Genomic DNA, 114234 nt, shown 5'->3' with positions numbered 1-114234 from the left:
AGTCGGCGAGGCCGTTATGGTGCGCCCAATCCAGATGGTCGTTGATGTCGGCGAGCGCTTCGCGGTCGCCGGCGATCACTTGACGCAGCGCGCACAGGTAGCCGAACCGTTGGGCCAGGAGCGGCATCGGCACGGTGCGCGCAGCCTGCTGTGCCCGTTGAGCGGCGCTGTGCGGATCGCCTTGATTGAGCGAACGCTCCTCGAGCGCCGGCGTCTTCCAATAGACATGGTCGTCGAGCCGAGCGTTCGTGCGCAACTCGTGCTGAACGGCGAAGTCGAAGCGCAATAGCGTAGCGATTTCGCGCCAGGCAGCGTGATCGGTCACGCCATGTTCCGACTCGAGAATTTCGTCGAGTTCGTCGAGCACGGCGAGCGCTTGAGTCGCATCGCCGAGCGCCAGCAGTGCCAAACCGAGCCCGCAATGCCCTTCGAGCCGCCACGCCGCCGTCACCTCCGCTTCATCGACAAGGCGCATGAAGCACAGCAGCGCGACGCCGGGGCGGAAGCGCAGTAGAGCCTGCCAGCCTGCATTGCGGCACGACAGTGCGCGCATCTCCAGCTTCGATCCCGCGAACTTCTTTTGCGCGCTCCGGTACAGTGCTTCGGCTTCGGCCGCGTCGCCGCATGCCGCTTCCAGATCGGCCAGCGATTGCAGCAGCGCGGGCAGCGAGGCCGCCTCGGTCGGCGCCGCCCCCGTTTTCTCGATCAGCCAATGCGCGTGCTGCATCGCAAGCGCGAGATCCGCTTCGTTCACGTAAGTGGCGATTCTGCTGTCGGCCTTGCTGCCGCCCGGGAGATTCGACGCGCCGAGCGACGACAACAACGGAAGGTACAAGGTTGGAAACATCGATGGGTCAGGCGTGCCGTCAGGTCGGATCGACTCTAGCGGCTGCCGTGCGAGCGATGAAAACGTCGCTTCGTTTCGGCACTCGCGACTTCGGATCGGGGGGGCGATGCCTCGTTCGGCGGCTTCGCACGGCATCGCGGCAGCCGACGTTGCGGGTTCGCGAACACAAGTTCGCATTGGGTGAGACGAGGGCGCGCAAGAGGGGGAGGATCGAACGACCACCGCACGCGAAACACCCATGAAGATCGGAACCGAATCCGGCATCGGCAACGATGGCCCGGACCTAGACAATCGCCCTTCGTCGTTGCCGCCTCGACCCGGCACGGGGGCGCTCGAGCGCACGCCTTCCGAACGGAGGATGGACTCGGAGGCGTCTCGCGCTAGGCGCCGGCTGAGTGAGGATTCGACGCTGAGTGGACTGACTTCGTTGCATTCGGGCAGCGGAGCGCATTTCGATGCGCGTGCGCGAGCGGCTGTCAAAGTCGCGGCCGGTACGGGAGGCGCGGCGCGCACCGAGTCGACCGAGGGGATACGCCATGCGCTCTTGGACGCGGCTGAGTCTAAGGACGGGCGCGTGCTGGTGGTGACGCATTCGCCGGTCGAGCCACGCTCGGTGCGGCCCACCGAGCGAAGTGCACGCGACAAGGCCGCATCGGATGGCCTGCCTGATTTGCTCACGGTGGTCGATCAGGCCGCGCGCGAGGGCGCGCTCAAAGCCGGCAGCGTCGTTCTGCTGCACTTGCCGGCGTCGTGGTTTCGCGAACCGCAGCGCGCGCGCCTCGGTCACTTGCTCGATTCGCTGCGACAGCGTCAAGTGAAGGCGGTGGTCGCGCAAGTGGACGAATCGATCTATGGAGACCTCGGAGGTCGACCGCAGGCGCATGTGCTGAAGTCATATCGTCTCGGGGATGCGGTGCCTACACGCGCAGCGAACTCCGACGCACAGGCCGCACTTCCGAATGCCCCCAGCGTGCCGCGCCCGGATCCAAAGCGGGCGACGCCCTTGGGGCGCAACCGCGTCCACGACGTCACGCATTGCGCGATGCCGACGACGGCCGATTCGCTCGCCGACATTCCGGTGTTGTCGACCGGTGTCCTCATGGGTTCCCTGCGGAAACTGATCGGTCCCGAGGCGATGCGCGGCCGAGTCGGCTTCTTGTCGGACGACGAAGCCTACATGCGCGGCAGCGCCCGGCAATACGAGGTCACGCATCGTCTCTACTTCGACCGTGCTCGCCGCAAACTGGTCAGCGACACCGCCACCTCAAAAGAAGAGGCTTCCGCCGAGGTGGAGCTTGCGCCGTGGTTGTCCGGAATGCGAGGTTGAGGATCTCCGGCGTGGCGGTTCAAGCAGCTTCCAAGCTTGGCGGCGAGCGAGTGCGTGCCGCAAGAGCGGAAGTCGCAGGCGGGTCTTTCGCTGCTGACAGTACGATGGCAGTAGGCCTTCCATACCATTCGTGGGCGATCGCGTTCTGATCCGCGTAGTTGCCTTGCCGTTGCAGGCAAGGCCGCACACCGGAATGCGATGGCGATGTCCGATCGACGCCCGACTGACGGTGTCAGTTCGGCCAACGACAACTCCCTACGGACAAAAAATGGACTTCGTTTCCACCCGAATCATCACCGACGACGTTAAACGGCTCGTGCAGTTCTATGAGCAGATTGGGCTGACGGCCATCTGGTACACCGAAGAGTACGCGGAACTCTCGACGCGCAGCGCGACGTTGGCGGTCGGCAGCACGCGCACGATGGTGCTGTTCGGTGCGGGAGCCGCCACCGGGGGAGAGAACCGCTCGGCCATCTTCGAGTTCCGCGTGCCCGACGTCGACGAGGCCTACGAGAAGCTGAGCGGGGTCGTGACGGACTTCGTGCAGCATCCGACGACGCAGCCCTGGGGCAATCGCTCCGTGTTGTTTCGAGACCCTGACGGGAACCTCGTCAATTTGTTTACGCCGGTGACGGCCGAGGCGATCAAGAAGCACGGCGCAGGCGTGGCCGCATAAGCGGTCGGGCGGTTGGCGTTAAGCGCGCTTGTCTCCTAGCGCGCGCATCAGCAGCGTGACTTGGCGGTTGGCCTCGGTCTGGTCGGGAATGTTGGTGAACCCGAGCAGTAGCGCGCGCTGACCGCGCCGCCCCGAGCGCCATGCCGTCAGGGAGTGAACCCCGAAGCCCGCCTCACGGGCGCGGCGAGCCATGGCGAGGTCGTCGCTACCGGCCGGGACGTCGAGCATGAGATGCATGCCTCCATCCTGAAGGCGCACCACGTATCCGTCGTCTTCGTATGGTTGCAGCGCGGTTGCCAACATCGCACGGCGCTGCGCGTAGAGTGTCCGCATCCGTTTGATGTGGCGCGCGAAGTGGCCGTCCGCGATGAATTCGGCTACGGCGGCTTGCATCAACTCCGGACAGCCGCCGTGCGCGGCTCTTGTGCCGGCGGCTTCAAATGCCTCGATTTGGCTTTGCGGGGCGACCACATAGGCCAGCCGCAACCCGGGGAACATGACTTTGCTGAGCGTGCCGGAGTAGATCACGCGGTCGCGGGTATCGAGACTTTTCAACGCGGGGAGCGGATGGCCTCGATATCGGTATTCGCCGTCGTAATCATCCTCGACGATCCATGCACGATGCTTGGCCGCCCAGTCCAACAGCGCCACACGCCGAGGCAAAGACAACGCAACCCCAGTTGGACTCTGATGCGACGGCGTGACGACGGCCATCTTCGCCCGCGGGTAGTGCCGCAGGCCAAAATCGACATCGAGGCCTTGCTCGTCGACCGGAACGAGATGCGAATGCAGACCCACGCGCTTGAGGAGCCGCGCCGTCGGCGGAAACCCCGGGCACTCGACCCAGACGCCGTGATCCGCGCCTCGCCGCGGCCCGGCAGTCAGCCCAACAGTCAGTCCGAGCGCATCCACCGCGAGATCGAGCCCGGCCGTATAAGCCGGCACGATGAAGACTTGCGCGGGCTGGACTTCGAACCCACGCGACCGGTAAAGATACGTGGCCAGCGCTTCGCGCAGCGGCGCATATCCGGCCGGTGCGGGTTTGTTCAGTGCGTGCATCTGTCGCACGTGGCGCGCGAGCAGTCTAGTCCAAAGTTTGCGCGGGAATTCATCGAGCGCCGGGATGCCTAGCTGGAGCATCGCGGGCGTTTGTCCTGCAGATTCGAACCACGCGTCGCCGGCATGCTTCCGCACCGCGCGGCTTGGTGCGCTGCGCGGTGCCGGTTCTGCCGTGCGCGCTTGCGATAGCCGCTTCGTCGGGGCGGTATGTTCCGCGACGAACGTGCCGGCGGCTCCGCGAGCGATCAAATAGCCTTCGCCCAGCAAGCGATCGTAAGCCGCCTGCACGGTTCCGCGCGCAACGCCAAGCTCCTCGGCCAGGGCGCGCAGCGACGAGATACGCTGCCCGGGTTTGAGTTGACCCTGCTCGATCATGGCGCGAAAGCGCGCGTAAATCTGCGCGTGAATAGTCGAAGCAGCGGACGGCGGCGCGTTGACGGATTGACTCATGGCCTAGTTGGAAATGGAAAAGATGTGTCTGTCGGCTATGCCATCGATCGGCGAGACTGAAGACTACACCAACCATTCGCCAAAACCACTATGACAACGCTCTTGCCCCTCGAGCATGCGGAAACCGACGCCGACGTCGCGGCTTGTTTCGAACTCATGCAGCAGTTGCGCCCGCACTTGAGTGCGCCTGACGAGCTGGTTGCGCGCGTTGCCGTTCAGCGCGCACAGCAGTACCGACTGCTGGCTATGTGGGATGGCCGCAGGCCGGTGGCGTTAGCGGGTTATCGTCAGGTCGATAACTTGATTCACGGCCGCTTCCTCTATGTCGACGACTTGGTCACCGATGAGCGCGAACGAGGCCGAAGCCACGGCGAACGAATGATCGATGCGCTTCGCGAGATCGGGCGCAGCCATCGATGTGGGAAGCTGGTGCTCGACACCGCGCTGTCGAACGTCCTCGCCCAGCGCTTCTATTTCCGTGCAGGCATGCTGCCGCGCGCGCTTCGTTTTTCCGAGGATCTTCAGTGATGGCGCCGTGCGGCACCTGACATTCGCTTAGCCGCCAACGCGTACGATCGCCTTTCCGAAATTCTTCCCATCCAGCATTCCCATAAACGCGGCCGGCGCATTCTCGAGCCCGTCCGTAATGTCTTCGCGATAGCGAATCCGGCCGTCGGCGATGCCCTTGGAAACGGCGTCGAGGAAGGCAGGGTAATGCTCGTCCGCGAATTCGTAATTGATGAAGCCCCGCAGTGTCAGGCTTTTACTCAATATTTCGCGCATCGTTCGCGGCAAGCGGTCCTGCGCCGTGTTGCCGCTTGGGCCGTTGTATTGCGCGATCAGCCCGCAAACAGGAACGCGAGCGAACGTATTGAGCAACGGCAGCACCGCATCCCAAATAGCCCCGCCGACGTTTTCGAAGTAGACGTCGATACCGCGTGGACACGCGGCGGCCAAGGCATCGGCAAAATCGGATGAACGGTGATCGATGACGGCATCGAAGCCAAGTTCGTCCTTGACGTACTCGCACTTCTTGGCGCCGCCGGCAATCCCAACGGCGCGTGCACCGACCATTTGCGCGAGTTGGCCGACGAGCGAGCCAACGGGCCCGCTCGCCGCCGCAACGACAACGGTTTCGCCGGCCTTCGGCTTGCCGATCAGATGAAGGCCGGACCAGGCGGTGAAACCGGGCATGCCGAGCACGCCGAGTCCCGTGGTCAATGGCGCCAGCGACGGGTCGAGTTTGCGCAAGCGCGTGCCGTCGGACGGCGCATAGTCACGCCACCCTGTGTGCGCGAGCACGATGTCCCCTACCTTGTAGTCCGCGTGATTCGACTCGACGACCTCCGACACGCTTTCACCCACCATGACGTGACCCACTTCAACGGCGGCCGCATAGGACTTGGCTGCGTCCATGCGCCCGCGCATATACGGGTCGAGCGACAGATATAGAACGCGAAGCAACAGGCCCCCCGCGGGCGCCCGTGGAACGGGGACCTCTTCCAGACGGAAATTGTCCGGTACCGGACGTCCGGACGGGCGGGAGGCAAGGACGATTTGTCGTGAAGTGGAGGGCAACATGGCGTGAGGACTCCTCGAGCGTAAAAGCGAATGATGAGCGTCAAGCGGCTGGTTGACAAGGCACATCGATTTAATTAACGTTCTATAACTGAACGATCGTTCGCTATGAGGAGACGACATGCAATCGGACAATGCGCGGCCGAAGGTCGTGCTGGTGATCGGCGCGGGAGACGCAACCGGGGGCGCGATCGCGATGCGCTTTGCCCGAGAGGGATACGTCGCTTGCGTGACTCGCCGGTCGGCGGACAAACTGGAGCCGCTTGTCGGCCGGATTCGGGAGCAGGGCGGCAGCGCCTATGGCTACGGGAGCGACGCCCGCGAGGAGCAGGACGTCGTGGCGCTCGTCGAACGCGTCGAGGCCGAGCATGGGCCGATCGAAGCGATGGTGTTCAATGTCGGCGCGAACGTCCCCTGCAGCATCCTGGAAGAAACGGCGCGCAAGTATTTCAAGGTTTGGGAGATGGCATGCTTCGGCGCATTTCTCACCGGCCGAGAGGTCGCAAAGCGCATGGCCGCGCGAGGGCGCGGCACGATCCTCTTTACCGGGGCAACGGCAAGCGTGCGCGGCTCAGCGAATTTCGCGGCATTCTCCGGCGCGAAGCACGCGCTTCGCGCACTCGCGCAGAGCATGGCACGGGAACTGGGCCCTAAGAACATTCACGTCGCGCACGTGATCGTCGATGGGGCCATCGATACGGACTTCATCCGTACGACGTTCCCGGAACGCTATGCCCTGAAGGAACAGGACGGCATTCTGAATCCGGAGCATATCGCCGAGAACTACTGGTATCTGCACCAGCAGCCGCGCGACGCATGGACGTTCGAGCTGGATCTGCGTCCTTACATGGAGCGCTGGTGATTTCCCGATCTGCGCGAGCGCGCATGAAAACGCGAGACTTACTTCAGCCCGTCAAGGCCGAGCGCCTCGCCGAGAAAGCGCCGGCTCGCACGGAGTATCTCCTTGCGGGTACGTTCGCTCTCCACGGTGCGCGCGAGCAAAAGGGCGCCGACGCATTGAGCGATCGCTGCCCAAGCGGCATCGGGATCGTCGAGGTGCGCGCTCCAATTGTTGCGGATGCGTTTGAGCGAGTTTTCTATTTCGGTACGCGCGGCGGGCGTGGCGCGCGCGATTTCCGGCGCGAGCGTCGGCAGCGCGCATCCCGATTCGGGATGCATGGCGTGGTGCGTGCTCAGGTAGCTGCGCAGACGCTTGGCGAGATCGTCCGCGGGGGCATCGGCGTCTACCGCAAGAATGTGCGCGCTGTTGGACGCTTCCTCGCCCACGAGCGCATCGAACAGCGCCTGCTTGGAGGGAAAGTGATTGTAGAACGCGGCGCCGGTCAACCCGATCGATGCCATCAAAGCATCGATTCCCGTGGACGCGAAACCGTCTTTCTTCGCAATGGAGCGGCTACTTTCTATGAGTTTGCGTCGCGTTTCCTCTTTGTGCGAGTTCGAATAGCGCATGGCCTGCAAGGGTAAATAGGGTTGATCGAGGATAGCATGAGCCTCGTTCAGTTAACGATAGTTCATTAATTCATTAGTTCAATAGTGCATGACCGAACTTCGAGCCGCGCATGACGCGTGCCGGGCAGGGAGCGGGTTAACGCAGCGATAAGGGACATGGCAGATGACGAAGACCGTCGAGTTCTATTTTGACTTTGGAAGTCCTACGAGCTATCTCGCATGGACGCAACTTCCGCGCATCGCCGCGGAGCACGGTGCGCAACTCGCGTATCGCCCCGTTCTTGTAGGAGGGATACACAAGGCGACGAACAATAGTTCGCCCGCGGCCATTCCCGCGAAACGCAATTGGATGTGGACGGACGTCGCGCGCTTTGCGCGGCGTTACGGCGTGCGATACGAGAACAATCCGCATTTCCCGATCAACACCCTGATGCTCATGCGCGGGGCGGCCGGCGCGCAGATGCACGATGAGCAGCTGTTCCTGCGCTATGTCGACGCTGTATTCCGGGCGATGTGGGAGCGGCCGTGCAACCTCGGTGACGCGTCCGTCCTCCGGACGGTCCTGGAAGAGGCCGGGCTCGATTCGGCCTTTCTGTCCGAGCTTGCCGAGAATCCCGCCGTGAAGGGCAAATTGAAGGCGGATACCGAGGCCGCCGTGGCGCGAGGGCTCTTCGGTGTCCCCACCATGTTCGTGGGGGACGAAATGTTCTTTGGGCAGGATCGGCTCGACTTTATCGAGGAGGCCCTGCGCTAATGGGCAAAGTCCGGGCTGTGATCGGGGAATCTTCCCCGATCAGCCGGCCGGAATCGTCACGATCGGCGCTTTCGAACTCGTATCGGCTTCCGCGAGCGCCATCAGATCCTGCACGACGGTAAACGCATATTTCGAATCGAAGTCGTTGCTGTCGATCCAATAGACGGTCTTGTCGAACGGAATCGCAACGTAAGCGTCCGTGGGCGCGGCCGATCCGGAATGAACGACGATCGTCGATCGCGTTTCCCCGCCGATGAGGCCAACCGTCGGCTTCGTGGCACCGCTTGCCACGCTGGCGGCCGGAACGTCGATCTGTGCGCCGAGATCGGTCAAGATGCCGAGAGCCGAACGCGTCATCAGCGCAATCCGCCCAGGCGTGGCCGTCTGCCCGTAGACCACTTCGAAACTGCCCGTGTCGTGCGGCAAGTGCAGAAGCTGCTTCACCAGGCGGCGATCGGCCGCGGCACCGGGCGGCTCTTGGCTATCGCTCGGCACGGTGATGACGAGAAAGACGTGATTCGTGCCTTTCTCGTTGCGAAGCTCGACGTTCAGTTCACCGGCCAGTTGCAATCGCCGCGCCGCATGAATCAGTTGGAAGAAACCGGGCGTACCGGCACTGCGCGAGCCGCCGAGCGCCGTGCCGTTGAGCAGGCCGTCGATCGACTGCGCCGAAATGCGCAGCAGCAAGTCGATCGGTATGCCGCCTTGCGCGAGCGGCAGCACGAGCGTCGGTGCCAGCGGACGAATATAGGCCGTGGCGAAGGCATCGCCGGTCGTCGGTGTGAACGTGAACGTCGGGTGATTCGAATAGGACACCGAACCATTTGCAAGTGCATAGTTCGGTTGCGCGCCGGAGCCTTCGTTCAACGTGGTCCCGACCGTTGCATCGAATGTGTAGGCCGCGATGATCTGGCTGACGGTGAGAAACGAGGGAGCATCCGCGAAGCGCAATTGAACCATTGCATCGAGAATGGCCCGCTTCTTAGCCATGCCGAGCGCACGCGCGTAATCGACTTGATCGGCTTTGAGATGTGTCGGGCCCATGTGGGCGCACGACGTTACCAGGCAGGCCGTGCAGACGGCCAGCAGCATTCGGGCGACGAGTTTCATCGAAAATGGGCAGAGATGAATTGAACCATCGCCCGAGACAGCATGCTGCGTGCCCGGTAGTCAGCGGTTCTAAAGCGATGTAAACGAAGAAGCCGGCGATGCATCGATGTGCATCGCCGGCTTCTCGAGCGAAGACTGTGAGCGCAAAGCCCTCGAGCTTCACGCATCGGCGCCGGCCAACGCGCGAAACTCGGTGTGCGTCAGTCGACGAGACGAATCCCGAATACGGTCGCTTGCGACCGGCGCTGACGCTCGGCTTCGCGGTGGCGCGCTTCGAACGAATAGTCCGTATCGAGCGGCAGGTGGGGCGAAGCGAAGAAATCGCTGATCTTTTGAACGACGGCAAAGAAAATGAGGCTCATGGCGACTCCCGGTTGAATGCGGCTAGGTGTTATCCCTTAGTTCGTATTCTAGGGTTTTCCCTAGATTCACGCTAGTGCATCGCACAAAAAATTTCGAGAGAGTGCCGTCTAGAGCCTAAAAGAGGCCATGCCGCGTTGCACAATCGCAACAACCGGCAGAACTTACAGGTCGCGCGCCCAGATCTGCCCGACGAGATCCTTCCCGAAGCTGTGGTGCGGTTCTTCCTCGACCAGCCGGAAACCGGCTTTTTCGTAGATCCTGCGTGCGTCGACGAGCACGCTGTTCGTCCACAGCATCATCTTCTTGTAGCCCGCGAGCCGGGCGAAGCGCAGACATTCGTCGACGAGGCGATGCCCGATCCCGAGGCCCCGCGTGCCGGCATCGACATAGAGCAAGCGCAATTTGGCGGTCTCTTCGTCCTGCTTGACGACGAACACCGAACCGACCGGCTTCCCGTCTTTCTCGGCAATCCAGCATCGCTCCGCTTTCGGATCGAATTCGCGAATGAACTTGGCGACGATCTCTGCCACGAGTGCCTCGAATTCCGCGTTCCATCCGTACTCCTGCGCGTACAGCACGGCTTGGCGGCTGACGATCCAGCCCATATCGCCGGGCTGCGGGTCACGCAGGATGTAGCTGCGGTCGGTCTCGCCGAGCAAGGCCTCGATTTCGGCCATGGCGCTCACCAATTGCTGCTGGGCAGGCTCCGCGAGCCGCTCGAGCATCGCGCCAACCTCGCGCCTCGATGCGTCGTTCAAGGGTTGAAACGTCGCGCGCCCGGCGTCCGTCAATTGCAATTGCGCGACGCGCGCGTCGCCGGCCGAGCGCATCTTCACGAGCAGCCCTTTTTTCTCGAAGCCGGTCATGACGCGGCTCACGTAACCCGCGTTGAGCCCCAGTTCGCGGCACAGATCCGACGAGGTCAGACCGTCGCGGTGGGCCAATTCATAAAGGATGCGCGCCTCGGTCAACGAGAATTCGCTATCTAGCAGATGCTCGTGCAGGACGCCGATCTGCCGCGTATAGAAGCGATTGAACCGGCGGATGGTCTCTGCGCGATCTTCGAGCGGGCGGGCGGACATAGTGGGTCTCTATATGGTTGCCTTTAGCATGGTTATAGTTGCTTAAGGCAACTAAGTCAATGGAGGGGCACCCGTCGCACCCCTAGTGCCGGCCATTCGGGCGCGGACGCGTGCTCACCTTCCCGATAAATAGGAAATCTCCGGAACCTCTTGACAGCAATAAAATGATCTTCAAATAATCAGACGTCAGACCAATTTGATCGCAGCCCGGTGGGAAATTCGGCGGAAATCGGAAACGACCGCCGAGGGATGGCTGCGCGCGAAAAACATGAAGGAGACGTCTTGGAAATTCAGCCCTCGTCCATGGCGGACGACGCGGGAGACCGGTTGCGCTCGATGCGGCCTCGCCGCGTATCCGCGCGCCGGTTCCAGTTCGCGTTGGAGCCGTATTTGTACATCGCACCGTCGGTCGTCCTAATCGTCCTGATCGTGCTCATCCCGCTCGTCGTGGGGCTGTCGTACGCATTTCACGACGTATCGCTGCTCAATCCGGCAAGCGGCGAATTCGTTGGGCTCGATCAGTTCCGGCAGCTAGCGGCCGACGACAATTTCTGGAACGCGCTGCGCAATACGGTGACCTGGACAGTCATGTCGGTGTCGCTGCAATTCCTGTTCGGCCTGATCTTGGCGCTCAGGCTCAGCCGGCCTTTTCCGGGCCGGGCGCTGGTGCAGGCGCTGACGTTCCTGCCGTGGGCGATTCCCAGTTATCTGACCGGCCTCGACTGGGCGTGGCTGTTCAATCCGGTTGTCGGCCCGTTGCCTCATTGGCTCCACGCGCTCGGGCTCATGAGCACGCCGGTCAACGTATTGTCGGACCCGCAGCATGCGCTGTGGGGCCCTGTCATCGCGAACATCTGGTGGGGCATTCCGTTCTTCGCGATTACGCTGCTCGCGTCGTTGCAGTCGATTCCGCCGGAAGTGTACGAAGCCGCCGCCATCGACGGCGCTCGCGCTTGGAAGCAGTTCCGGCATATCACGTTGCCGCTGCTCGCGCCGACGATCGCGATCACCGTTCTGCTGCGCACGGTATGGGTTGCTAACTTCGCCGACCTGATCGTCGTCATGACGCACGGCGGCCCGGCCGATTCGACTCAGACGCTGTCGAGCTACATCTTCAGCCAGGCCTTCGAGCGGCTCGACTTCGGCTACGCGTCGGCCGTCGCGGCGGTATTGCTCGTGCTGTTGCTCGCCTATGCCATGGCACTCATGGCATTGCGCCGGCTCGTCAAACGGAGGGTATAACCATGCGCATTTCAATGAACCGCGTGGGCTACTGGTCCGCGCACTACCTCGTCGTCGGCGGCTTCGTCGCGTTCTCCTTGTTCCCGTTGTTTTGGATGCTCAAGGTCTCCGTCACGCCGAATCATTTGCTCTACACAGAAGGGATTCGCCTGTGGCCGTCGCATACGAGCTGGGACCATTACGTCTCCGTCATCCGTCACACGCAGTTTCCGCGCTTCTTCCTCAATAGCGCCATTGTGTCGGGCATGACCTCGCTGCTCTGCGTGCTCGCGGCCGCCGCCGCCGGCTATGGATTCTCCCGCTTCGAGTTTCGCGGCAAACAAGCGATCGTCGGTCTCATGCTCGTGACGCAGATGTTTCCGCTGTTGCTGATTCTTGCGCCCATCTTCAAGATGCTCGCGCACGTCGGGCTCACGAACAGCCTCACGGGGCTGATCGTCGTCTATACGGCATTCAACGTTCCATTCGCCGCGTTTCTGATGCAGTCGTTCTTCGACGGGATCCCGAAGGACCTGGAGGAGGCGGCGATGCTCGACGGCGCGACGCGCTTCCAAGCGCTGGTCAAAATCGTATTGCCGCTGACGCTGCCCGGCGTGGCGGCGACGATCGGCTTCGTCTTCACGGCCGCGTGGGGCGAGCTGCTGTTCGCGCTGATGCTGAACTCGTCGGCGGACAAGAGCACGTTTCCGATCGGCCTCTTGAGCTTCGTATCGAAGTTCTCCGTCGACTTCGGCCAAATGATGGCGGCGGGCACGCTTGCCCTGATTCCCGTCTGCGCGTTCTTCTTTCTGATTCAACGATATCTGGTGCAAGGCCTCACGGCCGGCGCCGTAAAGGGATGAAAGCATGACAGCGATTTCAATCGAAGGGGTGAGCAAGCACTACGGCGACGTGCCGGTCCTTCGCAACATCGACATCGAGATTCGCAGCGGCGAATTCATCGTCCTCGTGGGGCCGTCAGGCTGCGGAAAATCCACGCTGCTACGCATGATTGCCGGGTTGGAAAGCGTCGGGGAGGGGCACATCCGGATCGGCAATCGCCTCGTCAACGAGTTGCCGCCGAGAGATCGCGATCTGGCGATGGTGTTTCAGTCATACGCGCTTTATCCGCACATGAGCGTCGCGGACAACATGCGCTTCACGTTGAAGCTGCGCAAGACCGCCGAGCAGCGCATCGAGGAATCCGTCAACGCGGCGAGCGCCAAGCTGGGCCTTAACCGCTTGCTGGGACGCAAGCCGCGCGATCTGTCCGGCGGGCAAAGGCAGCGCGTCGCGATGGGGCGTGCGATCGTGCGGCAGCCGCAAGCCTTTCTGTTCGACGAACCGCTCTCGAATCTCGACGCACGCCTGCGCGAGCAGATGCGCTACGAGATCCGCAAACTGCAACGCGACCTAGGGGCGACCTCGATTTACGTCACGCACGATCAGATCGAAGCGATGACGATGGCCGATCGCATCGTTGCGCTCCATGCCGGCGATATTCAGCAGATCGGGCCGCCGCGCGAGCTTTACGACGATCCCGCCAACGTCTTCGTCGCCGGATTCATCGGCTCGCCGGCGATGAATTTTTTGAAGGGCGAGCTGACCGGGGACCGGAGCCTCGTGACGATTGCAGGGCATTTTCTGAGGTTGTCCGGGCGAGCGATGGCAGGCGCCGAAGGTCAGAGCGTGACGGTCGGTCTGAGGCCCGAACGCATCGTGCTGTCCCCGCTCTCGCCGAATCTCACGGCACGCGTAGAAAACGTCGAGACGACGGGGCTTGGCGTCATTGTTCATCTCGACTGTCACGGGCAGCCGATGACGATCTTCATGACGAACCTCGCCGCGCCGAACGCGGGCGAGATCGTGGGGTTGCGGATCGACCCGGCCGACGTGCTGTTGTTCGATCCCGACAGCGGGCAGCGAATACGCGTGGCATGACGCAGCGATGAGGTGGTGAGGTGCTGAGGTAACGGAGTACAGGGGTATAGGGGTACAGGGGAAATGAGCGAGCAGGACTTGCAAAGGAGCGTAGCGATGACCGAACCCGACCCGTAACGGCGCCAAGCCAGCAGTGGGGGCAAGTGCTCGTTATAAAATGGTCTGATATCTGCTCAATGGCCGTTCAGCCGTCGAGCACGGGGAATATCAACAGGAGCCCATGCCATGTCCCAATCTTCGCAAAGCCGTGCGCCAGGCAAGCCTTCGCTTGCGCGCATCACCGTGACGGATCGAACGAGCGCTGTCGCCGAATCGCTGGCGGAGTGGATCGGCCGATCCGGTCTCCAACCCGGCGATCGTCTGCCGACGGAGCGTGAATTGATGGAAACGTTAGGGGTGGGCCGATCGACTGTCCGTGAGGTGATTCGGCAATTCCAGGCGCGCGGCATCGTCGAATCGCGGCAAGGCAGCGGCACGTATCTGTTGCGCGCGATTTCGAGCGAGACGATCCACGTTCCGCTGACGATCGATCCTGGCACGGCCGTGGTGCGGGACAAGCTGATGCTGACGCTCGAAGTGCGCCGGGGGCTCGAAGGCGAAGCCAGCGCGGTGGCCGCGGTGCGGGCGACGCGCAAGGACATCGCGAAGATCGAGCAGGCGCTCGACATCATGGAGCGGCGCCATCGGGCAGAGGGCGGGGCGGGCGACGAGGATCGGCGCTTTCACCTCGCGATCTACGACGCGACGCACAACCCGCTGTTTCGCCAACTGCTGGAACAGATGCAAGACGCTTTCGACAGCTTCTTCAAAGAACCATTCGACCGGCCGGATTTCGCGCACCGCTCATTCCGATTCCATCGAGAGCTATTCGATGCGATCCGCGATGGCGACGCGGCGCTTGCGCGCCAAAAGACGCTCGACATCCTCGCCGTGGTCGAAGACGACATCAAGGAAATGTCCAAATGATCGACAACCTGTCGCCGCACTCGGGCGACGCTTTGGCGTACGCACAGCTCGTGCTCGCCCACGACGATGCGCAGCCTTACGACGCCGTCGTGCCGCCGATCGTGCAGACCTCGCTCTTCACGTTCGGCACCGTTGATGAAATGTCCCGCATGTACGCGGGCGAATTGAGCCGCAATGTCTACTCGCGCACGACCAATCCGACGGTCACGCTGTTCGAGCGCAAGATCGCGATGCTCGAATTGGCCGATGACGCGATCGGGTTCGCTTCGGGCATGGCGGCGATTTCGGGCACCGTCCTGGCGTTCGTCTCGCCCGGCGACCGCATCGTCTGCGTGCGCTGCGTCTACCCGGACGCATACCGTTTCTTCGAGACGTTTCTGAAGGCATGGGGTGTGTCGGTCACGTACGTCGACGGCGCGGACCATGCGGCCGTGGAAGCGGCGCTGCCGGGCGCGAGGCTGCTCTATCTCGAGAGCCCGACGAGCTGGCTCATGCAGGCGCACGATGTCGGCGCGCTGGCGTCGATGGCGCATCGGCACGGCGCGCTTTCCATGATCGACAACTCGTGCGCCACGCCGATTTTCCAGCAGCCTTTGAAGCTCGGCGTGGACCTCGTGCTGCATTCCGCGACGAAATACATCAGCGGCCATAGCGATACGGTTGCCGGCGTGGTGGCCGGCCGGCGAGAACTCATCGACTGGATTCGCCGCACCGTTTGTCCTTATATCGGCGCGAAGCTCGCCCCGTTCGATGCCTGGCTCCTGCTGCGCGGGCTGCGCACGCTGCCGTTGCGGTTGAAGGCGCACGAAGCGGCGGCGCTGACGATCGCGCGGCGCCTTTCCGAAGAGCCGGGCGTGACGCAGGTTCATCATCCGCGGCTCGAGTCGGACTTGCCCGCTGGCCTGACCGGAACGTCGGGGCTGTTTTCGTTTTCGGTCGACGAGACGATCGACGTCGCCGTGTTCTGCGACGCGCTGCGCCTCATCAAGCTCGGTGTCAGCTGGGGCGGCCATGAGAGCCTCGTGGTGCCCGCGCTCGTAGCCAGGCGTCAGGCTGCCGGGCCGAACTCGGTGATCGATTTCAATGTGACTTCGAGCGTGATCCGCCTTCATATCGGGCTCGAGGGGACCGAGGCGCTTTGGGCCGACATCGCTCAAGCCCTTGCATTGGCACGCGTTGCTCAACCGCGGTAAATCGAAGAGGAGACTGACTGAAATGCCGAAGAAACTGCTGATCGCCGGTGCTGTCTGCGCGCTTGCCGGCGCGTATGCCCACGCGGATACCACGATCAAGCTCGTGGAAGTGCTGACGAGTCCCGAGCGAACCGAGACGCTGCAAGGGCTCGTCGCTTCGTTCGAAAAGAACAATCCCGGCACGCATGTGGAAATCACGTCGCTGCCGTGGGGGCAAGCGTTCGAGAAATTCGCGACGATGGTATCGGCCGGCGATTCGCCCGACGTGGTGGAGATGCCCGACCGGTGGCTGTCGCTCTACGCCGGCAACCATGAGCTCGAGAGCCTCGAGCCGTATCTGGCCAAATGGAATGCCACCGCCGACCTCAACGCGCGTGCGCTGGAGAGCGCGCGCAACGTGAACAAGACGGCCTATGTGCTGCCCTATGGCTTTTACCTGAGAGCGCTGTTCTACAACAAGGTGTTGTTCAAGCAAGCCGGCATTGCCGAGCCGCCGCGCACGACCGACGAGTTCGTCGCGGACGCGAAACGGATCTCGGCGCTGCCGGGCAAATACGGCTACTGCCTGCGCGGCGGCACCGGCGCCACGACCAGCTGGATGATGTTCGGCGCGACTGCAGGCGGCAGCAACACGTTCTTCACCGCGGACGGCAAGTCCACGCTGGCCGATCCGGCCTGGGTCAAGGGAACGACCTGGTTCGCGAATCTCTACAAACAGGGGCTCGCGCCGAAAGACAGCGTCAACTGGGGCTTCAACGAAGTGGTCGCCGGATTCTACTCGGGCACTTGCGCGATGCTCGATCAAGATCCCGATTCGCTGATCGCGATCGCGCAGCGGATGAGCCCGGACCAATACGGCGTCGCCCCGATGCCGACTGGGCCCTCGGGCAAGTCGTTCCCGATCATGGGCTTCGCGGGGTGGTCGATCATGGCGGCGAGCACGCACAAGCCGCTGGCCTGGAAGCTGATTCAGACGCTCGACGATCCGGCCGGCAATCTGGTTTGGAACAAGCGTACGGGCGCTTTGCCGATCTACAAGAGCGCGGCCAAAGATCCGTTTTACGCGAAGGAGCAGTACAAGGCGTGGTTCGACGAACTGGACGACAAGAACCAGGTGCCCACCATGTTGCCCGAGGACGTGCCCGGCTACGCCTATTTCGATTCGATGCTCGTCACGAAGTACGGACAGCAGACGCTGCTCGGCCAGATTTCGCCGGCCGAAATGAATACGCAGTGGGCCAACTATTTGACGAAGGCAAGACAGAAGCAGCTGGCGGGTCGGTGATCGACGGGCTGAAAGGCCCGATTCCGCTCTTCCACGATTCCGCTATTCGATAGAACAGTCCAATTTGGAGACGATGCAATGCTCAAGAGGTCGGTTTTTTCGCGTTTAGTTTGTTTAGGATTCCTAATTAATATCGGATCGGCTCACGCACAAAGTTCCATGACGCTCTACGGCATCATGGACTACACGTTCCTCGGCTACATCAAGACGGATCAGGGCGGCGTCTGGGGCAACCTGGCAGGAAGCCGTTGGGGCTTGAAGGGGACGGAGGATCTTGGCGGCGGCTTGTCGACGGTCATGCAGTTGGAGAACGGTTTCAACGCCGCGAACGGCAAGCTCGGTTCGAATAACACGCTGTTCAACCGGCAGGCCAGGTTCGGCCTGAACAGCACGACCTGGGGCACCGTCACGTTCGGCCGCCAATACGATGCGTCGGTCGACATGGTCCAAGCGATCTCGGCCGACAACTACGGCTCGGCATTCACCACACCGGGCGACGTCGACAACAACGACAACTCGCTGCGCCAGTCGAACTCGGTCAAGTATGTGAGCCCGAGCTTTGCCGGATGGCGTGTCGAAGGCACGTATGGCTTCAGCGGGCTGGCGGGGCACATCGGGCAGGGGTATTCGTACAGCGGGGGCATCAGCTACAACCAAGGCCCGCTGGGCGTTGCCGCGAGCTATTTCCAGGCGACCAATCCCAGCACCGCAACGGGCGCGGCCCGCACGGGCTGGGTGGGATCGTCGGCCGATTCGCTGTTCGACGGCGGCTCGATCAACAATGCCTACCAGAGCGCGCATACGCTGGCCATCGCACAGATCGGCACCCAGTACGTATGGCAGAAGCTGACCGTCGGCGGCTCCTACAGCCACTCGGCCTTCCGGCCCGACGGCGAATCGACGTATGCGACGACCGAGCAATTCAACAACGGCAAGGCGTTCGTCGCCTACCAGTTCGCACCGGCGTTCATGATGGTGGCCGGGTACGCCTATACCGCGGCATCGGGCGACACGTCCGCGAAGTACAACCAAGCGAGTCTCGGCGCGGACTACCTATTGTCGAAGCGTACCGATATCTATTTGCAGGCGGCCTATCAGCGTGCGAGCGGAACGCAGCGCCTCGCGAACGGCGGCACGCAGGCCGCCAAGGCGACGATCGGCTCCTATGGCACTGACGGCGCGGCCTCGCAAACGCTGCTTCAAGTGGACCTGAGACACCGGTTCTGATCGACGCCGGTCCAATGCAGGCCGCCGGCCGAGCGCCGGCGGCCCAGCACCACTAACGAAATCCTTTCATCGCGCCTAATATTTCCTTGTGGAATGCTTGTTGCGGCAACCCTCGAGGCGACGTGGCGCGACCCGTACGCGGCGCTGCACCATCGCCGCCGGGCGCATGGGTCGGGCGTGCGGCAGGCTCCAATGTGTTGCGCACAATACATCACACTGTGATATATATAGCGCCACCGGCCGGAGTTGTTCGGCCCTTCGACAAGGGATGTTCATGAGCGATGACAAGGGCGATTTCGCAACAGACGTCCGACTTTTGCGTATCAGCGCGATCGCTGCCGCCGGCGGCGCATTGAGTACGATTGCGGCGGATTTTCTTCTGCACTTGATTCGATTTTTCACGAACCTGTTCTTTTTCCAGCAGATCTCGACGGCGAACCATTCCCCGTCGGGGAATGCGCTCGGCTGGATTGTCGTCGTTGTGCCGGTGGTCGGCGGGCTGCTCGTGGGGGTGATCGCCCGTTACGGCTCGGAGCAGGTTCGCGGCCACGGCATTCCGGAAGCCATCGAAGCCATCCTGTTCGGCAAGAGCAAGATGTCGCCGAAGGTGGCCGTGCTCAAACCGCTCGCCTCGGCGATCGCGATCGGCAGCGGCGGGCCGTTCGGCGCGGAAGGCCCGATCATCATGACCGGCGGTGCGATCGGTTCGCTCATCGCCCAGTATTTCCGTCTGACGAGTGCCGAAAGAAAGGCGCTGCTGGTGGCCGGCGCCGTCGCGGGCATGACCGCGGTGTTCGGTACGCCGGTTGCATCGGTGCTGCTCGCGATCGAACTGCTGCTGTTCGAATTGCGGCCGCGCAGCCTGCTGCCGGTCGCCATCGCATGCGCGGTGGCCGGATTTACACGGCCGCTGCTGCTCGGGTCGGGGCCTTTGTTTCCGTTGCATACCGCCGTGCTCGGCCCGATCGGTCTTTTGTCGTCGGCCGTCGCGGGCGTGATCGCCGGCGCACTGTCGTGGGGCTTGTCCACGTGGCTCTACAAGGTCGAGGACACGTTCGGCAAGCTGCCGATCCATTGGATGTGGTGGCCGGCGCTGGGTGCGATCGTCGTCGGCATCGGCGGCTACTTTCAGCCGCGCACGCTCGGCGTCGGCTACGACGTCATCGGCGATCTGCTGCAAGGCCACCTCGTGATGCACGCCGTGGTGTCGATCGTCGTCATCAAGGCGATCATTTGGGTTATCGCGCTGGCGTCGGGCACGTCGGGCGGGGTGTTGGCGCCGCTGCTCATGATGGGCGCCGGCGTGGGCGCCATCGTCGGGCCCTACATGCCGGGCGGCGACCCCGCGGTGTGGCCGCTCATCTTCATGGCCGCGGCGCTCGGCGGCATGATGCGCGCGCCGATCATGGCGGCGGTCTTCGCATTCGAGCTGACCGGCGATGCGAACGCGTTGCTGCCCCTGCTGGCCGCGGCATCGGTCGCGTATGGGTTCACCGTCTTGCTCATGCGCCGCTCGATTCTCACGGAGAAGATCGCGCGGCGCGGCTATCACATCTACCGCGAGTACAGCATCGATCCGCTCGAGCGGCATTACGTCGAGGAAGTCATGTCGCGCAACGTCGCGACGATCGATGCGAAAACCATCGTGGCCGACGTGCTGAACGACCACTTCGGCGCGCACCAGAAGTTCCGCGCTTTTCCTGTCGTCGACGCCGCCGGCGCGCTCCTGGGGATCGTGGATCGGGCGCTGCTCGATCGGCTTGCCGCTCAGAACATCGAGGCGCCGGTTGGTACGTTGTTTGCTGGATCGGTACCCGAGGTCGCCCTGCCGGGCGAGACGTGCAGAAACGTGGCGGCTCGTTTCGCGGTGAAGGGACTCGATCGCGTTCCTGTGGTGGAAGAAAAGACGTTCCGTCTGCTCGGCATCGTGTCGCGGTTCGACCTGCTCAAGCCGTCGACGGCCGTTTTCTCCGAGGAGCGCGAACGCGAACAGTTCCGGCACCTTTGGACGACCACCAGCAGCGAGGCCGCTTCGCCTCACAAGGACGAAGACGCGTCGAAGGAGGCCGTCGGCGTCGTTCGGCAAAAGATCACGGCGCGAGAAGATGCACCGGGCGCGGAACGCAAGACCAAATCGACGGTCGTACGGCAGGAGTGACGATGTAGCCGATGGAGCCCATTGCCTCTTCGATTACATCGGTAACGAAAGCCACCGGCCCCGCCGGTGGCTTTCTTCATCCAATCCCGGTAGGATGAAACCGCCCGATGGCCGGCTTTGCCGGCTCGTCGGATCGAGCAGTCAAGCGCGAGTTGGAACGACATTCCCACCTTTTGCGTATTGGGGTAGCGAGGCACATGACGCTGTTGCACATCCTAGGCATACTGTTCGACACGATCGCCGTCCTTTGCGCGGCGGGTGCCATACTCGGCATCGTTTATACCCTGCTGGCGAGTGCGCTGGCCGGCCGTTTCTTCGCCCGCCCCGCGGCGGTTCCGATGCGATTCCCCGGCATCACGCTGGTCAAGCCGCTGCATGGGGACGAGTGGCAGCTGGCGGATCATCTCGCGAGCTTCTTCGAGCAGGACTATCCGGGGCCGATCCAATATCTTTTCGGTGTCCACGATCGCAAGGACGATGCGCTCAAGGCGGTCGAAGCGCTGCGCGCGCGCTATCCGCAAGCGAAGATGACCGTGGTGACGGACGCCCGGCTTTATGGGCCGAACCGGAAGATCGCGAATCTCGTCAACATGCTCGACTATGCCGAGCATGACGTTTTATGTTTTGCCGACAGCGACGTGCGTGTCGAGCAGTCATTTCTTCGTCATATGATCGGGACGCTGCAGGAGCCCGGCGTTGGTCTCGTGACCACCGTCTATCGCGGTCTGTGCGCTCCGGGCTTCTGGCCGCGTGTCGCGGCCGCGATGACCAACTACCATTTCCTCCCGGGCGTGATAACCGGGCTGGCGATCGGCCGAGCCAAGCCATGCTTCGGGCAGGCCATCTTGATGACACGCGAGACGCTGGCAGGTATCGGCGGCCTTGCCCAGTTCGCGCATCACTTGGCGGAAGACCACGCTGTCGGAGAAGCCGTGCGCCGCAGCGGCAAGACGGTCGCCATTCCGTCGCTGATCGTGCAGCACGCCTGCGTCGAAAACACGTTCGCGAAGCTCTTCAGCCACGAGTTGCGCTGGAGCCGCACGATACGCGCCGCCGATCGCTGGGGCCATCTCGGCGCGGTGCTGATGCATCCGTTCGCGCTTGCCCTATGCGCGGTCGCGTTCAGCGAAGGGGCGAGCGCGGCCTGGATGTTGGCGTGCGCCGCGCTGCTGGCGCGCGCGATACTCGTCAAGCAGGTCGATCGCGCCACGAATAACGGAACGAGAACGCAAGGGCTGCTGTGCCTGCCGGTGTGGGACATCGTACAATTTGCGATCTATGTGGCGAGTTTCTGCTCCTCGGGGGTGGTGTGGCGCGGCACGCGTTTTCGCGTGGACGACCACGGCATGCTGTCGCCCGTCTACGAGAAGTGAGCCGAAAATGAGTCGAACGCGATGCCGATGTTCGTAGCACGGCGGGGCTTGGACGCAAGAGCGTGCCGCCGATGAAGCACCTTGGCCGTATCGCTGCTCTGGTGGGGTTCGCCGTCGCCATCTGGCTCGTGTGGCGCGACCATCCGGAAACCGTGTGGCACTTGATGCGCAGCGCGGGCGTCGGTCTGGTCCTGGCGGCCTGCGTCCATATCTTTCCGATGTGCGCGAACGCGTGGGATTGGCGCATGCTCATTCGCCGAGCCGAGCGTCCGTCTTTCGTGAAGATGCTCAAGTTCGTCTGGCTCCGGGAGTCGATCAACGGCCTGCTGCCCGTCGCTCGGATCGGCGGCGAGATCGTTACGCTCCGTCTGATGGGCCGCGCCGGTGTGCGGCCGGCCACCACACTAGCCAGCCTCGTCGTCGATACGCAACTGACGTTGATCAGTCAGATCGTATTCGCGCTCGTTGCATGCGGCTACCTGCTGGGGCACTCGAGTTCAGGCGCGGCCCATTTCGCGAGAACGCTCGTCTGGAGCATCGCCGGCATCTTGCCTTTGCTCACGGTCTTCATCCTCCTTCAGCACGCTCGTCCGTTCGAACGCTTGGCGCGAACGCTGAACCGTGTCACGAGCGGGAAGATGCTCGACCTTGTCGGGAAATCGGTGCGAGTCGACCAGTCCGTCATGCTGATCTGGCGGCAGAAAGGCGTCGTGACCCGCTATCTGATCATCTGGCAGACGCTCCAGTGCGCCGGTTTTGCGCTCGAAATCTGGATCGCGCTGCGTGTGCTCGGCACGGATGCCACTTTCTTTCAGGCGTTCGTGATCGAGGCGTCGATTCAGTTCATCAGCAGCGTCGCCTTCCTCGTGCCGGGCAACCTCGGTGTGCAGGAAGGCGCCTTCGTCGTGATCGGCGGCATGCTCGGCTTCGATGCACCTACGTGCCTTGCGCTCGCCGGCGCAAGGCGCATTCGCGATTTGCTGTTCTATGTTCCCGGGCTGGTTGCCTGGCAGGTGAGCGAACATCGGTTGCCGCGCGCGCAGAGGCACGAGGTCCGGCCCGCCATCGTCGAAAAGCACTGACGCACGAACCGCGGCGCGGGCGCTTGCCGGGGTGGGGTCAATTAATAAAATTAGTAATTCGGCCTCCCTCGTTGAACGCCGTCAATCCCTCATGAGCTTCGATCGCTCCGATGCACCTTGATGCACATGGCCATAGCGGGAGAGCCATAGCAGGCATATAGGGGAATGTCCTAGGCGCTTTTCTAGTAATAATAAATAATATTATATCTGCCGACACCTGCTACGACCGGTCCTTGGTCAACAGGCGCGCCATCGGGGCGTGCGACCTGAGCTCGAGGTCGGCCTATCACAGCCTATGCCGACGCGCAGTGGCGCCGGTTATATCTAGATCGTCGTGCCGCACCGGCAACGACTTCCTGTCGATTGCTTAGTTGTCCTGAATGATTTTCATGTAATCCGATACGCGCTTATTGGAGGGGTCATGACGTTTAGAGCAGCTGGACTGGTTTGTTTGTTGTTGTCGGCCGCCGTCGGGCTGACAGCCTGTAACGGCGACTCGTCTCCAGGGTCGTCGCCGGCTAGCGTGGCGAATGCGAGTACGACGCCCTCGAGCGCGGTGCAGTCGAGTGCAAATGCGCTGGCCGAGGTAGGCGCGTCCACGCCGCTGCCATGCGATGCGGCGGGCAGTGCGGGCACGCCGTGCTCGGCGGCCCACAGCGTGACGCGTCTTCTGACGCAGCATTACACGGGGCCGTTGTTCCGGCTCGTGCGGGCATCCGACGGGGCGTCTCAGGATATCTATCCGTACACGTCGCAAACGCTGCCGCAGGGCGTGAAGCACGCGATGATCGGCACGACCAACGTGAACAGCGTCAAGACGTTCTGCAATAACACGACCTGCGCGGTGTCGTACATCTACGACCAGATCGATCTCGTTTCATCCATCAAGGGCGGGGCATTCGGCAACGTGCCGGCGACGCTCACGCTGAACTCGGACGGCACGCAATCGCTGACGCTGCCGACGAGCGGTCCCGGCTCGCAAACGCCAATGACCGTACCGGTGTTGAACGGGTTCGCGACGATCACGCTGCCTGGAACGCAAGGGCAACTGAAAGTCCAGCTCCTGCAGCCTCCGGTTGCGCTGACCGCCCAAGCGCCGTCGGAACAGCTGACGGTCGGTAACGATCTGCCCGCGGTGTCCGGCGGCTCGGCGCAGCTTTCGCTGGTCTCGGCCGACGGCAGCCAGATCCCCGCGTTGTCGACGCTGGCGGGCCAGGCGTATCGCAATCGTTTCGGCACGGTGAACCAGTCGATCGGCGACAGCGATATCGCCGAGTACATGGTGGCCGGAGCGCAATACGATCAGTCTTCGCCTTGCTGTGGCACGTACGGCAATATGGAAAGCAGTGCCAACCCGAGCACCTATGCGCACGGCGAAGTGGAAGGCGAGATGTTCGCGCTGGCGTTTTCGGATGGCGCGGCGGCCGTGTTCGGCTATTGCGACGGCGATTCGAACCAGTCCCCGACCACGAAAGATCCGGTGTGCAATGGGCTCGACGTCAACTGGCCGGGCGTGGATGCCGAAGCGGGCGTTTATCTCTACGGCCCGCAGCAGGCGTCGAACGAAAAGTTCGTCACGGTGCTTTCGAAGTACTCGCCGAACACGGCTTCGAATATTTTTGCGGTCAAAGGCGGCTCGGCGTCGCAGGGCGTGCTGACGGCGCTTTACGACGCGGCGCCGCCCCAGGCTTATATCTTCAGCAATAACGCCGGCCACGTGTTCAACGGCCAATGGCAAGGCGGTCTTTCGCTCGGCGAGGGCGGTGACGGCAGCGCGGCGCCCGTTCAGTTCTACGAAGGCGCGATCATCACGAAGGCGACGACGAGCGCGACCGACAACTCGATCCAATCGAGCATCGCGAGCTTCTACGGACCGCCCAAGGATCCGCATCTCGCTGCTTGCTATGCGGGCAATCTGGTCAATTCGCCTTTGAGCCTGATGGAGCCGGAAGCGTGGAGCCAGAGCAGCGGCGGCACGGCGCAAGCGGCCGCTGACATCTACGGAACGAGCCAGCGCGCGGCGTTGCTGACAAATACGAACGGTTCGGCGTTCGCCAACATCCACGAAGTTATTCGCGTGCAGGGAGGACAGACGTATAGCTTCAGCGACTATGTCGAGGCTACGACGAATGCGACCGCGTTCCCCGGCGGATCGATCCAAACCGACGACTCGGGCGGCACCGAGTTCGCCTGGGTGCTGAACACGAACACGGGCAGCATCGTGCGCGGCACCTGGGGCGCGGGGCAGCCGACGGCGCTGTCGGCGGTCAAGGTCGGCACCAACTGGTGGAAAGTGACGATGACGTTCACCGCGCCGGCGGGGTCGAACAATGCATCGATCTTCATCGATCCGCCCACGTCGAACGCAGCCGGTGCACGGTCGCAGCAAGCGTCCTACCTCACCGCGACGCACTACTGCCCAAGCTTGGCGATGGTGCCGGGTTCGAACATGTAGCGATGTAGGGGGCGCCGGTCGATCGACTCCGGCTGTCCGCGTGGACGATTCACAGCCGCATGTGTCCGCGCGGACGTAAGGACGTCAGACGTGGGTCACGGCGCCAGCGGCAAGCAGATATCGATCAGCAAATCGGCGGGCGCCGTGTCTTTCGGGTTGTTCAGATACTCCTCGAAAGCGGGCGCGTCCGCCGCTTCGTCATTGGAGTTGACGAGCCACTCGCCATAAAGCCACTGATACGCGGCGGCCATGTCGGCATACGGTCCCTTGTGCCGCAATACCGCGTATTTTCCACCGGCGACACGCGTGAGGTGCAAGGGGCTACCGGCGATGTCCACGGCACGCGGCAGCCAAACGCCGGCGTTCCGCTACTGCGCGGGCGGTATGCCGATGACCGCGCCGAATGTCCGCGTGAAGGATTGCAAACTGCCGTAGCCGGAGCGATTGCCGATGTCGTTCATGACGGTCGTCGGAAGAGGCGATGAAGGGCGCGATAGCATGCGCGGATTTAGCAAATCCTTCGGTTTTTGCCGAGTGCCGTTCGGCGCCCATGCCTTCGTCGGGTACCATGTACCGGTTTTTGTCGCGGTTTAGCATTTGAGAAACAGTGAACGAAGGGGTAGGCGATGGGACAAGCGAAGCAGCGCGGCACAAAAGATCAACGTGTCGCCGAGGCGAAGGCAAAGATAGACGCGTTGCGCCCGGAAAAGCTGGTGTGCGGTTCGTGCAAAACGGCGTTCACGGATTTCGACGCCATGAGCACGCGGAATATGCCCGGCATCCATGCGGCGTTCGGCGGCATCTGCCCGTCGTGCGGAGAAACGGTGCTCGCGTTCAGCGGCGAACAAGAGGCGGTGGCGAATGCCATGATCGCGTGGCAGGACGCCATGGAGGACGAAAGCAAGCTCGGCAAGCAATCGGGGAGCGGCGAGCACGTGCCGTTCGAGGAATGAGGACGTCGGCAAAGAAAGTCGGAAAACGAGCGGCAACGACCAGGAAAACAACATGACTGTCCGTTATCGGCACTACAAGGGTGGGCTCTACGAGCTCGTGTGCGAGGCGACAATGGAGGCGGACCACACGCCGATCATCGTGTATCGCGCCGCGAACGGCTCGATCTGGTGCCGGCCGAAGGCGGTCTTCTTCGAGATGGTCGAAGTGGACGGTGTGAAAGTCCAGCGCTTCCAAGAAATCGACTAATCGGCAGAGCGACATGACCCATCCGAATACGGCCGTGATCGAGCGATTTTATCAAGCGTTTCAGCGGCGCGATGCCGAGGCGATGGCGGCATGCTACGCACCGGATGTGATTTTCAGCGACCCGGTATTCGGCGAACTTCGCGGCGATGAAGCACGCGACATGTGGCGAATGCTGGTGTCGCGCGCGCAGGAGTTCACGCTGATGTTCAGTGACGTGAGCGCCGACGATCGCGGCGGCAGCGCCCGCTGGATCGCGAGCTACCTGTTCAGCCAGACGGGCAGGCGGGTCGTCAATCGGATCGAAGCGCAGTTCGTGCTGCGCGACGGGCTGATCGTCGGCCATCGGGATCGCTTCGATCTCTGGCGATGGGCAGCCCAGGCTTTGGGGGCCAAGGGAGCGTTGTTAGGGTGGGCGCCGTTCGTGCAGAACGCGATTCGTTCACAGGCTAAGCGCGGTCTCACCGCGTGGCGGGCCAAGGCGGCGAACGAGAACCGATGAGCAGGCGGCTTCTCCATCAGCGTCTCGTGATAGGCCATGAACGCTCGAAACGCGTCGGGACGGTGTGCAAGCGTCGGGAAGACCGCCTCGTCAGTCATCGCTGCCATCGAGTTTAGGGTAAACCCCTGTTCGAACATTTAGCCGCGTATTACCCGCCGTCTCGTGGGCCGCTCTACAGTTCACCGCAGCAGATTTCCCCACCACGAACTGGAACAGGAGAGCGAGACATGGCCAAGCGTATTTTGATCATCGCGGGTGACTTCGTCGAAGACTACGAACTGATGGTGCCGTTTCAGGCGCTGTCCGCCGTGGGGCATACCGTGCACGTGATCGCCCCCGACAAGCGTCCGGGCGATACGATCCGCACCGCCATTCACGATTTCGAGGGCGACCAGACCTACACGGAAAAGCGCGGGCACAATTTCACGCTGAATGCCGATTTCGCCGCCACGGATTCGTCTACCTACGATGCGCTGCTGATTCCGGGCGGGCGCGCGCCGGAGTATCTGCGTCTGAACGCAACGGTGATCGCCCATGTCCGTCATTTCGCGGAAGCGAAAAAGCCGATCGCCGCGATCTGCCATGGCGCGCAATTGCTGGCGGCGGCTCGCGTCATCGAGGGCAAGCGAATCGCAGCCTATCCCGCGTGCGCGCCGGAGGTCGAACTGGCAGGCGCGCATTATGTTCCGCTGGACTGGCCGGATGCGACGACCGACGACAATTTCGTCACCGCGCCGGCCTGGACGTCGCACGCCAATTGGCTTGCCCAGTTCCTGACGTTGCTCGGCACGCGGATCTCGCACTAAGATACGGCCGGAAGCATAAGGGGGCCATGCCATGTGCGGTATCTACATCAACGCCGATCCGATCCTTTACGAGTCGCGTACCCGTGCGATACGCGTCCATGGCGTGGTCACGACCGTGCGGCTGGAAAATCTCTTCTGGGACACGCTGCAGGAAATCGCGAGCCGCGAAGGCCTGACGACGAGCGAGTTCGTCGTGAAGTTGTACGACGAACTCTTGACGCTGCGCGGCGAAGCACCGATGAACTTCGCGTCGTTTCTTCGCGTTTGCTGCGCGCGTTATCTGTCGTTGTCGGCGGCGCGAAATGAGGCGGCCGCGGACGCGCCCCACGGCAACGCTCAGAAGTTGAAGGTCGTTCAAGCCGGTTGATTTCAGGCGGATGCGACGCAATGGCTCGTCGTCGCTTCGGCGCGCGGTATCGGCCGGCGAGACAACGACGAGCGGCGCGGCGCGCCGCTCGTCGCTCAACCCGTTACCGCGGCGGCCACGGCTTCGCCGGCTCGCCCATCACCGGCTTGCCCAACAGCGGGGTCGACAGCGCGTAGGCGCCGTTCTCCGTAAACGCCCAGATGATATTGCGGTCGTACTCGGTATAGATCGCGAACACCCCCTTCCCAAGCGTGTAGGAAGGCAGTTGCGACTCGTCCGCGAGCGCGGGCACGAAGTACCCCGCAATCTTCGGATGCGTCGGATCCTTCACGTCGAAGATCTGCACGCCCGCGTTATAGAACGAGTACGACACGATACCCTGACGCCAGCCTCCCGGTTGGCCGATCGCGTTCGCCCGCTTCGGCCCGAAGTTTCCGCCACGCTGACAGAAATCCGTGAACGGCGCGCCTTCGGGCACCTCGGGACGCGGCAGCTTCGCCGCGACCTTCAGATGCGCCGGGTCGTGCGCGTCGATCACATAGATATCCTTGTACGGCTCATAGCAGTCGCGATTCATCGGATAGCCGTTGCTCAGCACGTAGCCCGTGCGCGCGTACTGACTCACATCCGCATTGTCGAACTCGGTGCCCGCGAAGCTCGGCGGTATGTTCACGCTGCCGAGAATCTTCGGCTCCGCGGGGTTCGACAGATCGAACGAATAAAAGCCGAGCCCGCCCATCGCGCCGAAGCCGATTTTGCCGCCGTCCTCGAGCGGCTTCGGAAGAAAGATCGGATTGCGCGATCCCATCCATGACGTGCGGTTGCCCGCGCGCGGGTTCATCAGATAGGCATTCTCGTCTTCCTTGTTGCCGAGGATTTGTCCCGGCACCGAGATCTGCGAGAGGAACACGGGGTTCGCCGGATCGGACATGTCCCAGACTTGATAGCCCGGCGAATACAGATAGTTCGGATACTCGGTGAGCGCATAGCTGTCGTCCGGCGCGGACGACACGATCATGTATTTGCCGCCGTAATATTCGGGCGCGTCGAGCGAGCCCGAGCCTTGCTGCTGACCGATCGGCGCATTGGGGTGCTTGTAGTCGGTCGTGCGCGTCGCGAGCAGCTTCCACTGGTTGGGCAGGGGGCCGTCCATTTCGTACACGCGGAAGCCCTTGAGCGAGTTGTAGTGCCGCTGCGCGGCAACCTTGTCGGGCTGTTCCGTCTTCTCGGTCATCAGACCGTAGCGGCCGATCTCGAACGATGCGACGATCACCGGCTTGCCGAGCTTCTTGCTCCACGCGATGGTCGCGCCGCCGAGATAGTTGTGAACGTTGTTCGGATCGAAATGTTCACTCGATCCTTTCGGACCCCACACGCCGCCGCGCGAGTAGACGATCTTGCCGTGCGCGGGATCGGTCACGTCCATGATGCGCAGATAGTCGCGATCATGGATGTACAGATAGCGATGGCCCTTGAAATCGAGGATGTCGTTCCATGCATGAAAGGGCGAATCGACGCCGGGATAGAACGCTAGAACCTTCACGTTCTTCGTATAGCTCTTCTTGTCCCACGTCGTCATTTCGCCGGGGAAACGCTGTCCCTGGTGTACCTCGGGCGTCGCCTTCGGCCAGACGAACTTGCCCGTCGCCGGATCCATACCGTAGTCGACGCCCGCCTTGAGCGGCTTCGGGCTGCGGTCCGGCGTGAGGCGCAGCCAGCCCGCGAGGTACGGGTCCTTCACGTGCGGCTCGCCCGGCGTGACGCCGGCATCGGCAGGCGTTTCGCTTGCGGCCGCGAGCGTAGCGGCACTGGCAGCCGTATCGGCGGCCGCCGCCGTTTGCGCACTCAGTGCCAGTGCGGCAACTGCCGCGATGAGTGCCAGTGCCGGCGTTGGGGCGAGCGCGGTTTTCAGATTTCGATGGTGCTGTCGAAGCATGAGCTTCCTCCTTGTCAAATGGTCGGGCGCATGAGCGGCCCTTTGTCTCTTGGATCTATCGGATCTATCGGTTTTCTTGGTGTCGTTCGGCATCGTTCGGTGCCCCGCATCAGAACCCATGACGTATGCCGATCTGGAAGCCGGTCGGATTCTGGCCGCCGTTCGGGTACTCCTGGAACGTGACGGGGTACGGGATGGGCACGTTGTGCTGGTGCCATACGTGCGCGACGGTCGCGTACAGGTCGGTGTGCTTCGAGAGGCCGTATAGGTAGCCGATCACGCCGCCCGTCGCACTCGAAATACTGGTGTTGTTGTCGTCGTGACGATGGACGACGCTCACGTAAATGCGATTGCGCCCATCGATATTCCAGCGCGCGCCCGCCTGCACGTCCCAGCCCTGCGAGTTGAACGCGACATACGGCGGATACGCGTAGTAGCCGTTGTACGTGTGATAGATCAGCGTCGGCTCCAAGCCGCCGTAGCGGTACACGGCGGAGAAGTAGTTGTCGCGCGACGAATGGATCTGCGACGAATGGAAGATGTCGCGCGTGTACTGCAATTCGCTCACCGCACCGAGGAACACCGGCCCGTTGCGATAGTCGATGCCCGTGCTGAGGAAACGTCCCGCGCGCGTGCCGTCGCCCAGGCCCGTCGTGTACATGAAGCGGCCTGTGAAGCCGTGGAACGTCGGCGTCTTGTACTCCATGGAGTTGTCGACGCGATACGACGCGTAAAAGAACTCCATGTTGTTGACCATCGACAAATCCGCGGCCCAGCTCGGATCTGCGTAACCGGCGATCCAATACGAAGGCGTGAACTGGCGGCCGAACGACAGTTCGCCCCAGTTGCCCTTGAGTCCGACGAACGACTGGCGGAATTGCGCGGCCTGCGTGCCCGTATTCGCGGAGAAGGTCGGTTCGATCGTAAACACGGCCTTGTTGCCGGCGCCCAGATCCTCGACTCCGCTCAGGTTGAAACGCGAGTTGTTGAGTCCGCCGCTCGACATGCGCCACACATTGCCACCGGGGCCCGACGAAATCAGGTGCTCGATGTTCATGTCGACCCATCCCGACAGCCAGACCTGCGACTGGGCGTGCGCGCCGGCGCTGGCGCAAAGCACTGCGGCCGCTGCGAATACCTTCTTTTTCATGCGATCTCCATCCAGATTGATTGTCGTTCTGTGCTTGCGCGCGGTGTGTCCCGCTTGGCTATTCCTGCTCCTCCTGTTTGCGTATGTTCGTCTCTGTGTATACACAAACTGGAAAAATTATACGTGCAGAGAAAAATGAATCCGTAGCATTATTTTTTTATACAAAACAATGGTTTGGTTATAGCGGGTTCACCCGGATAGACGGTGCGCGCGACGCCTGCAGCCGCGCGGCAAGCGAATTCGAGCCGCGCGCCTTGCGGTGCGCGGCCCTTCGTCTTCGTTGGGAGGGAATAGATGCAAGCGCACATCGCGCTCATGCGCCGCGTCAGCGTGCGGATACGGCCCGTTCGACGCGAGCGCCGCCGAAGTGCTGGGCGAGCGTGGCGAGAAGTGCGCTGTGTTGAGCGTGTAACGATGCGGGTGAGCGGCCCGCGACATGCGGCGTAACGAGCACGTCGGGATGATCGAGCAGCGCGGCAGGCACGTCGGGTTCACCCTCGATGACGTCAAGACCGGCACCTGCAATGTCCTGCTCGCGCAACGCGTGGAGCAACGCCTCCGTATCGAGCACCGAGCCGCGCGCGACGTTCACGACGTAACCCCGGGGCCCGAGCGCGCGCAGTACGTTTCGGTCGATCAGATGCCGCGTCGCAGCGCCACCGTTGCACGCGGCGACGAGAAAGTCGCTGTTCTCGGCCAACTGTTCGAGCTCGCTGTAGTAGCGGCCCGGCGCATCGTCGTGAGGAGAGCGGCCGTGGTAGCCGATCGTCATCGCGAAACCTTGGGCGCGCGCAGCGATGAGCCGCCCGATGCGTCCCATGCCGACGATGCCGAGTGCCGCGCCCGTGAGTGTCGGTCTGGCACTGCGCGATGCGTGCCATTGTCCTTGCCGCACAGCCTGCGTGAGCGGCGCAAAGCCACGCGCGAGCGCGAGCATCAGTCCGATTGCATGATCGGCGACGGTTGCCGCGTTCGCACCCGGCGCATGGGTCACGACGATGCCGCGCCGGACCGCCGATTCCAGATCGATATTCTCGTAACCCGCGCCGAACGCGCAGACGATTTCGAGTGCGGGCAGTGCCGCCATGAGCGTGTCGCCGAGGCCGGTCGAGCCGTTCGTCACGACGGCGCGCACCGCCGCGGTGGGCGTGATCGGCGCTCTGCCGTCGGGCTGGTACCGGAGGACATAGTCGCGCCGCAGCGCCTCGAGCGTCTCCTCGGGCAGCGGGATCAGCACCAGCACGCCCGGCCTCCCGCCGAGAGTGCGAGGCGCGCTCATGATCGCGTGCCGTCTGCCGGCTCGAACGGCACGACGTCCTTCACCGCACCTTTCCAGCCGTTCTGCGTGATGTCGAACACGGTGCCGTCCGGCATCCGGTACTTCACTTCGTAGAAAACGTTCGGGTTTTGCTCGTGCCGTCCGGTCAGATACGTGCCGCCCGCCGCCACCACGCGCGCTGCCGTGGCATCGACATCGTCTACCCACATGCCGAAGTGAATCACGCCGCGCACGTCCTTCAAGCCCGCGTAGCCCGGCACCGTCTCGTCCTTGAAGTTGAGCAGCGCGACGTTCATCGTGCCGTCCGTCATGTAGATGCCGCGCATCGCGTTGCCCGCGCGGTGCATGCCGAAAGCCAGCTCGAAAAAGCGAGCGGCAGCCTCCGGGTCTTCGACCGAGAGCGCGATGTGACGAAGCTTGTCCATGGAAATCCTCGAATGTTGACGGCATGCGCCGAGAGAGAGCGATTGCGCGACTGTCGCTCAATTTCCGCCGGAACTTCATTGGGTATACTACGTACATGTTGTGTATACACATTAACGCATTTATATACCAGAATGAGCGGCGTGCAACGGCTGAAGTGCGGACGTCTCCGCGCTTGAGCCGCCATTGAAGGAGGCTAGGAATGGACGTCGCACAGGAGACGCTGGGAAATTTGCCCGCTGAAACGCGGGATGACTTTGCTCGCATCGGTCCGGTCTGGGGCCGCGATATCAATGCGCATCGCGACCTGGTGATCGATGCCTATTCGCCGCTGCTCGCAGCCGCCGCGCGCGACGGGGGCACGTGTGAGCTCGCTCGCGAGATCGCGTACGGGGCGCACGCACGCCAGCGTCTGGATGTCTTCGCGAGCGCCCGGACGCGCGCCGAAGGCGGCGCCGACGTGGTGTTGTTCGTTCACGGCGGTGCGTTCGTGCGCGGGCGCAAGAGCGTCAATGGGCTGATCTACGACAACGTGTCCCGCTGGTTCGCGCGCCGCGGCTGTGTGGCGATCAACATCGAATATCGGCTCGCGCCCGAAGCGCCGTATCCGGCGGGCGCGGAAGACGTTGCCGCGGCACTCGAGTGGACGCGCGCGCATGCGGCCGCATTCGGCGGCGATGCGCGGCGCGTCTTTCTAGTCGGCCATTCGGCGGGCGGTGCGCATGTGGCGACGTATCTCGGCGATCCGGTGCTGGCTGCGAAGCGGGCGTCGCAGGGCGGCGAGGTGGCGGGCGCGGTGCTCATCAGCGCGCGCCTGGTGGCCGACGTGCTGCCCGAGAATCCGAACGCGGCGTGCGTGCGTGCCTATTTCGGCGATGACGAGACGCAGCACGCACCGCGCTCGCCGCTCGCGCATGCTGAAAGGATCGGCGTGCCGCTCATGATCGTCGTAGCCGAATACGAGAACCCATTGCTCGACACGTATGGCGCGGCGTTTTTCGCTCGGGTGGCGCAGGCGCGGCAGCTGGCGGGGCCGGCCGCGCCGCCGCTCCGCTTCCTGCGGATGCCGCGTCACAACCACACGTCGATCGTCGCGCATTTCGATTCGGGCGAAACGCTGCTCGGGGACGCGATGCTCGACTTCTTCAAAGGCTGATTGCCGGTCTTCAGCGTCGGCCCGATCGGCGCGCGATCGTAGATTCGCCCGCTCGTCCATTTTGCCCATTGACCCATTTACCCCTCTGCTCGTCCCGGAGAACGCCATGTCCGCCTTTGCCGTGCCGCGCGTGTTCGCGCCAGTCGTCACGCCGTTCGATCCGGCGCTTGCCGTCGATACCCCGCGCTTCATCGGTTTTAGCCGCTGGCTCGTCGAACAGGGTGCGGGGCTCGCGCTGTTCGGCACCAACAGCGAGGCGAACTCGCTGAGCGTGGCGGAGCGGCGCACGCTGCTCGACGCCGTGATGGACGCGGACATCGACGGCTCGCATTTGTTGCCCGGTACCGGTGCCTGCGCGCTGCCCGATGCGGTCGAACTCACGCGTCACGCCGTGGCGGCCGGCTGCGCAGGCGTGCTGATGCTACCGCCGTTCTACTACAAAGGCGTGAGCGACGATGGGTTGTTCGCCTACTTCGCCGGCGTTATCCAGTCGGTGGGATCGGAGGACTTGCGCGTGCTGCTGTATCACATCCCGCAGATGACGGGCGTGCCTATTTCATACGCGCTGATCGAGCGGCTGATCGCCGCCTATCCGCGCACGGTGATCGGGATCAAGGATAGCTCCGGCGATTGGGAAAACATGGCCGGAATGCTGGAACGGTTTCCCGGCTTCAAGGTGTTTCCGGCTTCCGAGGCTTGGCTCGGCCGCGCGCTGCCGTTAGGCGCGGCAGGCTGTATTTCCGCGACCGCGAACCTTCAGCCCGGCTCGATCGCAAGCCTGCTCGCGGCGAGAACGGATGAGGCACGCGCCGGATGGGTGGACCGCGTGTCGCTGATCCGCCTGGCAATGCAAGGTCAACCGATGATTCCGGCGCTGAAAGCCGTGGTCGGACATTACGCGGAGCATGCGGGCTGGGCACGCGTGAGGGCGCCGCTCACGACTTTCGGCTCACGTGAAACCGGCGCGCTGCTGACGCAGCTGAACGCGCTCGGCTTCTCGATGCCCGCATTGGGACAGGCGTACGCATGACGTCGATGCGTACGGGAGGGGCCAGCCGGAACGGCTGGCTCTCAGGCGTTCTCTCGTTCGTCCCGCTGCCGCTTCAGCCGCCCCAGCACGACGATCGACAGCCGCGCGGTGTGCTCTCGCATGGCGTTGTATGCCCGTTCCGGATTCGATTCGCGGATCGCGGCGACGATCTCGCGGTGCTCGTCGGTGGCGGCTTCGAAACGTGTCGGCGAGGCCGGCTGCGCCGCCCGAAAACCCGCCAGCCGCTGGCGCTGCACGGCGATGATCGACGCTAGCGACTTGCTCTGCGCCCCCTTGCAGATCAGCTCGTGAAACTCGCGATTCAGAAGCAGATAGCCGGCTTCGTCGCCGCGCGCGATCGCCGCGTTCATCTCCAATTCGAGTTCCTCGAGCTGCTTCTTCTCGACCAGGCTCATGCGCTGCGCGCTCAGGCGGCAGCACAGCGCTTCGAGTTCGCACATCGCTTCGAGCATGTCGGCGAGCTCGTCGAGGCTGAACTGAGCGACCACCACGCCCTTGCGAGGCGTCAGTTCCACCATGCCGCGCGCGGCGAGTTCACGCAGCGCCTCGCGGATGGGCGTGCGCGAGGCGTTCAGGCGCTCGGCCAGCACGGCTTCCTCGAGCTTCTGGCCCGGCTGAAGGGTGCCGTCGATGATCTGGTCGAACAGCACGCGGTAGATCTTGGAGGAGAGCGTCGTCATCGTGTGGGTTCTGGTTGGGCGTCGCGGTGGGCGGCGGCACGCGCGAGCGCTGTATGCCGCCGGCACATTATGCGCCCGGTGCGGTACGCGTCTCAATGCACGCCCGCCCCGGCGTGTTTTACGTTTCGATTGGTGTATACCTGAGTGCACAAAAGAATACATTGCGTCATCATTGTATACGAAAGACGGAAAAGACAAGAGCAGCCATCCACTGGCAAAGCGAGGACTCAATTGATCTGGTTTGCGATTGCAACGTATGAACTGAACGGCCGCGTAGCAGGGGGGCTTGCCGTGAACGGCGCGCTGTACGACGCGCAGGCCGCGCTCGCGCGGACGGGCGGCCCGGACGTGCCGCTCGACGTCGATGGACTCGTGGCCGGATGGGACGCGCGGAGCGCGGCGACGCTCGCCGCGCTCGAACGGGCCGCGCATGCGATCGGGCAGGGGGCGTGCAGCGCGCCGCCGCTGGAGGGATACCGGCTGCGCGTGCCGTTCACGCCGCGCCGCATTTTTGCGGCAGCGTCGAACTACTACGAGCATGCTCGCGAAATGGGTACGGAATTGGCACCGCGCGAGGAGAGCACGCCCTATATGTTCATGAAGGCCGAAACGAGCGTGGTGCCGACGCTCGCCGATGTCGTGATGCCCGCCGGTGCCGAACGGGTGGACTGGGAGGTCGAGTTGGCCGTCGTGATGGGCCGGGGCGGCCGCCACATCGCCGTCGCCGATGCGCTCTCCCATATCGCGGGCTACACGGTGCTGAACGACGTGAGCGCGCGAGACCTGAATCGCCGCAGCGACTATCCGTTCAAACACGACTGGTTTCGCGGCAAGAGCTTCGATACCTTCGGTCCTTTCGGCCCGTGGATCGTGCCGCGCGCGTGTATCGCCGAGCCGCAGAATTTGCGCATGAGGCTTGCGGTCAATGGCGAGACGATGCAGGACGGCAGCACGTCCGAGATGATTTTCAGTATCGCCGAGCAAATTCACTATCTGTCGTCGATCCTGACGCTTCACCCCGGCGACGTGATCGCGACGGGCACGCCGACGGGCGTCGGCATGGGGCGCGGCATCTTTCTGAAGCCGGGTGACGTGATGGTGGCGTCGATCGACGGCATCGGCGCGATCGAAAACCCGCTGGTGCAGGGCTAAGCCGGCTGCCGAAGCAGCGCCGGGAAAGGAAGGAGGCAGACATGTTTGAGCGGGTGATGGCGTTGGCGCGCAAGTTCCCCTTGTTGGCGGCCGGGCTCGGTCTCGTTTGCGTACTAGCGGCGAAGGCCGCGCAAGCTGCGCCGGCTCCGGCAACCCCGCCGGCCGTGAAAGTGAGGGTGAACCTCGCTTGGCTGCCGCAGGGCAGCACGGGCGGCATCCTGCTCGCGCTGTCGAAGGGCTTTTACCGCGATGAGGGGCTCGACGTCACCGTGATGCGGGGCTATGGCGGGCAGCGCACCGTCAACGAAGTCGATCAGGGGCTGTTCGAGTTCGGCTACGGCGATCCCGTGAGCGTGGCGCTGAACCGCGCGCACGGCGGTCACACGGTGCTGGTCGGCGCGGTCAACACGCGCTGGCCCGGCGCAATGTGCTATCTGGAGCGGCCCGGCTTCAAGGTCACTTCGTTGAAGGATCTGCAAGGGCTCACGCTGGGAGGAGGCAATGCGTCCGCGGTGCAGAACATCGTGCCTGCCTGGCTCGAGCAAAACGGCATGGCGCCCGGCGCGATCAAACTCGTGCGCCTCGATCCCGCCGTCATCAATACGGCGCTGCTGCAAAAGCGCATCGACCTGTCCGAGTGCTGGGAGGGCGCGAGCCTGCCCGTGCAAGCGGCGCTCGCACAGCGCGCCGGACGGCAGCTCGGCAAGGTCTTCTATCGCGACTTCGGCCTCGACATGATGGGCAGCGGCTTGATCACGACCGATACCTACATTGCGCGGCATCCCGACGTGGTGAAGCGTTTCGTCGACGCGACCTATCGCGGCTATGCGCTGATGCGCGACCATCCGCGCGAAGCCGCCGACGCCATCGCCGTACAGTATCCGATACTCGATCGCTCGATCCTCTTGCAGCAGATCGAGCAGACCGACGCTCTGATTGCGGACGATTCCGCGCATCATCGCATGGGCTGGCTGCGTCCGGAGCGCATGGACGCGACGGCGCGCTTCGTTTCGCGCGCGTTCAATCTGGGCGGCAAGGTGCATGCGGGCGATCTCTATACCAACCGCTTCGTGCAGTGAAAGACATTGGAGTGAGACATGAACAGCTTGCGTCCCCGAAGGCTCGGACACATGGTGCTGATGGTGCGCGACATCCATCGCTCCGCCGAGTTCTACACGGAAGTGCTCGGCCTGAAGGTGTCCGACTGGATCGGCGATCAGATGGTGTTTCTACGCGCGGGCACCGATCATCACGATCTCGCGCTCTCGCAGTTGCCGAAGGATTCCGCCGACTTCGACGATCTGCCTCGCTACTCGCGTCCGGGCCTCGAGCATTTCTCGTATCTCGTCGACAGCTACGAAGAGATGGAGCGCTCGGTCAAGGTACTGCAGGAACACGGCGTGGCGATCGTGCGCGGCATCGGGCGCCATGGGCCGGGCAACAATCTGTTTCTCGTGTTCAAAGACCCCGACGGCAACAATGTCGAGATCTACTGCGAAATGACGCAGATCGGCGAACACGATCCGCATGAGCCGCAAGTGTGGGAGCGCAATATCGAATCGTTCGACCAGTACCGTTTCGAGCGCTTCGTCGTGCCGCCGCCCCCGCATCTCGTCGCGGCGAAGTCGGGAGGGGGCGCGCCTGAGGCATCTCAGGATGCCGAAGATGAAGACAACGGCAACGACAACGACTGACCACGGAGCCCCCATGAAACGACTGATCGAAACATTGGCGTTCTGGGTCGCGCTCGGACTGGTGTGGGAGTTCGGCGTGCGTTTGGGCGGTGTCCGCGATTACGTGCTGCCGCCGCTGTCGGAAGTGTTCTCCGCCGGCTGGGCGATGCGCGCGCAGTTGCTCGCCGATACGCTCACGACGGCATGGGAAGTATTCGCGGGATTCGTACTCGCTCTTGCCGGCGGCCTCGCGCTCGGGTTGCTGGCGAGCCTTTCGGGCGTCGCGCGGCGCACGCTGCTGCCATTCGTGACCGCATTGCAAAGCATGCCGAAAATCGCGCTCGCGCCACTGCTGATCGTATGGTTCGGCTATGGTTTCGCGTCGAAGCTGGCAGCCGCCGTGCTGTTCTCGTTCTTTCCCGTCGTGGTCGCGACCATCGGTGGGCTTGCGGGTGTGCCGCGCAATCTCGACGAACATTTTAGGGCGCTCGGTGCGTCGCCCGCGTACACGTTCTGGTACTTGAGGTTGCCCGCCGCGCTGCCCGCGCTGATGGATGGTCTGAAGATCGCGATGCCGCTTGCGGTGATCGGTGCGATCGTCGGCGAGTTCATTGGATCGGAGCAGGGGCTGGGGCATCTGATCGTGTTTGCGACGTCGAACGCGCAAACGGCGCTGTCGTTCGCGGCGATCATGATGGTCACGGTATTGGCCATGGTGTTTTACGGTGCGGTCGATCTCGCCTCGCGCGCGGTCTGGTGGAGAGGAGTCACGGTCTGATGGCAATCGTCGATGTGTTGCGCGCCTCGGCGCACGCGCCCATGAGCGGCTCGATCGTCACGCCCGCGCTGATCGAAGTCGAAGGCGCGGGAAAACGCTTTGCCGCCCGCGGCGACGCACAAGCATTTACCGCGCTCGACGACGTTTCGCTGCGGGTCTGTCCGCGCGAATTCGTTTCGATCCTCGGGCCCAGCGGCTGCGGCAAGAGCACGTTGCTGCGGATGATCGCGGGTCTCGTGCCGTGCGATTCGGGCGCCATTCGGGTCGGCGGGCAGACGGTCGGCAAGCCGGCCGACGATATCGGCGTCGTGTTCCAGACGAGCAACATGCTGCCGTGGCTCACGGTCGGCGCGAACATCAGGCTCGGCGCGAAGCTGCGCAAGCTGCCGCGCGAGCGTATCGAAGCGCGCTTGCCCGCGCTGCTCGACACGCTCGGGCTCACGCAGTTCGTGGATCGCTATCCCCATGAACTGTCCGGGGGCATGCGCCAGCGCGCGGCGATCGGCCAGATTCTGCTGCTCGAGCCGCGCGTGATGCTCATGGACGAACCGTTCGGTGCGCTGGACGCCCTCACGCGCGACCGGCTCAATGTGGAGATGCTGCGCATCTGGCAGCAGAGCACGCTGACGGTGCTGCTCGTGACGCACAGCATCCATGAAGCGGTATTTCTGTCGGATCGCGTGATCGTCATGTCGGAACGGCCCGGCCGTGTGCTGCACGACATGAAGATCGACCTGCCGCATCCGCGCCAGCCCGACACGACGCGCAGCGACCCGCGCTACGGGCACTACGTCGCCGAACTTTCGAAGATGATGGGCGTGTTCTAGCGCAAACGCGCGTCTATCGAACCCATCGAGAAGAAGCATAGCCATGCAAGCGAACCCCCTGAGCGAGATCTCCCTGATCCGCCGCCTGAAGCTGAGCCAGCTGATGATTTTCGAGCGCGTGCTGGAGACGCGCTCCGTCGTGCGTGCCGCGAACGAGATGCGGCTCACGCAGCCTGCCGTGACGAAGGTGATCCACGAGCTCGAATCGTGCTTCGACGGCGAGCTCTTCCAGCGCTCCAATCGCGGTGTCGTGCCGACCGAACTCGGGCTGCTGCTCGGGCAGCGCGTCAAGTCGTTGATGGCCGAGCTGCGCTACATGACGGACGAACTCAACGACTTCCGGCTCGGCACGAGCGGCCATGTGATCGTCGGCACGCTGATTTCGGCTTCGGCGCGGCTGCTGCCGCTTGCGATCGCGAAGCTCAAGGCGCGCACGCCGAACGTGCTCGTCACGGTGCGGGAGGGCACGCCCGCGCATCTGTTTCCCGCGCTCGCGACGGGCGACGTCGACATCGTCGTGGGCCGTTTGCCCGAGCGCGAGCTGCCGATCGCGAGCGCTTTTCCGTTGACGCATGAAACACTGTTCGACGAATCGCTGTGCGCCGTGGTGGGCGGCAAGGGCGGTGCGCCGGTGCCGGAAGGCGTGACGCATCTCGCCGATCTCGTCGGCATGCCCTGGATTTTGCCCACGCCCGATTCTCCGGCGCGGCTCGCCGCCGAGCAACTGTTCCGCGTGGCGGATTTGCCGTTGCCGACCGATATCGTCGAATCGCTTTCGCTGCTCACCAATATCGGCCTGCTGCTGGAGACGCCGCGGATCGCGTTGATGCCCCGCGTTGCGGCACGCCAGTTCGTCGATGCGGGCCTGCTGCGCATTCTCGATCTGCCCGAGACGGGCGCGTTCGGCACGATCGGCTTTTCGGTGCGCACGAACAAGGCGCAAAGCGCGGCATGCCGTGCGTTCGTCGAATGCCTGCGCGAAGCGGCGCAAGCGGCCGAAGACACCGGTGCGATCCAAGCCTGATTTCCAGCACGGCGCGTAAAGCCTGCGTGGGGCGCGCAGATATTCCGGTTTGGCATATCGGCGGCCGAATGTTTGATTATCGGTAATCGCGTCGCTTCCCTAGACTCGTGGGTACACATCAAACGAGCAGGAGGCGTTGTGAATCAAGAGGCGTCCGGCGCCGCGCATGCGCCGCGGCTTTTCCGGCATTACATCGATGGCGAATTCGTTGCGAGTGCGACGACGTTCGACGATTTGAACCCCGTGGACGGCACGCTGGTCGCGCGCGTTTGCGAAGCCGACGAGGCAAGCGTCGACCGCGCGGTGCGTGCGGCGCGCGCGGCGCAGCGCGCGGGCTGGGGCGAGACCACGCCCGCTCAGCGTGCCGCGTGGCTGCAGCGCATCGCCGACGGCATCGAAGCGCGCTTCGACGAGTTCGTCGCCGCCGAAGTGGCCGATACGGGCCGCCCGCTCGAGCAGGCCCGTTCGCTCGACGTGGCGCGCGGCATCGCGAACTTCCGCACGTTCGCCGACCTGATCAGGACGTCGCACAACGAATGCTTCGAGACGCACGCGGCGGACGGGGGCGAATTCATGAACTACGTGACGCGCAAGCCGCTGGGCGTGGTCGGCATCATCTCGCCGTGGAATCTCCCGCTGCTGCTGCTCTCGTGGAAGGTCGCACCCGCATTGGCAATGGGCAATTGCGTCGTTGCCAAGCCCTCCGAAGAGACACCCGGCTCGGCCACACTGCTTGCCGAAGTGATCCATGCCGCAGGGTTGCCGCGTGGCGTATTCAATCTGGTCCACGGTCACGGGCCGAATGCGGCGGGCGAATTTCTCTCGCGCCACAGCGGCATCGCGGCGGTCACCTTCACGGGGGAATCGCGCACCGGCAGCACGATCATGAAGACCGTCGCGGACGGCGTGAAGAAAATTTCGTTCGAACTCGGCGGCAAGAACGCCGCCGTCGTTTTCGCCGATGCGGACTTCGACGCGGCGGTTGAAGGCGTCGTCAAGTCCAGCTTCACGAATGCAGGCCAGGTGTGTCTGTGCAGCGAACGCGTGTACGTCGAGCGGCCGATTTTCGAGCGCTTCGTGGCGGCGTTGAAGGCTCGCACCGAAACGCTGAGCGTCGGCGCGCCCGAGGATCCGGCGACGACAATGGGGCCGCTGATCTCGCAGAGTCATCGCGAGAAGGTGCTGTCGTATTTCCGCCTCGCCGTCGAAGAAGGCGCGACCGTGGTGACGGGCGGCGGCGTGCCGACGTTCGGCGACGCACGCGATTCCGGCGCATTCGTGCAGCCGACCGTCTGGATCGGCTTGCCGGACGGTGCGCGCTGCGTGACGGAAGAAGTCTTCGGGCCGGTTTGCCATATCGCCCCGTTCGACACCGAAGCGGAGGTCATCGGCCGCGTGAACGATAGCGCGTACGGTCTGGCGGCCAGCGTTTGGACCACGCACCTCGCGCGCGGGCACCGCGTGGCGAAGCGGATCGAGACGGGCATCGTGTGGCTCAACGCCTGGTTCGTGCGCGATTTGCGCACGCCGTTCGGCGGCACGAAGCTCTCGGGGATCGGACGCGAAGGCGGCCGGCATTCGCTCGACTTTTATTCGGAACTCACCAACGTCTGCGTGAGGGTGGCATGAAGAGCGGATTCGGCGAGTTCGACTCGAATGCCGTGCGCGATATTGCGCGACGGCTGCGCGAAGCACAAACAACGGGCATGCCGTGCGCCCCCGTACGCGGCGCGATTGCGGACCTGGGCGGCGACGCGCTCGCGGCGGCGTATGCGGTGCAGCGCGTCAACACGGAGGCGCGGCTCGCGGCCGGGCGGCGTCTCGTAGGCCGCAAGATCGGATTGACATCGAAAGCGGTGCAAGCGCAACTGGGTGTCGACCAGCCGGACTTCGGCATGCTGTTCGACGATATGTCGATTGCGGACGGCGAGGAAATCGCGCTGTCGCGCACCCAGCAGCCGAAGGTCGAAGCGGAGATCGCGCTCGTGCTCGAACGCGATCTACCGCACGAACGGCACACGATCGCGGATGTGATCCGTGCAACGGCGTATGTCTTGCCCGCGATCGAAATCGTCGGCAGCCGGATCGAGAATTGGGACATCCGTCTCGTCGATACCGTGGCGGACAACGCTTCGAGCGGCCTGTTCGTGCTCGGCAACCGCCCGGTGAAGCTCGGTGCATTCGACGCGATCGCATGCGGCATGGCGATGGAGCGGCGCGGCGCACAGGTCAGCGTGGGGGCGGGCGCGGCCTGCCTCGGCAATCCCCTGTATGCGGCGCTCTGGCTTGCCGACACGATGGTGCGCGTCGGCGCGCCGCTCGCGGCGGGCGACGTCGTCCTCACGGGGGCACTCGGGCCGATGACAGCCGTCGCGCCAGGCGACGTGTTTACCGCACGCATCGAAGGCCTCGGCAGCGTGAGCGCCGCATTCTCCACTCAACCGGAATCCGCTTCATGAAAGACCACGACAAGCTGGCTGTTGCCATCATCGGCTCGGGCAATATCGGCACCGATCTGATGATCAAGGTGATGCGCGAAGGGCAGCACCTCAAGATGGGCGCGATGGTCGGCATCGACCCCGCATCGGATGGTCTCGCGCGCGCGAACCGGCTCGGCGTGCCGACCACGGCACAGGGCATCGAAGGATTGCTCGCGATGCCGAACTTCGCCGATATCGGCATTGCGTTCGACGCGACGTCGGCCGGCGCGCACGCGCACCATGCCGAAGTGCTCGCGCGCCATGGCGTGCAGACGATCGACCTGACGCCCGCCGCAATCGGCCCGTTCGTCGTGCCCGTCGTGAATCTGTTCGAGCAGCTCGACACGCCGAACATCAATATGGTCACGTGCGGCGGGCAAGCGACAATTCCAATCGTGCATGCGGTATCGCGCGTTGCACCCGTTCAATACGCCGAGATCGTTGCATCGATCGCGAGCCATTCGGCCGGCCCCGGCACGCGGGCCAACATCGACGAGTTCACGGAAACGACGGCGCGCGCGATCGAAAGCGTAGGCGGCGCGGCCCGCGGCAAGGCGATCATCGTGCTCAATCCCGCCGAGCCGCCCGTGATGATGCGCGACACCGTCTATTGCCTGACCGACGAAAACGCCGACACGCAAGCCATCGAGCGCTCGATTCAGGCGATGGCCGCGGCGGTCGCGAGCTACGTGCCCGGCTATCGGCTCAAGCAGGCGGTGCAGTTCGACCGCTACACGGCGGCGCATCCGCTCGCGCTTCACACCCATGACAAGCGCGCGGGGCTCAAGGTCAGCGTGTTCCTCGAAGTGGAAGGCGCGGCGCACTACTTGCCTGCATACGCGGGGAATCTCGACATCATGACGTCGGCGGCGCTGGCCGCCGCGGAACAGATCGCGGTCAGCCGCGTGTCGGCCTGACGGGGAAATGCCATGACGCAATTTACGAAAAAAATTCATGTCTCGGACGTCACGCTGCGCGACGGCATGCACGCGATCCGGCATCAATATTCGCTTGACCATGCGGTGGCGATCGCACGCGCGCTCGACGACGCGGGTGTCGACAGCATCGAAGTCGCGCACGGAGACGGCCTGTCGGGATCGAGCTTCAACTACGGCTTTGGCGCGCACACGGACCTCGAATGGATCGAAGCCGTGGCAGGTGCCGTCCGTCGCGCGCGTGTCGCAACGCTGCTGATACCGGGCATCGGCACCCTCCACGACTTGCGTGCCGCCTACGATGCCGGTGCGCGCACGGTTCGCATCGCGACCCATTGCACCGAAGCGGATATCGCGAAGCAGCACATCGGTTATGCACGCGAACTCGGCATGGATACCGTGGGCTTCTTGATGATGTCGCATATGACGCCGCCCGATGCGCTTGCCAAGCAGGCAAAGATGATGGAATCGTACGGGGCGCAATGCGTGTACGTGGTCGACTCGGGCGGGGCGCTGAACATGCGTGACGTCGCGGAGCGTTTCGACGCGATGAAAGCCGTGCTTCACGCCGAGACGCAAACGGGCATGCATGCGCACCACAATCTGTCGCTGGGCGTGGCCAATTCGATCGTTGCACTCGAACACGGCTGCGACCGAGTCGATGCTTCCCTGACCGGCATGGGGGCGGGCGCGGGCAACGCGCCGCTCGAGGTGTTCATCGCGGCGGTGGATCGCATGAAGCTGAATCACGGTTGCGACTTGAAACGGCTGATCGATGCGGCTGAAGACATCGTGCGGCCGCTGCAGGAGCGACCGGTGCGTGTGGACCGCGAGACGCTGGCGCTCGGCTATGCCGGCGTGTACTCGAGCTTTCTGCGCCACGCGGAAGCCGCCGCGGCGAAGTACGGCCTCGCCGCGTTCGACATCCTCGTCGAACTCGGACGGCGCCGGATGGTGGGCGGTCAGGAAGACATGATCGTCGATGTCGCGCTCGATCTCGTCAATGCGCGGGAGGCGGCGTGAAGGATCTCGATGCCATCGCGGCGCAACTGGACGATGCCGCGCGCCAGGCGACGCCCATTGCGCAGCTTGCCGAAAAGCACGCGTTCTCGCTCGACGAAGCCTATGTCGTGCAGCGCGCGTCGATCGAGCGGCGCATTCATCGCGGCGAATCCACGGTCGGCGTGAAGCTTGGCTTCACGAGCCGCGCGAAGATGATTCAGATGGGGGTCGATAGTCTGATCTGGGGCTGGCTCACCGATGCCATGCTCGAGGAGGATGGCGCGCGCGTTGCGCTCGATCGCTTCATTCATCCTCGCGTCGAACCGGAGGTGTGCTTTTTGACGAGCCGCGACATCGACCGGCCGTTGACGCTGCTCGAAAGCGCACGCTACCTGGAAGCGGTTGCGCCCGCGCTGGAAATCATCGACTCGCGTTATCGCGACTTCAGGTTCTCGCTCGAAGACGTGGTGGCCGACAACTGCTCGTCGGCCGGGCTCACCCTCGGGCCGTGGACGCGCAACTTCGACGACATCGGCAATGCGGGGGTCCTCTTGCGCATGAACGGCCGTCTCGTGCAAGCCGGCTCGACGGCCGCCATTCTCGGCGACCCGCTGCGCTCGGTCGTCCAAGCGTCGCGTCTGGTCGCGCTGAGCGGGCTGGTCCTGCCGGCGGGCTCGCTGATCATGGCGGGTGCTGCGACGGCTGCCCATCCGCTCGCTCCGGACACGCATGTGCATTGCACGATCAACGGCCTCGGCAGCACCGAATTCACGACACATCGATTCTCATGACAAACGAAACGACAAGCCAGGAAACGACACCGCGGGCCCGCTTGGTCGCCGGCAAGGCAAAGCCGCGCGGACGCTTCCCGCATATCACGCGAGCGGGCGACTTCCTATTCGTCTCCGGCACGAGTTCGCGACGCCCCGACAACACGATCGCCGGCGCCTCGGCGGACGAACTCGGCGCGGTGACGCTCGATATTCGTGAGCAAACGCGTGCGGTGATCGAGAACATCCGCGACATCTTGCGCAGTGAAGGTGCGGATCTGTCGAATCTCGTCGAAATTTCGTCGTTCCTCGTGAGCATGAACGACTTTCGCATCTACAACGAAGTGTATGGCGAGTACTTCGACGAAACGGGGCCAACGCGCACGACCGTGGCGGTGCATCAATTGCCGCATCCTCATCTGCTGATCGAGATGAAGGCGGTGGCCTACGCGCCGAAACAATGATCGAACGAGACGAGGAGGGTGTAGACATGTTGACTTACGGAAAACCGTTCAACTTCCACGGCTGGATCGACGAGCATGCGCATTTGCTGAAGCCGCCTGTCGGCAACCGGCAGATATGGCAGGACAGCGATTTCATCGTCACCGTCGTAGGCGGGCCGAACCATCGAACCGATTTCCACGACGATCCGTTCGAAGAGTTTTTTTATCAGCTGCGCGGCAATGCTTACTTGAATCTTCGGATCGATGGCCGCAAGGAACGCGTCGATCTGAAGGAAGGCGACGTGTTTCTGCTGCCGCCGCACGTTCGGCATTCGCCGCAGCGGCCCGAAGCGGGCAGCGCGTGCCTCGTGATCGAGCGGCAGCGGCCGCAAGGCGTGATTGACGGCTTCGAATGGTATTGCGATGCATGCGGACATCTCGTGCATCGCGTCGAAGTGCAACTCAAGAGCATTGTCACCGATCTGCCGCCGCTCTTCGAAGCGTTCTACGCCTCGGAGGCGCAGCGTCGCTGCCCCCAGTGCGGCCATGTTCATCCCGGCAAGGCCAACTGATCGAACTCGCGTTGCCGTTCAAACCAACACATCGACAATGACACTTCGAATCGACATGCACGCGCATTTCTTCCCGCCCGTCACGCGGGAAGAAGCGGCGGCCATCGACCCGCAGCACGCGCCGTGGCTGCGTATCGATCAAGATGGCGACCAGGGCACGATCATGGCGGGCGAGCGCGCGTTTCGCCCTGTGTATCGCGCGCTATGGGACCCGGCCGCGAGGCTCGAGGAAATGGACGCGCTCGGCATCGATATCCAATTGATGTGCGCGACGCCGGTGATGTTCGGCTATCGCTACGATGCCGCCATCGCCCATGATTGGGCCGTGCGCATGAACGACCGAGCGCTGGAGTTGTGCGCGCAAGCAGGCCCGCGCCTGCTTGCGTTGGCCCAGGTGCCGCTGCAGGATGTCGACCTTGCTTGCCGCGAGGCGACACGCGCGTTTCGCGCCGGACATCGCGGCGTGCAAATCGGCAATCATCTCGGCCCGCGCGATCTCGACGACTCGCAGCTCGTCGCCTTTCTCACGCACTGCGCGAACGAAGGCATTCCCGTGCTCGTGCACCCCTGGGACATGATGACCGACGGCCGCATGAAGAAGTGGATGCTGCCCTGGCTGGTCGCGATGCCGGCCGAAACGCAGTTGAGCATCGTCTCGCTGATTCTGTCGGGCGCATTCGAACGCATTCCCAAGTCGCTCAAGCTGTGTTTCGCGCACGGTGGCGGCAGCTTCGCGTTCCTGCTCGGGCGCGTGCAGAACGCATGGGAGCAGCGCGATATCGTGCGCGAGGACTGCCCGCATCCGCCGGTGTCGTATCTCGACCGCTTCTACGTGGACAGCGCCGTATTCGATCCGCGCGCACTGCGGCTACTCGTCGACGTGATGGGCGCAGACCGCGTGATGCTCGGCTCCGACTATCCGTTTCCGCTCGGCGAACAGAAGATCGGCGATCTCGTCGCGAGCCACACGGGCCTCTCCGGCGCCGAGAAAGCAAAAATTCTCGGCGGCAATGCGCGCGGCTTTTTCGATTTGCCGGATGAGGATGCTCAAACCGCGCGCTGAGCGCTCTCGCATCCTCATGCAATCTCTATTTCTATTGGAATACTGAAACGATGACGACCCGGGAACAATGCGCCGCGCTCGATGCGGCCGACCCTCTCGCGCATTGCCGTGCGCGCTTCGATTTACCTGCCGGTACGATCTATTTGGACGGCAATTCGCTGGGCGCGATGCCCGCGAACGTGCCTGCGCGGATGAAACAGGCCCTCGAGCAAGAATGGGCGCATGGCCTCATCCGCTCCTGGAACGATGCCGACTGGTATCCCGCGCCGCAGCGGGTGGGCGACCGGATCGCCAAGCTGATCGGGGCGGGGCAAGGCGAAGTGATCGTCGCCGATTCGACGTCGGTCAACCTGTTCAAGGTCCTCGTCGCAGCGACGCGCATGCGGCCCGGCCGCCGCGCGATCCTCGCCGAGCGCACCAACTTTCCGACCGATGTGTACGTGGCTTCGAGCGTCGCCGAAATGACCGGTTGCGAATTGCGGTGTGCCGAGCCTGACGACGTGGTCGCCGCCATCGACGAAAACGTTGCGATCGTTTCGCTCACGCACGTCAACTACAAGACAGGCAAGCGCTACGACCTGCAAGAGGTGACGCGCCGCGCGCACGAGGCGGGCGCTCTGGTCGTGTGGGACTTGTGTCATAGCGCGGGGGCGATGCCAGTCGATTTGAACCGCTGCGAAGCCGACTTCGCGGTGGGCTGCGGCTACAAGTACCTGAACGGCGGACCGGGCGCGCCGGCCTTCGTGTTCGTTGCGACGAGACATCTGGCGGCCGTGCGCCAGCCGTTGACGGGCTGGCACGGGCATGCAAGGCCGTTCGATTTCACGCACGAGTATGTGCCGCATGCGGGTATCGATCGCATGTTGACCGGCACCGCGCCGCAACTGGGCTTGATCGCATTGGAGAGCGCGCTCGACGCGTTCGACGGCGTCGATCTCGACGACGTGCGTGCGAAGAGCGTCGCGCTGGGCGATCTGTTCATCGCGCTTGCCGACCGCGAACTGATGCGCCTCGGCTGCACCTTGGCGTCGCCGCGCGAGGCGTCGCGGCGCGGCAGCCAGGTGTCGCTCGCACACAAGGAGGGCTACGCGATCATGCAGGCGCTGATCGAGCGCAACGTGATCGGCGATTTTCGCGCGCCCGACATTCTGCGCTTCGGCTTCGCGCCGCTCTACGTGCGCTACGTGGACATCTGGGATTCGATCGCGGCACTCAAGGACATCATCGAAACGGACGCATGGAATACCGAAGCGTTCCGCACGCGCAAGTCGGTGACCTGAACACCGCACCGCACCGCATCAAGTCAAAGGAGACGGGAGATGACGCAATCACAACAAGGATTCGACGCGATCGTCGAACGGGAGAAGGGGCTGCATCGCGGACTGTCGACAGGCCAACTGTCGATGATCGCGATAGGCGGGGCGATCGGCACGGGGCTCTTTCTCGGCAGCGCCTTCGCGATCGGCTTTGCCGGACCTAGCGTGCTGCTGAGCTATGCGATCGGGGCGCTCATCGCGCTGCTGCTGATGGGCTGTCTCGCGGAGATGACGGTCGAGCATCCCACGTCGGGCTCGTTCGGCGCTTACGCCGAACACTATGTCGGCCCGTTGGCGGGGTTTCTGGTGCGCTACGCTTACTGGTCGTCGATTGTGTTTGCAGTCGGCACGGAAGTCACGGCGATCGCCGTCTATATGAAGTACTGGTTTCCGGGCGTGCCGGGCTGGTACTGGATCGTCGGTTTCTCGGCGGCGCTGATCGGCATCAACGTGGTGAGCGTGAAGGTGTTCGGCGCGGTCGAGTATTTTTTTTCGATGCTGAAGATCGTCGCGATCGTCCTATTCATTTTGCTCGGCGCGTACATGGTGTTCGGCGCACCCGCGTCCTCGGGCATCGGATTCGCGAACTATACGTCGCATGGGGGCTTCTTTCCGAAAGGCGTGTGGGGCATGTGGGTAGCCGTGATCGTGTCGATCTTCAGCTACCTGAGCATCGAGATGATCGCCGTCGCGGCAGGGGAGGCGCGCGATCCGCACAAGGCGATCACGCGCGCGTTTCGCGCCACGATGTTCCGGCTCGTGTTCTTCTATCTGCTGACGCTCGCGCTGATGCTCGCCATCGTGCCCTGGACGGCGGCCGGCGCCGGCGGAAGCCCGTTCGTCAAGGTCATGGCCGCGACGCACATTCCGGGCGCGGCGGGCGTGATCAATCTCGTGATCCTCGTCGCGGCGCTCTCGGCGATGAATAGCCAGCTGTATATCACGACGCGCATGATGTTCAGCCTGTCGCGCGCAGGCTATGCGCCGAAACGCCTCGGCGTGCTCAACGCTCGCGGCGTGCCGGTTGCCGCGTTGATGCTCTCGGCCATTGGAATCGCGCTCGCGACGGTGCTCAACGTGGTCTACCCCGACACGTCGTTCGTGCTGATGATGTCGGTATCGATGTTCGGCGCGATGTTCACGTGGTTCATGATCTTCGTCACGCATCTGTTCTTCCGCCGGCATCGCCGCGGCGAGGCGCTCGCGTTTCGTATGTGGGGTTATCCCGCGACGTCGCTGCTCGGTGCAGGATTGATGAGCGCGGCGCTCGTGACGACCTATTTCACGCGCGAATTTCGAATGACCCTGCTGTGCGGCGTACCGTTTCTTGTTGTACTGACGCTTGCTTACTGGTTTTGGTATCGAGGCAGGGTCTTGTCTGAGGCGCTGCCGCTTAGCCGGGAGATCTGATCGGGCGAGCCCGCCCGATGGCCTCATTCATCGGGCGGCTGCCGGTAATACGGCCTTTGAAACCTATTGCGGAATAATAATCTTCCAATTGGTAGGGTAGTGAACGATGGGAGTAAATACGACCCCTACCTTCTCCGCATCGTTTTTCGCATCGACGATCATTTCTTTCAGGTGGCTCATTTGCTGCGCGTGCTCGTCGGTATCCCAAATGCTTACGTGGATCATGGAGCCCTTGGGGGAGCAAGCAGCATAGTAATGAATGAGGCCCGGAAGTTTCTTGATCGCGGGAATCAAATACTCCCCAATGTCCTCCGCCATTTGATTGACTTCGGTAAATCGAGCCGGGTCGAAGTTCGCCAGCGAGACGCGAACGACAGGCGAGGAAGAAGCGGGTGCGCCATCTTGAAGAACGTGATTTTCCATACGTGTGTCGTCCTCTTTTCGTTAATTATTGATTGTCGGCAGATCGGCTGATCATACCCGACATGGGGCAAGCGCAACACTACGCAACATCGGGGTCGGCGGTTGCTTCGCAGCGTCATCGCCCAAGGCGAATTTGGCGGAAGCCCACCTAGCGGAGGGTGCATCCCACCGCTTGACACGCCGATATGGCTACCGTATGTTTCATCAGACGTAAGACCGGCGCAGCAGAGCCGGTCTGCTCCCGTTGCTCGTCGTTCGGCCTGTTTTGATAAAAAAAGACGGCTTGTTCAGCAGCCGCTTCCCCCCCACAGCCGGCGAACGACATTCCCATGCGCTCGCCGATACGTAGGAGACCACGCATGGAAAGCATCGAAAGCAGTCACGGAACCGTAACAGTCAAGCGGAATCCCGCCCATAAGGAAACCGACATCGCCGCCCTGCGGGCCATTGCCCAAGCCGCGCTCGAGGTTGAGCTTTTCACGATTCCGCTGTATATGACGAGCCTGTATTCGATTTACGGCATGCATGCCATTACAGGAAAGAATCTCGATTTCTACAAGGGCCGCCTGTGGCCCGGCGCGAAGCCGGTGCGCACGCCCGCGAACAACGAAGAGCAGGCGTTCAATATTCTCTTTTCCGTCTTCATCGACGAAATGCTGCATCTGCAGCTCGCCTCGAATATGGCGACGGCCGTCAGCGATCCGAATTCGCCGCCGAAATACAGCACGTGCTCGCTCGTCGATCCGGAAACGCATGCATGGAAATGCTTCGGCCACGGCAAGACGCGCATTCCGAACATCATCGATCTGGCCCATACGCAAAGCTATCAGGAGCGCAGGGAGCAGGGGCTGGCGGCCGACGTCGACGTCGGCGCGCTCAATGAAGAGAAACTCTGGCTCTTCTGCGCGATCGAGCGGGACGACGCCGACGCGCGCGCGGACGTGCTCGAACCGTACCGCGCCGAGTATTTCCCGACCGCCCCGTTCGACGATATTTGGAAGCCGGGCGGTGCGCGCGGCCCCTGGGAGGCGGGCGAGCCGCTGCCGCAATTCGGGTCGATCGGCTGGATGTACCAGTGTTACAGCAAGTATGTGAACGTGGTCTACGAGGACGGCTCGACGTTGTGGGACAGCGTGTTCAATCCCAACGGGCAGCAGAACGACCTGTTCAACAACTTCTCGGGCTCGGGCCATCCGATGCGCGAGTTCATGGGCTTCGAGACGACGATCGCGCTCACGTACAAGGACATCGCCAAAGCGCAGATGCTCAATATGATGAGCGCCATCACCGATCAGGGCGAAGGCAGCACGATCAAAGAGCGGGTTCGCGTGCGCGTGGAAAAGGGCGTGACGGCGCTCAGCGATCATCTCGGCGGGGAGATCGGGGCGCGCAATTACGAGAACCTGCAAGAAGTTTTCAAGGATGCGCTCGGCGTCGAGATCTTGCCCGAAGACGCTTTCCCGGTGCTTGCCGAGCTGACGGCTCAGCCGCATGGGCTGCTGCAAGGCGGCGATCGCAAGCAGCAGTTGCTGCAGCGTGCGAGAGAGGTCGGTTTGCAGGCCGTGAAGAAGGAGTATCGCCCGTCTCCCGTTGCGCTCGAATCGGACTATCCGAGCTTCAACGATAGCGGCGTGCTCGTGCCTTCGGCCGATGCGGCGGCGCGTACCGATCACGATGAAGCCGATCACTTCGAGCGCTTCAACAGGGATATCCGGAATCTGTTCGCGCAGGGCGGCGTGCGGACGTGGACCGACTGGTGGGCCAAACGGTCGAAGGAGGGCTGCGGCTGGCAGGGCAACGATTTGAAGAAGCCCGATTATGTGCGTCCGGCCGACGATCCCATTCCTTCGCCGGATGAGGTTGCCGAGGCGCTCAACACGCTGCGCGCCGAGCCGGCACGCTATTACCCGACGCTGAGCCAAGCCGCGGTCGGTTCGATCGCGGGCGTGCTGACGGTGCTCGACGACTTTTGGAACGCGGCCGCCCAGGCACAGAATCCCGTGCAGTTCCCGTTCCCGTCGATGGTGGGCTCGGGCGATCGCATGGCGATCTGCTGGGCCGTCTTTGGGAAGGCCCCCGATTTGTCGATCGGACTGGAACCGCTCAATTCGAAGACGCTGTATCACGCGTGCCAAGGGCTCGACCTCAGTGCCGCGCAGGCGCCGAACGATTGCGCCCAGGTGGGCGTTTTCCACAGCTGCCGCGGCTCGAATCAATGCAACGCGCAGGGCGGATGCGGCTTCGTGCAGAAAGTTTCGGGCGGCGGCAATTGCAGCACGAGCACGAGTGCGAGCACGGCGCTGCAGACGCGTACGTTCGGCAACGGCTGCAATCCACTGCCGGTCTTCAGCGCGCCCGGCGACAACCGCTGCCAGGGCTTCGGCGGCTGTGCCGTGCCGATTTCGGCTTCCCAGCGCTTCCCGGTCGGCGGCACGATGCAGTTGTTCGACTATAAGAAGACCGGCGGCTTTCAACCGCGTTGGCAGGCAGTGCCGCTCGAAGGCACGGACGCGACGATCGCCTTCGAGAAGGGTGAGCGCATCGACAAGATCGCCTACGAGGCCTACAAGCGCGTGCTGCAGGCAAGACAGCAGGAAGTGCCGCCCGAACTGCCGGCGAACCCGCTGCGCATTGCCATGCCGCCGTCGACGTGACCGTGGAGGCTGTTTCGTACGAGGCGGCAAGCGCACCGGTTTGTCGCCTCGGTCTGCCGAATCTCGGTGACGGGGTCGGGCTACGGCACGTCCATTTTCCGCATTTGATGGCGACGGCGCCTTCGGAGTGGGGCGTCGACTGGTTCGAGATCATCAGCGAGAACTTTCTCGATCACCACGGCTACGCGGCCCATGTGCTCGAGCGAATTGCGGCGCATCGGCCGATCGTCATGCACGGCGTATCGCTGTCGATCGGCAGTGTCGCGCCGCTCGATCGCGACTATCTGCGCAAGCTTCGCGAATTGGCCGAGCGCGTTCGCCCCGCCTGGATTTCCGATCATCTCTGCTGGACGGGCGTCAACGGCCGCAATACGCATGACCTGCTGCCGATGCCGTTGACCGAGCAAAGTCTGGCGCATGTGGCCGATCGCGTTCGCGCCGTGCAGGACTATCTCGGGCGCGCGCTGATTCTCGAGAATCCGAGCAGCTATCTGACGTTTCATGCGTCGCAGATGTCGGAGTCGGAATTTCTCGCGCGGCTGGCGGACGCGACGGGCTGCGGCTTGCTGCTCGACGTCAACAACGTCTACGTCAGCGCCACGAATCACGGCTTCGATCCCGTCGCCTATATCGAGCAGTTGCCGGCCGAAAACATCGTGCAGATTCATCTCGCGGGCCCGAGCGATTGCGGCACGCATCTCGTCGACACGCACGATCAGCCCGTGCCGGCCGCCGTGTGGCCGCTTTACGCGCTTGCACAGGCACGCACGTCGGGTGTGGCGACGCTGCTCGAATGGGACGCGAACATTCCGCCGTTTGCCGAGTTGCTCGGCGAACTCGGCAAGGCGAAGGCGGCGAGAAGCGGTGCGATGCCTGACGCCGGCAACGTGCGCCCCGTGGCGGCGGGGGCGTTGTCCACGCCGGTCGAATTTCAATTGAGCCGCTGACTTTGACCGATAACGTGAACGAACGCGATCTCGCCACGCTGCAGCACTGGATGCAGGATGTGGTTTCGGGAGAGTCCTGGACCCTCGACGATGCGCTGAGCATGGCGGCCCAATACGGGATCGATTGCGATCAGGCGGTGGTCGGCACGGAAAGACTGCCGGCTCGGCAGCGCCTCGAGATCTATGTGGTCAGCTATCGCATGCGCCTCATCGAATGCCTGCGCGCGGAATTTCCGGTGCTGAGGCGTTTCGTCGGCGATCAGGTTTTCGATCTCTTTGCCGGCGCGTATCTCGGCGCCAAGCCGCCTTCGTCCTATACGCTGTTCGATCTGGGCGCGGGCTTCGCCGATTTTCTCGAGGCGGCTCGACCGCGGCCCAACGATGGACGCGGCACGCTCGAAGCGCTGCCGGCGAGCCTCGCGCGGCTCGAGCGCGCATTCGCCGAAGTGGAGCGTGCGCCCGGTGTCGAAGGGAGCGAACGTCCGCTGTTTCCTGCTTCGTTCGATCTCGTTTTGTTATACGCACTGAGGTTGCGCGCGCCTGAATCGCTGCGGCTTTTGCTGCTCGATTTTGATTTTTCCGGTCTGATCGCGGCGGTGGCGGCCGATCAGCCGTTCGGCACGCCCACGTCGGGGGACACGCTCGTTGCCGTGGCGCGCAGTCACTATCGCGTGCGGCTGCATCGTCTCGAGCCATGGTCGTTTTCGTTCCTGAACCTGCTGGGGGAAAAGGGGATCGGCGTGCGCGAACTGATCGCCGGCGTGGCCGGCGAACTCGGGCGGGGGCCGGGTGAGATCGGGGCGCAGTTGCTGACGTGGCTGCCGTTTGCACTTGAAGTGGGGCTGGTTGCGATAGCTTAGGCCGGCCCTCGATCGCACGTGGGCCGGTGCCCAACTGCCGCCGTCCGCGCGTCGCGGCTAGGAGGCGAATGCCTTTGCTAAGCCAAGCCTAAGCGCAACTGCTCGAGAGCGGCTTCATGCGTTCGCTCGAACTTTAGCGGTGTAACGGTGACGTAACCTTGGCCCAGTGCGACCGTCTCCGATTCCGCGGTGTCTTCTCGACGAGATCTGCTCAGCTTGAGCCAGTGGTAATCGATATCTCTCGGATCGGTCCGCGATACGACTTCGACGCCTTGCAGCAATCCCGCACCTTGGCTCGTAGCTTTGAGTTCGCCGACGTCCTGCGCGGACCGTGCGGGAAAGTTGACGTTAAGGCAGGCATCGTTGTCCCAGCCTTGCGCCACCAATCGGCGAATCGCGTTGGGCGCGTGCGTGAGGGCTGCCTCCCACGGTACCGCGTCGCGATCCTTAAAGGCCTGACTCAGTGCGATCGCACGAACGCCCAGCAGCATGCTGGTCATTGCCGCGCCAACCGTGCCGGAGAAGACAGTTTCCGTCCCGAGGTTCGCTCCGCGATTGATGCCCGAGAGCACGAGATCAGGGAGCTTGTCACCCATCAGCCTGCCGATGGCGACCGCGACGCAATCACCCGGTGTGCCACGCACCGCAAAGCGCCGCTCGCCTTTGCGATGCACTCTCAGCGGTTGATGAAGGCTGATCGAGTGGGAGGTGCCGCTCTGGTCCTCCGCAGGTGCGACGATCCAGATCTCGCGCGCTAGCGTGGCCGCGACCTTCTCGAGGACGGCCAACCCCGGAGCGTCATATCCGTCGTCATTCGTCAGCAGGATCCGGTCGAGAATTGGCGTGGTGTTCTGCATCGAAGCGCCTCCTCACTAGTATCGAGCATCGAGGTATAGCCTCGACGAATTTGCGCACACCTGCATCGCCTGGAGTACAGAGCACGAATGACGTCCCTAGTGGACATCATGCATATACGCGACGCCTGATTCACTGGCGAGCTGGGCGAGCCGTTTGTCCGAGGTCCAAAGTAATGCACCGGGAGTCATCAAGGTTGACGCGAGCAGCGTAAGGTCGCTGCTGCCACAGCCGCGACCGTAAAATCGTCTCGCCTCGATCAACTCCATCACCTCGGTCCATGTCGCGTGCGTCGCATGTTGCAGCAGCGCGATATCGTGGAGCGTCCGTACCCGGGGCGCAGGAGGAGTGCCGCAGGCGAGTTCGACAAGCACGACCGGGTGCGTGAGCGCCTCGTCGCCGGTGAGCAGTTGGACAAGTCTCGCGTTTGTGCGACGGAAATGATCAACCCAGACGGATGTGTCGATCAGGACGCTCATCGAGCCGTAGGCTCCGACCGGCGCCGGGGGATGTCGGACATAGCGGGCTCGGTGCCGCCCAAAGCCGCCAGACGCTTACCGGCCTGAACCCGAACAAACATCTGCATGGCCACGCGGAAAAGGTCGGCTTTGTCCATGCCTGGGTCGGCAAGCTCAAGCGCGCGCTCATAGAGGTTGTCGTCGATCGTAACGGTGGTTCGCATTTCGACTCCAGCTTGATGCCAAGTTGCATCAATTATAGCATCATATAACACGTGCTACCACGCGCAGACGCATGTGCTGACAGCGGCGCCAAGGCCGGTTTCGTGAGCTTTTGTATCATGAATTCTCACAGGGTTTGAGAATTCTCAAGGGTGATGAGAATTCATGAGAAAACTGCCGTCGATCAATGAAGACGCAATTGCAGGCCTGACGATGCAATCATGACGACACCGATCACCATGCCGCTTAGCAAAGCGTAGCAAGTGCCCAGCAGCAAGCCGCGCGCGAGCTGCGGCCACCATCGTCCCTCGTGCACTCGCTTGAGCGCAACCACGAGGTAGGCGAAGATCGCGGCGGCCGCACAACCGGAATGGGCTCGCACGGCAGGGATCAAACACAGCAGAAAGACCGCAAAGATGAACGCGTTCAGGTGCAACGTAAACAGCACATGTACGCCGTAGTTCTTGTGACGGTTCCGATAGACGAACGCAAACAGCGCCGCGAAAACCGGCATGAGGGCAAAAACCGCATACGGCAGACGGTGCAGTAGATGTTCGCTGAACTCGGCCAATTTGCCGGGCTGTTGCAGTTCGGTCATGACGCCGGCGATGGCGTCGACCACTTTCCGGTCATCGGGATCGGCTTCGGATGCCGCGAGCTTGGCGAGGTGTTGCTCCGGGTGTGCCACCGGCCGATTGTCGACGTAAACGAGAGGACTGGACTGGATGGACCCCATCAGGCTCAGGAAAAGAAAAAACAGAAAGCTGAACGTGACGTAAATCGACAGCGGCTTGACGTACTGCGCCCGCCGGCCGGCCAGATATTCGAGCGTCAACTGCCCGGGCTTGAACAGCAGCAGCTTCAGCGTGGGCAGGAGCTTGCCGTCCGCGGCCACGTAGTGATGCAAGTACTCGTGCGCAAATTCCCGCAAGGTCGGCAGTTCATGCACTGTCTCCTGGCCGCATTGTGCGCAATAAGGCCCATGCACGGGAGCATCGCAATTGGGGCAGTTGTCGGGAAGGGCATGAGAGGTGTCAGCCATGGAATTGCGCAGACGGAGATAAGGACCGCGCATTTTGTACGGTCACTATTTGCGCGTCAACGTGGTGCAGTTCTAGTCGATGTACGGCTCTGGCGGGTCGGGCATCATGGCGGCCGCCACCCGCGCATCCGGGCCTGTGATCATGTGATCGGCAGGCTGTACTCGTGCGGATGTTCAACTGTGTTTCAGCTATCTCGTTCATGCTGCTGTGAGCTGTTGTATCATGAATTCCCACGAGATTTGAGAATTCCCAAATGTGATGAGAATTCACGAGAAAACGGCCGTCGATGCGTGGCACTTTGCCCGGCCTAAGTTGGCGGAAGCCTATTTGAATGCATTCGCGCTTGGCCTGACTGCGGCGCGGGGGCTATTCGCGCGCCGCAGGATGGGTAAGACCGAATTTCTGTGCAAGGATCTGCTGCCGGCTGCAGTCGAGAAGGAATACCTGGTCGCCTATACGAATCTTTGGGACACGAGCACGCCGGACATTGCGATTGTCTCTGCCTTGGCCCAGGCGCTCGAACCGCGAGGGTTCCGGGCGGTGATGACCGCGTTGGGAAAGCCAGTCAAAAAACTCAAGGCGAGCGCGAAGCTGCCTGGCTTGGCGGAAGGCTCGATCGAGGCAGATTTGGCGCAACTCGACGCGGACAGCGCCGCAACGATGCGGGAGGTACTGCGCCAGCTCGATCGTCAGAAGAAGCCGTTGATTCTCGTCATCGACGAAGCGCAGGTGCTTGCGAAGGAAGTGCACAGCGTATTCGCTCATGCCCTTCGGGCAGCGCTAGACATCCGCAAAGACCGCATCAAGGTGGTGTTTGCCGGTAGCTCGGAAACAACGCTGCGGGATATGTTTGCCCGCTCTTCGGAGCCGTTCTATAACTGGGCGCCCCTAGAACCGTTTCCGCTGCTTGGCGACGAGTTTGTTGCGTTCACCGTGGAATTGACCAACAGCCTTGCACGGAACACCTTGACGCTGACGGACGGCAAGCGTGCGTTCGAAGCACTGCACCGGACGCCGGAGTTCTTTAAGCGGTTTATCGAGCGATTCGTGCTTTACCAGCTCGAGGGTGTCGATGCTGCGCTAGAACACACGAAAGCGACCGTGTTCTCCGATCAACACTTCCTGAGGCAGTGGACCGGCTCCGGTGCTGCTGATCGGGCGGTGCTCATTTTGGTCGCGAGTGGCGATTCGGACCTGCATTCGGTTGCGGGGCTTCGGTATCTCAGCACGCTTGCCGGCAGCCCGACCACACCGAGCACAGTTAGCCACGCCTTGCGAAGACTCCAGGACGGGAATGTAGTGACACGGCTTGAGCGCGGACGCTACCGCATAGAAGACGAGGCGTACGCCGAGTGGATTAGGCAAACGACGGCAGGTCACCTGCGGGAAGCGCTCGCCGAAAAGCCGAGGGCAAAGTCGAAGCGGTAGCGCATTTACCCCTTCCGGCACTCACTGATATCGCAACTTGGTTTGAGCCGCGCGGTTATCCACAGAATCTGTTGATAAAGCTGTGGGTTTGCGCTTCGCTGAGCGGATAAGCCATTGTTCGGAAACGGCTTTCATCGAGTTGCCACAGTCGCATCCGGTGCCGCGGCATCAATGCACGCGATCGATTCGGCTCGGGCCGGTAGACCGAGAAGGAAGCCCTGCACATACGTGCATCCGCACGCGCGCACAAATTCGAGTTGCTGATGCGTCTCGACAGCCTCGGCCGTGGTCGGCATGCCCATATCGCGCGCCACCGACACAATGGCCCGAACTGCCGCGGCTGCCTTCTCCGAGTGCAAGGCCTCCTTGACGAACGACCCATCGATCTTGATGCGGTCAAAAGAGAAGCGGACGAGGGTGGACATCGTCGAAAAGCCCGCGCCGAAGTCGTCGAGGACCAATCCAATGCCCATGTCCCGAAGCTTCGTCAGGTTCCGGCGGGTTCTGACATCGTCAGCGAGAAATACCGTCTCGGTTACCTCGATGTACAAGCGCTGCACGGGAAAATTCGTCTGCTGCAGAATCGCAGCGACTGTCGACGCGAACGAATCCTCTTGGAGCTGCACGGGCGAAACATTGACGGACAGCGTTGCCGCATCGCGCCAGGTCATTGCATCCGCGCATGATTGCCGCAGCACCCATTCGCCCAATGCGACGATCAAGCCTGTACGTTCGGCGATCGGAATAAACGCGGCGGGCGACAGCTCGCCACGAACCGGATGCTTCCAACGAAGAAGCGCTTCGCGGCCGGAGATGGATCCATCATGAAGCGCGATGATCGATTGATACTCCATTCGCAGGCCCGAGAACGATTGAAGCGCACCCTCCAGGTCGCTGCGTAGCAAACTCAGGCTTTCGTCGAAAGCGTGCTCGTTGGCGTCGAAGACGGCGAACGCTCTTTTGCCGCCACGTTTCACTGCGTACAGCGCGCGGTCGGCGCAGATTAGAAGCTCAGGACCCGTGTTCGCATGGTCGGGGTACAACGATATGCCGACGCTGGCGCCAATGTGTACGGTGCCTTCCGGCAATACGAAAGGCTGCGACAATTGCTTGACGATTCTCGCTGCCATGGAGTTTGCGATGTTCTCCGAAAAAACACCGTCGCAGATCGCAACGAACTCGTCGCCGGCCAAACGCCCAACCAGGTCGTTGTGCGCGAACATTTCGCTTAGGCGGCCCGCTGCTTCCTGCAGGATGCGGTCCCCCGCGGCGTGACCCAGGCTGTCATTGATGGCTTTGAAGCCATCGAGATCGATCAAAAGCAGCGCAAAGGATGACGTCTTGCGCGTTTCGCTGGCTTCGGTTCGCTCGAGCAGTAGCTCATTGATACGGGCGCGATTGGGCAGGCCGGTGAGGCTGTCGTGTACCGCGAGGTGATGGCTGTGTTCACGCGCTTTTAGCAAACTTACGGTGTCGCGATTGCTGCGCAGCGCGACCGAAAAAAAGCCCGCCGCGCAAAAAGGCGCTTGAAAGAGCAATATGATTTTGCCTTCGCCGGGCGATAACGCCGCGCCTAAGCCGAGCAGGCCGAGAATGAGAGAGATCTGGACCATTGCAAGGCGGGGCGTACCGGCATTGCGCCCGGCCAGGCCGCCGATGACGCCGACTGCGCACACGTTCCCCAGCAGGAAGAGGGTGGGGTCGCCACTCGTGTTGCAAAGAAAGGCGCCGAAACCGAAGAGTGCGCTCCACAGGATGCTTGCGAACAAATAGGCCGACGTGAACGTCGGCTGATCGGATGCTGCGCGCCGACGGCAAGCGCAAATCAACGTCAGTCGTGTCGCCAGTAACGCGAGGATGGCGGCGATCCAATACCCGTACAGCGGCGTTCGATGCCGGTAGCAGGCCGTTGCTGCGACACTGACTTCGCAAATCGCCGCGAAAAGGATCTCCGGCGTGCGGGTGAACAGATTGGCGAGCAGGGCTTGCCGATTGGTGGCGCTCAGGCCCGGCACCGACGACGCTACCCACTTGAAAAGTGCTGATCCCGGTTCGCTGAAGGCCATGTGCTGCGCGTACTCATCGGTTGCTCGGAGGAGCCACGATTATGACCTAATTTTTTCGGAATTCCTTTCGCGTCAAGGGCGCGGTCGTGCCGTTGGTTCGAGTCATGCGCGGCCCGCTTTTTTGCTGTTATGAATTAGCAGACGAGAGATGCGGACATCATCATTACCACCACGCGGATTCCTGACAAGCCGGCCCCGAAGCTCATCACGGTGGAGATGGTCCAGTCGATGAAGACTGGTTTATGTGATTTGACATAACGCGAACACTGTTGGGGCCAGTTTTCAGCGCTGTTGCGGCTTCGACGGGCGAGGGCGTCACAAAATTTGTGACAGCAGCCGACGCATTTTTAGGCGTCATCGAATAAATCGCGAGTCCAAGGATCACGGTCGCGGCTACCCCGGCCGCGCGGAGCTTTCCCAAGGCGCGCTCCCATACCGCAGCTGCTTGGCTGTGGTCGAGCGAAGCCTCTACTTGGGCGACTGTCTCAAATATTGGTAATTCGGCCATTTCCGCAAGCTGAGCGATCGTCGTCGCATCCGGCTTGTACGTGCCTTTGCGCCATTCTGAGAGCCGGTTTTGATGTACGCCAAGGCCGTCCGCGACTGCGCCTAGCGTCTTTTTCTTGCGCTTCGCTGCGTCGAGAAGTTCTGCAATGTCCATACGATTTCCCCTTGACAGTTCACGGCAAGCCGTGAAATATTCCGGCTCACGGTGAGCCGTGAATGTTCACGGCTACTCGGCAAGGCGCAGTCTATCAGCTTCGGCGAAAAGGTAAACCGCCGTCGCCAGGTGGCCGAGCCGTGCGGCCTCTCCCCTCGGAGCACGGCTACTCGGGGCGGGCTAGTCCAGCCGCCCACTTTTCGAGGGGAAGCGTAGCGCTTGCAGCTTCGGTAAAAGCCAACCGGCGGGCCGCCGGTAACAGAACGATCAACCGAACGGGGTAGCTGTGTCTGCATATCGAGTCCACGCGTACACGGTGCACGGTACGCTCATCGCAACGGTCGAGGTCCGTGCGCGAACCGTCATCAAGGCACGAGACAAAGCTCGTGCTGCTCTCTATCGCCAAGGTCGTCAGCCGAATCGGTTGACCCTCGTTCCCGTCGAAGTCAACGCCTAAGCCATGGGCAAACTCAAGAACGCTGCCATTTCGGAGACTCTTAGGAGTCCTAATCGCCCTACCGCAAGGCGCGACGCCGCGCCCGCCCGGAGCGTCGAGGACGGACGCGGCGGCGCTCCGCGCGAATGCCCCCCCCGTACTAACAGGGGGGATACGAACAGAGCGACGCTCGCGAAGCTGGAACGGTTGCAGATCGTCGTTACCGAATCGGGCGAGATCAAGACGATTGCGGTCCGGGTTCCCTGCGGCGATCAGGTGGCGATGATCGATACGCTGCGCTTCACGGTCAGCGAGCAGACGTTCTGCAAGACGGCGGGTCGGCAACTGGTCGGCGATGACGAATTTGTGTGTGAAGCAAGCCAGGTGCTGACGGAGATTTTCGGCTTCGGCGTTACGAAGGACCTGCAAGTCAAACGCGATTTTTACTTGAGCGCGTGGGAGCTAGGCGACGCGTACGGCTACGTCGCTATCGGCGGATCGAGCCAACGTGGAACGATGCTCGTGAACCTGACGGGGCACGGTTGCCTTGCGGCCAAACCGGGCTGGGAGGGTCGGCTCTACGACTTTCTCTCACAGACGGCCGGCCGTCCGACGATCACGCGGGTAGACCTGGCGCATGACTGCATGGAAGGCGAATACACGGTCGATCAGGCAGACGACTGGTATGACGACGGGCTGTTCTCGTGCTCTGGGCGTGCCCCTAGTCACGAGCATCGCGGCGACTGGCGCAACCCGAGCGGCAAGGGCCGGAGCTTGTACGTCGGCCGACGCAAGAACGGGAAGATGTGCCGCGTCTACGAAAAGGGCATGGAACAGGGTGACGAAACGTCGCCGTGGGTGCGCTTCGAGGTTGAGCTACGCAACGACAAGCGCGTGATTCCGCTCGATGTGCTGCTCGATCCATCCGGCTATTTCGTGGGCGCCTATCCGTGCCTGCGCTTCTTTGAGCAAGCGCGCACACCGCAACGTGTCGAGGTCAAGCGCAAAGCCGCTGAGATCAACGTCGATGCGAGCGTTAAGAACATCCGCATTTCGTACGGCAAGTATTTCGCTGTGCTGCGTCCGCTGATCGGCGACGAGGCGCTTCTCGAAGCAATCACAAGCACGTCCGGCGAGTGGCCCGAACGGCTCAAGGTTCCCGATTACGAAGTGTGCGAGTCGCCAGTACATCAGCGCGCGACACCGTGTGCATTCAACGATTTAGACCCCTCTGATGACGGCTGGGCAGAGGACGCGGTCTTTCATCCGGCCATGGATTACACGGGAGCAAGCAATGAAGTTCGAAAGCAACGTGAAGGTGCTGGGCATGAAGGCGAGCAAGGGCACGATGGACAACGGCCAGACGTTCGATAGCACGAAGGTCTACACCGAGACGCCCCTCGATGAGTCGAAGGGCACGGCGAAGGGCTTTGCGGTCGGCGAGTTCACGCTCGGTGCGGCTGAAGAGTTCCAGAAATACAAGCACTTGCCGTTTCCGTTTGAGGCCGTCGCCGAGTTCGAAATCGTCACGAACGGCAAGACCCAGAAGACGGTGATGAACGCCCTCAAGCCGACGAAGGTTTCGGCGGCTTCTCCTAAGGGCTGATCGTGAGCGGGGCCGTGGTGTACGTGGTTCAGGACTTGTCGAGCGGCGAGTTCCTGTGTCCGGTCGATGGCGACGTGGGCTTTACGTGTCGGTTTCGTGAGGCGGGCGGGTTCAGCGATGCGGAAGAAGCGACGCAAGCCGGGGTCGATCACTGCGATGGTCCGTTCGATGTGGTTCCGGTCGTGTTCGTGGGCCGGATGCTGCACTAGGGGGAGGCGATGCTGAGTTGTCCGTTTGATGTGCTCGATCTTATCGCCGACTGCTTGGTGGCGCTGACGATGGTGGGCGTTGTCGGCTGTGTCCTCGGTGTCGTTTCGCTGGTCATGCGCGGTGCTAAGCGTGGTGCGGATCGTGGAGGCGTCGATCAATGAGCCTGGGTATCGATGTAGCGGCGTGCGTGAGTAGTTCTGGCGCGTCTGGCGTAGGCGCGGTCGGGATAAGCGGTCATTCGGTGGCTTGCACCGCGAGCGATGGCACGCAAGGAACGCTTGGTGTCATGCACATGGCGCTTGTCGATAACTCGGCGGAAACAACACCGTTTGACTACACGCAAGCGGCCGGATTTTGGGGCCTCGCATTTTGTTTTGTTGTCGGGCTGTATTTCGTAACACGCGGGATTGGTGCGCTCGTCGAATTCATTCGGCGGGGGTAGTGATGCGAGCCGGGCGCTTCCCGGTTTCTCTTGCTAGGAGTGCATATGCGTTTGCTGCAAAAGATGGGTGCGGGTGTTTCGAAGGCGCTGCGTGTTGCGGCGGCTCCTGTGGTCGCTGCCGTTTCGGCTACGCCGTTGGTGTCGCACGCGCAGGCGTCCGGCGTCGACTACACGAGCCTGACTTCGTCGGTGAGTTTTTCGACGACGATCACGGCGGTGATGGCGGTGGCTGCTTCGCTCGTGCTGCTGTACGTCGCGATCAAGGGCGCGAAGATCGTCCTTCGTATGATCCGGAGCGCGTAGCGGTCGCGGTGCTTCGCTTGGGTGGGGCGGGCCTGGTGCTCGCCCTTTTTTCTTGAGGCGGGGGTGGTGATGATCGACGCAAACACTGCGTGGTATTTGGCGATGTTCGCATGGGGGCTGTTGTCAGCCTGGGCGGTCGTTCAAGGTATGCGGGGGTGAGCATGCAACGGTTTCGATTGTCCGCGTTCTGCGGGGCCGCGCTGCTCTATGGCGCTTTGGTGTGGGCGCCTCCGCGTGTCGTCTATGCGGCGTCTTCCTCAACGTCGTATCCGTCGATGGGTATGGCGATTGGTGGCGTGGTCGCTGCGGTCGCCGCGGCTAACGGCTTCTCTCCGGCCGATCCGCGTATCGCCGAGACGGTTGCGGCCATTGGTGAGGCTGCTGCGGCTGCTGCTGCGACGATAGCGGCCGGTGCGGGAATCGCTGTCGGGGCGGTGCCGTGGATTGCGGTAGCGGCGGTCGCTGCCGGTGGTGCATTGCTCGCGGTGCCGACGTCGTTGGGTAACGGGTCGCTTCAGCAGTGGCAGTCGAATAGTGATGGATCGGTTACGGTTTCCGGGGCTGGTGGTTCGTCGCCCTATCCCGCGTTAGCCGCTCCGCAGCAGTATTTTTGCGTTGGGAATAACACCGAGACCGGCCCCGGTTCTGCGTGCGGTTCGTCGGTCGCTGCCGCATGTCAGGCGTTTGCACAGAAGGAGAACGGTACTAATGGCTATACGTGGGTTGTGGGTAGCTCGTCATCTGGCTCGTGTAGTTTCGACATTACGCTTCCGCAGGGAGGACAGGAAACGGACGTCCAGAACGTGACGAGTAGCGGCACTGGTGCTTGGTCCGGCAATGCGTGCTCGTCGGGGATCATCGTCAATGGCTCGTGCGCGTCCTATAGTCCGCCTCCGCCGGTGACTGAATCCGTGATGGCTGCTGCGGCTGCTACGCCTGCGGCTGACGATCCCGACGTGTTGAATGCGCAAGTGCTTGCGGCGACGGTCAATGCACTGTGGGGCCAAGCGGCCCAGGGCGAGGGCTACGCGGGCCTTCCTTTCCCCGTGAACGCTCCTGCGACGGCCGGTGAGGCGTCGTCCGTCGAGGATCAACTTGGCACGTCTGCGCCAACTGTCGGTAGCGCGGTGAGTGGCGCCGGTAGCTTGTCGGGTGCGAGTAGTTCTGCGCCGTTCGCTACGTCGGTTCCGTCCACGTCGAACCCGGCTTCGTCGGTCCCAGTTGCGACCAATCCGGGCAGTGGTGCCGAAATCAACCTTGGCCCGGATCCGGGTATCGGTGCGCCTGGGTTGGAAGCGACGCCCACGGCTGCGCAAATCCTTGCGCCCATTCTGGGCTTGTTGCCTGATCTGCGCTCGTGGGCGGTGCCTGCTCATACGTCGGCGTGCCCGGAGCCTTCGTTCCAGCTGTGGGGCGAGACGTACACGTTCACGTCGCAGTGCGATCTGCTAGAGCAAAACCGCGATGAGATACACGGGTTCTTTGTCGCTGCATTCACGGTTGCGGCCCTGTTGGTCGTCTTGACGGCGTGAGGTGACTGATCATGTTCGGCATTCTGCTTAGCGCGTTTAACGTCGTTCTCGGCTTCGTCTTTCGCTCGATCATCGCGAAGTTTTTTGCGTACTTCGCCATGTGGTTCGTGACGACCGAATTTATCTCTGTGCTGCAAAGTGCTGGCATTTTGCCGAGTGCGGCATCGCTTGCCGGGGCGTTCGGTGGCGTCGGTTCCGACGTGTGGTACTTCCTCGATCTGTTCGGGTTTAGCTACGGGGCGCCCGCGATCGTCGCAGCGTTCGCTACGCGCTTCATCATCCGGCGCATACCGGTTATTGGGTGATGCCGTGGGGCCGCTAGCGGTGTCCGTTGTCGTGCTCGTGCTCGCGGTGTGGGCACGTTTTGCGGTGCGTTGGTTTCGCCAGGGACCGGAAGATGTCAATTAATGCTTACTGCGGCGTGATGGGTTCGGGCAAGTCGTACGAGGTGGTGTCGGGTCCATTGCTCGATGCTGTTGCGGCCGGTCGCCGAGTCGTGACGAACGTCGATGGTGTCAACGAAGATCTGATACACGCCTACGTGCACGAAAAGCGGAACGTTCCGCTTGCTCGGCTTGGTCGCATCGTCCATGTGCGCACCGATGACCTGAAACAGGACGGCTTTTTCCCGGTCGAGGTCGAGGGAGCCGGGGGCGCTACCGTTACGCCTGGCTTCGTTCTACCGGGCGATCTGCTCGTGATCGACGAAGCATGGAAGCTATGGGCCACCGATCAAAAAATCTCGAAAGAACACATGGCGTTCTTCCGGATGCATCGGCACTTCGTGCATGAAGAAACGGGTGTTGCGTGCGACGTGGTGCTCATGATCCAGACCATTGCCGATCTGCATCGCTCGATTAAGGCGGTCGTCGAGTTGTCGTTTCGCATGGTCAAGCTCAAGAGCCTCGGGCTGGCGAAGACCTACCGGGTCGAAATGTACGAGACGTGGAAGCAAACGGCCGGCAACAGAACGGGCACGTTTGTTCGTAAGTACAAGGCTGAGATTTTTCCGCTGTACAAGAGCTATGCGGGCGCGTCTGGCAAGGAGAGTGCGGTAGACGCTCGGCAAAACGTTCTTGCGCGAAAGTCGCTTTGGTTTCTGGTCGGCGCGGTGTTGCTGCTCGGTGCCGTCGGGCTGTGGTTTGCCGTGCGCTTCTTTCATAGCCGGACGGCTGCTGCTGCGCGTGAAGTCGCGGCGCATAACGGGCATGCGAGCGCGGCTGGTGCGGTCCCTGCCTCGGCGGTATCGACCGGCGGTGATAAGGCGCCGCAAACCTCGTCTACGTGGCGTGTTGCAGGTGCCTATAGCGTCGATGGCCGGTCGTATGTGCTGCTCGCTAATGGCGATGGCCGGTTGAGGGCTGAGTCGCCGTCTGAGTTCATGGGCAACGGCTTAGAGCGTGTGGGTATGATCGAAGGTGATCGTGTGGCCGAGTGGTCCGGCCAGGTCGGTGGTTTGGCGCCGTCGTCGAAATCTCTGCTCGGGGGCGCGAAATGAAACGGTTCGCGTTGCTCCTTCTTTGGGTGTCGTGCGTTGCTCGAGCATCGGATATGTCGGTCGGCAGTCCGGGTTTTCCTCCGCTTCCTCCGGGGATGGTTCAGACGTCGGCGAGCGTGCCCGTCGCAAAGGCCCCTGATCGCCCGATCATGTCGGCGCTTCCGCGCTTTACAGGCTCTCGTATCGATCTGCGCTTTGTGCCCGTCGCACAAGTCGTAGACCTGATCTATGCGGATTTGCTTCACGCGCCGTATGTCCTCGATCCTGACGTGTTGACGGATACGCGGCCGGTGTCGTTTCGCTTCGACAAGGCACAGGGTGACGTGCGCTCGTTCCTGTCTGATTTCCTGGGGTCGCTGGGCTACTCGGTGACGGTTCGCGGTGGGGTGACGTACGTATCTAAGTCGGATCACGCAAACGATGAAAGCGACCGGCAGACATTCGTGTATTCGCCGAGGTATCGGGATGCTGACTATCTGTCGCGCATCGTGGGACCGCTGTTCAGCGGCCGCTTTACCGAGAATCGGCCCGTGTCGGCGCCGGAAGGTGCCAAGGTGGCGAGCGATGTGCCCGCGACGTCGGCGGCAAGCCTTGTCGATCAGTCGGCCGATGAACTCGTGTTCGTTGGCTCGGCCGGTGAAGTGGCGATGTTGAAAAAGCTATTGCCGCAGCTCGACACGCCGGTTAGCAATGTCGCGGTGCGCGCGTGGGTGTATGAGGTGACGGATACGTCGGATAACAACTCGGCGTTTCAACTCGCGTTGAGCATCCTAGGCGGGCGTCTAGGGGCTTCGCTGAACATCGGCAGCATCAAGTCAACCGATAACGCGATCAGGCTGAGCGCGGGCGGTTTTAGTGCTGCGCTGTCGGCGCTGAACAGCGATTCGAGGTTCAAGGTCCTAACCTCGCCGAATTTGCGCGTTGCGTCGGGCGATACGGCGAGTCTTAACGTCGGGGAGTCGGTGCCGGTGATTGGCTCCGTGTCCTACCCCAGTTCAACGGCGGCGCCGGTTCAGAGCATCCAGTACGAGGACGCGGGCGTGATTTTTCAGGTCAAGCCGGTTGTGAAGCGCGATGCGATCGACCTGCACCTCGTCGAGGAAATCAGTAGCTTCGTGAATACAACGACGGGCGTGAACAATTCGCCGACGAAGAACACGCGAAAGGTTGAAAGCTCTTTCAGCCTGGCCGATGGCGACGTGTTGCTTATAGGCGGTTTGACGCAGGATCAAGCGACGCATGCCAACTCCGGCTTGTCGTTCCTGCCGCGTTGGGCATCCGGCCATACGGTGTCCACGGGCAAGACGGAAATCTTGCTGCTCCTTCAGGTGCAAAAGATTTAGCGTTACGTAACGTAAATACTTGATTTTCCGTTACGCGTAACATAAAATAATCTTATTACCAATGCGGAGATTGGCGCCATGCAAGAAATTGCGTTACAAGACGGAGTAACGGAAAAGCGCGGCCGGGGTCGTCCGCCTAAGTCTGGTTCCATGACGAACGCACAGCGTCAGGCGGCGTTCCGTGCTCGTCGTAAAGCGGCTGGCGAATCCGTTACCGTAACGAAAAATATTCCGGCTGCTGGCGACGGTTACGACGATCTTGTGCTCGAAAACGACCGGCTTCGTGAGGAGTTGGCCCAGGCTAGGCGCGAATTGGGTGAGCAGCGCCAAGCTTTTCGCGAACCGGTTGGAAAGAAGTGGTCGTATCGGCAGATTACGGCGCTGGCCGAGCGCGAGATTCGACACCAGATGGGGGAAGCATCGAAGGCTGCGAGCAAGGGTGAGGCGAACATGAGCATGCTTTGCCGTGGCTACGCGAATAGCATCCTTCTGTTTTGGTACTTGTTGACGGTCGGTTGGCAAAATGACGGTGATAACGGTCGCCTTGAGGCGCTGCTTAAGCACGACGTTACGCGTAACGAAAAATGAAATCCCGTTATGCGTAACGGGAAATTCGCATGTCGCCGCTCTGGTAATATTCGCGTGCTGTCTGACGCTATAACAATCTACTGAGAGAGCTATTACATGGACTGCGTTTCCTTTTCAAAGGCGTTTCACGACAACATGCGGTCGCTCGGGCTTGATGCGCCGACGGGCCTGTTTTCCTCGTTGCAAACCGCGTTGGGTACGATGACGACGATGCTGGGCGCCCTCAAGGCGCTTGGGCCCGATGCCACGGTCAAAGAGCTTATCGGGGCTACTACGGCGCTCGAAAAGCTTGGTGCTGTCGGTGCGATGGCGGTGTCTTACTACGTTGGTGCGGCGCTCGGGAGCATGATCGTGGCGACCGAGGCAGTGAAGGCGTGCAGCGACACTTATAGGAACTCTCCTGCGGCTCGTTATCGTGCCGTTGGTCGTTGGATCGCCAGTCGCGGTTTGGTCGTTCCAATGGACATTCAGATTTTTATGCAGCGCCATCCTGAGGTCTTAACAGACGTGCCTGCGCGCAGATCGTATGCAATGCGCGCTTTACAGGTCGGGGCCGCGAAATGAATTGGATCGGCGACAAAATTGCGTTGCTCGCAACGGGCGTTGTGTGTGCCGCTGGGGCGTGGGCGATTCTCCACTATTCCGGCAAGTGGTTCTTTCCGGCCGTGACGGTGATAGGTGTTTTGTTGTTGTATCGCGATAATCAGCGGCTTAGGACGCTTCTTAAAGAAAACGGAATCGATCCGAAGCGCAAGCTGTCAAGCGACTAGCGTTAGGAGTGTCCGGGCGGTAGTCGCAGAGGGGTAGCGCGACTGCCTAAAGGCGGAGTTGTAGCGGTTGTCGCGCGGCTTAGCGCGACTTCCCGGACCGAGTAGCGGGTATTACCGGCGCCGCTCGCTGTTGCTGCGGGCGTCGAGCCAAGGCCCCCCTCACTGCAAAGCCGCTTTTCTTCGGCGCGTGTGGCCTAGTAGCGCCTCTGCCAGAGGTAAATAATTGCGCGGACCGCTGCGCCGATCAGCGCGATCAGGACAGCGCGCTGTAGCACGTGTCTGCTGCGCCGGTGGACCTTAAGGCGTCGCCGAAAGATGCGGTCGAGGCGCCCCTCGATTTCCATGAGTCGGATCTGTAGTCCGTATGGCAAGTGCTCCCAAAGTCCAAGGTAGGCAGGATGCCGCCAGATTGGCCGCCGGTGGTCCGCTGGGGTCGGTGTGCCCCGTTGTCTGTCGTTGTTTACGGTCTTCATTCAGCCCCCGTTTTGTTTTCGGCGATTCTATCAGTGACCGCTTGGTCTCAAGTTTTCCGTGATTTGCCGTAAACAATGACTTAATAATAAAAAACGGGGGCCTCGATGGTGCAGTTAGAACTATGGGAGCGTCAGCCGCTGTCAGCGGGTGACCTGGCGCGAGTTGTCGGCGAGATACGCAATCTCTACTGGCATATCCGTAACACGCGGCGGGGCGTCCACGACGCGCGGAGACGGCGGGTCTATCGTAAAATCGCGATTCAAAAAAAACGCCTGCTCGTTGCAGGCGTCTCAAGGCGTGAGGTGCTGGACTTGCTAGCTTGTTGCCGGTCGAAGCGGTGCCGTGCGAAATGCTGTCTTGGCTGCTCGGATCGCACGGCGCAGCGTGGACAATATATTTGACATAACGCGAATTATCAACCAAAAATCGAGATTTCAAGTCAGACGAAAGATGACCGCTCACACGCCCGAAAATGCAGCGCTAGCGTGTTTCCGGATCAATGATGTCCGGATCCAACTCAAAGACCTGCTCCATCATCGCCCACTGCTCGCCGTCCTGCGCGCTCGCGAGGCGCATCTGGCACGGCGCGGTCAGTGCCCACCAGCGCTGCGTTTCCGGGGCCGCGGCCATTGCCGCCATGTCCGCGGCGAAGTCGCCGCCGTGATATTCCCAATAGGCAAACAGCAGATTCTCCGGCTCACGCAGAAAGATCGAATAGTTGCGAATGTTGCTCTGCCGGATGCGCGTCTGCACCGCCGGCCAGACGTTCGCATGCAAACGCCGGTATTCATCGATTTTTTCAGGCCTGAGGCCGATCACCATCGCCATCTTTCGCATGGTCAGCACCTTACGCGACGCGCCGATTCGACGCGTCGATCGACAGTTCGACATGTTGCGCCGCGCGAATCGCATCCCAGTCCCAGTCGATGCCAAGACCCGGTTCGTCCGGCGCATACGCGTGACCTTCCTCGATCCGCACGCCCCTGCCCGTCAGCGAATCAAGCTGCGGAATGTACTCGACCCACGCCGCGTTCGGCACCGCCGCGCACAGGCTCACATGCAATTCCATCAGAAAGTGCGGGCAGATGTCGAGGTTGAGCGCTTCGGCGATATGCGCGACCTTCAGCCACGGCGTGATGCCGCCGACACGCGCGACGTCGGCCTGCACAATCGCACACGCGTCGGCCTTCATGTATTCGCCGAACTGGCCCGGGTGATACAGCGACTCGCCAACGGCGATCGGGACGGTCGTTGCGAGCGACAGCCGGCGGTGCGCGTCGACGTTTTCCGCCGGCATCGGCTCTTCGAGCCATGCGAGCCGGAACGGCTCGAATGCGTGCGCGCGCCGCAATGCCTCAGGAAACGTAAAGCCCTGATTCGCGTCGGTCATCAGTTCGAAGCCGTCGCCCACCGCGTGGCGCACGGCGTCCAGCCGCCGCACATCCTCGGAAACATGCGGCCGCCCGACCTTCAGCTTCGCGCCGAGGAAGCCGTCCGCGCGCGCCTGCAAGGTCTGTTCGACGAGTTCTTGCTCGGACAGATGCAGCCATCCACCTTCGGTCGAATAGGTCCTTGTGCACGATTTCGCGCCGCCCGCGGCGATCCACAGCGGCACGCCCGCGACACGCGTGTTTCGGTCCCACAGCGCCGTGTCGATGGCGGCAAGCGCGAGACTCGTGATCGCGCCCACGGCGGTGGCGTGCGTATGAAACAACAGATCGCGCCAGATCGCTTCGAAGGCGGCGGGATCGCGGCCGATGAGTCGCGGCGCCAGATGATCGCGCAGCAGCGCGACCACCGAGGAGCCACCCGTGCCAATGGTGTACGTATAGCCGGTGCCGCTGCTGCCGTCGTCGCAGCGGATCGTCACGAGCACCGTCTCCTGCACGACGAACGCCTGGATCGCGTCGGTGCGCCTGACCTTCGGCTGCAGATCCACCTGGCGGATTTCGACTGAGTCGATGCTTGTCATGAATCGTTCGCTCCCGAATCCCTTGATGACGTGGCTGTTTTTCAGCGGGTTTTCAGCCGCTTCACCCTTTCACGCCGCCCAGCGTGAGGCCGGCTATCAGGTGTTTCTGCGCGATGAACGTCAGCACGATCGCGGGCACGATGATGACGACGGCCATCGCGCACATGCCTGCCCAGTCGACGGAAAACTGCGCGGTGTAGTCCATCAACCCGACCGGGAGCGTCTTGGTCTCTGGGCTGCGGCACAGCTGCGTGGCGAGCGCGAACTCGTTCCAACTCGTCAGAAATGCAAAAATTCCCGCCGACGCGATACCCGAGCGCGCAAGCGGCAGCTCGACGCGCCAGAACGCTTGCCAGCGCGTGCAGCCATCGATCAGCGCGGCCTGCGACAGCTCGATCGGCACCTCGCGAAAGAAGCCGTCGATCAGCCAGACGGTGAACGGCACGTTCATCGCGAGGTAGACGACGATCACACCGAGGCGCGTATCGAGCAGCCCGGTCCACGCCCACAGCATGAAGATCGGCAGCGACAGCGCGATGCCGGGAATCGCCCGCGTGAGCATCAACAGCACGAACAGCAGGTTCTTGCGGCGGAATTCGAAGCGCGCGAACGCATAGCCGCCCAGCACGCCGACCACCAGCGCCGCCGCCGTGCTGACGCTCGAAATGATCAGTGAATTCACGAAATACTTCGCAATCGGCAGCGATGCCATACCGCCATAGCCGAACATCCCGCGGAAGTTGTCGAGCGTGTAGCCGCCCGCGCTGAACGGCGACTGGTTCGACAGGATTGCGACATTCGTGCGGAACGCGTTGAGCACCACCCACAGCCCCGGCAGGCAGATCACCGCCATCGCGACAAAGACGCCGAACCACAGCGCGATGCGTTTCATCGCCGCTCTCCCCGGGAAGGCGTGGACAACACGAAATGCAATGCGATGCTCGAATCGTTCATCGATCACGATCCCATATGCCGGCGCGCGGCATTCAGCTTGCGGAAGAAGTACAGCGTGAAGAGGATCGACACGAGTACCGACACATAGGCGATCGCATTCGCGTAGCCCATGTGCGAATCGTCGTAAGCGATGCGGCCTACCATCGTCCACAGCAGCTCGGTGCGCCCGCCCGGGCCGCCGTTCGTCATGATTCGCACGATGTCGTACGCGCGGCCGACGTCGAGCGAGCGGATCGTCATCGCGATATAGATGAAGGGCATCAGGTACGGCAAGGTCACGTAGCGGAACGTCTGCCATGCCGTGCAGCCATCCACCTTCGACGCCTCGATCGGGTCTTTCGGCAGCGCCATCAAGCCGGCGAGCAGGATCACGGCGAATACCGGTGTCGAATTCCACACTTCCGCCGCGATCAGCGAAGCGAGCGCCGAGTTTTCGTTGACGAGAAACGGAATCGACCCATGCATCCCGAACAGCGACTGCAGCAGATGGTTCACGACGCCGGTGCTGTCGTTCAGCATGAACTTGAACTGGAAGCCCACCAGCACCGGCGAAAACATCATCGGAAACATCATCACCGTGCGCAGCAGACGCCGCCCCGCCGTCACCTGGTTCAGCAACAACGCGATGCCCAGACCGAGCACCATCTCGAGATTCAGCGCGATGGTCAGAAACAGCACCGTGCGGCCGAAGGCGGACCAAAAATCGCCATTCGACAGCGCACGCGCATAGTTGCGCCAGCCGATGAAGTGGCCGAGCGTCGCCGGGTCCGTCAGCCGGTACGCGGTAAAGCTCGTGTACAGCGAAAACAGCAGCGGCAGCACGACCACGATCGCCACCGAAACGAAAGCCGGCAGCAACAGCTTCGCGGGCAAAGACAGGTGCTCGCGCACCGCGTGCGGCACAGTAAGCGCGGGTCGCGCGAGATTCGTGCCGCCGGATCGCATGTCGTCGCTGCCGCGTCGTTCGAAGTTCATCATCAATCGTTAATCGTTGTCGGCCGCGTCCTGCATGATGTCGGAGACTTTCTTCGCCGCGTCGTCGAGTGCCTGCTTCGAGCTCTTGTCGCCGATGATCGCCTTCTGCAGCTCAGGCCACAGCGCATTCGAGATCTCGTTCCACTGAGCGATGCGCGGCGGCGTGAACGAGTCGTCCTTCGCCGCGGCGCTGAACACCTCGATCGCGTTCGCCATGTAGGTGTCGTGCTTTGCCTGGAACTCCTTCACCGCGTCGCGCTGCGCATCGAGCCGCGACGGGATCGTGCCGAGGCGCGCCTCGACCATCTGCGAATCGTGATTCGTCAGGAACTCGATGAAGCTCGCCGCGATGTCGGGACGGTCGCACGCTTTGGTGATCGAGAAGCTGTGCGAGCCCGACCAGCCTGGCCGCTTGCCGGCCGCGCCGAGCGGCGCGCGCACCACGCCGACGTTGCCCGCCAGTTTCGACGTTTTCGGGTCGTTGTAGAACGATGCGAAGCCCGGCCAGTCCATGTCGAGCGCCACCTTGCCCGCGGCGAAATTGTTGCCGAGATCGTCCCATACGTAGTTTGGCGCGCCCTTCGGCACGGCGCCCGCCTTGTAGAGGTCGACGAACCAGTTCAGCGTCTTCACGCCCACCGGCGAGTTGAATGCGGGGCGCATTTTCGCGTCCAGCAGTTGCCCGCCGTTCGCGACCAGCAGCGAATAGAAGGTGCCGGTCAAGGCTTCATCCTTGCCCGGGAACTGCGTGCCGTAAAAGTTCGGCGACTTCGTGAAGAACTTCGCCTGCTGCTCGAACTCGAGGAAGTTTTTCGGCGGCGCCAGCGTTTCGTTGAACTGCTTGCGGTACGCGGCCTGTATCGCCGGATCGTCGAATACGGTCTTGTCGTAGTAGAGCGCTTCGATGTCGGTCGAGCGCGGAATTTGCACGAGATGGCCCTTCACTTCCGACTGCTTCAGCAGATTCGGCGCGAACTGCGCCAGATAGTCCGCGGGAAAGAGCCCCTTCAGGTCGCGGAAAATCGAATACTGCGCGGCGAAGTTGGTGTGATTCGACGACACGCAATAGTCGATGTGATTCGAAGCGATGTCCTGCTTCAGCTCGCGGTCGAGCTCGAAATGGCTCTTGCGCGAAACGATCTCGACTTTCGCGCCGGTCTCTTTCTCCCAGATCGGAATACGCGTGTAGAGCGCCTCGTACTGCACGCCGCCGATCAGCTTCACGCGCAGCGTGTAGCCCTTGTACTCGTTGTCGGCATGGGCCGTGCCCGCCGCGACGATGCCGGCGAACACAAGCACCGACACCATCGCGCGCACGATCGCGCCGCCCGCCGACTTCCTGCTGTTGCAACCCGACATGTCGCGTCTCCTTGTGGTGGGCCGCCCTGCTCTTCAGCGCAGACGACGGCCGCTCTCTTCGTCGAACAGATACACGTGTTCGGGCGCCGCGCGCAGCATCGTGACGGTGCCCGGTTTCAATGCGGTACGGCCGTTGACGAGCACGCAGCAGCGCTCGCCCGCGATGGTGCCGAACAGTTCGGTCGCGGCGCCCGTCGGTTCCACCACGTCGACGGCGAACGGCAAGCGTCCGTCGGGGGCCGGCAGCAGATGCTCCGGGCGCACGCCCACCACCACGCGCTGGCCTGTGCTCGCCGCCACGAGCGGCGCAGCCAACACGCTATCGCCGATGCGCACGCGCGCGCCATCGGCGATGCGCTCGTAGACGCCCCCGACGCGGTTCATCGCGGGCGATCCGATGAAGCCGGCGACGAACAGGTTGTCGGGGTCGTCGTACAGATCGAGCGGCGCGCCGATCTGCTCGATCACGCCACCGTTCAGCACGACGATGCGGTCCGCCATGGTCATCGCCTCGATCTGGTCGTGCGTCACGTAAACGGTGGTCGCCTTCAGCCGCTGATGCAGCGCGCGGATCTCGGCGCGCATCTGCACGCGCAGCTTCGCGTCGAGATTCGACAGCGGTTCGTCGAACAGAAACACCTTCGGATCGCGCACGATGGCCCGCCCCATGGCGACGCGCTGCCGCTGCCCGCCCGACAGATGACGCGGATAGCGGTCGAGCAGATCTTCGAGCCCGAGAATGGCCGCTGCCTCGCGGGCGCGCGCGTCGATGTCCTGTGGCTTCAGCTCGCGTAGCTTCAGCGCGAACGTGAGGTTTTCCCGCACGCTCATATGGGGATAGAGCGCGTAGTTCTGGAACACCATCGCGATGTCGCGATCTTTCGGCTGCAGGCTGTTGACGACCTTCCCGTCGATCAGGATGCGGCCGCGCGTTATGCCATCGAGGCCCGCCAGCGCGCGCAGCAGCGTGGATTTGCCGCAGCCGCTCGGCCCCACGAGCACGAGAAACTCGCCGTCATGCACCGTCAGATCGATGTGCTTCAGCACCTGTACCGCGCCAAACGACTTCTGCACTTGCTCGAACGCCACTTCGGCCATGCGCGTTTCTCCTCACGCCTCATCTTCAGCAACATTTTATTTATAAAATTCACTTTCATACATAAAATGTAGATCAGTGTTTTCCCACCCCCTCGCCGAGGCCCCGCCAACGGGCCGGTTCATCTGCGAGCGGCGTGGCGTTCCGGCCGCACTACAATTGGCACTTGGCCACACCTGTGAACCTCACTGGCATCTGCGAAGGATATTGAGTTGGACACGACGCGCTATTCGGCACCGGCTCTGGAAAAGGGCCTAGACATCATCGAACTGCTGGCGAATCACCCGGAAGGTTTGTCGCTCGTCGAACTCGGTCGTGCGCTAGGCCGCACGACGAACGAGATCTTCCGGATGGTCGTCACGCTGGAAACGCGGGGCTATCTGATCGCCAGCGGCGAACGCTACGCGCTGTCGCTGCTGCTGTTCCAGCTTGCTCACCGGCATCAGCCGGTACGCTCGCTCGTCTCCACCGCACTGCCGCTGATGACGCAACTCGCGAATGAGGTGCGGCAGTCGTTTCATCTGAGCGTGTATCAGGCGGGGCGCGTGATCATCGTCGCGGGCATCGAGAGTCCTGAGCGCTGGGGCTTTTCGTTGAAGGTGGGCACGCTGATCGGCATGACCGATACGGCGTCCGGCCAGGTGCTGATGGCGTTCCAGGATGAGGCGGAACGCGAGCGGATGCTCTCGCTCCATGTGCCGGTCGATGGCGAGCTCGATGTCGATCTGCCCGCATTGGCCCACGATCTCGCCTTGATCCGCCAACGCGGTTTTGCGCGCATGCAGAGCCGCCAGGTGAAGGGCGTGCGAAATCTCGCATACCCGGTGTTCGGTCGCGACGGACATGCGGTCGCTTCGTTGACGACACCGTATATCGAGCGCATCGACAATGCACCGGTGCCATCCATCGCTGAGGTCGGGGAGAAGATGAAGGAGGCGGCGAACCTGCTCACCACGCTGATGGGCCTCGACGTCTATTGGCAGGCGCCGCCTGCTTGAACTGAGGCGCTGATGCGCAACGTGCATCGGGCCGTCATGCGCCAGATAGTCGCCTTGAGGGTAAGGTCAAGCCGCGGCATGTCGTACGAATTGCCGTATCGGCTCAGTGCAGGACTGATCACGCATGAGCATGCGTGAACTGGATCGTTTGAAGCTCATCGAAGCCGTGGCGCGCGGCTGAGCGCTTGGGCGTCAGTCGACGGCAGATCGAGCGGCTGGCGGCTCGGCTGCGCGCCCTCCCGCGCTCAACGCTGCCTCATGAACGCCAGCATGCGCGCTTTCAGACCCGGCCGTGATGCCGACAGCACGAGATCGGCGAGGTCGCGCGAGGCGTCACCCGCCGCGAGCACGTCGTAAAGGTGGCGTTGCGTCTGACTGTCCAACTGTCCGGCAACCTGGCGCAGGTCGTCGACCACACTGCAAACGCCGTCCGCTTCGACCAGCCGCGACACGAGACCGATCTCATGCGCCTCATGCGCGTCGAGCGTGCGCGTCTGTTCGAGGATGTCGCGGGCATTCGCGAGACCCACGCACTCGCCGAAGCGCCGCGTACCAAGCACCAGACCGAAGCGCAGCCCCGGCATCCGGAAGGTCGCATCCGCCGTGCAGAAGCGCTTTTTGCAGGCAACGAACAGATCCACACCAGCACCGAAATTCCGGCCGTGAGCAAACGCAACCGTCATGCACGGCGAAGATGCAACACGCTGCAGCATCGTTTCGATTCTCACGAGACGCAGCAGCAGGTCCGCGTCGCTTTCCTGCTCCAGATTGCCTTGATCGAATCCGGCGCTGAAATTGCGGCCATTGCCCGCGAACACCAGCGTGCGCGCACCGGACTGATGAGCCTCGTCGACCCCTGCGAGCAGCGCCTCCACGGCCTGAGGATTCAGCGCGTTCATCTTGTCGGGGCGGTTGAGCGTGAACGTCCAGCAGTCTGCGTCACGCACGATATCGATCGATCCGGTCATCGTGTTTCCTGTGCAAGACCTTCTTTGAGTTCATTGACAACTTCTTGCGAATGCTCGCCAAGCGCGGGCGGCGCCCGGCGGATCGGCAGGCTGTGTCCCGACAGCCGGATCGGCGAGCCGAACGTGCGCGTCTTTACGCCATTCGGCAGCGTCAGCGGCTGCACCCATTGCATGTGCTCGACCTGCGGATCGGCGAGCACATCCGAATAGCGGTTGATCGGCGCACAAGGCACACCTGCGCCGCGAAAGCGTTCGAGCCACTCGCCCGCATCGGCCGCGGCAAATTCCGATTCGAGCATTTCGCGCAGCGCGGTCTGATGGCGCGCACGATCACCGGTGCTTGCGAAGCGCGGATCGTCGAACCACTCCGGATGTCCGACCACGCGGCACACGCTCGACCACAGCGCATTGTTGCCGGCCGCCATGCCGAAGTGGCCGTCGCGGCAACGGAACACCTGGTACGGCGCATTGCGCGGATGCGCTGAACCGAGCTTGACCGGATCGCGGCCGCTGCCGAAGTATTCGGAGGTCTGCAGCGCAGCGATGCCGAGTGTCGCGCCGAGCATCGAGATGTCGATGTGCATGCCCGCGCCGCTCTGCTGCACGCGCCGAAGCTCGGCAGCGATCGCGAACGCCGCGTACAGCCCGGCGGAGAAATCCGCCAGCGGCACGCCGCATTTCACCGGCTCGCCGCCTTCCGCGCCGGTCACGCTCATGATCCCGCTCATCGCCTGCAAGGTAAGGTCGAAACCGCCTTCCTGCGCGCGCGGGCCCGTCTGGCCATAAGCCGAAATCGAGCAATACAGCAGACGCGGGGTGCGCGCCGCGAGCGCCTCGTAGCCGAGGCCCAGACGGTCCATCACACCGGGCCGGTTGTTTTCGATCACGACGTCCGCATCGCACATCAGCGCTTTGGCTGTCTCGCGATCACCCGGATCTTTCAGGTTCAGCGTCACCGAACGCTTGTTGCGGTTGAGCGAAGCGAAGTTTTCGCTGAAGCCCTGGCTGATCGGCGGCCACGCGCGCAGCGTGTCGCCGCCGTCGGGATGCTCGAGCTTGACGACGTCCGCGCCCATATCCGCGAGCAGCATGCCGCAGAACGGTCCTGCCGCGACGTTGCAGACTTCGATGACGCGTATGCCCTCGAGGGCCAACTGATGAGTCATAGTCACTTCCGTTCGTAAAGAATGAGGTCAGAGTCCTGCGAATGTCGGCACGATGAGCAAATAGACGAGGCCGAGGAACGAGCCGGCCGTGAGGAAGATCACCAGCGTGAAGCCGAGCACGCGCTGCACGCCGACGCCCGCGATCGCGACCACCGGAATGGCCCAGAACGGCTGCAGTAGGCTACCGGCCATTTCACCGGCTGCGATCGCCATCGAGGTGCCCGGCAGCGACGCGCCCAGGTTCATCGCGGCGGGAATCGTGAACGGGCCCTGCACAGCCCAGTGGCCGCCGCCGCTCGGAATGAACAGCGTGATGGCGCCCGACGCGAGATAGCTGAGGAACGGCAACGTCGCGCCGGATGCGACGTGGATGTAAGCATGGGCGATCACTTGCGCGAGCCCTGTCGCGCCCATGATGCCCATGATGCCGCCATAGAACGGGTACTGCAGCAGCATCGGGCCCGTCACCTTCGCGGCTTCCGTGACTGCGCGCACATAGCGGCGCGACGTGCCGTGCAGACAGAGCCCGGCGAGCAGGAAGATGAAGATCACCGTGTTGATGTCGAGGCTCACGCCATGCCGCAGCCACTGCGTCGCGAGATACGCGACACCCGCCACGACGAACACCAGCGCGCACAGATGCGAGCGTTCGAGCGCACCGGCAAAAGTGTGACTGCGTGCATCGCCGGCGGTATCCACCGCCACGTCTTCCGCGGCGAGCAGATCCGCGTCGGCGGCCATCACGTCCTTGTCGGCCGGACGCATCAGCACGAACACCACCGGAATCAAGATCATTGCGGCGACACCGGCGAGCAGATTCCACGTCGAGAACACGGTGTGCGCGAGCGGCACGATCGCATGCGTATGCTGCTCGACGATGTTCAGCGGATTGCCCGGCGACGCGATCGACAGCGCGATCGAACTCGACATGCCGGTGAATGCCCATAACACCCACGAGCTGTACGCAGCCGCGACGAGCCACGCGAAGTCGACGCGCACCTGTCTCGCGACCTGCTTCGACAGCATCGCCCCGACCACGAGGCCGAAACCCCAGTTCAGAAATGTGGCGATCGCGCCGACGACGAACACCAGCACCACCGCCGAGCTCGGCCCGACTGCGAGCCGGCTGATGCTGCGCAGCGCCGCCTTGATGACCGGCGCACTCGCGAGCGCATAGCCCGTCACGAGCACCAGCACCATCTGGAACGCAAACGTGAAGATGCCGAAGATGCCCTTGTACCATCCCGACAGGATCACCTCGGGCGTGCCCTTCGGCGCAAATGCGAGCGCGCACAGCGCGACGACAACCGTCAGCAGGATCACGATCACGAACGGATCAGGCATCACTCGTTCGAACACGTACACGCATGACGACACCGCGCGCTGCAGAAGCGATTTGTCGTCACTGGAAGGTGCGTCGTGCGCGGGAACGGCTAGCGACGACGTATCATGGGTTTCCACAATCTGTCTCCTGGACCAGAGGTCGGTTTTTGTCGTGGGCAGACCGCGGTTCGCTACGACTCGTAGCATCGTATTGGCGAACGCGCGGCTGGATCGCAATAACGCAACTGCACAACTACGCGATAGCGGACTCCTTCGCCGCCGTGCCTGCGCCGGCCGGTTTGATCTGCAACTCACGCTCCTTGCGCTGCTGCGTCATCAGAACCTGGCGCGCACGCCGCAATGCCTTGTCCGTCTTCAGGAACAGCTCGGCATAGCCGTCGTCTGGACAGTCCATCATCAGCTGCTGACGTTCGAGTGCCCACTGGTCTTGCGCCACCACCGCCGGGAACATTTCCGCCACCTTGCGGGCGGTCGGCATCGACGGATCGCTCAACGTCCTGTGCCAGTTTTTGCAAGACACGTTCCAGCGCCACACGAGATTGCGCGCATCGACGGGGAGATGCAGATGAAGCAGCGTGTACCCACGCTCGGCTTCGGTGCCGAGCTCGCCTTCCGGCGCGACGCGCATCACGACCCGCGTGAGACCCGGGCTCACCATGCAGTGCGTGTGAATGCGCTCGACGGAGTCGTATAGGAACCACTCCTTCAGATACGGCGGCTGACGATACCCATGCACGTGGCGTGTCGTGCGCACGAACGTATGGCCTTCGCTCTCGCCCTCTTCCAGTTCGACCGGAATGCGACTGTTCTCCTTGTCGCCGATATTGCCGTCGTGCAGTGGATAGAAGTGCGTGATGTCGAGCAGGTTTTCAATCAGCAGCAGATAGTTCGCCGGGACGTACAAGGGCTCGGGTGAGCCGATCGACAGGTTGTCCGGATCGCTGATTTCCGGCGTGCGCGGCGGATCGACGTTACGCGCCGCCGACGGATTGCCTGGCCAGATCCAGACCACGCCGTCCTGCTCGCGCACCGGGATGGCTCTCAGGCGCGCCTGCGGCGGAATCGCCTTGTCGGGTGCGGATGGAATCGCGACACATTGCCCCGATGTGTCGTAGCACAGCCCGTGATACGCGCATTCGAGCTGGCCGTTGTCGAGCAGCTTGCTCTGCGACAGCGGAAAGCGCTTGTGGCAGCAGCGATCGTCGAACGCGACGACTTCCCCTTCCTGCGATCGCCACAATACGACTGGCCGATCGACGATCTTGTGACCCTGCAACTGCCCCGGCGCGAACTCGGACGAAAATCCCATCGGGTACCAGCAGTCCTTCACGTATTCAAACGTACTCATATCGGCCATCCTCTTTCGTGTCAATGGGGAGTGACGCTCCGGCGCGGCGCGATGCGGCGACTGCGGCGACGCATGCGCTGTCCAGCCCGCGCTTGGGCGCCTGTGTTCAAATGTCCAGTACGAGCGTGGGGCTCTTCGAGCGCGCGCAGCAGATCATCACGAACTCCTCACGATCGTCCGCGTCTAGCACCGTATCGCGATGCAGCGGCTCGCCCTCCAGATAGCGCGTCATGCAGGTGCCGCAATAGCCTTCGCAGCACGACATATCCACGTCCACGCCGTGGCCGCGCAGGACGTCGGCAATCGATTCGCCCGGCTGCACGGTGAAGGTCTGCCGCGAGCGGCGCAGTTCGACCTCGAACGGCGTGTCGGGTCGCTGGTCGGCACGATCCTCGGCGGTGTGCGCCGGTGCGCCGGCCGCGGAAAAGCGTTCACAGTGACGCGTGCCCTCAGGCCAGTGCGCGCTTGCGGTCTCGATCGCGTCCATCAGGCCGCTCGGGCCGCAGTAGTAGAGGTGTGTGCCGGGTGCGTACTGCGCGAGCGTGCGCGCGAGATCGAGGCGATTGCACGGGTCGCCGCCGTCGAAATGCATGGACACGTCGCCCGCGTCGATCAATGGCTGCAGCACATCGAGAAACGCGGTGCGTTGCGGCGCGCGCGCGCAGTAGAACAGATGGAATGCTTCGCCGCGCCGCTGCACGTCGTGGATCATTGCCATGATCGGCGTGATGCCAATGCCGCCGGCGATGAACACGTGCCGCGCCGCATCGGCCGACAGTCCGAAGTGATTGCGCGGAACGGAAATGGTCACGGTCTGCCCCGCGCGCAGCATGTCGTGCATCGCGACGCTACCGCCGCGGCCGGCCGTATCGCGCAGCACCGCAACCACGTAGTGATGCCGCTCCGTCGCCGGATTGCACAGCGAGTACTGACGGATCGTGCCGCCGGGAAGATGCACGTCGATGTGCGAACCCGCGGTGAAGGCCGGCAGCGCGCTGCCGTCGGCGCGGACGAATTCGAAGGCGTTGACGTCTTCGGCAAGCGACGTGATCGAGTTCACGCGCGCTTCTATTTTTCGGGGGACCGCGCGCTCAGGGCGAGCGACGGCCTCGTCCCGCGTGAGGACTGCTTCCATTGTCTGCCTCCAGTTCTCGTCGAAACGGTCGATGAGTTGCCGTTTCTGTGAAACCCAGAATAGACGCGCCGTCACATGAACTCAAACGAGTAATTTGCGCGTGGAAGCATCAACTTTCTTGATGCAACGTCACGCAGTGCAGCAAATTCGCGGGTGCGATGGGAGCGGCCTTCGGAGGGGCGATAAAGGCCGCATTAGAAGCTCACGTGGCCGTACGAGCCCTGCGAAGCGCGGGTGTCAGACCGCGTCGAAATCGCTGATCTCGCACGCCAGTTCCGCGATCACGCGCGCGAGCGAATACGAATGCCCCGCGGCACTTGCCGCGATGAATTCGACCGGCGCGAGTGGTTTGTCGACGCGCACGATCGCGAGCCGGCCCTGCTCGACCTCCATCACGTAGCTGCGTACCGGCAGATACGACACGCCCATGCCGGCGATCGTCATCGACGCGGCGACGGCAATGCTTTTGCAGCGTGCGAGGTAACGGCACCGAACGTGCTCGCCGAGGAACCAGTCTTCGATTGCCGAGTAATGGAACGAAGTCTGTTTCATGCCGATGATCGGATACGCGGCAAGTTCCTGAGGTGTGTAGGTGTGCGCATCAAGACCGAGCGACGGGCTCGCCATCCACTGGAAGTCGACCGTGCCGAGCGACAGCGTGGATAGTGCCGGTGTACGCGTGTGCCCTGGTGCGAGCACGAGCTCCAGTTCCGCCGCACGCAGGCTTGCCATCAGTTCGGCGGTGAGCGCCTCTTCGATTTCGAGCCGCACGTTCGGGTAGCGCTCCGCGATCACCCCGATGAGTCGCGGCAGCCACGTCGTCGTGACCAGCTCCGCCACGCCGAACCGGACCGTACCGGACACCGCGCCCGACGCGCCGACGCGATGTTCCAGTTCAGTGGACAGATCGAGGATCCGGGACGCATAGTCCATCAGTTCGCGCCCCTTCGGCGTGAGCCGCACCGCGCGATGGCTGCGATCGAACAGCTCGACGCCCAGCGCCCGTTCGAGCTCCCGCACGCGCATCGATACGGCCGACTGTGTCGCATAGAGGCGCTCCGCTGCCGACGAAAAGCTGCCGAGCGTAACCGTCCAGAAAAACGTCTCCAGTTGCTGAAGCGTCATGGTGTCTCCATATCGCCGAGCCTCGTACTCCGCGTACAGCGAGTGTAGAGCTCACCTAATACAGCGTCTCCAGTGGAAACCCCGGAGGCCTGGGAACGCGCTGCACAAGGCGACGACGAGCGTAGCCGCCGTGCGCGCGTCGGCATGACTCCACGAACTCACTCAGACAGCAACTCGGTTTGGTAGGTGCCACCAACGGGACGGTTGACGTACAGCCGCCATTGACCATTGCGCTTGATGCCGAATACGCGAGCCGTTGCGCCGTATTGCTGCACGCTCAATAGCGTGCCACCGGTGATGTCCGGATGTGCAGCGGCAATATCCTGCGCCAGCCCATGCAGAGTCTGAGTGCGAACGTCGGAAACGTGAGCGGTCTCGCGCTGTTGCCGCGCTGCGGCGCTTTCGAACATCTGCTGCATAAAGGTGAGAGGAACAGGCGGGACCTGGACATTGTGGTGAACCACGATGGTCTTATTGGGTGCGGTAAAGACCATGATTCCGCAACCGGTGAGTTCGGCGGTGAAAAACAACTGCGCATCGAAAGCTAGCTCGATCGCATAGGCATGATCAGCCGCCCACTGCAGATAATAAGCGCGATCGCGCTGATATTGACCGCCCGGCTGATTACGGCTGATCCACACCGCCGACGTGGCCGAAATCCCGGTGTCGTCATAGCGGAGCGTGACTGGCGTTACGCGCGCCGCGGAATATTGGTAGTGCAAAGGAACTGCACCAGGGTATTGAACAGTTCGGGAAACGCTGTTCGGCATCGCCTGCGTCATCGTGCCGTCGAGCCGGATCTGCCTCACGTTTCCCGGACCGTTGAGAAACAACACCGGATTGTCAAGAAACAGCCTGTATTGCTGTGGATTCATGCTTAGTCATCCTCCCAAGGATGATCGCGATGATATCCGACGAATTGTCGCTGCTTCGTGTAATCGTATACGCCACGTCGGTGTACACCCCAACGTGGCGTCTGCGCTCTTCTCGACATTCTCCGTGCTTCAGAAAATCACGTGCACGTTCGGCATCGGCGGGTCGTCGCCCTCGCCTTCGCTCGCGGCTCGTGCGGTCATCAGTGCGCCCTGATGGAACACATCGAGCGGCGGCTGGGCGACGTAGCGCTGCAGCGCCTTGGCGCGGGCCTTCGCGGTCGACTGGGTCGACGGCGGCGGCGGCGGATTGCCGGCAGTCCGCACATCGAGCACGTACGGTGTGCGCGTGTGCAGCACATGATCGATGCCGCGCCTCACAGCGGCGTGGACGCTCTCCGGATGCTTCACCACTTCGCCGCCCACGCCCCCCATGGCCTGCGCGATCGAGACGAAGTCCGGCGCGGGACGGTTGATCCGCAGGTACTCCGGATCGTCCGTCTTCGGCTTCCAGCCGTACGCGGGCGACGAGCCGTAGGCCTGCACCACCTGCTGCAGGCCCAGCTGCAGCGTATGGTACTCGTGGTTGTTGGTGACGATGTAGAGCACGCCCAGCTCGCGATGGCCGGCGGTCCACCAGGTCTGCGGATAGAACAGCGACGAGCCGTCGCCCACCGCGTTGACCACCAGGCTCGTCTCGATGTTCTGCCAGCCGTCCTGCTCGAGCTTGATGCCGAGCGAAGCGGGCATCGACCAGCCGAGCGAGCCGCCGCCGACGCAGTAATAGCTGATCGGCGCGGCGCCTTCGGTGCCGAGCGGCAGCAGGTACTGGAACGGCGCCGGATCGGACACGGCTTCGTGAACATAGACGAACTTCTTGCCCAGGCCGCGTGCCTGAATCTCGCGGCGCAGCGCTTCGGCCACTACCACCGCCCAGATCTCGTCCTGCTGCATCGCGAGCGCGAGGTACTTGTCCCACGACACGCGCCGCGCCGCATCGAGTTCGCGCAATCGTGCGTTGCGCGCGCCGGCGGCGGGCGGCGGATTCTTGCGCACGGCGTCGATAACGAGCGGCAAGGTGCTCTTGATATCGCCGAACAGCGCGGCTTCGCCGTAATAGTTCTTGCCGATGTCCCAGGTGTTGTTGGTCAAGTAGACCTGCTTGACGTGCGGCGGAATCAACGGCCCGTCGGAATACTTGAAGATCGTCACCTGTGCCTGATTGCTGAAGCCGACCAAGAACGCGACGTCGTGGGCAGCAAAAGTTTTCTGCACGCCCTGCTGAGTGGTGGGCAGCTCGCCCTGCCAGTGGCAGTCGTCGTTCGGATAGTTGGCGAGGCTGCTGAAGCTTTGCAGCAGCACCGGCGCGCCGAGCAGCTCTGCCAGCGTCTGCAGCTCATGCCATGCACCAGCGTAGCCGATCGCGTCGCCGCCGACGATGATCGGATTCTTTGCCTCGGTGAGCAGTGCCGCGGCCTCGCGAATCGTATCGGCATCGGCCGTGAAGCGCGGCGGGATTTGCGTGATGCCGGGCAGGCGGTCTGCGTCGCCGATGCGGCGCATCGTGAACTCCCACGGAATCGACACGAACACCGGCCCGTTCGGCGGCGCCATCGCCTCCTTGAAAGCGCGCTGCAGCACCAGCGGCAATTCCTCGGCCGCGCGCACCTCGTGCGCCCATTTGGTGTATTGGCTCGCGATGTCGACAAGGTTCGACGCGAGCAGCGGCTCCTGCGTCACGAGCTCGTTCTGCTGCTGGCAGCAGAGGATCACGAGCGGAACCTGGGAGCGCGCCGCATTGAACAGGTTGCCGACCGCGTGCGCGATGCCGGGCGTGACATGGACCACCACGACGCCGGGCTTGTTGGTCATCCGCGCCGAGCCCATCGCCGCGCCGATCGCGATGTTCTCGTGCAGGCACTCGATGTACTGGACTTGATTCTCGGGATAGGACGTGCCGTCGATGATCGGGATCTCGTTGGTCCCGGGCACGCCGAAGATGTAATGAATGCCGAGTTCGCGCAAGGCGTCGAATACGTAATCGCGCGCCCAGCGCGGTTGCTGCCCGTTAGCTTCGCTTGCCATGGCTCCCCCGAACGAGATGTTTTCCGGCGATTGGCGCGGTATTCACGAATGGATTGCCGTGGCCGCGACTAAATTCGAATACCGATGCGACTGTCCACGATTACGTTTTTATTGCGGACATGTCGCCGCTTTGCGCAAAGCTAGTCTGGTCGGTCCCTTTGCCGGATACGAACCGGGACGGGTTTGTGCGCAAGGCCTGAGGATGTGCTTTTGCACGGAGCCATTACAGCTTGGCGCTGTTGATCCGGTAACTGGAAACTTTGACAGGTGCGCGATGGGCGTTCGGTGGCGGTGCCGCCGTCGCCTCATGCCGGTGCAGACTGACGGAACGCTTTCACGTCAAGGTTGTAGGTCGATTGGTACGCGTAAATGAGGATACGTGCAATTGCTTATGCGTATTACTATTGGATGTCCGGGTGCCAGGTTGAACGATTACCTCTAGCTCACGCGCGATACTTCGTTGAAAGCGATTCGGCCCATAATAGGATGGTTCCACGGCGACTACCCTTGTGAATACGAAGGCAACGATGCAGCCCCCTTTCACTAAGCTGACCAAAACCGTCGTCATCTTCGTCACCGCTATGTGCGGCAACGTGAATGCCACGGCCCCGAATTCGATCTTGGATGAGACTGTCCAGTTGAACCCTTCCGACTCATCCGTCGCAGTGAATCGTGACGGGTTGGGGCACTGAGTCGACGCACTACATCGTCATTGCGAAATATCTCAATCAATGCTGACGGAGTTCGGACCGGATTTGTATTTTGCCGATGGCCCGGCGGTGCCGTTTTATGGTTTTCCATATCCGACCCGCATGGCGGTTGCGCGCCTCTCCTCGAGAGAAACGTGGGTATGGTCGCCAATCGAGCTGACGCGAGATTTAGCCGACGCCGTAGAAGCGGTTGGACCAGTCTCGCATATCGTGTCGCCGAACAAGCTGCATCATCTGGCGCTTTCCGCGTGGAAGCGCCGTTGGCCTGAAGCGCGGCTGCATGCGCCGCCGGGTCTTGCTCGGAAGATGAAAGGGTTTCGCTTCGATGCCGAACTTGGCGACGAACCGGACCGGCAATGGATCGTCGACATTGATCAAGTTGTGTTTCGCGGATCCTTTGCGATGGAAGAAGTGGTGTTCTTCCATCGCGCGTCACGCACCGCCATTTTCGGCGATCTAATCCAGCGCTTTCCGGAGGCAGCGGCCACGGGATGGAAAGGCATACTCCTGCGGCTCGATGACCTTGTCGCACCGCACGGCAGCACGCCGCGCGAATGGCGGCTGAGTTTTCTCTCGCGCGATGCCGCGCGCGCCGCTCGCCAACGAGTGCTCGATTGGAAGCCCGAGCGGCTTCTGATCGCTCATGGTGAATGCGTCGACAGCGGGGCAACGGATGTCATCGCTGAGGCGTTGCGCTGGATTTGATTGCCCGATTACTCCGGTTGCCGCACTCTCTCAGACGCTTACAAGGCGGGCGTGTTTGGGGTAACTAGTCCAGATCGACGGTGGTGGGCACGCGTGGCTCGAGGCGCGGGCGCCTGCGCGCACGCTGCTGGCGCACGTGCGACTTTCATCGCGTAGGGCGTTGAGAAGCTTGCGGCCCGGCGGCGGGCTCGAAACCGTCGAGCGCTCGCCGTCCGCATGCAATGCAGCAGTTTTGCTGTTCCGCTTTCAGGTTTAGGTCGCGGAGATGAACGCCGCGGCCTTGCCCGCCATCGTATCCCGCCCGTGATGATGCACAGCGTGATCGAGCAAGCCCTGGATGCTCCCGCGTGTCTCCGTCGGGCGCGCCTGAAACTTGAAGCCCGAAGTCTGCAGATACTGCGCGCCGAAAGCCTTGAGCCGGGAAAAATAGGCCGCCCCGGTGTCATAGGTCGCTCGGTCCACCACTTCTCGCCCCGTCACCTTTTCGTCCCTGAATAGATTCGCCATCGTCATCAGGCTGCCGCAAATGCCGGTGTTGAGCGTGAGCATGGGGATCAGCGGGCTGGCGTCGCAGCCTTCCTGGAAGAAGGCCGTGAACTTGTCCACGTCGTGGATGATGCCGCCCTTGCTCGGATCCATGTTCGGCTGAAACTCGAGGCCGCGCGGGCCCGGATCGCGCTTGGCCAACTCGCGCTCCTGCAGATAGAGTTCGCGCGCCTTGGTGAGAAATGCGTGGATCTTGCTCTGCTCCCACAGCCGGAAGCAGAACTTCACCAGCCATTCGACGCCCGTGACGATGGCCGAGACAAGGCTGCCCGCGCCGGGCAGGAACGAGCTCAGCGCCATCGAGACCGCGCCCTTCAGCGTGGTCCACAGCCCCTGGAAGATCCCCGCCTGCATTTCGCCCTCGAGCGCCGTGGCGATCAGTTCCGGGTGTCCGGCGTTCAGCTCGATCCGGCGGCGCTCGAGCCAGGCGCCGACCTTTTCCGCCGCGGCGCGCAGGGTCTTGATAATGCCTGCGCCGAGGTCCATGGCCGCACCGACGAAAGGCGCCGCGCTCGCGAGGCACTGCGTGACGACCACCTTGATCAGCGAGCGGACAACACCGCCGGCGACGTTGAACGTGCTGGCCGACGTGCCGAGCAACGCGTTCTTGATTTTCTCGAAGGCCCAAGTGACGGCGCTTTCGATCTCGCGCCGCAGGTTGTTGAGCGTTTCCGTGACGGTCACGAGCGCCGCGCCGACCACCGTGGTCGGCAGCACCCAGGGATTCAGGAACAGTACCGGATCCTCTTTGATCATCTCGAAGCCGGCCTGGGTGGTCGGGTACGTCCAGGTCACCTTGGACTTGATCGGACCGCTGTCGGCGTTGTCCATGGCGGGCCGGAGGGTGCCGGTCTTCGCCCAGCGCCGTTCCCTAGTGGCGGCGTTGCTGATGCCGAAGGTATTGTCGATGGTCTTGACTGCTGTCGGCAGCTGTTTGGCGGCTACCGCCCCGGCGCTGGCGATGGCGCGCGCCGACACGTCGTGCCCCGCGACCGAGACATGCCGGGCGGCCTGGGTGGCGCTGTTCAGATGGCTCATGTTCGTCGCGAAGCCGGATCCGACGGCGCCGCCCACGGCGCCTACCCCTTCCATGGCAATGGTGAAGGCGTTCATGTCGATGTCGATATTGCCCAGCAGGTAAAGCACGCCATAGCGCGAGTGCGGGATATCGAACGACCGGATTCTGTCGCGTGCGGCCGCGGCCGACGGCTGCGGCGGCGCAACCGCTTTCGCTTCCTGGTGGATGTATTGCATGAGGCCGCCGCTTTCGGTGTTGCGCGGCACCTTGGACCAGTCGCCGCCCTTCTCGGCGAGGTAGTCTTCGAGCGCATCGCGCAAGGTGGCGGCCTTGGCCCGGTCGAAGCGAGCCGCCCACCATGCGGCGTACGCGTTATCGATGCGGATGGTGCTCGCGCTGCGCGAACTAAGCGTGAGCGCGGTGCGCCTGACCCACTCACGTGAACTAACGATTTCCAACGGTCCCTTTGCGCCCATGACCTGGTCTCCTGCGGTCTCCGAGTGGTCGATCCACCCTGGTTGTCGGCGGAGTATAGCAGTGGCGCTTCGCGGTTTGATGACCGAATGTTATGAGCAGTAAAGTGCTATTTGTATGAAAAATTGCCTATTTTGCCGTTCGTCGTTTTTGCGCTGAACGATTCGTTGCAGGTGGATCGCTGCAGATCCGGTCTCGCGAGGCCTCGACACCATTCGCGGTTACAGGGACGAGAAATTCGCGATGCGTACTGCCCCTTCGGGAAACTTCGCGATGATTTCCAACTGTCCGCCCATCGCCTCGATATGCGATCTCAGCGTCGAGATATACATGTCCGTACGCTGTTCCAGCTTCGCAATGCTCGGCTGCTTCACGTGCAAGACGATAGCCAGCGCCTCTTGAGATAGGCCCCTCGCACGCCGCAGCTCGCCGAGCGCCATTTCGTCAATCACTTCTTTTACGCGAGCTTCCACCCGCGCCTGCGCTTGCGGTGACATCTTGTCCCGCAATTCAGCAAACTTCTTAGCCATCGCCAGCTCCCTCAGCTACCAACTGTGCTAGATGTTCGTCGTAAGACGCATCTGCCTTCGGCACATTGACGTCATACCAACGGTCGTCGCCGGTCTTGTCGCCGCCTAGCAACAGAATGGCTGCTCGCCGAGGATCGAATGCATACAACACGCGATATGGTCGGCCTGCGTGTTGAACGCGAAGCTCCCTCATATGGGCATGTCGAGATCCGTTAATTCCGCTCGAATGCGGAAAGCGCAACGCCGGTCCATATTGCTCAAGGAGCGCTACCGAGACCGCAACAGACTCCTGCTCACGCTCGGTTAAGTTGTTCCACCACTCGCCGAACGCCTCGCAATACTCAACCTCCCAAGCCATAACGAACTCCTCAAAGCAACTTTATCGACTTGCATACGTGCCTCGCTCTAGGATTTGGGGGATCAAGTTATTCTCGGATGGGCTTTGCGCCCAGTCGAAATATAGCTCCTACGGAATATTCCGTCAAGGGAATGCTGGTGTGAAGCTGTTCCGATACGCATCGAGATTCGATGTCTTGCTGACGCCGGCATTGAAGCAGCGTTGCGCTTTGACCTCCTTAAGGTGGTGGCGGGTTCGAAGCGCGGTAGGACCTAAACAGTACGCGCCACCAAGACTACAATGACGCAACTCGCAACACGATGTCCCTATAAGCCGACGTGACCGCCTCGAATAACGCACGCACTCACAGCCTCGCACTAGCGGCGAGCCTTGCACTGATCGCATTCTCGCTGCGCACACCCATCACGAGCGTCGGCCCGATCCTGCTCGAAGCAACTCGCGCGACGCATCTATCCCCAGCCGGAGCCAGCCTGCTGACTACGCTTCCATCGCTATGCTTCGGTTTGTTCGGCCCGCTCGCGCCGATGCTCTCGCGCCGAGTCGGCAGTGAACGGGCGCTGCTCGGATTGCTGGTGCTGCTCACTGCTGGGACGGCGTTACGAGTCCTGCCGTTTTGGCAAATGTTGTTCCTCGGGCAGATTGCGGCCTGCTTTTCGATCGGCTTGATGAACGTGTTGCTGCCCGGCGTCGTGAAGCGCGACTTCCCCGATCACGTCGCGTTGATGACGGGGCTATATAGCGCAGCCATGTGCGCGGGCGCCGCATCGGCTGCCGCGGCGACGGCGCCCGCCGCTGACTTCGTGAAGCAAATCTTCGGGGATTCCAATGGAAATGCCTGGGCATGGGCGTTGGCCCTCTGGGCATTGCCCGTAGCCCTGGCGGTGTTGATGTGGCGCAGCCAATTGCCGCCCGTCGGAACGCAGGTGGGGAGGAGCACGCGTGCCGTCCGCGGTTTGTTGCGGGATCCGCTCGCGTGGCAGGTCACGATTTTCATGGGCTCGCAATCTTCACTCGCCTACATCGTGTTCGGTTGGCTCCCTACGGTTTTGCGTATGCGCGGCATGAGCGCCGTCGATGCGGGACTCATGCTGTCGCTCAGTGTGATCGCTCAGGCTGCGACATCGCTGCTGCTTCCGTTTTTGGTCGCCCGCCTTCCCGATCAGCGTGGGATCAATCTTCTTTCGCTGGTCCTAACGGCCGTGGGCCTCGTGGGATGCTTCTTCGCGCCGCTTTCGACGATGTGGGGATGGGCGCTGCTGCTGGGCATCGCACAGGGCGCGTCGTTCACCCTGGCGCTCACGGTCATCGGATTGCGCTCGCCCGACTCGCACGTGGCGGGGAAGCTGTCCAGCATGGCGCAAAGCATCGGCTACCTGCTTGCATCGAGCGGCCCGTTTATCGCCGGCTCGTTGCTGCATGCGACGGGCTCGTTTTATAGTCTGGCCGCCCTGTGCGTCGGGATCTGCGCGATAGCGTCCTGGTTCGGCTATGCAGCAGGCCGGCGCGGATACGTGCATGCTCAGGTCGAAGCCGCTCCGACCTGAGCATCGGCAATCCAATCAGCGCATCAAACGGCGACTCGACAAAAGGCTTCGAGCCGATACCCGTCAGGGTCGACCACGAACGCCGCGTAATAGCCGGGCGAATAATCGGTTCGTATTCCCGGCGCGCCGTTGTCCTTGCCGCCGGCTTCGAGCGCCTTGGCGTGAAACGCATCCACCTCCGAACGCGTCGGCGCGGCGAAACAGAAGTGCAAGCCAGATCGCATATCGGGAGAGACAGGGCTATCGGTTGGGGAAATCCAAAGCTGCACCGAGTCCGTACCGTATCCGAGCATGTACTCGTCCGCACACAAGCAGCGATAACCGAGCGCCCCGAGCGCGGCGTCGTAGAACGTCTTCGTTTTCCCGAGGTCGCGCACGCCGATCGATACATGGTCCAACATATCGTCTCTCCTAAATGAGTGATTCCACTGATTCTAGTGAATCGATTGGTTTTGAATAGTAAGAAGCGAGCTACGATTTTCCGGCCGAAACAGGTGGCGGTACTTTGCAAAAATTGCGCTTGATCAGCGCGCTCCGGCTCGCTTGGATAGACCGAGCAAGCCGCGGCTCGAGCGTACCTACCGCGCGGACCACTTCCAGGCGGGGATGTCGAGGTCGTCGACGTCCACGATCCGCGTCGCGCCGAGTTGCTTCTCGAGCACGATCGACTGGCTGCCGTTCTCGCGCTCGAGTGCGGCAATGAGCCGTGTCGAATGCGAGACGACAATGACCTGCGAACGTGTGGACGCATCGGCAATAAGCCGTGCCAGCGCGGGCAGCAGATCGGGATGAAGGCTCGTTTCGGGCTCGTTCAGCACCAGTAACGAGGGCGGCCGCGGCGTGAGCAGCGCCGCTACGAGCAGCAGGTAGCGCAGCGTGCCATCGGAGAGTTCGCGCGCCTTCAGCGGGCGCAGCAACCCGTGCTGCCGCATCGTGACTTCGAAGTGCCCGTCATGATTCTCGACCTCGATTCGGGAGCCGGGAAACGCGTCTTCGATAGCCGCATCGAGCGCGACCGGATTGCCGATTTCTCGGATCGTTTGCAGTGCGGCCGCGAGGTCCGCACCGTCGTTGGACAGCACCGGTGTATGCGTACCGATCTGGGGGCGGCGAGCCGGCGCGTCGGTGTCGGTGCGAAAGTGATCGTAGAAGCGCCACGAGCGAATCTGTTCGCGTACGGCAATCATCTCTGGCGCCGACTTCGGGTCGGAGAACTCGGTCATCATACTGTCGAAGCTCGCGAGGGGCTGTGCGACCGGCGCCCATTCGCCCTCGGCATCGCGCGTGCGCAGCGCCGCTCCTTGCCGGTCCACGAGCAAGGCGGACGGGCGCAGCATCGGGCCGCTCCAGATGCACTCGCGCTTGATGATGGGATCCCGCTGGAACTGCGAGCTGCCCGGTATCGGCAGGCCGAGGTCGATCGCGTAACCCAATGATTCGCCGGCAAAACCGAGCCGCAGGCTCACGGGCCCTTTACGTACCGTTCCCTCCACGGGTTGTTCTCCCGCGAGCATGCCGCGCGAAAAACGCTCCGGGCCCGCCCATAGCGTGGACTGCAGGCCGCCTTCGCGGGCCAGAGACGGGATGAGCTCGCCACGCGCCGTCTCCGCCAGTAGGCGTAAGGCGCGGTATAGATTCGATTTGCCGCTGCCATTGGGACCCGTCACGATGTTCAGCGTCGCGAGAGGCACGATTAGCTCGAGTAGCGAGCGATACCCGGCAACCGCAAGCGTGGTCAGCATTTAGGCGGGGATCCTGTCGAGTGATGAACGAGTGATCAATGAGCTGCAAGTTTCCGATGGGAACATGGCGCCGCACGTTGAAAAACTTGCGTTAGCCGTCGCCTACGCACTCTTGCGCGGTCCCAATCGCCGTATCACCGCCGCATGCGTAGGGTACTCCGCTGCAAGCCTTTCAACCTCCGCGAGCTCGAAATCGCTGAACTCGAACCCCGGCGCCACCGTGCAGCCGACGAACGCAAACCCTGCCGATTCCGCCTCGCCGCCAAGCGCGGGACACTCGGCCGCGAACCAGCAGCCGGCAGGCACGACGACCTGAAAGTTCGCATCTTCGCGCACCAGAGCGTTACCGAGCCGGTGCGTAGTCCGTTGCCCGCTTGCATCGATGACGTGGACATCGATCGGGTCGCCCGCGTAGAAATGCCAGACTTCATCGGAGCGGATACGGTGCCATGCCGAATAAGCGCCGTCGCACAGCATGTAGTAGATGCACGTCGACGCCGATCGTGAAATCCCCGAGGTTTCGTGGCCCGGGGAAACCGGGCCGAGGATTCGCGCGACGCGCACCGAATCGCGATGCGTCTCGCGGTAGTGGCCGCCTTCGGGATGAGGCACGAGTCCAAAGCGCTCGATTAGGCGTTGCTTGTCTTGATTGCGGGGACCCATCGGGTAACGCTCCCTTCGATCATTGCGGGCGGAACGGACGAAAGCAACGCGGTACGGCCTTCCGGGACACCGCGGCGGACCGGGCAGCGTTGCCCTATCGACGAACGTCTATGGTATGACAGCGGGAGCATTCGGCGCAGGAAAGCCCGCAAAGCGATTGCATGCGTGCCGACAGCCGCCGCTGTCGGGTTCACCTCGCCCGCTCACCGTCCCAGCGCCTCGCCCCGATGCATGACCGGATCCACCCCCGCTGCCGACAGCGCCTCGTGCAGCGTAGAGAAAATACATGTCTCCCCGATGATCGGCGAAATGCAGTGCCGGTCGAGATCCGATCGCAGATACGGGTTCACTCGCCCGAACAGCACTCGGATGCCGCGCGCACGCAGGGCCCCGATCATATTGCTCAGCGCCCGGGCGGCGGAGTAGTCGAGATCGGTGATCGCTCCCGCGTCGATGATGAAGCAATGCAGCCCCCCCGGCGCCTCGTCGATGAGCGCGTTCACCTCCGACGTGAAAAAGTAGTCGTTCGCATAGAACAAATCCGCGCCGAACCGATAGACGATGAGGCCGGGCGCCGTCACCTGTCCTGCCTTGGCGGGTACGGGCATCCATCGCCCGGTGGCATCGACGGGCGCGAGCATCATCGTATGAGGGCGATAGCTGTGCCGCACGTGCCGCATCAACGACAAGGCGACCGCCAGCAAAATGCCATGCTCGACGCCGATGAGCACGACCGCCGCCGCGGTGACGAGCGCGAGCGTGAATTCTCCGGGGCTCTCGCTTCGAATCGCGTTCAGGCTCGCCACGTTGATGAGCCCGAGCGCGATCGTGAAGACGATCCCGGCCAACACGCAGTGCGGCAAATACTGCAGATACGAACTCAGCAACAGCAGCACCACGACCACCACGGCGGCGAACGAAAGCTGCCCGATTTGGCTGCGCGTGCCGGCGCGCTCGGCCATGGCCGTCTGCGTCGGGCTGCCGTTGACGACGAACGTGCCGCTGAACGCGGCAGCAGCGTTCGCCGCGGCGAGGCCGAGGAGGTCGGCGTTGATGTCGACCTCCTCGTCATAGCGCTGAGCAAACACGCGTACCGCCGCGGCGCTTTGCGCGACGATCATCACGAAGCACGAGGCGGCAACCGGCACGAGACTGCGGAACTGCTCCCAGGTCACGGCCGGAAAGCTCAAAGGCGGCAAGCCACCCGCGATCGGTCCGAGCACGGCGATCCCATGGGATGAGAAGTCGAACGCTTTACTTGCCGCGATGCTGCCGATCACAGCAACGAGCGGCACCGGTGCGCGAGGGAAGAATCGTTTCGCGGCTAGGATCGCGCCCACCACGAGCAGCGCGAGCGCAAGCGTCGGCAGATGCGTTCTCGCGAGATGGCCGATGACGTAGAGCAGTTGCAGCAGGCTTTTCGACGACGGAATTGGCACGCTCATGCCGAGCATGTCGCCGAGCATCGCGATCGACACTTGCAGCCCCACACCCGTGAGGAAGCCGACCAGCACCGTGCGAGAGAGGAAGTCGGCCAGGAACCCGAGCTTGAAAATCCGCGCGAGCAGCAGCATGGCAGCGGTCAACAGCGCGACCATCCCCGCTAGCACCACATAGGCCGTGCTGCCGGCCGGCGCCATCGACGACACTCGGCTCGCAAGGATCGTGGCCGTCGCCGAATCGGCCGCCACCACGAGGTGACGCGATGCGCCGAAGAACGCAAACGCGATAAGCGGGAGGAAGGCCGTATAGAGTCCCGTCACCGTCGGCATGCCGGCGATACGCGCGTAGCCGAGTACCTGAGGGATATCGACGGATGCGAGCGAAATGCCGGCGAGCACGTCGCGCGCCGCCGTTGCCCGGTCCATGGGAATGAGGCCTTTGAACAACCGTAGGCCCTTCTTGTGCGTTCCGTTCGTTTCCTGCATGCGGGGCATCGTTCCGTTATAAGGTCATCCGCGCATCGTGCCCCGAGCCGATGTCCGATGGCAAGCCCCGCGAGCGTCAATCTCCCTTTGCAGTTGTTTTCGGCGCGGCCGCCGTGGTGGTGGGGTGTTTCCCGGGGCTTCCGGTGTTTTCGGTGGCCGCCATGTCTGACTGCTCGGCGCCCCATTGCCAGCCGCCGCCGAGATTCTTAACGAGGCCGATGCTGCTTTGCACGAGCAGCGAACGGGTGTCTTCGAGACTTTGCCGGGCCAGCAACAGCGTGAGCTGCTGGGTCAGAACGTTCTGCTCGCTCGTGGTGCCGACCTTGAACTGCGTCTGCTGGCTCGCGAACAGCGCCTGATTGCGTCGATAAATGTCCGCGTAAGCCGCCTCCTGCCGCGACAGATGATTCCACGACGAGAGGCTGTCCTCGACACTCTGGAATGCCGCGAGCACCGTTTGCCGGTAGTTGGCGGCGTCTTCATCGTACGTCGCACGCGCGCCGCGCACGGCCGCCGAGCGGGCGCCGCCGTCGAACAGCGTCGCCGCCAGATCGGGGCCGATAGTCCACACGCGGCTCGGCAGCGAGAACAAATGAGCGAAGGTGTTGTGCTCGAAGCCGCCCTGCACGCTCAGGTCCAGCACCGGGAAAAACGCGGCTTCGGCCGCGCCGATCTTCGCATTGGCCGCCGCCGCGGTGCGTTCGGCCTGCACGACGTCGGGCCGCCGCTCCAGCAGTTGCGATGGCAGCGCGAGCGGGACGGCCGGCGTTTTGAACGCGTAGTCCTCGCGCGGCGTCAGTGTGAAACTTGCGGGCGGCTCGCCGATCAGCACGGCAATGGCGTGCTCGTCCTGTTCGCGCGCGGTCTCGGTGCTCTGCAGTTCGGCGACTGCGAGTTCGAGCGTGTCTTGCGCGACGAGTACGTCGTCGTTCGAGGCGGTGCCCTGAGCATAGCCCGCGCGCGCCATGTCAAGCAGACGCGAGTCGATGGCCTGCTGCTGCTTGAGCGAAGCGATGTCGACATCGGCCTGGCGCAGCGCGAAGTAGTCATCGGCCAGGGTCGCCGCGATCGACAGGCGCTCGCCCGCCAACTGGGCATCCGACGCCTGCGCGCTCGCCTTGCTCGACTCGACCTCGCGGCGAATTTGGCCCCACAGGTCGGGCTCCCAACTGGCCGCGACGTTCGCGCTGACGTTGGTGCGCACACCCGGTGCGACACCCGTCGTCGTGCCGAGGCTGCCGGTTGTCGAACTCGTGCCCGAGCCCGTACGGCTTCTCGTCGCCGACATGCCTGCCGTGACGACCGGAAAGAGGCTTGCCTCGCTGGCGTCGACCGTGGCCTGCGCGACCCGGTAGGCAGCCTCGGCCGCCACGATCGATTGGTTAGCCTTGAGCGAGCGCTCGACGAGCCCCGTGAGTACGGAGTCGTCGTAGACGGTCCACCAGCTGCTCGAAAGCGACGCCTGCGGATTGGCCTGCGCGCGTTGCCAGTCGACGCCTTCCTTGAACGAGGCCGGTACCTGCACCGTCGGCTTGCGGTAGTCCGGCCCGACCGCGCAGCCGGCGAGCGACACCAGTGACAAGCACGACACGAGGCCGAGCGCCGCCGCGCATGGGCGCAATAGGGTACGCGGCCGCGGGTGCCCCGGCCCGAGCAACGCACCGGTGCCATGGCGGGAGGACCGCGCAAAAATAAACGCGAAGTTCATGGTCATGCTGCCTTCTTGCGACGACGCAAGCGTTGATAGGCCCGGTCGAGCCACAGATAGATGACGGGCGTCGTATAGAGCGTGAGCATCTGGCTGAAGATGAGGCCGCCGATGATGGAGATGCCGAGCGGCTTGCGGAATTCCGAGCCGTAGCCCGAGCCGAACACGAGCGGCAGCGCGCCGAGAATGGCCGCGCTCGTCGTCATCATGATCGGCCGGAAACGGATCAGGCAGGCGCGCATGATGGCTTCCTCGGCGGGCAATTTACGCTGGCGCTCCTCGGTGATCGCGAAGTCGATCATCATGATCGCGTTCTTCTTCACGATGCCGATCAGCAGGATCACGCCCACGAGCGCGATGATCGAGAGCTGCGTATGGGTGGCGAGCAGCGCGATCAGCGCGCCCACGCCGGCCGAGGGCAGCGTCGAAAGAATCGTCAGCGGATGCATCAGATTCTCGTAGAGCATGCCGAGCACGATGTACACGGAGAGCAGCGCGGCCACGATCAAGAGCGGCTCGCTCGCGACGGCCTGCTGGAACACTTGCGCCGTGCCGGCGAAGCTGCCTGTGATGCTGGCGGGCATGCGCAACTGCGCGACGGCGTCGTCGACTTCTCGCGTCGCATCGCCGATCGAGGCGCCCGGTGCCAAGTTGAACGAGGCCGTGACCGCCGGGAAGGTGCCCTGGTGATTGATCGAGATCGCGGTGCGATCGATCGTGAAGTGCGCCATCGCGGTGAGCGGCACGAGCGCCTGGCCATTGGAGAGCACCGCCGTGGACGGCGTATCGGTCGTGCGCCCGGGCCCTGCTTTCGCGGCGGCCGAAGCGGCAGCGGCGGTAGCCGCCGCCTCGCTCGCTGAAGTCGCGACGCTCGGCCCCGTGGGGCTGCCGTTGGCGCTCGAGCCACCCTGCCCCGAACTCGGCGTGCCGGCGGGCACGTAGATGCCCTTCAGCGCGGCGGGGTTGGTCCAGTATTCGGGGGCCAACTCCATCACCACGTGATACTGGTTCGCCGACCGATAGATGGTGGACACCTGCCGCTGCCCGAACGCGTCGTAGAGCGCGTTGTCGATCGACGAGAACTTCACGCCCATGCGTGCTGCCGCGTCGCGGTTCACGTCCACCGTCGCCTGCATGCTGTTGTCCTGCTGGTCGGTGTTGACGTCTTCCAGAATCGGGATCTTGCGCATCTGCGCCACCACCTTGGGCACCCACTTGTCGAGATCGGCCTGGTCGTCCGCGGTGAGCGTGTACTGGTATTGCGCCGCGCTTTGCCGGCCGCCCACCGTGATGTCCTGGGACGACTGCAGATAGAGCCGCGCACCCGGTATATTGCCGAGCGTGCGGCGGATCTGCGCAATGACTTGGTCGGCCGTTACGTGGCGCACGCCGAGCGGCTTGAGCGTCACGAACATGATGGCCGTATTGATCGCATTGGTGCCGCCGATGAAGCCGCCCACGGTTTGAACGTTGGGATTGGCCAGCACCTGCTTCGAGATCGCCTGAAACTTTTGCTGCATCAGCCGGTAGGAGATGCTTTGCGAGGCCTGGATCGAGCCGATCAGGCGCCCCGTGTCCTCCTGCGGGAAGAAGCCTTTGGGCACGATCACGTAGAGCATCACGTTCAGCACGAGCACGAGGATCGTGACCATGCCCATCAGCAGCGGATGGCGGATGACCCAGCCTAGCGTGCGCGCATAGAAGCGGTGAAAGCGCGAGTCGGGGTATTCCTCTTCGTTGTGCCCTTCGTGCGCCCCGCGCAGCGCCACGCTGGAAAGCATGGGCGTAACCGTGAGCGAGATCAGCATCGAGATGATGATGGCGGCCGAGAGCGAAACGGAAAACTCGCGAAACAGCCGCCCGACGATGCCGCCCATCAGCAGGAGCGGAATGAACACGGCCACGAGCGATACGCTGATCGTGAACACCGTGAAGCCGACTTCGCGCGCGCCGTTGAGCGCGGCGATCACGGGCCGCTCGCCGCGCTCCAGATGGCGCGTGATGTTTTCGACCACGACGATCGCATCGTCCACCACGAATCCCGTGGAGATCGTGAGCGCCATCAGCGAGAGGTTGTTCAGGCTGTAGCCGAGGAAATACATGACCCCGAACGTGCCGAGCAGCGAGAGCGGCACGACGATCGCGGGCACGAGCGTCGTGCGCCAACTGCGGAAGAACGCGAACGTCACCGCGGTCACGAGCAGGATCGAGATCAGCAGTGTGATTTCCACTTCGATCAGCGACGCACGGATCGTCGTCGTGCGGTCCATCAGGATGTTCAGCTTGATGGTCGGCAGGATCGAGGCCGAGAGGAACGGCAGCTCGGCCTTCACATTGTTGACGGTGTCGATGACGTTCGCGCCGGGCTGCTTGAAGACGATCAGCAGGACGGCGGGCTTGCCGTCGGACAGGCCGAAGTTCTCGAGATTCTCCACGTCCTGGCGCACGTAGCCGAGATCCGAGATGTGCACGACGTCGCCGCCCACGCGCTTGACGACGATGGGCGCATAGTCCGCGGGGTTGTACAGCATGTCGTTCGCGCCGATCGTGTACGACACGCCGGACAGCGCCGCCGAGCCCTTGGGCAGGTCGATGTTGGCATTTGCGATGGCCGTGCGGATCTGTTCGAGGCTCACGCCATAGTGGCTGACGCGGTCGGGGTTCAGCTCGATGCGCACGGCAGGCAGCGCGCCGCCGCCCACGGTCACGTCTCCGACCCCCGGCGTTTGCAGCAGCTTTTGCTGAAGCACGGTGGAGGCCGCGTCATAGAGTTGCCCGCGCGTGGCCGTATCGGACGTCAGGCTGACGATGAGAATGGGCGCATCGGCCGGATTGGCCTTGCGGTAAGTGGGGTTGCCGTCGAGATTCGCGGGCAGATTGGAGCGCGCCGCGTTGATGGCGGCCTGGACGTCGCGCGCCGCGCCGTCGATGCTGCGGTTCAGGTCGAACTGCATCGTGATGCGCGTGCCGCCGAGCGAGCTGACCGAGGTCATCTGCGTAATGCCCGAGATTTGCCCGAACTGGCGCTCAAGCGGCGTGGCCACCGACGTCGCCACCGTATTCGGGTCGGCGCCCGGCAGGTGGGCGAACACGTAGATCGTCGGAAAATCGATCTCGGGCAGCGGCGCGACCGGCAGCAGCTTGAACGCGAGCATGCCGAAGAGCGCGATGCCCACCGCGATCAGCGTGGTCGCGATGGGACGCCGGATGAACGGTTCGGAGAGATTCATCGCCGTTTACTGCCCCGCTGCATCGATCGCGCCCTGCGCGGGCTTGTTGAAGTAATCCTCGACGCGGTGCAGTGCCAGGTACATCACCGGTGTGGAAAAGAGCGTGAGCAACTGGCTCACGATCAGGCCGCCGATGATGGCGATGCCGAGCGGATGGCGCAGCTCCGAGCCCATGCCGGTGCCGAAAGCTAGGGGCACGGCGCCGAACAGCGACGCCATCGTGGTCATCAGGATCGGCCGGAAGCGCAGCTCGGCGGCTTGGCGGATCGCGTCTAGTGGCGAAAGCCGCTCATTGCGCTCGAGTTCGAGCGCGAAGTCGATCATCATGATAGCGTTCTTCATCACGATGCCGATCAAGAGCACGATGCCGATCAGGCCGATGATGTCGAACTGCGTGCCCGTGATGACGAGCGCCGCGAGCGCGCCGAGCGCGGCCGACGGCAGCGTCGACAGGATCGTCACCGGGTGGATGAAGCTCTCGTAAAGGATGCCGAGCATCAGGTAGACCACGACGATCGCCGCGCCCACGAGGAAGGCTTCGTTGGCGAGCGATGCCTGGAACGTGGCCGCCGAGCCTTCGAGCGACGCTTGCACGGTGGGCGGCAGCTCGATCCGCGCTTCGGCATCCTTCAAATGCGAGAGCGCGGTGCCGAGCGTGTAGCTCGGCGCCAGGTTGAACGAAACGTCGGCATAGGGAAACTGGCCCTGACGATTGATCGTGATGGGTACCGGAATCACCTTCATGCGGGCCATCGAGGCTAGCGGTGCAACGCCGCCCGAGGACGTGTCCACATAGAGGTTGTCGAGCAGATGCGACATGCCGCTCGACGCGCGGTCGGCGGTCAGCACGACGTGGTACTGGTTCAGCTGCGTGTAGATGGTCGAGACCTGGCGCTGGCCGAAAGCGTCGTAAAGCACGTCGTCGATCGCCTGGGGCGTGATGCCCAGCCGCGAGGCGGTGTCGCGGTCGAAGGTCAACTGGATCTGGTTGCCCTCTTGCAGCGACTGGCTTTGCACGTCGGCGAACGCGGGGTCCGCGCGCAGCGCGGTGATCAGCTTGCGGGTCCACTTGCTCAGGAGCACGGGATCGGTCGCCTGCAAGCCCACGCGGTAGCTCGTGGTCGAGATCGTGTCGTCGAGCGTGAGGTCCTGCACCGGATGCAGGAACAGGTGCATGCCGGCTTCGCTCGCGGTGGAATCCGCCAGACGCCGGATCACGGCGGCGCTGCTGTCGCGATCGCCTTTGTCTTTCAGGTTGATGAGGATGGTGCCCTGGTTGAGCGTCGGGCTCGTCTGGTTGATGCCGACGAATGAGGAGAGACTGGCTACGGCCGGATCCTTGAGGATCTGCGCGACGAGCCGCTCCTGCTTTTGCACCATGTAAGGAAACGAAATCCCGGGCGCCGCCTGCGAAATCCCTTCGATGAGGCCGGTGTCCTGCTCCGGGAAGAAGCCCTTGGGCATGAACAACAAGATCGCGAAGGTCAGCGCGGCCGTCAAGGCCACCGAGAGCAACGTGAGCACGCGATGCTCGAGCACCCAGCCGAGCCCCTTCACGTAGTGCGCATTGATCTTGTCGAAGAAGTCGGCACGGTGCTCCTTGTCATGCTCGGGGTCATGCGGCTTGAACATGCGCGAGCACATCATCGGCGTGAGCGTGAGCGACACGAACGCCGAAATCACGATGGCGATGGCGAGCGTGAGCGCAAATTCGCGAAAGAGCCGTCCGACCACGTCGCCCATGAAGAGCAGCGGAATCATCACGGCAATGAGCGACACGGACAGCGAAACGATCGTGAAGCCGATCTGCTTGGCGCCCATCAAGGCCGCTTCGATCGGCTTCTCGCCCATCTCCAGGTGCCGCGTGATGTTCTCGATCATCACGATGGCGTCGTCCACCACGAAGCCGGTCGCCACCGTGAGCGACATGAGCGTCAGGTTGTTGAGCGAGAAGCCGAGGCCGTAGGCCACCGCCAGCGTGCCGACCAGCGAGAGCGGCACCGTCACGGCCGGAATGATCGTGGCCGAAAGCTTGCGCAGGAATAGGAAGATCACCATCACCACGAGCGCGACGGCCATCCCCAGTTCGTACTCCACGTCCTTGACGGAGGCGCGGATCGTCTGCGTGCGGTCGGTCAGCACGTCCACCTTGAGCGTGCCCGGTAAGCTTGCGCGCAATTGCGGCAGCACCTTCTGCACGCGGTCCACCACGTCGATCACATTGGCGCCCGGCTGGCGCTGGATGTTCAGGACGATCGACGGCTTGTCGTTGGTCCAGGCGGCCTGGCGCACGTCCTCGGCGCCGTTCACGGGATGCGCGACCTGCGAGAGACGGATCGGCGCGCCGTTCTTGTAGGCGATGACTAGGTCTTTGTAGTCATCGGCGCTCTGCAACTGATCGTTGGCACCGATCGAATACGATTGGATGCGGCCGTCGAGATTGCCCTTCGCCTGGTTCACGTTCGCTTCGCCCAAGGCGGTGCGCACATCGTCGAGCGACATGCCGAGCGAGTTCAGCGCGCCCGTATTCGTCTCCACCCGCACGGCCGGGCGCTGCCCGCCGCTGATCGTGACGAGCCCCACGCCCGAGATCTGCGAGATCTTCTGCGCGAGACGCGTGTCCGCGAGGTCCTCGATCTTCGTGAGCGGCAGGGTGTCGGAGGTGAGCGAGAGCGTGAGCACCGGCGCGTCGGCCGGATTGACCTTGCTGTAGACGGGCGGATACGGAAGGCCCTGCGGCAAGTAGCTCGCCGACGCGTTGATCGCAGCCTGGACCTCCTGTTCGGCGACGTCGAGCGAGAGCGACAGATCGAACTCGAGCGTGATGACCGAGACGCCGTTGGAACTCGTCGAGTTCATCGTCTTCAGGCCCGCCATCTCGCCGAGCTGCACTTCGAGCGGTGCGGTGATCGACGAACTCACCACGTCGGGCGACGCCCCCGGGTATTGCGTGTAGACCTGGATCGTCGGGTAGTCGACTTCGGGCAGCGCGGAGACGGGCAGCAGGTGATAGCCGAGCAAGCCGGCGAGCAGGACCGCCACCATCAGCAGCGAGGTGGCGATCGGCCGTTCGATGAACGGGCGCGAGATGTTCATGAGCGCGGCCTGTTCTCGTTAGTGCGAGGCAGACGAACCGGACGAGACGCTCGAAGCGCTCGAACCTGCCGACGTGGCCGAGACCACACGCACGAGCGTCCCGTTGTCGAGCTTGTCGGCGCCGTCGGTCACCACGCGTTCGCCGGCCTTGACGCCGCCGTCGAGGATGGCCGTGTCGTCGCCGGTCACGGGGCCCGCTTTCACGTTGCGCAGCACGGCCTTGTTGCCCGCGCCCACCACGAAGATGAAGTCGCCGTTGGTGCCGTGCTGAATCGCGGCGGTCGGGATCACCGGCACCTGGTTCAGCGTGTCGGCCTGCATCCGTGCGTTCACGAACTGGTTCGGAAAGAGCGCGTCGCCCGCGTGATCGAACTGCGCGCGCACCTTGACCGTACCCGTGGTGGTGTCCGCCTGGTTGTCGAGCGCGAGCAGCATCCCGGTGGCGAGCAGCTTGACCTTGTCGCGGTCGTAGGCCAGTACCTTGACCGGCCCGCGCGCCATCGCCTCGTGAATCTGGCCGAGGTAGTCCTCCGGCACCGCGAAGATCACCGTGGCCGGGTCCAACTGCGTGATGACGGCCATGCCGGTCGTGCTCGCCGTCGTGACGTAGTTGCCGGGGTCCACGAGCCGCAGGCCGATCACGCCGTCCACGGGCGAAGTGATTGTGCAGTAGCTCACCTGCACTTGGAGGTTTTTGACGTTGCCGGTGTCGGCCGTGACCGTGCCTTCGTCCTGCTTGACGGTGGCGGCCTGCGTATCGAGTGTCTGCTGCGTCACCGAGCCGATCTTGATGAGGCTCTGATAGCGCTGCAGGTTCAGGCGGTCGTTGGCGAGCGTGGCCTGATCGTGCTCGAGCGTGCCTTGCGCCTGCTGCAGTTGCGCTTCCAGTTGCCGCGAATCGATGTGCGCGATCACCTGCCCCTTCTTGACGTGCTGGCCTTCGCGGAAGTCCACCGAATCGAGAATGCCGTTGACTTGGGTGACGAGCGTTACCGTTCGGATCGCAGTGACGGTGCCCAACGCGTCGATGTAGACCGGCACGTCGGCCCGCTTGACGGGGACCGCGGTAACCGGTGTGCCGCGCGTCGCGGCGGCGGGCTTGTCCGCGGCGTGAACGGGATGGAGGATCCACGCGGCGGCGGGGATGACCAGCACGGCGGCGACAAGCGCGGACCAGCCGAGGTGTCTACGTTTCATGGCATCGAAGGGGAGAAAATTTGCGGGGGAATGTCTGCAAGACCCGTGCCAATGAAGCAGACCCGGTACGGCGCGCTCGAGCGGCCGGCAAGGCTGCGTGGTCGTCGCTTGATCGTCGTGAATCCCGACGGCGACTGTCGTGATTCACGACACTTCGGGCATGACGCCGGGCATGAATGGAGCCGAATCGGTGCTAAAGCCCTTCGTGCTCATCGAGCCCCTTCCGGTGCGAGCGGCGGCTCATCGCCTGGCACGGGTTTAGCGTACGATAATGCCCGTCGATTTTTAACCACAGACCCTTCGATGCTCAGATCCCTGCGTGGGCGCTTGATCGTATTGCTCGTCCTGCTCGTCTGCGCGGCTCTGGCGTCGGGGATATTGATGGTGGGCCTCTTCCATCAATCCGCAGCCGCGCAACTCGGCCAGGCAGCCGCGGAAAACAGCCGCGCTTGCGAGGCAATCGCCACCGCATACCGCCAAGTTGGCGCGTCTCCCGCGGCACGCGTCGGCACCTCGGACGAAACCGCGCTGAACGCACGCCTCACGACACTGCTGGAGCGCTCGCTGCGCGGGCGGCCCGCCGTGCAAGGCGGGATCTGGCGCAATGCGACCGGCTCGCTCGCCTACGCCTATCCGACCTATGTCGGCGCGGTGCAGCGTACCGCGCCGCCCGACGGCGAACTGCCCAGAATCCGAGCGGTCAACGCGCAAGCGGTGGGCGGGGACCACACCGTCAGCCGGCACTACGGCAGCCAGTCGCAAACGCTCCTACTCGCCGCTTGTCCCCTGCCCGGCCCGGTTCCGAACCTGACCGCGTGGACGATGACCATGACGCGCACCTTCCCGAGCCACAGCTACTACCAGCTCATGGCGGGGCTCGGCGTGCTGCTCGTGACGGTCCTGGCGGCCGCGCTGCTGCTCACGCATCTGACGATGACCTGGTCGCGCCATGTCACGCGGATCGAAGCCGCGCTGAACGCCTACGATCTCGCGGAACTGCCCGTGCTGCCCGCGACCCGCGAGCGTGAGCTCGATCGCATCGTGCTCGCGCTCAACGAGGCCGGCGGGCGCTTGTCGGTCGCGCGGCAGCGCGCCGAAACGCTGGCGCGGCAGATGGCGACCGCCGAGCGGCTGGCCGCGATCGGCCGCGTCGCCGCGGGCGTCGCGCACGAAATCCGCAATCCGATCGCGGCGATGCGCTTGAAGGCGGAAAGCGCGGTCGCGGCCGGGCCGGAGCGGCAGCCGCAGGCGTTGGCAGTGATCCTCGGACAGATCGAGCGCCTCGATGCCTTGGTGCGGCGTCTGCTGAGCATCACGGAGCACGACGAGCCGCGGCGCGAGCCGGTGCAAGTCGAGCCGTTTCTCGACGCCTGCATCGCCGAGCATACGGATCTTGCCGCGGCCAAGGGCCTGACGTTCCGGCGCGACGGAGATCTGCGCGAGGCGCGCTTCGATCCGAACCAGCTGCAGCGCGCGCTCGACAACCTGGTGCTCAATGCGATCGAGGCCGCACCCGCGGGCACGCGCATCGACGTCACCGCGCGGCAAACGGCCGACGCCGCGGTATTCTCGGTACTGGACCGAGGCGCGGGCCCGCCCGCGCATATCCTCGATCATTTGTTCGAGCCGTTCGTGACCGGCCGCCCGGACGGCACGGGACTGGGGCTGTCGATCGTCCGCGAGGTGGCCGAAGCACACGGCGGCACCGCACGTCTCATGCGCACAGCCGACGGCACATTGTTTGAAATCGTTCTGCCATGGCCAATTTCCTGATCGTCGACGACGACGAGACCATGCGCGAGGCGCTCGCCGAAGTCGTGCGCGACCTCGGCCACCGCGCCTGTCTCGCGCACAACGGCGCGCTCGCACTCGAACTGCTCGATGCCGAACCGGTCGACGCGGTGCTGCTGGATCTGCGCATGCCGGGCCTCGATGGCATCGAGGTGCTGCGCCGCATGCACGAGCGGCCGGCCATGCCCGTCGTGACCGTGCTGACCGCGCACGCCACCGCGTCCAACACCATCGAGGCGATGCGGCTCGGCGCGTTCGATCATCTGACCAAGCCGATCGGCCGCCATGAACTCGCCCAGGTGCTGCAGCGGATGCTCGACAGCATCGTCGACACGCAGCCGCCGGCCGCCGGCGCCGAGCCCGACACGCTGATCGGCTCGAGCGATGCGATGCGCACGGTGCAGAAGACGATCGGCGTGCTCGCCGACAGCGACACGACCGTGCTGATCACAGGCGAGACCGGCACCGGCAAGGAGGTGGTCGCGCGCGCGATTCACGAGCACGGGCAGCGTCATCGCGGTCCGTTCGTAGCGGTCAATTGCGCGGCGATTCCGGCCGAGCTGCTCGAGAGCGAATTGTTCGGACACGTGCGCGGTGCGTTTACGGGGGCGAGTGCCGATCGCGACGGCGCGTTCAGGCAGGCCGAGCACGGCACGCTGTTTCTCGACGAGATCGGCGACATGGGCATCGCGATGCAGGCCAAGATCCTGCGCGCGCTGCAGGAGCGGGTCGTGACACCGGTGGGCGGCAAGCCGATTCCGATTCAAGTGCGCGTGATCGCCGCGACGCATCGCGACTTGCTGCGCGCGGTGCGCGAGGGCTCATTCCGCGAGGATCTCTACTATCGGCTGCACGTCGTGCCGATTCATCTGCCGCCGCTGTCGGCTCGCATCGCCGACATCGTCCCGCTCGCCGAGTATTTCCTGACGCGCGTGGGTGTGCGCAAACGCCTGTCCGCCGATGCCGCCGCGCGCCTGATCCGCCACGGCTGGCCCGGTAACGTGCGCGAACTGAAGAATGCGATGGAGCGGGCCGCGGTGATGGTGCGCGGCGAGTACATTCACGCGACGGACCTCGCGTTTCTGGAAGAGGACCGCGAACCGAGCGAGCCGTTCGGCGAGCCCGTGATCGACTGGCCCGACGAGGATCTGCCGTCCGCGCTCGCGCGCCTGGAGGAGATGCTGATCCGCCGCGCGCTCAAATACAGCGGAAACAATCGGACCGATGCCGCCCGACGGCTCAACATCAACCGGCAGTTGCTCTATGTGAAGCTCAAGCGTTACGGCATCGAACCGCCGAGCGATGAGGCCGAGCCCGATGCGGACGATTCGGGCGGGCCGCCGGCACGACGGACCGGGCCGGCCTCGTAGGGTCAATCGGGCGAGTACAGCGTCGACTCGTCGAACGCGTCAGCGGCAAGCACGCGCCCGACGAGAATCAACGCCGTGCGCGCGATATCGGTCTGCGCGACCTTATCGACGATGTCCGCCAACGTGCCGGTCACGCGCTCTTCGTCGGGCCAGCTTGCCCGGTACACGACCGCAATCGGGCAGTCGTTGCCGTAATGCGGCCGTAGTTCGTCGACGATACGCGCCAGATGCCGCACGCCCAGATGGATCGCCATCGTTGCACCGTGGCGCGCGAGATCGGCGAACTGCTCGCCAGCGGGCATGGCCGTTTTCGTCGCATAGCGCGTCAGGATCACGGTTTGCGAAATGCCGGGCAGCGTCAGCTCGCAGCCCAGCGTTGCCGCGCAGGCAGCCGTCGCGGTGACGCCCGGCACGATTTCATAAGGGATGTCCAGCGCTCTGATACGGCGTATCTGCTCGCCGATCGCGCCATACAGCGAGGGATCGCCGGAGTGCACGCGCGCGACGTCTTGTCCTTTTGCGTGAGCATCGGCGAGCAATCTCACGATCGCATCGAGATCGAGTTCGGCGGTATTCACGACGAGTTCGGCCGCGTGCCCGGTCAGCACTGCGTCCGGCACGAGCGAACCGGCATAGAGAATCACAGGGCAGCGTTGGATCAAACGCTGCCCTTTGACCGTCACGAGTTCGGGGTCGCCTGGGCCGGCGCCAATAAAATAAACAGTCAAATTCTCACTCCGTCATGGGGCGGGCCGGATCGTGCGGGCGCCGCTTTGGGCGCGCAACGTTTCCAGCGCGTTCAGCAACGCATCCGTCGTTTCGAAGATCCGGTCGATGTCAGGCACTTCGGGCAAGGACGGACGCGCCAGCATGATGACGGGCAAGCCACGCTCGCGCGCGACTTCCAGCTTGGCTTCCGTCGCGGCGCCCCCGCTGTTCTTGCTGATTACTACGTCGAACTCGCATTGCTCGAACAGGGCTCGCTCGCCGTCCAGCGTGAACGGACCTCGCGCACCGATGATGCGTGAGCGCTCGTTACCGGGATGAACATCCAGACAACGGACGGTCCAGTATTGATGCGCAGGGATTTCGTCGAGACGAGACAGCGGCCCCCGGCCGAGTGTGAACAACGGGCGATTGAAACCCGCCAGCTCGGCAACGAGTGCGTCCCACCCGCCGACGAAGCGCCAGTCGTCTCCCGGCTGCGGTTGCCACGGCGGGCGGCGCAGCGCCCAACAATGTACGCCGGCGACGCGGCTGGCCGTCGCGGCGTTTGCGCTGATTCGTGCCGCATAGGGGTGCGTCGCGTCGACGATCAAACCGATCCGCTCGGTCTCGACATATCGGGCTAGCCCTTCGCTGCCGCCGAACCCGCCGACACGAACATCGCATGCGAGATCGTCGGGCGTCTTGCCGAGTCCCGCGAGGCTATAGACGTCGTCCGCTCGCAGACGGCGCGCGATCTTCAACGCGTCGCCCGTTCCTCCCAACAATAAGACTCGAGTCACCGCGCTACCCCGACGAATCGCCCTTCCCGGTCGATCGCAAAGACTTCGACCGCTACTTCGGATGGAACGATGTCCTTGGCGACGTCACGCGCATGGCGACATACGACATCGCCCAATGGCACGCCCTGGTTCGAGGCCAGCGCAAGCGCTTGCTGGCTCGTGTTCGCCGCTCGAATCTCGGCTTGCAGCGCATCGCTGCCGCCGGCATCGGCCGCCCACTGCGCGAGCAGCGGCAAGTCGATACTGGAATTTCGGCTGTGTAGATCGAGGTGCCCGCCCGCAAGCTTGCTG

The 114234-nt window shown here is 63.0% G+C and carries 107 protein-coding genes and 4 pseudogenes (1 of these 111 running past the window's edge); 61 read left to right on the top strand and 50 right to left on the bottom strand.

Features of this window, described 5'->3' with window-relative positions; translation table 11 throughout:
• Window positions 1-835: the 5' portion of a helix-turn-helix domain-containing protein gene (locus DWV00_RS22300; RefSeq protein WP_181885557.1), read on the bottom strand. Its footprint begins 629 nt before the window's first position; 835 of the gene's 1464 nt are visible here — the first part of the coding sequence; its start codon is at window positions 833-835; its stop codon lies beyond the left edge, outside the window.
• Window positions 836-1085: 250 nt separating this feature from the next.
• Here DWV00_RS22300 and DWV00_RS22295 point away from each other — a divergent pair, with 250 nt between their 5' ends.
• Together DWV00_RS22295 and DWV00_RS22290 are read left to right on the top strand one after the other, a co-directional pair.
• Window positions 1086-2174: a hypothetical protein gene (locus DWV00_RS22295; RefSeq protein WP_115535790.1), complete on the top strand. Its 1089-nt coding sequence runs from the start codon at window positions 1086-1088 to the stop codon at window positions 2172-2174.
• 268 nt (window positions 2175-2442) lie between these two features.
• Window positions 2443-2850, top strand: a complete 408-nt coding sequence (locus DWV00_RS22290; RefSeq protein ID WP_115535789.1) for a VOC family protein — start codon at window positions 2443-2445, stop codon at window positions 2848-2850.
• Between the two features lie 18 nt (window positions 2851-2868).
• Here DWV00_RS22290 and pdxR read toward each other — a convergent pair whose 3' ends face one another.
• A complete protein-coding gene (gene pdxR, locus DWV00_RS22285; RefSeq protein ID WP_115535788.1) occupies window positions 2869-4359 on the bottom strand; it encodes a MocR-like pyridoxine biosynthesis transcription factor PdxR in 1491 nt (496 codons plus the stop codon).
• Window positions 4360-4515: 156 nt separating this feature from the next.
• Between pdxR and DWV00_RS22280 the strand changes: the two genes are divergently transcribed.
• Entirely contained in the window at window positions 4516-4887 is a 372-nt protein-coding gene (locus DWV00_RS22280; protein ID WP_342766999.1) for a GNAT family N-acetyltransferase, read from the top strand.
• Window positions 4888-4914: 27 nt separating this feature from the next.
• Here DWV00_RS22280 and DWV00_RS22275 read toward each other — a convergent pair whose 3' ends face one another.
• Entirely contained in the window at window positions 4915-5940 is a 1026-nt protein-coding gene (locus tag DWV00_RS22275; RefSeq protein ID WP_115535786.1) for an NADP-dependent oxidoreductase, read from the bottom strand.
• Between the two features lie 118 nt (window positions 5941-6058).
• Here DWV00_RS22275 and DWV00_RS22270 point away from each other — a divergent pair, with 118 nt between their 5' ends.
• On the top strand, window positions 6059-6799 hold the full coding sequence (locus tag DWV00_RS22270) for an SDR family oxidoreductase (RefSeq protein WP_115535785.1): 741 nt from the start codon (window positions 6059-6061) through the stop codon (window positions 6797-6799).
• A gap of 38 nt (window positions 6800-6837) precedes the next feature.
• Here the strand turns inward: DWV00_RS22270 and DWV00_RS22265 are convergent, their stop codons facing one another.
• Window positions 6838-7407 carry a TetR/AcrR family transcriptional regulator gene (locus tag DWV00_RS22265; protein WP_115535784.1) on the bottom strand — a complete coding sequence of 190 codons (570 nt, stop codon included), beginning with the start codon at window positions 7405-7407 and terminating at the stop codon, window positions 6838-6840.
• Between the two features lie 163 nt (window positions 7408-7570).
• Between DWV00_RS22265 and DWV00_RS22260 the strand changes: the two genes are divergently transcribed.
• Window positions 7571-8161: a 2-hydroxychromene-2-carboxylate isomerase gene (locus DWV00_RS22260; RefSeq protein WP_115535783.1), complete on the top strand. Its 591-nt coding sequence runs from the start codon at window positions 7571-7573 to the stop codon at window positions 8159-8161.
• 39 nt (window positions 8162-8200) lie between these two features.
• On the opposite strand, the gene DWV00_RS22255 is transcribed toward DWV00_RS22260, so the two are convergent.
• From DWV00_RS22255 to DWV00_RS22250, 3 genes are all read right to left on the bottom strand, one after another.
• The gene (locus DWV00_RS22255) at window positions 8201-9271 is read right to left on the bottom strand and encodes a hypothetical protein (RefSeq protein ID WP_115535782.1); all 1071 of its coding nucleotides are present in this window, start codon (window positions 9269-9271) and stop codon (window positions 8201-8203) included.
• Window positions 9272-9471: 200 nt separating this feature from the next.
• On the bottom strand, window positions 9472-9633 hold the full coding sequence (locus DWV00_RS34165; RefSeq protein ID WP_181885556.1) for a hypothetical protein: 162 nt from the start codon (window positions 9631-9633) through the stop codon (window positions 9472-9474).
• A gap of 162 nt (window positions 9634-9795) precedes the next feature.
• Entirely contained in the window at window positions 9796-10716 is a 921-nt protein-coding gene (locus tag DWV00_RS22250; RefSeq protein ID WP_115535781.1) for a bifunctional helix-turn-helix transcriptional regulator/GNAT family N-acetyltransferase, read from the bottom strand.
• A 282-nt stretch (window positions 10717-10998) separates the two neighbouring features.
• Between DWV00_RS22250 and DWV00_RS22245 the strand changes: the two genes are divergently transcribed.
• The 11 genes from DWV00_RS22245 to DWV00_RS22195 all read left to right on the top strand — a co-directional run bounded on the left by DWV00_RS22245 (window position 10999) and on the right by DWV00_RS22195 (window position 25617).
• The gene (locus DWV00_RS22245; RefSeq protein WP_220274724.1) at window positions 10999-11958 is read left to right on the top strand and encodes a carbohydrate ABC transporter permease; all 960 of its coding nucleotides are present in this window, start codon (window positions 10999-11001) and stop codon (window positions 11956-11958) included.
• 2 nt (window positions 11959-11960) lie between these two features.
• The gene (locus tag DWV00_RS22240) at window positions 11961-12800 is read left to right on the top strand and encodes a carbohydrate ABC transporter permease (RefSeq protein WP_181885555.1); all 840 of its coding nucleotides are present in this window, start codon (window positions 11961-11963) and stop codon (window positions 12798-12800) included.
• Window positions 12801-12804: 4 nt separating this feature from the next.
• Entirely contained in the window at window positions 12805-13878 is a 1074-nt protein-coding gene (locus DWV00_RS22235) for an ABC transporter ATP-binding protein (RefSeq protein WP_115535780.1), read from the top strand.
• 225 nt (window positions 13879-14103) lie between these two features.
• Window positions 14104-14844: a FadR/GntR family transcriptional regulator gene (locus tag DWV00_RS22230; RefSeq protein ID WP_115535779.1), complete on the top strand. Its 741-nt coding sequence runs from the start codon at window positions 14104-14106 to the stop codon at window positions 14842-14844.
• Window positions 14841-16037 carry a PLP-dependent transferase gene (locus DWV00_RS22225; RefSeq protein WP_115535778.1) on the top strand — a complete coding sequence of 399 codons (1197 nt, stop codon included), beginning with the start codon at window positions 14841-14843 and terminating at the stop codon, window positions 16035-16037. The genes DWV00_RS22230 and DWV00_RS22225 overlap by 4 nt, the downstream gene beginning before the upstream one ends.
• Before the next feature lie 22 nt (window positions 16038-16059).
• Complete coding sequence (locus tag DWV00_RS22220; RefSeq protein WP_115535777.1) at window positions 16060-17322, top strand: ABC transporter substrate-binding protein; 1263 nt, start codon at window positions 16060-16062, stop codon at window positions 17320-17322.
• A 78-nt stretch (window positions 17323-17400) separates the two neighbouring features.
• A complete protein-coding gene (locus DWV00_RS22215) occupies window positions 17401-18549 on the top strand; it encodes a porin (RefSeq protein ID WP_115535776.1) in 1149 nt (382 codons plus the stop codon).
• Window positions 18550-18823: 274 nt separating this feature from the next.
• Window positions 18824-20707, top strand: a complete 1884-nt coding sequence (locus DWV00_RS22210) for a chloride channel protein (protein ID WP_115535839.1) — start codon at window positions 18824-18826, stop codon at window positions 20705-20707.
• A gap of 197 nt (window positions 20708-20904) precedes the next feature.
• Entirely contained in the window at window positions 20905-22080 is a 1176-nt protein-coding gene (gene hpnI / locus DWV00_RS22205; RefSeq protein ID WP_115535775.1) for a bacteriohopanetetrol glucosamine biosynthesis glycosyltransferase HpnI, read from the top strand.
• A gap of 71 nt (window positions 22081-22151) precedes the next feature.
• Window positions 22152-23162, top strand: coding sequence for a lysylphosphatidylglycerol synthase domain-containing protein (locus DWV00_RS22200; RefSeq protein ID WP_115535774.1), 1011 nt, complete (start codon window positions 22152-22154; stop codon window positions 23160-23162).
• A gap of 421 nt (window positions 23163-23583) precedes the next feature.
• Window positions 23584-25617 (top strand): arabinofuranosidase catalytic domain-containing protein, encoded by a 2034-nt coding sequence (locus DWV00_RS22195; protein WP_115535773.1) that lies wholly within the window; start codon window positions 23584-23586, stop codon window positions 25615-25617.
• 95 nt (window positions 25618-25712) lie between these two features.
• Here the strand turns inward: DWV00_RS22195 and DWV00_RS34385 are convergent.
• Window positions 25713-25979 (bottom strand): annotated as a pseudogene (locus tag DWV00_RS34385) (AraC family transcriptional regulator); the annotation flags it as partial.
• A 6-nt stretch (window positions 25980-25985) separates the two neighbouring features.
• A complete protein-coding gene (locus tag DWV00_RS34990; RefSeq protein WP_220274723.1) occupies window positions 25986-26078 on the bottom strand; it encodes a helix-turn-helix domain-containing protein in 93 nt (30 codons plus the stop codon).
• Window positions 26079-26243: 165 nt separating this feature from the next.
• Here DWV00_RS34990 and DWV00_RS22185 point away from each other — a divergent pair, with 165 nt between their 5' ends.
• The 3 genes from DWV00_RS22185 to DWV00_RS22175 are packed head-to-tail and all read left to right on the top strand — an operon-like array spanning window position 26244 to window position 27316.
• Entirely contained in the window at window positions 26244-26570 is a 327-nt protein-coding gene (locus tag DWV00_RS22185; protein WP_115535772.1) for a hypothetical protein, read from the top strand.
• Window positions 26571-26622: 52 nt separating this feature from the next.
• A complete protein-coding gene (locus tag DWV00_RS22180; protein ID WP_115535771.1) occupies window positions 26623-26817 on the top strand; it encodes a DUF1653 domain-containing protein in 195 nt (64 codons plus the stop codon).
• A gap of 13 nt (window positions 26818-26830) precedes the next feature.
• A complete protein-coding gene (locus DWV00_RS22175; protein ID WP_115535770.1) occupies window positions 26831-27316 on the top strand; it encodes a nuclear transport factor 2 family protein in 486 nt (161 codons plus the stop codon).
• Between the two features lie 5 nt (window positions 27317-27321).
• On the opposite strand, the pseudogene DWV00_RS22170 reads toward DWV00_RS22175, so the two are convergent.
• Window positions 27322-27399: pseudogene (locus DWV00_RS22170) on the bottom strand (peroxidase-related enzyme); the annotation flags it as partial.
• A 144-nt stretch (window positions 27400-27543) separates the two neighbouring features.
• Here DWV00_RS22170 and DWV00_RS22165 point away from each other — a divergent pair.
• Together DWV00_RS22165 and DWV00_RS22160 are read left to right on the top strand one after the other, a co-directional pair.
• Window positions 27544-28122, top strand: coding sequence for a DJ-1/PfpI family protein (locus tag DWV00_RS22165; protein ID WP_115535769.1), 579 nt, complete (start codon window positions 27544-27546; stop codon window positions 28120-28122).
• Window positions 28123-28153: 31 nt separating this feature from the next.
• Window positions 28154-28489, top strand: a complete 336-nt coding sequence (locus DWV00_RS22160) for a ribbon-helix-helix domain-containing protein (protein WP_115535768.1) — start codon at window positions 28154-28156, stop codon at window positions 28487-28489.
• Between the two features lie 103 nt (window positions 28490-28592).
• Here the strand turns inward: DWV00_RS22160 and DWV00_RS22155 are convergent, their stop codons facing one another.
• The 4 genes from DWV00_RS22155 to DWV00_RS22140 all read right to left on the bottom strand — a co-directional run bounded on the left by DWV00_RS22155 (window position 28593) and on the right by DWV00_RS22140 (window position 33279).
• Window positions 28593-30425, bottom strand: coding sequence for an LVIVD repeat-containing protein (locus DWV00_RS22155; protein ID WP_115535767.1), 1833 nt, complete (start codon window positions 30423-30425; stop codon window positions 28593-28595).
• A 109-nt stretch (window positions 30426-30534) separates the two neighbouring features.
• Window positions 30535-31575 carry a porin gene (locus DWV00_RS22150; protein ID WP_115535766.1) on the bottom strand — a complete coding sequence of 347 codons (1041 nt, stop codon included), beginning with the start codon at window positions 31573-31575 and terminating at the stop codon, window positions 30535-30537.
• Between the two features lie 325 nt (window positions 31576-31900).
• Entirely contained in the window at window positions 31901-32854 is a 954-nt protein-coding gene (locus DWV00_RS22145; protein WP_115535765.1) for a 2-hydroxyacid dehydrogenase, read from the bottom strand.
• Window positions 32851-33279, bottom strand: a complete 429-nt coding sequence (locus DWV00_RS22140; RefSeq protein WP_115535764.1) for a VOC family protein — start codon at window positions 33277-33279, stop codon at window positions 32851-32853. The genes DWV00_RS22145 and DWV00_RS22140 overlap by 4 nt, the downstream gene beginning before the upstream one ends.
• Window positions 33280-33479: 200 nt before the next feature.
• On the opposite strand from DWV00_RS22140, the gene DWV00_RS22135 reads away from it, so the two are divergent.
• Together DWV00_RS22135 and DWV00_RS22130 are read left to right on the top strand one after the other, a co-directional pair.
• Window positions 33480-34433: an alpha/beta hydrolase gene (locus DWV00_RS22135; RefSeq protein WP_115535763.1), complete on the top strand. Its 954-nt coding sequence runs from the start codon at window positions 33480-33482 to the stop codon at window positions 34431-34433.
• 106 nt (window positions 34434-34539) lie between these two features.
• A complete protein-coding gene (locus tag DWV00_RS22130) occupies window positions 34540-35463 on the top strand; it encodes a dihydrodipicolinate synthase family protein (RefSeq protein WP_115535762.1) in 924 nt (307 codons plus the stop codon).
• Between the two features lie 41 nt (window positions 35464-35504).
• Here DWV00_RS22130 and DWV00_RS22125 read toward each other — a convergent pair whose 3' ends face one another.
• Window positions 35505-36164, bottom strand: coding sequence for a GntR family transcriptional regulator (locus DWV00_RS22125; protein ID WP_115535761.1), 660 nt, complete (start codon window positions 36162-36164; stop codon window positions 35505-35507).
• A 231-nt stretch (window positions 36165-36395) separates the two neighbouring features.
• On the opposite strand from DWV00_RS22125, the gene DWV00_RS22120 reads away from it, so the two are divergent.
• The 16 genes from DWV00_RS22120 to DWV00_RS22045 all read left to right on the top strand — a co-directional run bounded on the left by DWV00_RS22120 (window position 36396) and on the right by DWV00_RS22045 (window position 51609).
• The gene (locus DWV00_RS22120) at window positions 36396-37316 is read left to right on the top strand and encodes a fumarylacetoacetate hydrolase family protein (RefSeq protein WP_115535760.1); all 921 of its coding nucleotides are present in this window, start codon (window positions 36396-36398) and stop codon (window positions 37314-37316) included.
• Between the two features lie 41 nt (window positions 37317-37357).
• The gene (locus DWV00_RS22115) at window positions 37358-38395 is read left to right on the top strand and encodes an ABC transporter substrate-binding protein (RefSeq protein ID WP_115535759.1); all 1038 of its coding nucleotides are present in this window, start codon (window positions 37358-37360) and stop codon (window positions 38393-38395) included.
• Window positions 38396-38413: 18 nt separating this feature from the next.
• Window positions 38414-39010, top strand: a complete 597-nt coding sequence (locus DWV00_RS22110; protein WP_115535758.1) for a VOC family protein — start codon at window positions 38414-38416, stop codon at window positions 39008-39010.
• 13 nt (window positions 39011-39023) lie between these two features.
• On the top strand, window positions 39024-39767 hold the full coding sequence (locus tag DWV00_RS22105) for an ABC transporter permease (RefSeq protein ID WP_115535757.1): 744 nt from the start codon (window positions 39024-39026) through the stop codon (window positions 39765-39767).
• Between the two features lie 41 nt (window positions 39768-39808).
• Window positions 39809-40594: an ABC transporter ATP-binding protein gene (locus tag DWV00_RS22100; protein ID WP_115535838.1), complete on the top strand. Its 786-nt coding sequence runs from the start codon at window positions 39809-39811 to the stop codon at window positions 40592-40594.
• A gap of 43 nt (window positions 40595-40637) precedes the next feature.
• Window positions 40638-41618: a LysR family transcriptional regulator gene (locus DWV00_RS22095; RefSeq protein WP_115535756.1), complete on the top strand. Its 981-nt coding sequence runs from the start codon at window positions 40638-40640 to the stop codon at window positions 41616-41618.
• A 138-nt stretch (window positions 41619-41756) separates the two neighbouring features.
• Window positions 41757-43247, top strand: coding sequence for a 2-hydroxymuconic semialdehyde dehydrogenase (locus DWV00_RS22090; RefSeq protein ID WP_115535755.1), 1491 nt, complete (start codon window positions 41757-41759; stop codon window positions 43245-43247).
• Complete coding sequence (locus DWV00_RS22085) at window positions 43244-44077, top strand: 2-keto-4-pentenoate hydratase (protein ID WP_115535754.1); 834 nt, start codon at window positions 43244-43246, stop codon at window positions 44075-44077. The genes DWV00_RS22090 and DWV00_RS22085 overlap by 4 nt, the downstream gene beginning before the upstream one ends.
• Window positions 44074-45015, top strand: a complete 942-nt coding sequence (locus DWV00_RS22080; RefSeq protein ID WP_115535753.1) for an acetaldehyde dehydrogenase (acetylating) — start codon at window positions 44074-44076, stop codon at window positions 45013-45015. Before DWV00_RS22085 ends, DWV00_RS22080 begins: the two co-directional genes overlap by 4 nt.
• 12 nt (window positions 45016-45027) lie before the next feature.
• A complete protein-coding gene (dmpG, locus tag DWV00_RS22075; RefSeq protein WP_115535752.1) occupies window positions 45028-46056 on the top strand; it encodes a 4-hydroxy-2-oxovalerate aldolase in 1029 nt (342 codons plus the stop codon).
• Window positions 46053-46826, top strand: coding sequence for a 2-keto-4-pentenoate hydratase (locus tag DWV00_RS22070; protein ID WP_115535751.1), 774 nt, complete (start codon window positions 46053-46055; stop codon window positions 46824-46826). The genes dmpG and DWV00_RS22070 overlap by 4 nt, the downstream gene beginning before the upstream one ends.
• Window positions 46823-47269 (top strand): RidA family protein, encoded by a 447-nt coding sequence (locus DWV00_RS22065; RefSeq protein ID WP_115535750.1) that lies wholly within the window; start codon window positions 46823-46825, stop codon window positions 47267-47269. The genes DWV00_RS22070 and DWV00_RS22065 overlap by 4 nt, the downstream gene beginning before the upstream one ends.
• A gap of 26 nt (window positions 47270-47295) precedes the next feature.
• Window positions 47296-47820 carry a 3-hydroxyanthranilate 3,4-dioxygenase gene (locus tag DWV00_RS22060; RefSeq protein ID WP_115535837.1) on the top strand — a complete coding sequence of 175 codons (525 nt, stop codon included), beginning with the start codon at window positions 47296-47298 and terminating at the stop codon, window positions 47818-47820.
• Between the two features lie 37 nt (window positions 47821-47857).
• A complete protein-coding gene (locus DWV00_RS22055) occupies window positions 47858-48883 on the top strand; it encodes an amidohydrolase family protein (RefSeq protein ID WP_115535749.1) in 1026 nt (341 codons plus the stop codon).
• Window positions 48884-48933: 50 nt separating this feature from the next.
• Window positions 48934-50163: a kynureninase gene (gene kynU, locus DWV00_RS22050; RefSeq protein WP_115535748.1), complete on the top strand. Its 1230-nt coding sequence runs from the start codon at window positions 48934-48936 to the stop codon at window positions 50161-50163.
• A 39-nt stretch (window positions 50164-50202) separates the two neighbouring features.
• Window positions 50203-51609, top strand: coding sequence for an amino acid permease (locus DWV00_RS22045; protein ID WP_115535747.1), 1407 nt, complete (start codon window positions 50203-50205; stop codon window positions 51607-51609).
• A gap of 63 nt (window positions 51610-51672) precedes the next feature.
• Here DWV00_RS22045 and DWV00_RS22040 read toward each other — a convergent pair whose 3' ends face one another.
• Complete coding sequence (locus DWV00_RS22040) at window positions 51673-52032, bottom strand: hypothetical protein (RefSeq protein WP_115535746.1); 360 nt, start codon at window positions 52030-52032, stop codon at window positions 51673-51675.
• A 359-nt stretch (window positions 52033-52391) separates the two neighbouring features.
• Here DWV00_RS22040 and DWV00_RS22035 point away from each other — a divergent pair, with 359 nt between their 5' ends.
• Genes DWV00_RS22035 through DWV00_RS22025 form a run of 3 tightly spaced genes read left to right on the top strand, consistent with a single transcriptional unit; the run spans window position 52392 to window position 56493 of the window.
• On the top strand, window positions 52392-54686 hold the full coding sequence (locus DWV00_RS22035) for a ferritin-like domain-containing protein (RefSeq protein ID WP_181885554.1): 2295 nt from the start codon (window positions 52392-52394) through the stop codon (window positions 54684-54686).
• 2 nt (window positions 54687-54688) lie between these two features.
• Complete coding sequence (gene bufB, locus DWV00_RS22030) at window positions 54689-55633, top strand: MNIO family bufferin maturase (RefSeq protein WP_245964986.1); 945 nt, start codon at window positions 54689-54691, stop codon at window positions 55631-55633.
• Between the two features lie 14 nt (window positions 55634-55647).
• The gene (locus tag DWV00_RS22025; protein ID WP_220274721.1) at window positions 55648-56493 is read left to right on the top strand and encodes an HvfC/BufC N-terminal domain-containing protein; all 846 of its coding nucleotides are present in this window, start codon (window positions 55648-55650) and stop codon (window positions 56491-56493) included.
• 77 nt (window positions 56494-56570) lie between these two features.
• Here DWV00_RS22025 and surE read toward each other — a convergent pair whose 3' ends face one another.
• The 4 genes from surE to DWV00_RS22005 form a co-directional block, all read right to left on the bottom strand.
• Window positions 56571-57350 carry a 5'/3'-nucleotidase SurE gene (gene surE, locus DWV00_RS22020; RefSeq protein WP_115535742.1) on the bottom strand — a complete coding sequence of 260 codons (780 nt, stop codon included), beginning with the start codon at window positions 57348-57350 and terminating at the stop codon, window positions 56571-56573.
• Window positions 57351-57446: 96 nt separating this feature from the next.
• Window positions 57447-57827 carry a type II toxin-antitoxin system VapC family toxin gene (locus DWV00_RS22015; RefSeq protein ID WP_115535741.1) on the bottom strand — a complete coding sequence of 127 codons (381 nt, stop codon included), beginning with the start codon at window positions 57825-57827 and terminating at the stop codon, window positions 57447-57449.
• Complete coding sequence (locus tag DWV00_RS22010) at window positions 57824-58030, bottom strand: type II toxin-antitoxin system VapB family antitoxin (RefSeq protein WP_115535740.1); 207 nt, start codon at window positions 58028-58030, stop codon at window positions 57824-57826. The genes DWV00_RS22015 and DWV00_RS22010 overlap by 4 nt, the downstream gene beginning before the upstream one ends.
• A 182-nt stretch (window positions 58031-58212) precedes the next feature.
• Window positions 58213-59070 (bottom strand): DUF3667 domain-containing protein, encoded by an 858-nt coding sequence (locus DWV00_RS22005; RefSeq protein ID WP_181885553.1) that lies wholly within the window; start codon window positions 59068-59070, stop codon window positions 58213-58215.
• A 259-nt stretch (window positions 59071-59329) separates the two neighbouring features.
• Between DWV00_RS22005 and DWV00_RS22000 the strand changes: the two genes are divergently transcribed.
• The gene (locus DWV00_RS22000; RefSeq protein ID WP_115535738.1) at window positions 59330-60499 is read left to right on the top strand and encodes an ATP-binding protein; all 1170 of its coding nucleotides are present in this window, start codon (window positions 59330-59332) and stop codon (window positions 60497-60499) included.
• A gap of 131 nt (window positions 60500-60630) precedes the next feature.
• On the opposite strand, the gene DWV00_RS21995 is transcribed toward DWV00_RS22000, so the two are convergent.
• Window positions 60631-62565, bottom strand: a complete 1935-nt coding sequence (locus DWV00_RS21995) for a putative bifunctional diguanylate cyclase/phosphodiesterase (RefSeq protein ID WP_115535737.1) — start codon at window positions 62563-62565, stop codon at window positions 60631-60633.
• 138 nt (window positions 62566-62703) lie between these two features.
• Between DWV00_RS21995 and DWV00_RS21990 the strand changes: the two are divergent.
• Window positions 62704-62805: pseudogene (locus tag DWV00_RS21990) on the top strand (hypothetical protein); the annotation flags it as partial.
• On the opposite strand, the gene DWV00_RS21985 reads toward DWV00_RS21990, so the two are convergent.
• Window positions 62771-63226 carry a helix-turn-helix domain-containing protein gene (locus DWV00_RS21985; protein ID WP_115535736.1) on the bottom strand — a complete coding sequence of 152 codons (456 nt, stop codon included), beginning with the start codon at window positions 63224-63226 and terminating at the stop codon, window positions 62771-62773. The pseudogene DWV00_RS21990 and the gene DWV00_RS21985 sit on opposite strands and share 35 nt — an antisense overlap.
• Before the next feature lie 460 nt (window positions 63227-63686).
• On the opposite strand from DWV00_RS21985, the gene DWV00_RS21980 reads away from it, so the two are divergent.
• The 12 genes from DWV00_RS21980 (at window position 63687) to DWV00_RS21930 (ending at window position 71954) form a co-directional block, all read left to right on the top strand.
• Window positions 63687-65036 (top strand): replication initiation factor domain-containing protein, encoded by a 1350-nt coding sequence (locus DWV00_RS21980; RefSeq protein WP_115535735.1) that lies wholly within the window; start codon window positions 63687-63689, stop codon window positions 65034-65036.
• Complete coding sequence (locus DWV00_RS21975) at window positions 64957-65268, top strand: hypothetical protein (protein WP_115535734.1); 312 nt, start codon at window positions 64957-64959, stop codon at window positions 65266-65268. Before DWV00_RS21980 ends, DWV00_RS21975 begins: the two co-directional genes overlap by 80 nt.
• Window positions 65269-65270: 2 nt before the next feature.
• The gene (locus tag DWV00_RS21970; RefSeq protein ID WP_115535733.1) at window positions 65271-65477 is read left to right on the top strand and encodes a hypothetical protein; all 207 of its coding nucleotides are present in this window, start codon (window positions 65271-65273) and stop codon (window positions 65475-65477) included.
• 158 nt (window positions 65478-65635) lie between these two features.
• Window positions 65636-65920, top strand: a complete 285-nt coding sequence (locus tag DWV00_RS33755; RefSeq protein ID WP_147297953.1) for a hypothetical protein — start codon at window positions 65636-65638, stop codon at window positions 65918-65920.
• A gap of 45 nt (window positions 65921-65965) precedes the next feature.
• Window positions 65966-66223 carry a major capsid protein gene (locus tag DWV00_RS21965; RefSeq protein WP_115535732.1) on the top strand — a complete coding sequence of 86 codons (258 nt, stop codon included), beginning with the start codon at window positions 65966-65968 and terminating at the stop codon, window positions 66221-66223.
• Window positions 66224-66384: 161 nt separating this feature from the next.
• Window positions 66385-67755, top strand: a complete 1371-nt coding sequence (locus tag DWV00_RS21960; protein ID WP_147297952.1) for a hypothetical protein — start codon at window positions 66385-66387, stop codon at window positions 67753-67755.
• Between the two features lie 11 nt (window positions 67756-67766).
• Window positions 67767-68060 carry a DUF2523 family protein gene (locus tag DWV00_RS21955; protein WP_115535730.1) on the top strand — a complete coding sequence of 98 codons (294 nt, stop codon included), beginning with the start codon at window positions 67767-67769 and terminating at the stop codon, window positions 68058-68060.
• Window positions 68061-68179: 119 nt separating this feature from the next.
• Window positions 68180-69253: a zonular occludens toxin domain-containing protein gene (locus DWV00_RS21950; RefSeq protein WP_245964985.1), complete on the top strand. Its 1074-nt coding sequence runs from the start codon at window positions 68180-68182 to the stop codon at window positions 69251-69253.
• A gap of 53 nt (window positions 69254-69306) precedes the next feature.
• A complete protein-coding gene (locus DWV00_RS21945) occupies window positions 69307-70596 on the top strand; it encodes a type II secretion system protein GspD (protein ID WP_245964984.1) in 1290 nt (429 codons plus the stop codon).
• Between the two features lie 78 nt (window positions 70597-70674).
• Entirely contained in the window at window positions 70675-71184 is a 510-nt protein-coding gene (locus DWV00_RS34665) for a hypothetical protein (RefSeq protein ID WP_147297951.1), read from the top strand.
• 96 nt (window positions 71185-71280) lie between these two features.
• Window positions 71281-71748 carry a hypothetical protein gene (locus tag DWV00_RS21935; RefSeq protein ID WP_115535726.1) on the top strand — a complete coding sequence of 156 codons (468 nt, stop codon included), beginning with the start codon at window positions 71281-71283 and terminating at the stop codon, window positions 71746-71748.
• A complete protein-coding gene (locus tag DWV00_RS21930) occupies window positions 71745-71954 on the top strand; it encodes a hypothetical protein (protein ID WP_115535725.1) in 210 nt (69 codons plus the stop codon). Before DWV00_RS21935 ends, DWV00_RS21930 begins: the two co-directional genes overlap by 4 nt.
• 954 nt (window positions 71955-72908) lie before the next feature.
• On the opposite strand, the gene DWV00_RS21915 is transcribed toward DWV00_RS21930, so the two are convergent.
• The 6 genes from DWV00_RS21915 to DWV00_RS21890 form a co-directional block, all read right to left on the bottom strand.
• Complete coding sequence (locus DWV00_RS21915) at window positions 72909-73265, bottom strand: L-rhamnose mutarotase (RefSeq protein WP_115535835.1); 357 nt, start codon at window positions 73263-73265, stop codon at window positions 72909-72911.
• Between the two features lie 10 nt (window positions 73266-73275).
• Window positions 73276-74400: a mandelate racemase/muconate lactonizing enzyme family protein gene (locus tag DWV00_RS21910; protein WP_115535723.1), complete on the bottom strand. Its 1125-nt coding sequence runs from the start codon at window positions 74398-74400 to the stop codon at window positions 73276-73278.
• 61 nt (window positions 74401-74461) lie between these two features.
• A complete protein-coding gene (locus tag DWV00_RS21905) occupies window positions 74462-75292 on the bottom strand; it encodes a carbohydrate ABC transporter permease (RefSeq protein WP_115535722.1) in 831 nt (276 codons plus the stop codon).
• Between the two features lie 65 nt (window positions 75293-75357).
• A complete protein-coding gene (locus DWV00_RS21900) occupies window positions 75358-76332 on the bottom strand; it encodes a carbohydrate ABC transporter permease (RefSeq protein WP_115535721.1) in 975 nt (324 codons plus the stop codon).
• Window positions 76333-76338: 6 nt separating this feature from the next.
• Window positions 76339-77688 carry an ABC transporter substrate-binding protein gene (locus tag DWV00_RS21895; protein WP_245964983.1) on the bottom strand — a complete coding sequence of 450 codons (1350 nt, stop codon included), beginning with the start codon at window positions 77686-77688 and terminating at the stop codon, window positions 76339-76341.
• A gap of 33 nt (window positions 77689-77721) precedes the next feature.
• On the bottom strand, window positions 77722-78786 hold the full coding sequence (locus DWV00_RS21890; protein WP_115535720.1) for an ABC transporter ATP-binding protein: 1065 nt from the start codon (window positions 78784-78786) through the stop codon (window positions 77722-77724).
• A gap of 210 nt (window positions 78787-78996) precedes the next feature.
• Between DWV00_RS21890 and DWV00_RS21885 the strand changes: the two genes are divergently transcribed.
• Window positions 78997-79782 (top strand): IclR family transcriptional regulator, encoded by a 786-nt coding sequence (locus DWV00_RS21885; protein ID WP_115535719.1) that lies wholly within the window; start codon window positions 78997-78999, stop codon window positions 79780-79782.
• Window positions 79783-80027: 245 nt separating this feature from the next.
• On the opposite strand, the gene DWV00_RS21880 is transcribed toward DWV00_RS21885, so the two are convergent.
• The 8 genes from DWV00_RS21880 to DWV00_RS21845 form a co-directional block, all read right to left on the bottom strand.
• Window positions 80028-80750 (bottom strand): enoyl-CoA hydratase/isomerase family protein, encoded by a 723-nt coding sequence (locus tag DWV00_RS21880; protein WP_115535718.1) that lies wholly within the window; start codon window positions 80748-80750, stop codon window positions 80028-80030.
• Window positions 80747-81916, bottom strand: a complete 1170-nt coding sequence (locus DWV00_RS21875; protein WP_115535717.1) for a CaiB/BaiF CoA transferase family protein — start codon at window positions 81914-81916, stop codon at window positions 80747-80749. Before DWV00_RS21875 ends, DWV00_RS21880 begins: the two co-directional genes overlap by 4 nt.
• A gap of 27 nt (window positions 81917-81943) precedes the next feature.
• Complete coding sequence (locus DWV00_RS21870) at window positions 81944-83377, bottom strand: TIGR00366 family protein (protein WP_245964982.1); 1434 nt, start codon at window positions 83375-83377, stop codon at window positions 81944-81946.
• A 115-nt stretch (window positions 83378-83492) separates the two neighbouring features.
• Entirely contained in the window at window positions 83493-84608 is a 1116-nt protein-coding gene (locus DWV00_RS21865; protein ID WP_115535832.1) for an aromatic ring-hydroxylating dioxygenase subunit alpha, read from the bottom strand.
• Window positions 84609-84714: 106 nt separating this feature from the next.
• Entirely contained in the window at window positions 84715-85743 is a 1029-nt protein-coding gene (locus DWV00_RS21860; RefSeq protein WP_115535716.1) for a PDR/VanB family oxidoreductase, read from the bottom strand.
• A gap of 237 nt (window positions 85744-85980) precedes the next feature.
• The gene (locus DWV00_RS21855) at window positions 85981-86868 is read right to left on the bottom strand and encodes a LysR family transcriptional regulator (RefSeq protein WP_115535715.1); all 888 of its coding nucleotides are present in this window, start codon (window positions 86866-86868) and stop codon (window positions 85981-85983) included.
• A 158-nt stretch (window positions 86869-87026) separates the two neighbouring features.
• Window positions 87027-87743, bottom strand: a complete 717-nt coding sequence (locus DWV00_RS21850; protein WP_115535714.1) for a hypothetical protein — start codon at window positions 87741-87743, stop codon at window positions 87027-87029.
• A gap of 129 nt (window positions 87744-87872) precedes the next feature.
• Window positions 87873-89825, bottom strand: coding sequence for a thiamine pyrophosphate-binding protein (locus DWV00_RS21845; protein ID WP_115535713.1), 1953 nt, complete (start codon window positions 89823-89825; stop codon window positions 87873-87875).
• Between the two features lie 731 nt (window positions 89826-90556).
• Here DWV00_RS21845 and DWV00_RS21840 point away from each other — a divergent pair.
• The gene (locus DWV00_RS21840; RefSeq protein WP_115535712.1) at window positions 90557-91240 is read left to right on the top strand and encodes a DUF4336 domain-containing protein; all 684 of its coding nucleotides are present in this window, start codon (window positions 90557-90559) and stop codon (window positions 91238-91240) included.
• Window positions 91241-91492: 252 nt separating this feature from the next.
• Here DWV00_RS21840 and DWV00_RS21835 read toward each other — a convergent pair whose 3' ends face one another.
• The 3 genes from DWV00_RS21835 to DWV00_RS21825 all read right to left on the bottom strand — a co-directional run bounded on the left by DWV00_RS21835 (window position 91493) and on the right by DWV00_RS21825 (window position 94166).
• Complete coding sequence (locus tag DWV00_RS21835) at window positions 91493-93124, bottom strand: hypothetical protein (RefSeq protein WP_245964981.1); 1632 nt, start codon at window positions 93122-93124, stop codon at window positions 91493-91495.
• A gap of 375 nt (window positions 93125-93499) precedes the next feature.
• Entirely contained in the window at window positions 93500-93808 is a 309-nt protein-coding gene (locus tag DWV00_RS21830) for an XRE family transcriptional regulator (protein ID WP_115535710.1), read from the bottom strand.
• The gene (locus tag DWV00_RS21825) at window positions 93801-94166 is read right to left on the bottom strand and encodes a type II toxin-antitoxin system RelE/ParE family toxin (protein WP_115535709.1); all 366 of its coding nucleotides are present in this window, start codon (window positions 94164-94166) and stop codon (window positions 93801-93803) included. Before DWV00_RS21825 ends, DWV00_RS21830 begins: the two co-directional genes overlap by 8 nt.
• Before the next feature lie 317 nt (window positions 94167-94483).
• On the opposite strand from DWV00_RS21825, the gene DWV00_RS21820 reads away from it, so the two are divergent.
• Entirely contained in the window at window positions 94484-95710 is a 1227-nt protein-coding gene (locus DWV00_RS21820) for an MFS transporter (protein ID WP_115535708.1), read from the top strand.
• 23 nt (window positions 95711-95733) lie between these two features.
• On the opposite strand, the gene DWV00_RS21815 is transcribed toward DWV00_RS21820, so the two are convergent.
• The 8 genes from DWV00_RS21815 to DWV00_RS21780 form a co-directional block, all read right to left on the bottom strand.
• Complete coding sequence (locus tag DWV00_RS21815; RefSeq protein WP_115535707.1) at window positions 95734-96111, bottom strand: VOC family protein; 378 nt, start codon at window positions 96109-96111, stop codon at window positions 95734-95736.
• A gap of 177 nt (window positions 96112-96288) precedes the next feature.
• Entirely contained in the window at window positions 96289-97452 is a 1164-nt protein-coding gene (locus DWV00_RS21810; protein ID WP_115535706.1) for an AAA family ATPase, read from the bottom strand.
• Between the two features lie 102 nt (window positions 97453-97554).
• Window positions 97555-98115, bottom strand: coding sequence for a cupin domain-containing protein (locus DWV00_RS21805; RefSeq protein WP_115535705.1), 561 nt, complete (start codon window positions 98113-98115; stop codon window positions 97555-97557).
• A 203-nt stretch (window positions 98116-98318) separates the two neighbouring features.
• Complete coding sequence (locus DWV00_RS21800; protein WP_115535704.1) at window positions 98319-100043, bottom strand: SulP family inorganic anion transporter; 1725 nt, start codon at window positions 100041-100043, stop codon at window positions 98319-98321.
• Window positions 100044-100119: 76 nt separating this feature from the next.
• Entirely contained in the window at window positions 100120-101757 is a 1638-nt protein-coding gene (locus DWV00_RS21795) for an efflux transporter outer membrane subunit (RefSeq protein WP_245964980.1), read from the bottom strand.
• On the bottom strand, window positions 101754-104981 hold the full coding sequence (locus tag DWV00_RS21790; protein WP_115535702.1) for an efflux RND transporter permease subunit: 3228 nt from the start codon (window positions 104979-104981) through the stop codon (window positions 101754-101756). Before DWV00_RS21790 ends, DWV00_RS21795 begins: the two co-directional genes overlap by 4 nt.
• A 6-nt stretch (window positions 104982-104987) precedes the next feature.
• Entirely contained in the window at window positions 104988-108077 is a 3090-nt protein-coding gene (locus tag DWV00_RS21785; RefSeq protein ID WP_115535701.1) for an efflux RND transporter permease subunit, read from the bottom strand.
• A gap of 18 nt (window positions 108078-108095) precedes the next feature.
• Entirely contained in the window at window positions 108096-109274 is a 1179-nt protein-coding gene (locus DWV00_RS21780; protein ID WP_115535700.1) for an efflux RND transporter periplasmic adaptor subunit, read from the bottom strand.
• 303 nt (window positions 109275-109577) lie between these two features.
• On the opposite strand from DWV00_RS21780, the gene DWV00_RS21775 reads away from it, so the two are divergent.
• Window positions 109578-111047, top strand: a complete 1470-nt coding sequence (locus DWV00_RS21775) for a sensor histidine kinase (RefSeq protein ID WP_115535699.1) — start codon at window positions 109578-109580, stop codon at window positions 111045-111047.
• Window positions 111032-112435 carry a sigma-54-dependent transcriptional regulator gene (locus DWV00_RS21770; protein ID WP_115535698.1) on the top strand — a complete coding sequence of 468 codons (1404 nt, stop codon included), beginning with the start codon at window positions 111032-111034 and terminating at the stop codon, window positions 112433-112435. Before DWV00_RS21775 ends, DWV00_RS21770 begins: the two co-directional genes overlap by 16 nt.
• 2 nt (window positions 112436-112437) lie before the next feature.
• On the opposite strand, the gene cobM is transcribed toward DWV00_RS21770, so the two are convergent.
• From cobM to DWV00_RS21755, 3 genes and pseudogenes are all read right to left on the bottom strand, one after another.
• Window positions 112438-113163 carry a precorrin-4 C(11)-methyltransferase gene (gene cobM, locus DWV00_RS21765; RefSeq protein ID WP_115535697.1) on the bottom strand — a complete coding sequence of 242 codons (726 nt, stop codon included), beginning with the start codon at window positions 113161-113163 and terminating at the stop codon, window positions 112438-112440.
• Window positions 113164-113175: 12 nt separating this feature from the next.
• Window positions 113176-113943: a cobalt-precorrin-6A reductase gene (locus tag DWV00_RS21760; RefSeq protein WP_115535696.1), complete on the bottom strand. Its 768-nt coding sequence runs from the start codon at window positions 113941-113943 to the stop codon at window positions 113176-113178.
• Window positions 113940-114234, bottom strand: a pseudogene (locus DWV00_RS21755) (cobalt-precorrin-5B (C(1))-methyltransferase); the annotation flags it as partial. The pseudogene DWV00_RS21755 and the gene DWV00_RS21760, both read right to left, overlap by 4 nt.

Source organism: Trinickia dinghuensis (assembly GCF_003367175.1).
Taxonomy (GTDB): Bacteria; Pseudomonadota; Gammaproteobacteria; order Burkholderiales; family Burkholderiaceae; genus Trinickia; species Trinickia dinghuensis.
This window is presented reverse-complemented; position numbering and strand designations above follow the sequence as displayed.

Coding starts and splice junctions, on each gene's coding strand:
- DWV00_RS22295 (WP_115535790.1), top strand. CDS start 1,086: ATGAAGATCGGAACCGAATCCGGCATCGGCAACGATGGCCCGGACCTA.
- DWV00_RS22290 (WP_115535789.1), top strand. CDS start 2,443: ATGGACTTCGTTTCCACCCGAATCATCACCGACGACGTTAAACGGCTC.
- pdxR (WP_115535788.1), bottom strand. CDS start 4,359: ATGAGTCAATCCGTCAACGCGCCGCCGTCCGCTGCTTCGACTATTCAC.
- DWV00_RS22280 (WP_342766999.1), top strand. CDS start 4,516: ATGCAGCAGTTGCGCCCGCACTTGAGTGCGCCTGACGAGCTGGTTGCG.
- DWV00_RS22275 (WP_115535786.1), bottom strand. CDS start 5,940: ATGTTGCCCTCCACTTCACGACAAATCGTCCTTGCCTCCCGCCCGTCC.
- DWV00_RS22270 (WP_115535785.1), top strand. CDS start 6,059: ATGCAATCGGACAATGCGCGGCCGAAGGTCGTGCTGGTGATCGGCGCG.
- DWV00_RS22265 (WP_115535784.1), bottom strand. CDS start 7,407: ATGCGCTATTCGAACTCGCACAAAGAGGAAACGCGACGCAAACTCATA.
- DWV00_RS22260 (WP_115535783.1), top strand. CDS start 7,571: ATGACGAAGACCGTCGAGTTCTATTTTGACTTTGGAAGTCCTACGAGC.
- DWV00_RS22255 (WP_115535782.1), bottom strand. CDS start 9,271: ATGAAACTCGTCGCCCGAATGCTGCTGGCCGTCTGCACGGCCTGCCTG.
- DWV00_RS34165 (WP_181885556.1), bottom strand. CDS start 9,633: ATGAGCCTCATTTTCTTTGCCGTCGTTCAAAAGATCAGCGATTTCTTC.
- DWV00_RS22250 (WP_115535781.1), bottom strand. CDS start 10,716: ATGTCCGCCCGCCCGCTCGAAGATCGCGCAGAGACCATCCGCCGGTTC.
- DWV00_RS22240 (WP_181885555.1), top strand. CDS start 11,961: ATGCGCATTTCAATGAACCGCGTGGGCTACTGGTCCGCGCACTACCTC.
- DWV00_RS22235 (WP_115535780.1), top strand. CDS start 12,805: ATGACAGCGATTTCAATCGAAGGGGTGAGCAAGCACTACGGCGACGTG.
- DWV00_RS22230 (WP_115535779.1), top strand. CDS start 14,104: ATGTCCCAATCTTCGCAAAGCCGTGCGCCAGGCAAGCCTTCGCTTGCG.
- DWV00_RS22225 (WP_115535778.1), top strand. CDS start 14,841: ATGATCGACAACCTGTCGCCGCACTCGGGCGACGCTTTGGCGTACGCA.
- DWV00_RS22220 (WP_115535777.1), top strand. CDS start 16,060: ATGCCGAAGAAACTGCTGATCGCCGGTGCTGTCTGCGCGCTTGCCGGC.
- DWV00_RS22215 (WP_115535776.1), top strand. CDS start 17,401: ATGCTCAAGAGGTCGGTTTTTTCGCGTTTAGTTTGTTTAGGATTCCTA.
- DWV00_RS22210 (WP_115535839.1), top strand. CDS start 18,824: ATGAGCGATGACAAGGGCGATTTCGCAACAGACGTCCGACTTTTGCGT.
- hpnI (WP_115535775.1), top strand. CDS start 20,905: ATGACGCTGTTGCACATCCTAGGCATACTGTTCGACACGATCGCCGTC.
- DWV00_RS22200 (WP_115535774.1), top strand. CDS start 22,152: ATGAAGCACCTTGGCCGTATCGCTGCTCTGGTGGGGTTCGCCGTCGCC.
- DWV00_RS22195 (WP_115535773.1), top strand. CDS start 23,584: ATGACGTTTAGAGCAGCTGGACTGGTTTGTTTGTTGTTGTCGGCCGCC.
- DWV00_RS34990 (WP_220274723.1), bottom strand. CDS start 26,078: ATGAACGACATCGGCAATCGCTCCGGCTACGGCAGTTTGCAATCCTTC.
- DWV00_RS22185 (WP_115535772.1), top strand. CDS start 26,244: ATGGGACAAGCGAAGCAGCGCGGCACAAAAGATCAACGTGTCGCCGAG.
- DWV00_RS22180 (WP_115535771.1), top strand. CDS start 26,623: ATGACTGTCCGTTATCGGCACTACAAGGGTGGGCTCTACGAGCTCGTG.
- DWV00_RS22175 (WP_115535770.1), top strand. CDS start 26,831: ATGACCCATCCGAATACGGCCGTGATCGAGCGATTTTATCAAGCGTTT.
- DWV00_RS22165 (WP_115535769.1), top strand. CDS start 27,544: ATGGCCAAGCGTATTTTGATCATCGCGGGTGACTTCGTCGAAGACTAC.
- DWV00_RS22160 (WP_115535768.1), top strand. CDS start 28,154: ATGTGCGGTATCTACATCAACGCCGATCCGATCCTTTACGAGTCGCGT.
- DWV00_RS22155 (WP_115535767.1), bottom strand. CDS start 30,425: ATGCTTCGACAGCACCATCGAAATCTGAAAACCGCGCTCGCCCCAACG.
- DWV00_RS22150 (WP_115535766.1), bottom strand. CDS start 31,575: ATGAAAAAGAAGGTATTCGCAGCGGCCGCAGTGCTTTGCGCCAGCGCC.
- DWV00_RS22145 (WP_115535765.1), bottom strand. CDS start 32,854: ATGAGCGCGCCTCGCACTCTCGGCGGGAGGCCGGGCGTGCTGGTGCTG.
- DWV00_RS22140 (WP_115535764.1), bottom strand. CDS start 33,279: ATGGACAAGCTTCGTCACATCGCGCTCTCGGTCGAAGACCCGGAGGCT.
- DWV00_RS22135 (WP_115535763.1), top strand. CDS start 33,480: ATGGACGTCGCACAGGAGACGCTGGGAAATTTGCCCGCTGAAACGCGG.
- DWV00_RS22130 (WP_115535762.1), top strand. CDS start 34,540: ATGTCCGCCTTTGCCGTGCCGCGCGTGTTCGCGCCAGTCGTCACGCCG.
- DWV00_RS22125 (WP_115535761.1), bottom strand. CDS start 36,164: ATGACGACGCTCTCCTCCAAGATCTACCGCGTGCTGTTCGACCAGATC.
- DWV00_RS22115 (WP_115535759.1), top strand. CDS start 37,358: ATGTTTGAGCGGGTGATGGCGTTGGCGCGCAAGTTCCCCTTGTTGGCG.
- DWV00_RS22110 (WP_115535758.1), top strand. CDS start 38,414: ATGAACAGCTTGCGTCCCCGAAGGCTCGGACACATGGTGCTGATGGTG.
- DWV00_RS22105 (WP_115535757.1), top strand. CDS start 39,024: ATGAAACGACTGATCGAAACATTGGCGTTCTGGGTCGCGCTCGGACTG.
- DWV00_RS22100 (WP_115535838.1), top strand. CDS start 39,809: ATGAGCGGCTCGATCGTCACGCCCGCGCTGATCGAAGTCGAAGGCGCG.
- DWV00_RS22095 (WP_115535756.1), top strand. CDS start 40,638: ATGCAAGCGAACCCCCTGAGCGAGATCTCCCTGATCCGCCGCCTGAAG.
- DWV00_RS22085 (WP_115535754.1), top strand. CDS start 43,244: ATGAAGAGCGGATTCGGCGAGTTCGACTCGAATGCCGTGCGCGATATT.
- DWV00_RS22080 (WP_115535753.1), top strand. CDS start 44,074: ATGAAAGACCACGACAAGCTGGCTGTTGCCATCATCGGCTCGGGCAAT.
- dmpG (WP_115535752.1), top strand. CDS start 45,028: ATGACGCAATTTACGAAAAAAATTCATGTCTCGGACGTCACGCTGCGC.
- DWV00_RS22065 (WP_115535750.1), top strand. CDS start 46,823: ATGACAAACGAAACGACAAGCCAGGAAACGACACCGCGGGCCCGCTTG.
- DWV00_RS22060 (WP_115535837.1), top strand. CDS start 47,296: ATGTTGACTTACGGAAAACCGTTCAACTTCCACGGCTGGATCGACGAG.
- DWV00_RS22055 (WP_115535749.1), top strand. CDS start 47,858: ATGACACTTCGAATCGACATGCACGCGCATTTCTTCCCGCCCGTCACG.
- kynU (WP_115535748.1), top strand. CDS start 48,934: ATGACGACCCGGGAACAATGCGCCGCGCTCGATGCGGCCGACCCTCTC.
- DWV00_RS22045 (WP_115535747.1), top strand. CDS start 50,203: ATGACGCAATCACAACAAGGATTCGACGCGATCGTCGAACGGGAGAAG.
- DWV00_RS22040 (WP_115535746.1), bottom strand. CDS start 52,032: ATGGAAAATCACGTTCTTCAAGATGGCGCACCCGCTTCTTCCTCGCCT.
- DWV00_RS22035 (WP_181885554.1), top strand. CDS start 52,392: ATGGAAAGCATCGAAAGCAGTCACGGAACCGTAACAGTCAAGCGGAAT.
- surE (WP_115535742.1), bottom strand. CDS start 57,350: ATGCAGAACACCACGCCAATTCTCGACCGGATCCTGCTGACGAATGAC.
- DWV00_RS22015 (WP_115535741.1), bottom strand. CDS start 57,827: ATGAGCGTCCTGATCGACACATCCGTCTGGGTTGATCATTTCCGTCGC.
- DWV00_RS22010 (WP_115535740.1), bottom strand. CDS start 58,030: ATGCGAACCACCGTTACGATCGACGACAACCTCTATGAGCGCGCGCTT.
- DWV00_RS22005 (WP_181885553.1), bottom strand. CDS start 59,070: ATGGCTGACACCTCTCATGCCCTTCCCGACAACTGCCCCAATTGCGAT.
- DWV00_RS22000 (WP_115535738.1), top strand. CDS start 59,330: ATGAGAATTCACGAGAAAACGGCCGTCGATGCGTGGCACTTTGCCCGG.
- DWV00_RS21995 (WP_115535737.1), bottom strand. CDS start 62,565: ATGGCCTTCAGCGAACCGGGATCAGCACTTTTCAAGTGGGTAGCGTCG.
- DWV00_RS21985 (WP_115535736.1), bottom strand. CDS start 63,226: ATGGACATTGCAGAACTTCTCGACGCAGCGAAGCGCAAGAAAAAGACG.
- DWV00_RS21980 (WP_115535735.1), top strand. CDS start 63,687: ATGGGCAAACTCAAGAACGCTGCCATTTCGGAGACTCTTAGGAGTCCT.
- DWV00_RS21975 (WP_115535734.1), top strand. CDS start 64,957: ATGAAGTTCGAAAGCAACGTGAAGGTGCTGGGCATGAAGGCGAGCAAG.
- DWV00_RS33755 (WP_147297953.1), top strand. CDS start 65,636: ATGAGCCTGGGTATCGATGTAGCGGCGTGCGTGAGTAGTTCTGGCGCG.
- DWV00_RS21965 (WP_115535732.1), top strand. CDS start 65,966: ATGCGTTTGCTGCAAAAGATGGGTGCGGGTGTTTCGAAGGCGCTGCGT.
- DWV00_RS21960 (WP_147297952.1), top strand. CDS start 66,385: ATGCAACGGTTTCGATTGTCCGCGTTCTGCGGGGCCGCGCTGCTCTAT.
- DWV00_RS21955 (WP_115535730.1), top strand. CDS start 67,767: ATGTTCGGCATTCTGCTTAGCGCGTTTAACGTCGTTCTCGGCTTCGTC.
- DWV00_RS21950 (WP_245964985.1), top strand. CDS start 68,180: ATGGGTTCGGGCAAGTCGTACGAGGTGGTGTCGGGTCCATTGCTCGAT.
- DWV00_RS21945 (WP_245964984.1), top strand. CDS start 69,307: ATGTCGGTCGGCAGTCCGGGTTTTCCTCCGCTTCCTCCGGGGATGGTT.
- DWV00_RS34665 (WP_147297951.1), top strand. CDS start 70,675: ATGCAAGAAATTGCGTTACAAGACGGAGTAACGGAAAAGCGCGGCCGG.
- DWV00_RS21935 (WP_115535726.1), top strand. CDS start 71,281: ATGGACTGCGTTTCCTTTTCAAAGGCGTTTCACGACAACATGCGGTCG.
- DWV00_RS21930 (WP_115535725.1), top strand. CDS start 71,745: ATGAATTGGATCGGCGACAAAATTGCGTTGCTCGCAACGGGCGTTGTG.
- DWV00_RS21915 (WP_115535835.1), bottom strand. CDS start 73,265: ATGCGAAAGATGGCGATGGTGATCGGCCTCAGGCCTGAAAAAATCGAT.
- DWV00_RS21910 (WP_115535723.1), bottom strand. CDS start 74,400: ATGACAAGCATCGACTCAGTCGAAATCCGCCAGGTGGATCTGCAGCCG.
- DWV00_RS21905 (WP_115535722.1), bottom strand. CDS start 75,292: ATGAAACGCATCGCGCTGTGGTTCGGCGTCTTTGTCGCGATGGCGGTG.
- DWV00_RS21900 (WP_115535721.1), bottom strand. CDS start 76,332: ATGATGAACTTCGAACGACGCGGCAGCGACGACATGCGATCCGGCGGC.
- DWV00_RS21895 (WP_245964983.1), bottom strand. CDS start 77,688: ATGTCGGGTTGCAACAGCAGGAAGTCGGCGGGCGGCGCGATCGTGCGC.
- DWV00_RS21890 (WP_115535720.1), bottom strand. CDS start 78,786: ATGGCCGAAGTGGCGTTCGAGCAAGTGCAGAAGTCGTTTGGCGCGGTA.
- DWV00_RS21880 (WP_115535718.1), bottom strand. CDS start 80,750: ATGACCGGATCGATCGATATCGTGCGTGACGCAGACTGCTGGACGTTC.
- DWV00_RS21875 (WP_115535717.1), bottom strand. CDS start 81,916: ATGACTCATCAGTTGGCCCTCGAGGGCATACGCGTCATCGAAGTCTGC.
- DWV00_RS21865 (WP_115535832.1), bottom strand. CDS start 84,608: ATGAGTACGTTTGAATACGTGAAGGACTGCTGGTACCCGATGGGATTT.
- DWV00_RS21860 (WP_115535716.1), bottom strand. CDS start 85,743: ATGGAAGCAGTCCTCACGCGGGACGAGGCCGTCGCTCGCCCTGAGCGC.
- DWV00_RS21855 (WP_115535715.1), bottom strand. CDS start 86,868: ATGACGCTTCAGCAACTGGAGACGTTTTTCTGGACGGTTACGCTCGGC.
- DWV00_RS21850 (WP_115535714.1), bottom strand. CDS start 87,743: ATGAATCCACAGCAATACAGGCTGTTTCTTGACAATCCGGTGTTGTTT.
- DWV00_RS21845 (WP_115535713.1), bottom strand. CDS start 89,825: ATGGCAAGCGAAGCTAACGGGCAGCAACCGCGCTGGGCGCGCGATTAC.
- DWV00_RS21840 (WP_115535712.1), top strand. CDS start 90,557: ATGCTGACGGAGTTCGGACCGGATTTGTATTTTGCCGATGGCCCGGCG.
- DWV00_RS21830 (WP_115535710.1), bottom strand. CDS start 93,808: ATGGCTAAGAAGTTTGCTGAATTGCGGGACAAGATGTCACCGCAAGCG.
- DWV00_RS21825 (WP_115535709.1), bottom strand. CDS start 94,166: ATGGCTTGGGAGGTTGAGTATTGCGAGGCGTTCGGCGAGTGGTGGAAC.
- DWV00_RS21815 (WP_115535707.1), bottom strand. CDS start 96,111: ATGTTGGACCATGTATCGATCGGCGTGCGCGACCTCGGGAAAACGAAG.
- DWV00_RS21810 (WP_115535706.1), bottom strand. CDS start 97,452: ATGCTGACCACGCTTGCGGTTGCCGGGTATCGCTCGCTACTCGAGCTA.
- DWV00_RS21805 (WP_115535705.1), bottom strand. CDS start 98,115: ATGGGTCCCCGCAATCAAGACAAGCAACGCCTAATCGAGCGCTTTGGA.
- DWV00_RS21800 (WP_115535704.1), bottom strand. CDS start 100,043: ATGCAGGAAACGAACGGAACGCACAAGAAGGGCCTACGGTTGTTCAAA.
- DWV00_RS21795 (WP_245964980.1), bottom strand. CDS start 101,757: ATGACCATGAACTTCGCGTTTATTTTTGCGCGGTCCTCCCGCCATGGC.
- DWV00_RS21790 (WP_115535702.1), bottom strand. CDS start 104,981: ATGAATCTCTCCGAACCGTTCATCCGGCGTCCCATCGCGACCACGCTG.
- DWV00_RS21785 (WP_115535701.1), bottom strand. CDS start 108,077: ATGAACATCTCGCGCCCGTTCATCGAACGGCCGATCGCCACCTCGCTG.
- DWV00_RS21780 (WP_115535700.1), bottom strand. CDS start 109,274: ATGAAACGTAGACACCTCGGCTGGTCCGCGCTTGTCGCCGCCGTGCTG.
- DWV00_RS21775 (WP_115535699.1), top strand. CDS start 109,578: ATGCTCAGATCCCTGCGTGGGCGCTTGATCGTATTGCTCGTCCTGCTC.
- DWV00_RS21770 (WP_115535698.1), top strand. CDS start 111,032: ATGGCCAATTTCCTGATCGTCGACGACGACGAGACCATGCGCGAGGCG.